The 114,146-nt window shown below is 70.6% G+C and carries 98 protein-coding genes (1 of these 98 cut by a window edge); 44 read left to right on the plus strand and 54 right to left on the minus strand.

What is annotated here, in order from left to right:
• The 6 genes from ACFYRX_RS10640 to ACFYRX_RS10665 form a co-directional block, all read right to left on the minus strand.
• Positions 1–1,013: family 43 glycosylhydrolase (locus ACFYRX_RS10640; protein WP_389097988.1), on the minus strand; the 1,013-nt coding region annotated here is incomplete at its 3' end.
• The gene (locus tag ACFYRX_RS10645) at positions 1,010–1,915 is read right to left on the minus strand and encodes a carbohydrate ABC transporter permease (protein WP_389097990.1); all 906 of its coding nucleotides are present in this window, start codon (positions 1,913–1,915) and stop codon (positions 1,010–1,012) included. The genes ACFYRX_RS10640 and ACFYRX_RS10645, both read right to left, overlap by 4 nt.
• Entirely contained in the window at positions 1,915–2,799 is an 885-nt protein-coding gene (locus ACFYRX_RS10650; protein WP_389097992.1) for a carbohydrate ABC transporter permease, read from the minus strand. The genes ACFYRX_RS10645 and ACFYRX_RS10650 overlap by 1 nt, the downstream gene beginning before the upstream one ends.
• 20 nt (positions 2,800–2,819) lie before the next feature.
• Complete coding sequence (locus ACFYRX_RS10655) at positions 2,820–4,151, minus strand: ABC transporter substrate-binding protein (protein ID WP_389097994.1); 1,332 nt, start codon at positions 4,149–4,151, stop codon at positions 2,820–2,822.
• Positions 4,152–4,535: 384 nt separating this feature from the next.
• Positions 4,536–5,624 carry a LacI family DNA-binding transcriptional regulator gene (locus ACFYRX_RS10660; RefSeq protein ID WP_389097996.1) on the minus strand — a complete coding sequence of 363 codons (1,089 nt, stop codon included), beginning with the start codon at positions 5,622–5,624 and terminating at the stop codon, positions 4,536–4,538.
• A gap of 545 nt (positions 5,625–6,169) precedes the next feature.
• Entirely contained in the window at positions 6,170–7,183 is a 1,014-nt protein-coding gene (locus tag ACFYRX_RS10665) for a hydroxyacid dehydrogenase (protein ID WP_389097997.1), read from the minus strand.
• Positions 7,184–7,464: 281 nt separating this feature from the next.
• Between ACFYRX_RS10665 and ACFYRX_RS10670 the strand changes: the two genes are divergently transcribed.
• From ACFYRX_RS10670 to ACFYRX_RS10700, 7 genes are all read left to right on the plus strand, one after another.
• Positions 7,465–8,814: an extracellular solute-binding protein gene (locus tag ACFYRX_RS10670; RefSeq protein ID WP_389097999.1), complete on the plus strand. Its 1,350-nt coding sequence runs from the start codon at positions 7,465–7,467 to the stop codon at positions 8,812–8,814.
• Positions 8,811–9,812, plus strand: a complete 1,002-nt coding sequence (locus ACFYRX_RS10675; RefSeq protein ID WP_389098001.1) for a carbohydrate ABC transporter permease — start codon at positions 8,811–8,813, stop codon at positions 9,810–9,812. Before ACFYRX_RS10670 ends, ACFYRX_RS10675 begins: the two co-directional genes overlap by 4 nt.
• Positions 9,809–10,666, plus strand: coding sequence for a carbohydrate ABC transporter permease (locus ACFYRX_RS10680; protein WP_389098003.1), 858 nt, complete (start codon positions 9,809–9,811; stop codon positions 10,664–10,666). Before ACFYRX_RS10675 ends, ACFYRX_RS10680 begins: the two co-directional genes overlap by 4 nt.
• A gap of 35 nt (positions 10,667–10,701) precedes the next feature.
• Positions 10,702–12,237, plus strand: coding sequence for a glycosyl hydrolase family 28 protein (locus ACFYRX_RS10685; RefSeq protein ID WP_389098005.1), 1,536 nt, complete (start codon positions 10,702–10,704; stop codon positions 12,235–12,237).
• On the plus strand, positions 12,234–15,584 hold the full coding sequence (locus ACFYRX_RS10690; protein WP_389098007.1) for an alginate lyase family protein: 3,351 nt from the start codon (positions 12,234–12,236) through the stop codon (positions 15,582–15,584). The genes ACFYRX_RS10685 and ACFYRX_RS10690 overlap by 4 nt, the downstream gene beginning before the upstream one ends.
• A 29-nt stretch (positions 15,585–15,613) precedes the next feature.
• On the plus strand, positions 15,614–16,876 hold the full coding sequence (locus ACFYRX_RS10695) for an alginate lyase family protein (protein WP_389098009.1): 1,263 nt from the start codon (positions 15,614–15,616) through the stop codon (positions 16,874–16,876).
• Between the two features lie 92 nt (positions 16,877–16,968).
• On the plus strand, positions 16,969–18,576 hold the full coding sequence (locus ACFYRX_RS10700) for a carboxylesterase/lipase family protein (RefSeq protein ID WP_389098011.1): 1,608 nt from the start codon (positions 16,969–16,971) through the stop codon (positions 18,574–18,576).
• Between the two features lie 14 nt (positions 18,577–18,590).
• Here ACFYRX_RS10700 and ACFYRX_RS10705 read toward each other — a convergent pair whose 3' ends face one another.
• The 3 genes from ACFYRX_RS10705 to ACFYRX_RS10715 form a co-directional block, all read right to left on the minus strand.
• A complete protein-coding gene (locus ACFYRX_RS10705) occupies positions 18,591–19,646 on the minus strand; it encodes a LacI family DNA-binding transcriptional regulator (RefSeq protein WP_389098013.1) in 1,056 nt (351 codons plus the stop codon).
• 267 nt (positions 19,647–19,913) lie between these two features.
• Complete coding sequence (mmuM, locus tag ACFYRX_RS10710; RefSeq protein WP_389098014.1) at positions 19,914–20,855, minus strand: homocysteine S-methyltransferase; 942 nt, start codon at positions 20,853–20,855, stop codon at positions 19,914–19,916.
• A gap of 87 nt (positions 20,856–20,942) precedes the next feature.
• Positions 20,943–22,976: an autotransporter gene (locus tag ACFYRX_RS10715; protein ID WP_389098228.1), complete on the minus strand. Its 2,034-nt coding sequence runs from the start codon at positions 22,974–22,976 to the stop codon at positions 20,943–20,945.
• Between the two features lie 261 nt (positions 22,977–23,237).
• On the opposite strand from ACFYRX_RS10715, the gene ACFYRX_RS10720 reads away from it, so the two are divergent.
• Both ACFYRX_RS10720 and ACFYRX_RS10725 read left to right on the plus strand, forming a co-directional pair.
• Complete coding sequence (locus ACFYRX_RS10720) at positions 23,238–24,338, plus strand: family 43 glycosylhydrolase (protein ID WP_389098016.1); 1,101 nt, start codon at positions 23,238–23,240, stop codon at positions 24,336–24,338.
• A complete protein-coding gene (locus tag ACFYRX_RS10725; protein WP_389098018.1) occupies positions 24,335–25,744 on the plus strand; it encodes an RICIN domain-containing protein in 1,410 nt (469 codons plus the stop codon). The genes ACFYRX_RS10720 and ACFYRX_RS10725 overlap by 4 nt, the downstream gene beginning before the upstream one ends.
• A gap of 15 nt (positions 25,745–25,759) precedes the next feature.
• Here the strand turns inward: ACFYRX_RS10725 and ACFYRX_RS10730 are convergent, their stop codons facing one another.
• The gene (locus ACFYRX_RS10730; protein WP_389098020.1) at positions 25,760–27,442 is read right to left on the minus strand and encodes a rhamnogalacturonan lyase B N-terminal domain-containing protein; all 1,683 of its coding nucleotides are present in this window, start codon (positions 27,440–27,442) and stop codon (positions 25,760–25,762) included.
• Between the two features lie 193 nt (positions 27,443–27,635).
• On the opposite strand from ACFYRX_RS10730, the gene ACFYRX_RS10735 reads away from it, so the two are divergent.
• Complete coding sequence (locus ACFYRX_RS10735) at positions 27,636–28,676, plus strand: rhamnogalacturonan acetylesterase (protein WP_389098022.1); 1,041 nt, start codon at positions 27,636–27,638, stop codon at positions 28,674–28,676.
• A gap of 70 nt (positions 28,677–28,746) precedes the next feature.
• Positions 28,747–30,441 (plus strand): DUF2264 domain-containing protein, encoded by a 1,695-nt coding sequence (locus ACFYRX_RS10740; RefSeq protein ID WP_389098024.1) that lies wholly within the window; start codon positions 28,747–28,749, stop codon positions 30,439–30,441.
• 106 nt (positions 30,442–30,547) lie between these two features.
• On the opposite strand, the gene ACFYRX_RS10745 is transcribed toward ACFYRX_RS10740, so the two are convergent.
• Positions 30,548–31,159 carry a hypothetical protein gene (locus ACFYRX_RS10745; RefSeq protein WP_389098025.1) on the minus strand — a complete coding sequence of 204 codons (612 nt, stop codon included), beginning with the start codon at positions 31,157–31,159 and terminating at the stop codon, positions 30,548–30,550.
• A gap of 229 nt (positions 31,160–31,388) precedes the next feature.
• On the opposite strand from ACFYRX_RS10745, the gene ACFYRX_RS10750 reads away from it, so the two are divergent.
• Positions 31,389–34,415 carry a protease pro-enzyme activation domain-containing protein gene (locus ACFYRX_RS10750; RefSeq protein WP_389098027.1) on the plus strand — a complete coding sequence of 1,009 codons (3,027 nt, stop codon included), beginning with the start codon at positions 31,389–31,391 and terminating at the stop codon, positions 34,413–34,415.
• Between the two features lie 92 nt (positions 34,416–34,507).
• Here the strand turns inward: ACFYRX_RS10750 and ACFYRX_RS10755 are convergent, their stop codons facing one another.
• Positions 34,508–35,938 (minus strand): hypothetical protein, encoded by a 1,431-nt coding sequence (locus ACFYRX_RS10755; protein ID WP_389098029.1) that lies wholly within the window; start codon positions 35,936–35,938, stop codon positions 34,508–34,510.
• Between the two features lie 77 nt (positions 35,939–36,015).
• On the opposite strand from ACFYRX_RS10755, the gene ACFYRX_RS10760 reads away from it, so the two are divergent.
• Positions 36,016–36,384: a VOC family protein gene (locus ACFYRX_RS10760; RefSeq protein WP_389098031.1), complete on the plus strand. Its 369-nt coding sequence runs from the start codon at positions 36,016–36,018 to the stop codon at positions 36,382–36,384.
• Positions 36,385–36,411: 27 nt separating this feature from the next.
• On the opposite strand, the gene ACFYRX_RS10765 is transcribed toward ACFYRX_RS10760, so the two are convergent.
• The gene (locus tag ACFYRX_RS10765; protein ID WP_389098033.1) at positions 36,412–37,203 is read right to left on the minus strand and encodes an alpha/beta fold hydrolase; all 792 of its coding nucleotides are present in this window, start codon (positions 37,201–37,203) and stop codon (positions 36,412–36,414) included.
• Entirely contained in the window at positions 37,196–37,783 is a 588-nt protein-coding gene (locus ACFYRX_RS10770) for a TetR-like C-terminal domain-containing protein (protein WP_389098035.1), read from the minus strand. The genes ACFYRX_RS10765 and ACFYRX_RS10770 overlap by 8 nt, the downstream gene beginning before the upstream one ends.
• 96 nt (positions 37,784–37,879) lie before the next feature.
• Here ACFYRX_RS10770 and ACFYRX_RS10775 point away from each other — a divergent pair, with 96 nt between their 5' ends.
• Positions 37,880–38,419 (plus strand): hypothetical protein, encoded by a 540-nt coding sequence (locus ACFYRX_RS10775; protein ID WP_389098037.1) that lies wholly within the window; start codon positions 37,880–37,882, stop codon positions 38,417–38,419.
• A gap of 34 nt (positions 38,420–38,453) precedes the next feature.
• Here ACFYRX_RS10775 and ACFYRX_RS10780 read toward each other — a convergent pair whose 3' ends face one another.
• The gene (locus ACFYRX_RS10780; protein ID WP_389098230.1) at positions 38,454–39,407 is read right to left on the minus strand and encodes an LLM class flavin-dependent oxidoreductase; all 954 of its coding nucleotides are present in this window, start codon (positions 39,405–39,407) and stop codon (positions 38,454–38,456) included.
• 109 nt (positions 39,408–39,516) lie between these two features.
• Between ACFYRX_RS10780 and ACFYRX_RS10785 the strand changes: the two genes are divergently transcribed.
• The 4 genes from ACFYRX_RS10785 to ACFYRX_RS10800 are packed head-to-tail and all read left to right on the plus strand — an operon-like array spanning position 39,517 to position 43,190.
• Positions 39,517–39,972, plus strand: coding sequence for a MarR family winged helix-turn-helix transcriptional regulator (locus tag ACFYRX_RS10785; RefSeq protein WP_389098039.1), 456 nt, complete (start codon positions 39,517–39,519; stop codon positions 39,970–39,972).
• A gap of 33 nt (positions 39,973–40,005) precedes the next feature.
• Positions 40,006–40,593, plus strand: coding sequence for an ArsR/SmtB family transcription factor (locus tag ACFYRX_RS10790; protein WP_389098041.1), 588 nt, complete (start codon positions 40,006–40,008; stop codon positions 40,591–40,593).
• Entirely contained in the window at positions 40,590–41,873 is a 1,284-nt protein-coding gene (locus ACFYRX_RS10795; protein WP_389098043.1) for an MFS transporter, read from the plus strand. The genes ACFYRX_RS10790 and ACFYRX_RS10795 overlap by 4 nt, the downstream gene beginning before the upstream one ends.
• Before the next feature lie 57 nt (positions 41,874–41,930).
• Positions 41,931–43,190: an MFS transporter gene (locus ACFYRX_RS10800; RefSeq protein WP_389098044.1), complete on the plus strand. Its 1,260-nt coding sequence runs from the start codon at positions 41,931–41,933 to the stop codon at positions 43,188–43,190.
• Between the two features lie 17 nt (positions 43,191–43,207).
• Here the strand turns inward: ACFYRX_RS10800 and ACFYRX_RS10805 are convergent, their stop codons facing one another.
• The 11 genes from ACFYRX_RS10805 to ACFYRX_RS10855 form a co-directional block, all read right to left on the minus strand.
• On the minus strand, positions 43,208–43,561 hold the full coding sequence (locus ACFYRX_RS10805) for a VOC family protein (RefSeq protein WP_389098046.1): 354 nt from the start codon (positions 43,559–43,561) through the stop codon (positions 43,208–43,210).
• A 41-nt stretch (positions 43,562–43,602) separates the two neighbouring features.
• Positions 43,603–44,403, minus strand: a complete 801-nt coding sequence (locus ACFYRX_RS10810) for an ABC transporter permease (RefSeq protein WP_389098048.1) — start codon at positions 44,401–44,403, stop codon at positions 43,603–43,605.
• 5 nt (positions 44,404–44,408) lie between these two features.
• Complete coding sequence (locus ACFYRX_RS10815; protein ID WP_389098049.1) at positions 44,409–45,212, minus strand: ABC transporter permease; 804 nt, start codon at positions 45,210–45,212, stop codon at positions 44,409–44,411.
• Between the two features lies 1 nt (position 45,213).
• Positions 45,214–46,218: an ATP-binding cassette domain-containing protein gene (locus ACFYRX_RS10820; RefSeq protein WP_389098051.1), complete on the minus strand. Its 1,005-nt coding sequence runs from the start codon at positions 46,216–46,218 to the stop codon at positions 45,214–45,216.
• A 130-nt stretch (positions 46,219–46,348) separates the two neighbouring features.
• On the minus strand, positions 46,349–49,207 hold the full coding sequence (locus tag ACFYRX_RS10825) for a glycoside hydrolase family 2 TIM barrel-domain containing protein (RefSeq protein WP_389098053.1): 2,859 nt from the start codon (positions 49,205–49,207) through the stop codon (positions 46,349–46,351).
• A gap of 27 nt (positions 49,208–49,234) precedes the next feature.
• Positions 49,235–50,104, minus strand: a complete 870-nt coding sequence (locus ACFYRX_RS10830) for a carbohydrate ABC transporter permease (RefSeq protein WP_389098055.1) — start codon at positions 50,102–50,104, stop codon at positions 49,235–49,237.
• The gene (locus ACFYRX_RS10835; RefSeq protein WP_031040856.1) at positions 50,101–51,069 is read right to left on the minus strand and encodes a carbohydrate ABC transporter permease; all 969 of its coding nucleotides are present in this window, start codon (positions 51,067–51,069) and stop codon (positions 50,101–50,103) included. Before ACFYRX_RS10835 ends, ACFYRX_RS10830 begins: the two co-directional genes overlap by 4 nt.
• A gap of 20 nt (positions 51,070–51,089) precedes the next feature.
• On the minus strand, positions 51,090–52,355 hold the full coding sequence (locus ACFYRX_RS10840; protein WP_389098057.1) for an ABC transporter substrate-binding protein: 1,266 nt from the start codon (positions 52,353–52,355) through the stop codon (positions 51,090–51,092).
• A 230-nt stretch (positions 52,356–52,585) separates the two neighbouring features.
• Complete coding sequence (locus ACFYRX_RS10845; RefSeq protein WP_389098059.1) at positions 52,586–54,430, minus strand: glycoside hydrolase; 1,845 nt, start codon at positions 54,428–54,430, stop codon at positions 52,586–52,588.
• Between the two features lie 41 nt (positions 54,431–54,471).
• Positions 54,472–55,719: an ROK family transcriptional regulator gene (locus ACFYRX_RS10850; protein ID WP_389098061.1), complete on the minus strand. Its 1,248-nt coding sequence runs from the start codon at positions 55,717–55,719 to the stop codon at positions 54,472–54,474.
• Between the two features lie 196 nt (positions 55,720–55,915).
• Complete coding sequence (locus ACFYRX_RS10855) at positions 55,916–57,169, minus strand: D-arabinono-1,4-lactone oxidase (protein ID WP_389098063.1); 1,254 nt, start codon at positions 57,167–57,169, stop codon at positions 55,916–55,918.
• A gap of 100 nt (positions 57,170–57,269) precedes the next feature.
• Between ACFYRX_RS10855 and ACFYRX_RS10860 the strand changes: the two genes are divergently transcribed.
• The 3 genes from ACFYRX_RS10860 (at position 57,270) to ACFYRX_RS10870 (ending at position 60,416) form a co-directional block, all read left to right on the plus strand.
• Positions 57,270–58,277: a hydroxyacid dehydrogenase gene (locus ACFYRX_RS10860; protein ID WP_389098065.1), complete on the plus strand. Its 1,008-nt coding sequence runs from the start codon at positions 57,270–57,272 to the stop codon at positions 58,275–58,277.
• 90 nt (positions 58,278–58,367) lie between these two features.
• Positions 58,368–59,030 carry a pyridoxamine 5'-phosphate oxidase family protein gene (locus ACFYRX_RS10865; protein ID WP_389098067.1) on the plus strand — a complete coding sequence of 221 codons (663 nt, stop codon included), beginning with the start codon at positions 58,368–58,370 and terminating at the stop codon, positions 59,028–59,030.
• Positions 59,031–59,093: 63 nt separating this feature from the next.
• Positions 59,094–60,416 (plus strand): radical SAM protein, encoded by a 1,323-nt coding sequence (locus ACFYRX_RS10870; RefSeq protein WP_389098069.1) that lies wholly within the window; start codon positions 59,094–59,096, stop codon positions 60,414–60,416.
• Positions 60,417–60,434: 18 nt separating this feature from the next.
• Here the strand turns inward: ACFYRX_RS10870 and ACFYRX_RS10875 are convergent, their stop codons facing one another.
• The gene (locus ACFYRX_RS10875; RefSeq protein WP_389098071.1) at positions 60,435–60,962 is read right to left on the minus strand and encodes a hypothetical protein; all 528 of its coding nucleotides are present in this window, start codon (positions 60,960–60,962) and stop codon (positions 60,435–60,437) included.
• Between the two features lie 289 nt (positions 60,963–61,251).
• Between ACFYRX_RS10875 and ACFYRX_RS10880 the strand changes: the two genes are divergently transcribed.
• Positions 61,252–62,730, plus strand: coding sequence for a cellulose binding domain-containing protein (locus ACFYRX_RS10880; RefSeq protein ID WP_389098073.1), 1,479 nt, complete (start codon positions 61,252–61,254; stop codon positions 62,728–62,730).
• A 159-nt stretch (positions 62,731–62,889) separates the two neighbouring features.
• Here ACFYRX_RS10880 and ACFYRX_RS10885 read toward each other — a convergent pair whose 3' ends face one another.
• The 6 genes from ACFYRX_RS10885 to ACFYRX_RS10910 all read right to left on the minus strand — a co-directional run bounded on the left by ACFYRX_RS10885 (position 62,890) and on the right by ACFYRX_RS10910 (position 68,482).
• On the minus strand, positions 62,890–63,594 hold the full coding sequence (locus ACFYRX_RS10885) for a GntR family transcriptional regulator (protein ID WP_389098075.1): 705 nt from the start codon (positions 63,592–63,594) through the stop codon (positions 62,890–62,892).
• Between the two features lie 65 nt (positions 63,595–63,659).
• Positions 63,660–64,661, minus strand: a complete 1,002-nt coding sequence (locus tag ACFYRX_RS10890) for a proline racemase family protein (protein WP_389098077.1) — start codon at positions 64,659–64,661, stop codon at positions 63,660–63,662.
• A gap of 40 nt (positions 64,662–64,701) precedes the next feature.
• Entirely contained in the window at positions 64,702–65,598 is an 897-nt protein-coding gene (locus tag ACFYRX_RS10895) for a dihydrodipicolinate synthase family protein (RefSeq protein ID WP_389098079.1), read from the minus strand.
• Between the two features lie 31 nt (positions 65,599–65,629).
• The gene (locus ACFYRX_RS10900; RefSeq protein WP_389098081.1) at positions 65,630–67,042 is read right to left on the minus strand and encodes an FAD-dependent oxidoreductase; all 1,413 of its coding nucleotides are present in this window, start codon (positions 67,040–67,042) and stop codon (positions 65,630–65,632) included.
• The gene (locus ACFYRX_RS10905; protein ID WP_389098082.1) at positions 67,035–67,334 is read right to left on the minus strand and encodes a (2Fe-2S)-binding protein; all 300 of its coding nucleotides are present in this window, start codon (positions 67,332–67,334) and stop codon (positions 67,035–67,037) included. The genes ACFYRX_RS10900 and ACFYRX_RS10905 overlap by 8 nt, the downstream gene beginning before the upstream one ends.
• On the minus strand, positions 67,331–68,482 hold the full coding sequence (locus tag ACFYRX_RS10910; protein WP_389098084.1) for an NAD(P)/FAD-dependent oxidoreductase: 1,152 nt from the start codon (positions 68,480–68,482) through the stop codon (positions 67,331–67,333). Before ACFYRX_RS10910 ends, ACFYRX_RS10905 begins: the two co-directional genes overlap by 4 nt.
• Before the next feature lie 342 nt (positions 68,483–68,824).
• Here ACFYRX_RS10910 and rsgA point away from each other — a divergent pair, with 342 nt between their 5' ends.
• The 3 genes from rsgA to ACFYRX_RS10925 all read left to right on the plus strand — a co-directional run bounded on the left by rsgA (position 68,825) and on the right by ACFYRX_RS10925 (position 71,984).
• Entirely contained in the window at positions 68,825–69,916 is a 1,092-nt protein-coding gene (gene rsgA, locus ACFYRX_RS10915) for a ribosome small subunit-dependent GTPase A (protein ID WP_389098086.1), read from the plus strand.
• A 194-nt stretch (positions 69,917–70,110) separates the two neighbouring features.
• Positions 70,111–71,505, plus strand: a complete 1,395-nt coding sequence (locus ACFYRX_RS10920; protein ID WP_389098232.1) for a DNA-3-methyladenine glycosylase 2 family protein — start codon at positions 70,111–70,113, stop codon at positions 71,503–71,505.
• Complete coding sequence (locus tag ACFYRX_RS10925; RefSeq protein WP_389098088.1) at positions 71,502–71,984, plus strand: methylated-DNA--[protein]-cysteine S-methyltransferase; 483 nt, start codon at positions 71,502–71,504, stop codon at positions 71,982–71,984. Before ACFYRX_RS10920 ends, ACFYRX_RS10925 begins: the two co-directional genes overlap by 4 nt.
• Here ACFYRX_RS10925 and ACFYRX_RS10930 read toward each other — a convergent pair.
• Positions 71,981–72,352: a PPOX class F420-dependent oxidoreductase gene (locus tag ACFYRX_RS10930; protein ID WP_389098090.1), complete on the minus strand. Its 372-nt coding sequence runs from the start codon at positions 72,350–72,352 to the stop codon at positions 71,981–71,983. The two genes, ACFYRX_RS10925 and ACFYRX_RS10930, sit on opposite strands and share 4 nt — an antisense overlap.
• A 76-nt stretch (positions 72,353–72,428) precedes the next feature.
• Positions 72,429–72,911 (minus strand): DUF456 domain-containing protein, encoded by a 483-nt coding sequence (locus ACFYRX_RS10935; protein WP_389098092.1) that lies wholly within the window; start codon positions 72,909–72,911, stop codon positions 72,429–72,431.
• 378 nt (positions 72,912–73,289) lie between these two features.
• On the opposite strand from ACFYRX_RS10935, the gene ACFYRX_RS10940 reads away from it, so the two are divergent.
• Together ACFYRX_RS10940 and ACFYRX_RS10945 are read left to right on the plus strand one after the other, a co-directional pair.
• The gene (locus tag ACFYRX_RS10940; protein ID WP_389098094.1) at positions 73,290–75,134 is read left to right on the plus strand and encodes a protein phosphatase 2C domain-containing protein; all 1,845 of its coding nucleotides are present in this window, start codon (positions 73,290–73,292) and stop codon (positions 75,132–75,134) included.
• Between the two features lie 54 nt (positions 75,135–75,188).
• On the plus strand, positions 75,189–76,931 hold the full coding sequence (locus ACFYRX_RS10945) for a pyruvate dehydrogenase (protein ID WP_389098096.1): 1,743 nt from the start codon (positions 75,189–75,191) through the stop codon (positions 76,929–76,931).
• A gap of 76 nt (positions 76,932–77,007) precedes the next feature.
• Here ACFYRX_RS10945 and ACFYRX_RS10950 read toward each other — a convergent pair whose 3' ends face one another.
• Entirely contained in the window at positions 77,008–78,606 is a 1,599-nt protein-coding gene (locus ACFYRX_RS10950) for a helix-turn-helix domain-containing protein (protein ID WP_389098098.1), read from the minus strand.
• A gap of 24 nt (positions 78,607–78,630) precedes the next feature.
• On the opposite strand from ACFYRX_RS10950, the gene ACFYRX_RS10955 reads away from it, so the two are divergent.
• The 3 genes from ACFYRX_RS10955 (at position 78,631) to ACFYRX_RS10965 (ending at position 81,102) form a co-directional block, all read left to right on the plus strand.
• Positions 78,631–79,242 (plus strand): hypothetical protein, encoded by a 612-nt coding sequence (locus tag ACFYRX_RS10955; RefSeq protein WP_389098099.1) that lies wholly within the window; start codon positions 78,631–78,633, stop codon positions 79,240–79,242.
• 139 nt (positions 79,243–79,381) lie between these two features.
• The gene (locus tag ACFYRX_RS10960) at positions 79,382–79,861 is read left to right on the plus strand and encodes a hypothetical protein (RefSeq protein WP_389098101.1); all 480 of its coding nucleotides are present in this window, start codon (positions 79,382–79,384) and stop codon (positions 79,859–79,861) included.
• A gap of 818 nt (positions 79,862–80,679) precedes the next feature.
• The gene (locus ACFYRX_RS10965) at positions 80,680–81,102 is read left to right on the plus strand and encodes an ATP-binding protein (RefSeq protein ID WP_389098103.1); all 423 of its coding nucleotides are present in this window, start codon (positions 80,680–80,682) and stop codon (positions 81,100–81,102) included.
• Between the two features lie 65 nt (positions 81,103–81,167).
• On the opposite strand, the gene ACFYRX_RS10970 is transcribed toward ACFYRX_RS10965, so the two are convergent.
• Together ACFYRX_RS10970 and ACFYRX_RS10975 are read right to left on the minus strand one after the other, a co-directional pair.
• Positions 81,168–82,193, minus strand: a complete 1,026-nt coding sequence (locus ACFYRX_RS10970) for a DUF2637 domain-containing protein (protein ID WP_389098105.1) — start codon at positions 82,191–82,193, stop codon at positions 81,168–81,170.
• 316 nt (positions 82,194–82,509) lie between these two features.
• The gene (locus ACFYRX_RS10975) at positions 82,510–83,376 is read right to left on the minus strand and encodes a (2Fe-2S)-binding protein (protein WP_389098107.1); all 867 of its coding nucleotides are present in this window, start codon (positions 83,374–83,376) and stop codon (positions 82,510–82,512) included.
• 180 nt (positions 83,377–83,556) lie between these two features.
• Between ACFYRX_RS10975 and ACFYRX_RS10980 the strand changes: the two genes are divergently transcribed.
• Complete coding sequence (locus ACFYRX_RS10980; protein ID WP_389098109.1) at positions 83,557–84,309, plus strand: GntR family transcriptional regulator; 753 nt, start codon at positions 83,557–83,559, stop codon at positions 84,307–84,309.
• Positions 84,310–84,411: 102 nt separating this feature from the next.
• On the opposite strand, the gene ACFYRX_RS10985 is transcribed toward ACFYRX_RS10980, so the two are convergent.
• The gene (locus ACFYRX_RS10985; RefSeq protein ID WP_389098111.1) at positions 84,412–85,185 is read right to left on the minus strand and encodes a hypothetical protein; all 774 of its coding nucleotides are present in this window, start codon (positions 85,183–85,185) and stop codon (positions 84,412–84,414) included.
• Positions 85,186–85,312: 127 nt separating this feature from the next.
• Positions 85,313–86,977, minus strand: a complete 1,665-nt coding sequence (locus ACFYRX_RS10990; protein ID WP_389098113.1) for a PucR family transcriptional regulator — start codon at positions 86,975–86,977, stop codon at positions 85,313–85,315.
• 342 nt (positions 86,978–87,319) lie between these two features.
• Here ACFYRX_RS10990 and ACFYRX_RS10995 point away from each other — a divergent pair, with 342 nt between their 5' ends.
• The 5 genes from ACFYRX_RS10995 to ACFYRX_RS11015 all read left to right on the plus strand — a co-directional run bounded on the left by ACFYRX_RS10995 (position 87,320) and on the right by ACFYRX_RS11015 (position 93,963).
• A complete protein-coding gene (locus ACFYRX_RS10995; protein WP_389098115.1) occupies positions 87,320–88,210 on the plus strand; it encodes an FAD binding domain-containing protein in 891 nt (296 codons plus the stop codon).
• Positions 88,210–88,746: a (2Fe-2S)-binding protein gene (locus ACFYRX_RS11000; RefSeq protein WP_389098117.1), complete on the plus strand. Its 537-nt coding sequence runs from the start codon at positions 88,210–88,212 to the stop codon at positions 88,744–88,746. Before ACFYRX_RS10995 ends, ACFYRX_RS11000 begins: the two co-directional genes overlap by 1 nt.
• 2 nt (positions 88,747–88,748) lie before the next feature.
• A complete protein-coding gene (locus ACFYRX_RS11005; protein ID WP_389098119.1) occupies positions 88,749–91,136 on the plus strand; it encodes a xanthine dehydrogenase family protein molybdopterin-binding subunit in 2,388 nt (795 codons plus the stop codon).
• A gap of 171 nt (positions 91,137–91,307) precedes the next feature.
• Positions 91,308–92,765 carry an NCS2 family permease gene (locus tag ACFYRX_RS11010; protein WP_389098121.1) on the plus strand — a complete coding sequence of 486 codons (1,458 nt, stop codon included), beginning with the start codon at positions 91,308–91,310 and terminating at the stop codon, positions 92,763–92,765.
• A 46-nt stretch (positions 92,766–92,811) separates the two neighbouring features.
• Complete coding sequence (locus ACFYRX_RS11015; RefSeq protein WP_389098123.1) at positions 92,812–93,963, plus strand: XdhC family protein; 1,152 nt, start codon at positions 92,812–92,814, stop codon at positions 93,961–93,963.
• Positions 93,964–93,986: 23 nt separating this feature from the next.
• Here ACFYRX_RS11015 and ACFYRX_RS11020 read toward each other — a convergent pair whose 3' ends face one another.
• Positions 93,987–94,427: an SRPBCC family protein gene (locus ACFYRX_RS11020; protein WP_389098125.1), complete on the minus strand. Its 441-nt coding sequence runs from the start codon at positions 94,425–94,427 to the stop codon at positions 93,987–93,989.
• Positions 94,428–94,684: 257 nt separating this feature from the next.
• On the minus strand, positions 94,685–95,551 hold the full coding sequence (locus tag ACFYRX_RS11025; RefSeq protein WP_389098127.1) for a class I SAM-dependent methyltransferase: 867 nt from the start codon (positions 95,549–95,551) through the stop codon (positions 94,685–94,687).
• A 133-nt stretch (positions 95,552–95,684) separates the two neighbouring features.
• Between ACFYRX_RS11025 and ACFYRX_RS11030 the strand changes: the two genes are divergently transcribed.
• Complete coding sequence (locus tag ACFYRX_RS11030; protein ID WP_389098129.1) at positions 95,685–96,257, plus strand: HAD-IIIA family hydrolase; 573 nt, start codon at positions 95,685–95,687, stop codon at positions 96,255–96,257.
• 15 nt (positions 96,258–96,272) lie between these two features.
• Here ACFYRX_RS11030 and ACFYRX_RS11035 read toward each other — a convergent pair whose 3' ends face one another.
• The 3 genes from ACFYRX_RS11035 to ACFYRX_RS11045 form a co-directional block, all read right to left on the minus strand.
• Positions 96,273–96,581 (minus strand): DUF3040 domain-containing protein, encoded by a 309-nt coding sequence (locus ACFYRX_RS11035; protein WP_389098131.1) that lies wholly within the window; start codon positions 96,579–96,581, stop codon positions 96,273–96,275.
• 100 nt (positions 96,582–96,681) lie between these two features.
• Positions 96,682–97,239 carry a DUF305 domain-containing protein gene (locus ACFYRX_RS11040; RefSeq protein ID WP_389098133.1) on the minus strand — a complete coding sequence of 186 codons (558 nt, stop codon included), beginning with the start codon at positions 97,237–97,239 and terminating at the stop codon, positions 96,682–96,684.
• A 53-nt stretch (positions 97,240–97,292) separates the two neighbouring features.
• Positions 97,293–97,694 (minus strand): DUF6153 family protein, encoded by a 402-nt coding sequence (locus ACFYRX_RS11045; protein ID WP_389098135.1) that lies wholly within the window; start codon positions 97,692–97,694, stop codon positions 97,293–97,295.
• Between the two features lie 252 nt (positions 97,695–97,946).
• On the opposite strand from ACFYRX_RS11045, the gene ACFYRX_RS11050 reads away from it, so the two are divergent.
• Positions 97,947–98,798 carry an isocitrate lyase/phosphoenolpyruvate mutase family protein gene (locus ACFYRX_RS11050; protein ID WP_389098137.1) on the plus strand — a complete coding sequence of 284 codons (852 nt, stop codon included), beginning with the start codon at positions 97,947–97,949 and terminating at the stop codon, positions 98,796–98,798.
• Here ACFYRX_RS11050 and ACFYRX_RS11055 read toward each other — a convergent pair.
• The 4 genes from ACFYRX_RS11055 to ACFYRX_RS11070 form a co-directional block, all read right to left on the minus strand.
• Positions 98,773–99,384, minus strand: a complete 612-nt coding sequence (locus ACFYRX_RS11055; RefSeq protein WP_389098139.1) for a hypothetical protein — start codon at positions 99,382–99,384, stop codon at positions 98,773–98,775. The two genes, ACFYRX_RS11050 and ACFYRX_RS11055, sit on opposite strands and share 26 nt — an antisense overlap.
• A gap of 94 nt (positions 99,385–99,478) precedes the next feature.
• Positions 99,479–100,189, minus strand: a complete 711-nt coding sequence (locus ACFYRX_RS11060) for a DUF1775 domain-containing protein (RefSeq protein ID WP_389098141.1) — start codon at positions 100,187–100,189, stop codon at positions 99,479–99,481.
• Positions 100,190–100,259: 70 nt separating this feature from the next.
• Positions 100,260–100,895: a hypothetical protein gene (locus ACFYRX_RS11065; RefSeq protein ID WP_389098143.1), complete on the minus strand. Its 636-nt coding sequence runs from the start codon at positions 100,893–100,895 to the stop codon at positions 100,260–100,262.
• Positions 100,896–101,005: 110 nt separating this feature from the next.
• Positions 101,006–101,212 carry a twin-arginine translocase TatA/TatE family subunit gene (locus tag ACFYRX_RS11070; RefSeq protein ID WP_389098145.1) on the minus strand — a complete coding sequence of 69 codons (207 nt, stop codon included), beginning with the start codon at positions 101,210–101,212 and terminating at the stop codon, positions 101,006–101,008.
• Positions 101,213–101,429: 217 nt separating this feature from the next.
• On the opposite strand from ACFYRX_RS11070, the gene ACFYRX_RS11075 reads away from it, so the two are divergent.
• The 5 genes from ACFYRX_RS11075 to rox all read left to right on the plus strand — a co-directional run bounded on the left by ACFYRX_RS11075 (position 101,430) and on the right by rox (position 107,885).
• Entirely contained in the window at positions 101,430–102,746 is a 1,317-nt protein-coding gene (locus ACFYRX_RS11075; protein ID WP_389098147.1) for a hemolysin family protein, read from the plus strand.
• Positions 102,743–103,765 carry a hemolysin family protein gene (locus tag ACFYRX_RS11080; RefSeq protein ID WP_389098148.1) on the plus strand — a complete coding sequence of 341 codons (1,023 nt, stop codon included), beginning with the start codon at positions 102,743–102,745 and terminating at the stop codon, positions 103,763–103,765. The genes ACFYRX_RS11075 and ACFYRX_RS11080 overlap by 4 nt, the downstream gene beginning before the upstream one ends.
• Before the next feature lie 144 nt (positions 103,766–103,909).
• Entirely contained in the window at positions 103,910–105,253 is a 1,344-nt protein-coding gene (locus tag ACFYRX_RS11085) for a hemolysin family protein (RefSeq protein ID WP_389098150.1), read from the plus strand.
• Entirely contained in the window at positions 105,250–106,269 is a 1,020-nt protein-coding gene (locus ACFYRX_RS11090; RefSeq protein ID WP_389098152.1) for a hemolysin family protein, read from the plus strand. The genes ACFYRX_RS11085 and ACFYRX_RS11090 overlap by 4 nt, the downstream gene beginning before the upstream one ends.
• Positions 106,270–106,460: 191 nt before the next feature.
• Positions 106,461–107,885 carry a rifampin monooxygenase gene (gene rox / locus ACFYRX_RS11095; RefSeq protein WP_389098154.1) on the plus strand — a complete coding sequence of 475 codons (1,425 nt, stop codon included), beginning with the start codon at positions 106,461–106,463 and terminating at the stop codon, positions 107,883–107,885.
• 75 nt (positions 107,886–107,960) lie between these two features.
• On the opposite strand, the gene ACFYRX_RS11100 is transcribed toward rox, so the two are convergent.
• The gene (locus ACFYRX_RS11100; protein WP_389098156.1) at positions 107,961–109,607 is read right to left on the minus strand and encodes a purine-cytosine permease family protein; all 1,647 of its coding nucleotides are present in this window, start codon (positions 109,605–109,607) and stop codon (positions 107,961–107,963) included.
• Between the two features lie 439 nt (positions 109,608–110,046).
• Positions 110,047–110,388: a helix-turn-helix transcriptional regulator gene (locus ACFYRX_RS11105; protein ID WP_389098158.1), complete on the minus strand. Its 342-nt coding sequence runs from the start codon at positions 110,386–110,388 to the stop codon at positions 110,047–110,049.
• Positions 110,389–110,519: 131 nt separating this feature from the next.
• Here ACFYRX_RS11105 and ACFYRX_RS11110 point away from each other — a divergent pair, with 131 nt between their 5' ends.
• Positions 110,520–111,311, plus strand: coding sequence for an ANTAR domain-containing protein (locus ACFYRX_RS11110; protein WP_389098159.1), 792 nt, complete (start codon positions 110,520–110,522; stop codon positions 111,309–111,311).
• Between the two features lie 27 nt (positions 111,312–111,338).
• On the opposite strand, the gene ACFYRX_RS11115 is transcribed toward ACFYRX_RS11110, so the two are convergent.
• The 3 genes from ACFYRX_RS11115 to meaB form a co-directional block, all read right to left on the minus strand.
• Positions 111,339–111,995, minus strand: coding sequence for a response regulator (locus tag ACFYRX_RS11115; RefSeq protein WP_389098161.1), 657 nt, complete (start codon positions 111,993–111,995; stop codon positions 111,339–111,341).
• Positions 111,992–113,212: a sensor histidine kinase gene (locus ACFYRX_RS11120; protein ID WP_389098163.1), complete on the minus strand. Its 1,221-nt coding sequence runs from the start codon at positions 113,210–113,212 to the stop codon at positions 111,992–111,994. Before ACFYRX_RS11120 ends, ACFYRX_RS11115 begins: the two co-directional genes overlap by 4 nt.
• 120 nt (positions 113,213–113,332) lie before the next feature.
• A protein-coding gene (gene meaB / locus ACFYRX_RS11125) for a methylmalonyl Co-A mutase-associated GTPase MeaB (RefSeq protein WP_389098165.1) crosses the window boundary here: on the minus strand, positions 113,333–114,146 show its 3' portion. The gene runs 176 nt beyond the window's last position; the window shows 814 of its 990 coding nt (coding positions 177–990); its start codon lies beyond the right edge, outside the window; the stop codon is at positions 113,333–113,335.

A 114,146-nucleotide genomic window follows, 5' to 3' on the forward strand; every position in this document is an offset into this window, starting at 1 on the left:
TCGGACGCCTGCGCAGGGGAGGGGAGTTGCTCGGTCCGGCCCGGCTGCGTCGCCACCTCGACCTCGACCGCCGGATGCGCACCCCCGTGCCGCATCCTTGGCCAGCCCTCCGCGTCCCACGTCACCGCCTGGATCGCCGTCTCCCGGCCGAGCGTGCAGCGCGGCCCGTTCGGCGTGTGCAGGGGGCGGGCCGTGAGGTGGCTCAACACCCAGCTGCCGTCGGGGAGTTGGACCAGTTCGCCGTGTCCCGCCTTCTGCAGCGGGAGTGAGGGATCGTCCCGGGACGTCAGCAGGGGCCGGTCGTCCAGCTCGTAAGGGCCGGTGATCTCCCGGCTGCGGGCCATCAGCACCCCGTGCTCGAACCCGGTGCCGCCCTCGGCGAGGACGAGGTGGTACCAGCCGTCCCGCCGGATCAACTTCGGCCCCTCGATGAGCCGTTCGTGCTGGAGCAGCAGGTGGGTGTCACCCACGGGTGCCAGCGTCTCGCGGTCGAGTTCGGTCAGCACGATCCCGGCGAAGCGCCGCCCGTCGGGGCGATGGTCGTTCTGGAGGTTGAGCAGCCACAGCCGGCCCTCGTCGTGGAAGAGCGCGGGGTCGAAGCCGTGGCTCGCGATCCGGCGCGGTGCCGTCCACGGGCCGGCCGCCTCCGATGAGGGTGCCCCCGCTCGAGCGAAGCCGATAGTGGGGGACGTACAGACATAGGTGTCCGTGTCGAAGTACGGCGTTCCCACCGACCGGACGATCGAGTAGACCACCCAGAAGCGCTCACCGTCCCAGCTCAGGGAGGGTGCCCAGATGCCGCCCGAATCGGGGACGCCGGCCAGGGAGTCACCAGGCACGGCACCCTCGACATGGCCCGCGTACTCCCAGTGCGCGAGGTCACGGGAGCGGTGGATCGGGATCGTCGGGAACCACTCGAAGGAGCTGGTCGCCACGTAGTACTCGTCGCCGACCCGGACCATGGAGGGGTCGGGGGCGAAGCCGCGGATCACCGGGTTGTGCAGCAGGGTCACTTGAGGGCTCCGAGGGTGACTCCGGAACGCCAGTAGCGGCGCATCGCGACCATCATGATCGCCATCGGGACGATGGACAGCAGGGCGCCGGTGAGGACCAGGCTGGTGAGGTCGACACCGGACTCCAGACGTTTGCCGGACCAGTTGTAGAGGCCGATGTTGAGCGTCCAGTTGTTCTCGCCACGCAGCACGGTCAGCGGCAGGAAGAAGGCGTTCCAGGTGTTGACGAAGGCCAGCAGGAAGACCGTGGCACCGCCCGTGGTCATCATCCGCAGCACGATGCTGAAGAAGATCCTGAGCTCCCCGGCGCCGTCGATACGGGCCGCCTCCAGCAGCTCGAAGGGGATCGTGGCCTCGGTGTAGACCTTGGCGAGGTACACGCTGAACGGGTTGATCAGACAGGGGATCAGCATCGCCCAGGGCGTGTCGACCAGGCCGATCTCCGAGAACAGCAGATACAGCGGCAGCGTGAGCAGCGCGATCGGGATCAGGAAGGACGCGACCACGCAGGCGAAGACGACGTTGCGGCCCGGGAAGTCGAAGCGCGCCAGGCCGTAGCCGGTGGCGAGCGCGAGCAGCGTGCCGCCCAGCGAGCCGACACCGGCGTACAGCAGCGAGTTCGCCGTCCAGCGCAGGAAGATGCCGTGCTCGTAGGTGAACACCTGATGCAGGTTGTCCCACAGGTGCCAGCCCGAGAACCACAGCCCGTTGGACTGGTACAGCCCGGTGCGGTCCTTGGTGGAGGCGACGATCAGCCACCACACCGGAAAGAGGCTGTAGACGCTCGCCAGGGACAGCCCGACGAGCAGAAACCGCTGGCCGCCACGCGAACGGGCCGCCGGATCCGGTGTGTTGAGCCGCCGGACCTGGGAGCTCCTGGTGCGTTCTTCGGTGAGGGCCATCAGTCGGTCTCCTTCGAGGTGAACCGGTAGAACAGGAAGGAGGCGACGCCGAGGATCAGGGCGAGCAGCACCGAAAGGGCCGCCGCGTAGTGGTAGTTGCCGGCGTTGAACGCCTGGTTGTAGATGATCATGATCGGGGTGAAGGAGTCACTGACCGTCTGCGGGGTGACGTTCCTGAACAGCGCGGGCTCGTTGAAGATCTGCAGCATCTGGATGATGGAGAGCATCCCGGTCAGCACCAACGCCCCCCGCACGAACGGGATCTTGATGCTGCGCGCGACCCGCAGCTCGGACGCCCCGTCCAGCCGCGCGGCCTCGAACAGCTCGCGGGGCACGCCCTGGAGCGCGGAGTACAGGATGACCATGTTGTAGCCGATGCCGTGCCAGGTCAGCAGGTTGCCGATGGACGGCCACACCATCGAGGGCGCGAAGAAGTTCCAGGAGAACCCGAAGATCTCGCCGAGCGGGGTGAGCGGACCGACATCCGGGCTGTACAGGTTCAGCCACACGATCGCGGCGACCACACCGGGGATCATGTACGGCACCAGCAGCAGGAGCCGGAACCGCCCGGCCGTCCTGGAGCTCAGTGCGTCCAGGAGCAGTGCGAGGACCAGGCTGACGAGCAGCATGACCGGGATCTGGACGCAGGCGAACAGCACGACCCGCAGTACGGAACCCATGAACGCCGAGTCGGACAGGCCCTGTTGGTAGTTGTCGAGCCCTGAGAACTCGTCGGTGGTCCCACCCAGGCCCAACCCGGAGGACTGCGACCGGTACAGCGACTGGTAGACGGCGTACCCGATCGGCAGCAGGTACAGGAAGACGAAGCCGAGCTGGAAGGGCACCGTGAAGGCGGCACCCTTCCAGCGCAGTGAGCGAATCATCAGTAGCAGCCCTTAAGCCTCTAGCCCTTGACGCTGATGCCGCGGGACTTCAGGTCGTCGACCGTCCACTCCTGCATGTGCGCCAGCAGCTGGGTCACCGTCTGCTCCTTGCTGACCACCTTGGCCCAGCCGGCCTGCATCTCGGTGAACATCGCGGTCCAGTCGGGCCCGAAGGTCCAGTCGGTGGTGACCGTCTTCAGGCTGTCCTTCACGATCTGCTGCGCCGGCTGGTAGTTGTCGCCGAGCAGCTTCTGGGAGACCGCTTCGGGCACGTACGAGTCGCTGTCGGCCAGCGCCGGCATCACGCCGTTGCCGGTGGTCGGGCTCGCCATGGTCTTCACCGCGCCGGTGTTCGTGGACATCCACAAGGCGGCCTGGGCGGCCTGCTCCTGGTTCTTGCAGCCCTTGGTCACCAGGGTCACGCTGCCGGTCAGGTTCGTACCGGCCGGGGTCTTGGCGGCCTCGCCGGCGAAGGTCGGCCAGGGGGACAGCGCCCAGTCCCCGAAGGACTTGGTGAAGTTCTGCACCATGCCGGCCATCTGCCAGGTCGAGATCTGCCGGGTCGCGGTGCCGCCGTTGTCGTAGTTGCGCTGCACGGCCGCGTAGTCGGCGAAGGACAGCTTGCTGTTCAGGTCGTTGTCGACGATCTCCTGGATCACCTTGGCGGCCTTCAGCGTGCCCGCGTCCTGGAAGTCCACCTTCCAGGCGTTGCCGTCGATGGCGTACCAGTGCGCCCCGGCCTGCATGGCGAGCACCTCGAGGGTGCTGGGGTCCTCACCGGCATAGTTGGTGATCTTGATGCCGTGCTTCTTCAGCACCTTGCCCGCGGCGATGAACTCGTCCCAGGTCGTCGGGGCCTTGATGCCGTACTTCTTGAAGAGATCGGCGCGGTAGATCGTGAAGTTCGGCGACGAACTGGTCGGCACCCCGTACATCTTCCCCTGCACCTGCGCACTGGTCCAGGAACCGGTGTTGAACCTGCTCTTCTCGCCGTCGACGTACTTCGTGATGTCGGCCAGCGCGCCCTGCGCGACCCAACTCGTCACGTACTCGGCGGTGTTCTGCACCAGACAGGGCGCGTTGCCCGCCTTGACCGCGTTGGTCAGCTGCTTCTGCATGGTCAGCTGGTCGGTGACCTTGGTGTACTTCAGCTGGATGTCCTTGTGCGAGGCGTTGAACGCCTTGACGACGGCGTCCTGGCCGTTGGCCCAGCCCCAGAAGGGGAGGGTGACGGGGCCCGACGACTGCGAGTCGCCGGAATCGGACCCGCCGCACGCGGAGAGCAGACCTGACAGCGCGAGTCCCGCAACGGCGGCGCGGGCGAACCTTCTCCGGGGGCTGCTGAAGTTCATCTGACCGTGTTCCTTCGCGAAGTAGGGCGTCTCGGAGAGGAGAGAGGGGATCGGCGGCCCGGTGTCGGCCGGAAACGGCGGCCGGAAGTCTCATCGGCTCGCGGTTGCGGGGGTCGGCCCAGCGGAAGCTGTAGTAACCGGTTGCTGGGACGGTAGGCCGAGGGCTTGCCGGTTAGCAAGAGGTAGGCGCCAATTTGTTACGCCGGTTTGTCCGTGGGGTTAGGTCCGGGCGCCGTCAGGGCAGACGCGAGTGGTCTGACGTACTGCCAGTTCAGAGGCGTGTGGGCGTCCTGGACGGCAGGCTGGGCGGCCCGTGGGAGCGGTTCCTTCGGTCCGTGTCGGCCGGGGGGAAACCGTTTACGAAACGATCACTCTTCCGGACTGCTAGCGAGGTTGCGCGGGCGGTCGCACGGAGTTCCGTACGACGACATGGGTGCCCAGCACCAGATGGTCGCTGTCGGCTCCCCTGCGCCGGGCCCCGCCCCCCTCGCGCCGGTCGGCGACGGCACGCAGGGCCACCCGCCCCATCTCCTCGTAGGGCACGTGGACGGTGGTGAGCTGGGGAGTGAGCTGGGACGCGAGCGGGATGTCGTCGTACCCGACGATCGACACGTCCTCGGGCACCCGCAGCCCGGCCGTCCGCAGGGCCTGCATAGCGCCGGCGGCGACGACATCGGTCCCGGCGAGGACGGCGGTGAACTCGAGCCCCTCGCGCAGGGATTCCTCCACCGCCTCGTAGCCGTGCTCGTAGTCGTAGGGTCCGTGCCGCACCCTGCGGGGCTCGAACGGTACGCCGTACGCCTCGAAGGCCCGCCGGGCGCCCTTCAACCGGCCTTGGGCAGTGGTCAGTTCGGCGTGTCCCGGCAGCACGAGCACCTTCCGGTGCCCGGCCGACAACAGGTGACTGGCCATCGCGTAGGCCCCGCCCTCGTTGTCGTAGTCGACGGTCGTCGCGGGCACGTCGCCCTCCAGCGGCGGCCGCCCCACGAGCACGAGATGCGAGCCGGCCGCGTCCAGGGAGCGCGCGAACCGGGCCATGCGCAGCTGGTACTCGTCGTAGTCGTAGGCGCCGCCGAGCAGCACCACGGCCGCGACGCCCTGCTGACGCATGAGGTTGACGAGGGCGAGTTCGCGCTCGGGGTCGTCCCCGGTGGTCCCCACCAGGGAGAGCCATCCCCGCAGGGTGGCGGCGCCCTCGACACCCTTGGCCACGTGGGCGAACGCGGCGCCGGTGATGTTGTTGATGAGGATCGCGACGGTGGGCGTACCGCCCCCGGCGAGCGACCTGGCGTGGGCGTTGGTGACGTAGTCCAGGTCGCCCACGACCTTCATCACCTTGCGGCGCAGGTCCTCGGAGACCGGATAGTTGCCGGACAACACCCGCGAAACGCTGGCCACCGAGACCCCGGCCCGCTCGGCCACGTCCCTGATGGTGGCCCGTCCGACGTCACCGGACGCCTTGCGCTGACTCACCCTTGCGGCTCCTTCAAGGTAGAGGCCCGGTCGCACGGAACCCCGCAAACAAGGTCCGGAAACCGTATCCCATGGTTACTGCGGTGCTTCCGGATCGGGTGCTCCCGGGTCGGTCCGCCCGGACCGGGTACGCCCGAGTTCGGTCCTTTCGGGTCGAGTACTCCCGGGGCAGGTGCTTCTGGGGCGCTCCTCCTTGGGCCAAGTGCTCCTGGGCCAGGTGCTCCCGAGGCGGTCTTCCCGGGCCACGTGCTCCCAGGTCGGGTGCGTTCTGGTCGCTTCTTCCGGGCCGCGTGCTCCCGTGTCAGGTGCTCCCGAGGCGGTTTCCCGGGCCAGGTGCTCACATGCCAGCTGCGTTCGGGTCGCTCCTTCCGGGCCGCGTGCTGCCGGGTCAGGTATTCCCAGGTCAGTTGCTCCGGAGGCGGTCCTCCCAGGTCAGGTGCTCCCGAGCCGTCCCTCCAGGTCAGGTGCTTCCGGGGCAGGTGCTCCCGAGCCGTCCCTCCGGGTCAGGTGCTCCCGAGCCGTCGTCCAGGTCGGACACTCCCAGGTCAGGCGACCCGGACCATGTCCGCGTGCCGCACCTCGTGTGCCAACGGCGTCCCCGCCGCCAGCCGCTCCAGTTCCTCGACGACGATCCGTCCGAGCCGCTCCAGTTCGTTGCCGAGTGAGCCGGCGATGTGCGGTGTCAGGAACACGTTCGGCAGCCGGTACAGCGGCGACCCCGCAGGCAGCGGCTCGGGCTCCGTGACGTCGAGCACGGCGTGCAGCCGTCCGGAGACCAGCTCGTCGGTCAGCGCGTCGGGGTCGACCAGGGCTCCCCGTGACGTGTTGATGAGCACCCCTCCGTCCCGGATCAGCCCGAGCCGGGACGCGTCGAGCATCCGGTAGGTCTCCGGGATGTCGGGAGCATGCAGCGACACGATGTCGCTGTGCCGCAACAGGTCCTCCAGTGAGAGGAGTTCGGCCCCCAGGGCGGCGGCCTCCGCGGCGCTGACGTACGGATCGTGCAGCAGCACGGTGAAGTCGAAGGGCCGCAGCAGCTCCAGCAGCCGCCGCCCCACCCGGGACGCCCCGATGACCCCGATCCGCCGCCCCACGTTTCCCGTGGCCGCGGTCTCGGCGGGAGACGGATACACGTGGGTGGCACGGAACCGCTCGCGGTGGTCGAACGCGTCCTTCCCACACAGCAGGATCATCGCGAGGGTGTACTCCGCGACCGGCAGCGCGTTGCCGGTGACCGCGCTGGAGACGGCGATCCCGCGCTCCCACACGGCGTCGCCGACCAGCGAACGCACCGAGCCCGCGGCGTGCAGGACGGCGCGCATCTGGGGTGCCGCGGCGAGGAGACCGGTGTCGAGGCGGGGGCAGCCCCAGCCGGTGATCAGTACGTCGGCCCTGGCCAGGGCGTCAGCCGCGGCGGGGTCGCCGAGATCCTGGACGACGAGCGCGGGGTCGAGCTCCGCCGCCAGGCTCAGCCGGGTCATCAGCGGCGGTGGGAAGAGCAGGGGGAGGTGCACGGGATCCATGGCGAACACGGCCCTGGGTGGCTGAGGGCTGGGCATGTCACTCCTGACACACTGGGCGGAAACAGTTTCTGAAAACGTCTTCTACGACAGATCTACCGTAGGTCCGGCGTCGAGGGGTGGTCAATCGGTCAACCGGGCCGGATGACAACCGGTTTCCTGTCCGGCCCGTGTCGAGGAGGTTAAGCAGTCTTTTCGAAAACTCGCCCAGCCCCTTGACGCCGTTTCCGGACAGGGAAGAAGCTCTGCCCCAACGCAGCAACCGGTTGTCTACCGGCGCCGCGTTCGTCATGAACGGACAGAGCAGGAGGTGGGGCGTCGTGCGCCCACATGCCGGTGTCGGGCCCAGTCGCCGCCGATTTCTCTCCCTCTCCGCAGGTGGTGCCGTGGCGGGGGCGGCAGCGCTGAGCGGATGCGCGATGCGGGTGTCGGGCGCGGTGAGCGGCTCCGGTGAGACCGTCACGCTGATGGCCAAGCCCGGAGACATCACCGCGGACCTCATCAAGCAGGCGCACAAGGACACCGGTATCAAGATCGACACGGTGTTGTTCAGCACCAGCAAGCTGATCGCGATGATGACCAACGGAAACCCGCCCGACCTGGTGCGCGGCCTCGGCGCCGTGGACGCCCCGTACTACGCGGCCCGGGGGGTGATGGAGGACCTGGACCCGTACTTCGCGAAGAGCGGTGTCCTCAGGGTCGACGACCTGGACCCGGTCAACGACCTGTGGCGCTACGACGGACGCGTCCAGGGCAGGGGGCCGCGCTACGGCATGGCGAAGGACTTCTCCCAGGACTCCATGTACTGGTACAACACCGCGCTCTTCGACCGGGCGGCCGTCGACCACCCGCCGGAGCTGGAGCCGGTCACGTTCGAGGAGTGGCTGGAGAAGGCCAAGCGGCTCACCCGGCGCAAGAACGGACAGACCACCGTCTTCGGCGGCAGCTACAACGGCGTGGCCACGCCCAACATGCTGGCCGGCCTCACGGTGTCCGCCGGCGGGAACCTTTTCTCCGACGACTACTCCCGGGTCGACTTCACCACTCCCGAGGCCCGCAAGGCGCTCGGCTGGTACATCGACTACTGCCGGACCAAGGTCGGGCCGAGCATCATCCAGCCCGACCCCAACACCTGGGACGGCCCCACCTTCCAGGCGAACCGGATGGCCATGTCGAACTCCGGCTACTGGCTCGGCGGTCTGATCGACACCGACAAGAAGCTGGCACCGCTGTCCAGGCTGGCCCCGGCCCCCTACTTCGAGGGCGGCCGGCGGGTCAGCCCCTGCCAGGCCGGTACCGGCTTCTGGATCCCCGCCAAGTCCCACAACAAGGACGCCGCCTGGCGGATCTTCGAGTGGTTCTTCGGCGAGGCACCGGCCAAGGCGCGCGCCGCGGGTGGCTGGGGCATCCCGACCCTGAAGTCCCTGCGTTCCCTGATGCCCGCTCAGGAGAGCTACCAAAAAAGGGCGTTGAAGGTACAGGACGAGGAGCTGAAGCACTTCTCGGTGATCGGCTTCACGCCGTACGCCACCGCGGACGCGCTCCTCGGCATCTTCAACCAGATCGCCCCGGCCGCCATGAACGGCGCCATGTCCGTCGACACCCTCGCCGGCCGTCTGAACTCGGCCATGAACGACCAGCTCAAGCGCGGTAAGGAGCAGGTGGGATGACGGTCGATCAGATGACCACGGCTTCGGCCACGGAGCGCGACCGCCCTGCGCAGGCCACCCGCCGGAACCGGCGGCCCCCGGGGCGGACCTCGATCGTGGCGCGCAGACACCGCGCGTTCTACATGTTCGCCTCGCCCTGGATCATCGGCTTCGTGCTGCTGACCATCGCGCCGATGGCGTACGCACTGTGGCTCAGTTTCACCACGTTCGACGGCATCTCGCCCAACTGGCACTACGTCGGGCTCGGCAACTACCGCGAGCTGTTCGCCGACTCCCAGACCTGGGACTCCCTGGGCCGCACCGGCCTGTTCGCGATCACCTCGGTGCCGTTGTCGATAATCGCCGGACTCGGACTGGCCGTCCTGGTCAACCGGCCGCTCAGGGCGCGGGGGCTGTTCCGCACCCTGCTCTATCTGCCGGCGGTGGTGCCGCCAGTGGGCGCGGGCATCGCGTTCAAGCAGCTCTTCGACCAGAACTCGGGTGCCGCCAACGGGGTGTTGAACCTCTTCGGCATCGACGCCCTCGGCTGGCTCGCCGACCCCTACGCCCGTTACGTGCTGATCATGACGGTGCTCTGGACGGCCGGAAACATCATGATCATCTCGCTGGCCGGGCTCCAGGACATCCCCCGCGAACTCCTCGAAGCGGCACGTCTCGACGGCGCGGGCGCCTGGCGGAGCTTCCGCAGCGTCACGGTGCCGCTGCTGTCGCCGGTACTGCTCTTCCAGACCGTGACCGGGGTCATCGCCTCGGTGCAGACGATCATGCCGCTGCTGCTGGCCCCCGACCCCACCCCGGCCGGCATCACCGCACTCCCGCAGTCCAACTACCTCTACATGATGCATGTGTTCGCGGAGTACTTCGCGTTCGGCCGCTACGGCTACGCCTCCGCGCTGCTGTGGGTGCTCTTCGTCCTGATCCTTCTCGCGACCGCACTGATCTTCAAGGCCACGTCCGGCGTGGTGTTCTACAACGTCGACCCGGAGGCGAAGAAGTGACGGCCACCAGCCCGACCCCGGCACCGGCGCCCCGGATCCGCGTCAACCGGCTCGTCCTGTACACGGTCCTCGTCGCGATCACCGGACTGTTCCTCGGCCCGTTCGGCTGGCTGGTCGTCTCCGGCCTGAAGACCCCGGCCGAACTCGCCGCCTCGCCCGTGCACTGGCTGCCCACCCACATCCAGTGGCACAACTTCGCCGACGCCTTCAATGTCATCGACTTCCTCGGCTACGCCCGCAACTCCCTGATCATCTCCCTCATCTACGCCACCCTCGTCACCCTCAGCTCCGCCTGGGTCGGCTTCGGCTTCGCCCGCCTCGAAGCCCCCGGCAGGAAGACGCTGTTCGGGATCCTGATCGGCTCGATGATGCTCCCCCAGATGATCACCCTGCTGCCGACCTACCTGATCTTCGCCAAGCTGGGCATGGTCGACACGTACTGGCCCTGGGTGCTGTGGGGCCTGGCGGCCGCCCCCTATCTGGTCTTCCTCTTCCGGCAGTTCTTCGCCGGTCTGCCCCGGGAGCTGGAGGAGGCGGCGATCGTCGACGGCTGCGGCTGGACGGGCATCTTCTGGCGGATCTTCCTCCCGCAGTCCTGGCCGGTCCTCTCCGCGAGCTTCGTGATCGCCTTCACCTGGTCCTGGGGCGACTACATCGCCCCGCAGCTCCTGCTGTCCACGGACCGCACCACCCTCGCGGTCGCCGTCATGTCCACCTACGTCACCGACGCCGGTACTCCCGTCACCAACCTCCAGGCCGCGGCCTCGGTGATGTACGTCGTCCCGATCCTGCTGATCTTCCTGATCGCCCAGCGCGGCTTCGTCGCCGGCATGGCCACCAGCGGCCTCAAGTAGCCCGATCCGCTTCCCCTGTTCTCAAGGAGTTCCCCATGACCACGCCGCTGTCCCGCAGAAGCGCCCTCCAGGCGGCCGGTGCCACCGCGCTCGCCGCGGGCCTGACCGGCCTCACGGCCACCGCGGCCCGGGCCGACGACACCACCACTGCCGCCGCCGCGCCGAAGCTGGTGACCTACCCCCGCCCGGCCACGATGCCGACCAACACCAGTTTCAAGGTGCGGGTCCGCACCGCCCCCGACGGGGAGTGGCAGACCCTGGACATCTGGCGGCCCCAGCTGGGCGAGATCAACCCCACCACCGGGTCGAGCAAGATCTACAACTCCTCGCTGGCGTACTTCGACTTCCAGGGCTCCGTCGAGATCGAGGTCACCTACCTCAAGGGCGGCACCACCAAGGCCCGGGTGCGCCCGGACTCGTACGGCATCACGCCCGAACTCCTCGGCGACACCCTGCGGTTCACGCTCGACCAGCCGCGCAACGTCGTCGTCCAGATCAACGACGACATCTTCGACTGCCTCCACCTGTTCGCCCGCGCCGTCGAGAAGAAGAAGCCCGCGCAGGACGACCCGAACGTCCTCTACTACGGCCCCGGCGTCCACACCACCGCCGACGGCACCCTGCTCGTCCCCTCCGGCAAGACCGTGTACCTCGACGGCGGCGCCGTCCTCAAGGCCACCGTGATCTTCCGGAACGTGGAGCACGCAGGGATCGCCGGCCGCGGAGTGCTCGCCGGGACCGCGGGCGGCGGAGCCCTTGTGGAGAGCTCACGGAACATCTCCATCGGCGCCGTCACCGTCCTCAACCCCAACGGTTACGCCGTCCAGTTGGGCGAGGCGACCGGCGTCACCATCAAGGGACTCGGCTCCTTCAGCTCCAAGGGCTGGGGCGACGGCATCGACGTCTTCTGCAGCAGCAACGTCGTCATCGACGGCGTCTTCATGCGCAACTCCGACGACTGCATCGCCATCTACACCCACCGCTGGGACTACTACGGCGACACCACGAACATCACCGTCCGCAACTCCACCCTCTGGGCGGACGTAGCCCACCCCGTCAACGTCGGCACGCACGGCAACAGCGACAACCCCGAGGTCCTCAAGAACCTCACCTTCAAGAACCTCGACATCCTGGACCACCGCGAGCCCCAGATGGGCTACCAGGGCTGCATCGCCCTCAACCCCGGCGACAGCAACCTGATCAAGAACGTGAAGGTCGACGACGTCCGCGTCGAGGACTTCCGCTGGGGCCAGCTCATCCACATGCGGGTCATGTACAACACGAAGTACAACACCTCGGTCGGCCGCGGCATCCAGAACGTGTACGTCAAGAACCTCTCCTACACGGGCAAGCCGCTCGCCACCTGCCTGCTGCTCGGCTACGACGCCAAGCACGCCATCAAGGACGTCACGTTCGAGAACCTCGTCGTCAACGGCACGGTGATCGCCGACTCGATGAAGAAGCCGGGCTGGTACCTCACCACCGACACCATCCCGATGCACACCAACGAGCATGTGCTGAACCTGAAGTTCCTCACCACAGCCGAGGCCGAGGCGGCCGCCGCGTCATGAGCACCAGCCCCGCGAGAGCCCATCTCGCCCCGAGCCGCCGCACCTTCCTCGGCGGGACCGCCGCCCTGCTGCTGGTGGCGAGCGCGAGCGGTCTGCTCGCACCCGGCACCGCCCGGGCGGCCGGCCGTGGGAGCACCAGGGTCTTCGCCCACCCCGGCCTCCTGCACACCACCGACGACCTCGCCCGCATGAAGGCCGCGATCGCGGCCCGGCAGTCCCCGGTCTACGATGGCTATGTCGCGTTCGCGGCCCACGCCCGCTCGAAGTCGACGTACGCCATCCAGAACACGGGGCAGATCACCTCCTGGGGCCGTGGCCCCACCAACTTCCAGAACCAGGCCGTCGCCGACTCGGCCGCCGCCTACCAGAACGCCCTGATGTGGGCCGTCACCGGCGACCGTGCCAACGCCGACAAGGCCCGTGACCTCCTCAACGCCTGGTCCGCCTCCCTGACCATGATCACGGGCGCCGACGGCCCCCTCGGCGCGGGCCTGCAGGCCTTCAAGTTCGTCAACGCGGCCGAACTGCTGCGCCACACCGGCTACGACGGCTGGGCGGCCGCGGACATCGCCCGCTGCGAGCGGTCCTTCCTGGACGTCTGGTATCCGGCGGTGTCCGGCTACATGCTCTACGCCAACGGCAACTGGGACCTGACGGCCATGCAGACCATCCTGGCGATCGGCGTGTTCTGCGAGGAGCCCACCCTCTTCGAGGACGCCCTGCGCTTCGCCGCCGCCGGCGCCGGAAACGGCTCCATCGCCCACCGGATCGTCACCGACGCCGGGCAGGGCCAGGAGGCCGGCCGCGACCAGGGCCACGAACAGCTCGCGGTCGGTCTGACCGGGGACATCGCCCAGGTCGCCTGGAACCAGGGCGTCGACCTGTGGGGCCACGACGACAACCGGATCCTCGCCAACTTCGAGTACACGGCCCGCTACAACCTCGGCGGTGACGTCCCCTTCACCCCCGACCTCGACCGCACCGGCAAGTACATCAAGACGACCGTCTCCGCGACCGGCCGCGGCACCCTGCCCCCGATCTACGAGATGGCCTACGCCCACTACGCCGGCGTCCGCGGCCTCGACATCCCGTACACCGAGGCGGCCGTCTTCCGAGGCACCGGCGGCGCCCGGGTCGTCGAGGGCAGCAACGACGACCTGCCCAGCTGGGGGACCTTCACCTACGCGGGGGCCACGGCACCCTCGGAGACCGTGCCGACGGCCCCCGCGGGGGTCACCGCGGCGGGAGATTCCACGTCGGTCACTGTGAGGTGGCTGCCGTCCACGTGGGCCGCCGGCTACACCGTCAGCCGCGCCTCACGCATCGAGGGGCCGTACGAGCAGATCGCCACCGGCCTCGTCGAGCCGACGTACACGGACCGTCGGGTACGCGCCGGACGGACGTACCACTACACCGTCAGCGCCACCAACTCCCAGGGCCACAACGGTGATTCGCCATCGGCGTCCGCGACCGCCGGTCTTCCCGGCCCCTGGTCGACCCAGGACATCGGGGACGTGAGGATCCCCGGTGCGGCCGTCTTCGACGGCGAGCGGTTCGTGCTTGAGGCGTCCGGCACCGCCGACACCCACCAGCTCGTCCATCTCCCGCTGCACGGCGACGGCACGGTCACCGCCCGGATCGTGTGGCCGCTGAGCTCGCAGTACTCCAAGATCGGCGTCAGCCTGAGGGCCTCCCTCGACGCGGATGCGGCCCACGCGGCCATGGTCGTCCAGGGGCTGCCGCTGCACACCTGGAGCGGGGTGTGGACCGTACGGCCCTCCCGCGGGGCCGACGTCTCCGCGACCGGCAGCACACCGGTACCGCCCGCGCAGCAGACGGCCATCACCACCGGCGCCGCCTTCCCGATCTCCAGCCTTGGCACCCTGCCCGAGTCGGCGACCCCGCTCGAGGCTCCGTACGTCGAGGGCGCCGGCGACGGCTACCGGCTGCGTACGCCCTACTGGGTGCGGGTGACCCGCAAGGGCCGCCGCTGCACCGGGGCCATCTCGCCGGACGGCATCCGCTGGACCGAAGTCGGCTCCACCGACGTCGAGTTGGGGCACACCGCGTACGCGGGTCTCCTCCTCACCTCCTGCCTCGGCGTCGACGCGGACTACGCCGAGACCGGCACCGGCGCCTTCGACAACATCACCGTGACCTCCGCACACGGCGACGAGATCTGGTCCGTGCCGGAGCCCGTCCGCGCCGTGGGTGACCTGCGGGCGAGTGCTGGTGCCGACGCCGTCGAACTGGCCTGGACCGACCCCGACCTCTCCGCCCGCTACAAGGTCCTGCGGGCCACGCACCCCGACGGCCGGTACGTCACCCTCGCGACCGGTATCGGCCCGGTCGGGTCCGGCGCCCGTATCCGGTACGCGGACGCGACGGGCACGCCCGGGGTGGCGTACCACTACGCCGTGGCGAAGACGAACGCGGCCGGTTGCGGCCCGCTCTCGGCGCCGGCCTCCGCCGTGATGCCGACCCCGTCCGTCCCCGAACTCACCTCCTCCGCAACGGCGTTCGCGAACAAGGGTGTCGACTTCCGGCACGTCCTTCGAGCCTCCCACGAGCCCGTTCGGTTCGCCGCCACCGGACTGCCCGACGGCCTGCGCGTCGACAAGCGCACCGGCCTGATCCACGGAACGCCCCGCGAGACCGGCGAGTTCACCGTCACCACCACCGCGGGCAACGCGGCCGGCGACTCCACCGCAACCCTCACCCTCACGGTCGGCACACCGCCGCCGACCCCCTGGACCTACGGCGACCTCGGTGACGTGGTCCTCGACGACCGCGCCTTCGGCACCCTGGGCGTGGCCGCGATCCTCACCCCCGGCAGCACCACCCACGAGGACGGGACCTTCGTGGTGCGGGGCGCGGGCGTGGACCTGACCGTCAACAACCAGGGCATGACTGGGCAGTTCGTACGGCAGCCCGTCAGCGGCGACTGCCAGGTCACCGCCCGGCTCGTCTCCCGGACCGGTGCCACCGTCGACCGGGTCGGCCTGCTGATGGCCAAGTCGCTGTCGCCGTTCGACCAGGCGGCCGGGGTCATCGTCAGCGGCGGCAGCACCGCGCAGCTCATGCTGCGCAAGACCGTCGCCGGAGCCTCCGCCTTCACCGGCAACGGAGCCACTCAACTCCCCGCACTCCTGCGGCTGAAGCGCACCGGGACCGCCTTCACCGCAGCCCTGTCCACCGACGACGGCGCCACCTGGACCGACCTCGCCTCCGGCGAGATCCCCGGCTTCGGTGACGCCCCCTGCCACGTGGGGCTGGTGGCCTGCTCACGCAGCCCGCTGACCCTCGTCACCTCCACCTTCGACGAGGTGAGCATCACTCCCATCTGATTCCCCCCCACGGAACGGAGATGCACAGCATGAGCCGCACATCCCCCCACCAGCATCCCCAGCAAGCCGAGTTGAGCCGCCGCGGTCTGTTCAGGACCGCGGGCGGTCTCGGCGCCGCCCTCGCCCTGGGCGGCGGCACCCTCGCCACCGGCATGGCGAGCACCGCCAACGCGGCACCCTCCACCTGGACCCACCCCGGCATGCTGCACAACGCCGGAGACATCAACCGCGCCAAGGTCAGGGTCGCCGCGGGCACCGACCCCTGGCTGTCCGGCTGGAACAAACTGGTCGCCAACTCCCACTCCCAGTCCACCTGGACCAGCCGGGCCACGGCCACCGTCATCCGCGGCGGCACCGGCGAGAACTACTCCCTGCTCTTCAACGACATCGCGGCCGCCTACCAGAACGCCCTGCGCTGGCAGGTCGGCGGCACCGAGGCCAACGCAGCATGCGCCGCGAGGATCCTCAACGCGTGGTCCACGACGCTGACTTCGGTCACCGGCAACGCCGACCGGTTCCTCGCCGCCGGGATCTACGGCTGGGAGTTCGCCAACGCCTGCGAACTCATGCGCGGCTACAGCGGCTTCGACCTCGCCGCCGCCCAGGAGATGCTGGCCAAGGTCTTCTACCCGCTCAACAACAGCTTCCTGACCAACCACAACGACGCCTGCATCACCAACTACTGGGCCAACTGGGACCTGTGCAACATGGCCTCGATCCTCGCCATCGGCATCCTCAACGAGGACGGCACCAAGTACGACCAGGCCGTCACCTACTTCAAGTCCGGCGCGGGCAACGGCTCCCTTGCTCACGCCGTGCCCTACCTGTACACCGACTCCGCCGGCTACGCGCTGGGCCAGTGGCAGGAGTCGGGCCGCGACCAGGGCCACACCGTGATGGGCATGGGCCAGATGGGCGCCGTCTGCGAGATGGCCTGGAACCAGGGCGACGACCTCTACTCGTACGACAGCCGCCGCTTCATGAAGGCCGCCCAGTACGTCGCGAAGTACAACCTCGGCCAGGACGTCCCCTTCACCACCTACAACTGGGGCACCGGACAGAACTGCGCCGCCTCGTCCCAGACGGTCGTCTCCTCCGCCTCCCGCGGCCAGGTCCGCCCCGTCTGGGCGATGCTCCACTTCCACTACAACCGGCGCCTCGGCCTCGACGACAAGTACATCTCGCAGATGTACTACGACCTGGTCGCCCCCGAGGGCGGCGGCGGTGACTACGGCACCACCAGCGGCGGCTTCGACCAGCTGGGCTTCGGCACTCTGATGTACGCCAAATAGCCCTGAAGCGTGCTCGTGCACCGGAATACCGGCGGCGACTGTGGTGCTCTGGTGATACCGGTGCACGAGCACGGCGAAGGGCTGGTGGGCGGATGACGGCAGACCAGGCGAACCCCATGGCCGAGGCGCCCGACGGGGACCCCGTGGCGCGGACGCCGCACGGAGCGGTCCGCGGCCGGTACGAACGGGGCGTGGCCGTGTTCCGAGGCATCCCGTACGCGGCACCCCCCTTCGGGCCCCGCCGCTTCCGGCCTCCGGAGCCCCCCGAGCCCTGGGACGGCGTCCGAGACGCGGCGGCCTTCGGGCCCACGGCGCCGAAACCGCCGTACTCCGACGCCTTCGCGCAGTACCTGTCCGACCCGGTCGTCCCGGGCGACGACTGCCTCAATCTCAACGTGTGGACACCGGAACCCGGGCCCGGCGCCCGCCTCCCGGTCCTGGTGTGGATCCACGGCGGCGCCCTGACCCGGGGATCGTCCGCGGTGCCCGTGTACGACGGGCATGCCTTCGCCCGCGACGGCGTCGTGTTCGTCTCGGTCAACTACCGCCTCGGCGTGGAGGGCTTCGGCCTCTTCCCGGACACCCCCGCCAACCCCGGCCTGCGCGACCAGCTCGCCGCCCTGCGCTGGGTCCACGAGACGATCGGGGCGTTCGGCGGCGACCCCGGCCGCATCACCCTGGCGGGGCAGTCGGCCGGCGCGATCAGCATCGGCGCCCTGCTTGCCGCCCCGCAGGCCCAGGGCCTGTTCCGGCGGGCGGTCCTGCAGAGCGGTCCGCCCGAGGCGAGCGACCGCGACAAGGTACGGCGGATGGTGCGCCGGATGGCCACCCGCCTGAAGATCCCCGCCACCGCCGCGGCCTTCGCCGACGTCGACCGGGAGCTGCTGCTGCGCACCCAGGCCGAGGTGGGCAGGCTGAGCAGCCCGGTCCTCGGCGGCCCCGCCTTCGGGATCGTGGTCGACGGCGACCTCGTACCCCGCGACCCCCTGGAGGCGCTGGTCGCGGGCGAGGCGGGCAAGGACGTGGACCTCATGCTGGGCTGGACCAGCGACGAGTACCGCCTCTGGGTCGTTCCCGGCGGGCTCCTGGAGCGCGTCGACCGGCTCGGCCCTGTCGCCCTCGCGGGGGCCATGGCCCGCTGCCACTGCGGCTCCGAGGTGGTGCGCGGCTACCGCGCCCTGCACCCCGAGTCCGGCACGGCCGATCTCGTCGGCCAGATGGTTACCGACCACCTGCTGCGCATCCCCCTGCACCGCCTCGCCGAGGCCCGCCCGGGCACCTCGTACGTCTACGAGTTCGCCTGGCCCTCCAACCTCCCGGACCTCGGCGCCTGCCACGCCCTCGAACTGGGTTTCGTCTTCGACACCGGCGACACCCCGGAGTCGGCCAAGCTCGCGGGCGACGGCGCCCCGACCGAACTCGGCGACGCCATGCACGGCGCGTGGGTCCGCTTCGCCACCGACGGCGACCCGGGCTGGCAGCCCTGGAACGCCACCCACCCGGTCCAGATCTTCGGCAAGGGCGACCCCTATATCACGTCCGGCCCTCGGGACGGCGATTTCGCGGTGTGGACGGCCGATACGACGACACCGGAGACGGTCCCCGTCTCGGAACCGGCGGAGGGCTGGCCCGCCCGGACGGCGGAACTGCGGTCGGTGGTACGGCGACTGCGGCGCTCGGGGCTGGCCAGGCGGCGCTGAGCACCGCCCGGGTCTCAGGTGCCGACCGCCCTGACCGAGTCCCGGACCACCACATGGGTGCCCAGCAGAAGATGCTCGGCGGGATCCTCCGCCGTGCGGCCGAGCGCGGTGCGTACGGCGAGACGGCCCAGTTCCTCGTAGGGGACGTGGACCGTCGTGAGCGCCGGGTGGAGGTCGCGGGCGAAGGGGATGTCGTCGTACCCGGCGAGGGAGACGTCCCCGGGCACGTCGAGGCCGGCCTCGTGCAGGGCGGTCAGGGCGCCGGCCGCGACCATGTCCGTCGCGGCGACCACGGCCGTGAAGTCCAGGCCCTCCTTCAGCGCGCGGCGCATCAGGCGGTGGCCGGAGTCGCGGGTGAAGTCGCCGTTCAGGACCAGCGCGGGGTCGGGGTCCGTGCCGCGGGCGCGGTGGGCGGCGAGATAGCCGCGCTCACGGCCCTGTGCGGTGGTGTGGTCGGCCCGGCCGCCGAGGAACAGGATCCGCCGGTGGCCCTGGGACAACACGTGGGCGACCAGGGCGTAGGCGCCGCCCTCGTTGTCGTACTCGATGACCGAGACCGGCGCCCCGGGACCGAGCGGCGGTCTGCCGCACAGCACCAGCCGGGACCCCGCCGACGCCAGCGAGTCGGCCATCCGGCGGGTCCGCGCACGGTATTCGACGGTGTCGGCGGCGCCGCCCACCAGGATCACGGCGGCGGCGCGCTGGGCCCGCATCATCTCCACGAACTCCAGTTCGTGCTCGACGTCGCCCTCCGTGCTGCACACCAGGCACAGATGGCCGAGCCGGGTCGCCTCGCGCTCCACACCGTGCGCCATCAGGGCGAACGACGGCCCGGTGATGTCCTCCAGGACGAACGCGAGCGTGGGGGTGCCGACACCCGCGATCGCCTTCGCGCGCGCGTCGGCGACGTAGTCCATCTCGCGCACGGCCCGCATCACGCTCGTACGTGTCGCCGCGCTCACCGGATACACCCCGCCCAGCACCCGCGACACGGTCGACGCGGACACCCCGGCCCGCGCCGCCACATCCCGGATGGTGCTCCGGCCGGCGTCCTGGCTCTTCCTGGTCATCCCTCGCCCTTCCCCCTCGGGAACAGCGGCAACACCGATGGAAACCGGTTCCCGACCGGAGGCTAGCAGGGCGACACCGACAAGGTTAAGGGGCGCGCAGCCCCCTTAGGGGCGCGGGGAACTGCGCGAGCAACCACGACGAAGCCCGCAGCCGCAAGACCGCTGGCGCAGTGCCCTAGGGGCGCGGGGAACTGCGCCAGCAACCACGACGAAGCCCACAGCCGCAAAACAACAGAACCCCGACGGCGAAAAGGCGCCCGGCCAACGCTAGCGCAGCGCCCCCGCGATGCCCGAGATCGCCTCCGGTCCCACCCGGCAGCACCCACCGATCAGCCGCGCTCCCGACGTCCGCCACCCCGTGACCTCCTCCGCGGAGAACGACGAACGGCCCTCCCAGCGGCGCGCCCCCGCGTTCCAGGACTCGCCGCTGTTGGGGTAGACGACGACCGGCTTGCCGGTGACGCGGGCGGCGGTCTCGATCGCGGCGGGCACGTCCTCGGGGACGCAGCAGTTGACGCCGACCGCGATGACCTCGTCCGCGTCGGCGGCCGGGGCGAAGGCCTCCTCCAGCGGCTGGCCGGCCCGGGTGCGGTCGCCCGCGACGGAGTAGGAGAGCCAGGCGGGAACGCCGAGGCCACGGACCGCCCGCAGCAGCGCCTCGGCCTCGTCGCTGTCCGGGACGGTCTCCAGTGCCAGGACGTCGGGCCCGGCCGCCGCCAGGACCTCCAGGCGGGGCCGGTGGAAGGCCTCGAGCTCGGCCACGCTCAGGCCGTACCGTCCCCGGTACTCCGAGCCGTCCGCCAGCATCGCGCCGTACGGGCCGACCGAGGCGGCCACGTACAGCGGCCGCCGGACCCCTTTCGCCCGCGCCTGCCGGGCCGCGTCGCGCGCCAACCCGACGCTGAGAGCGAGCAGTTCGGCTGCCCTCTCCCGCTCGATCCCGCGCTTGGCGAAGCCCTCGAAGGTGGCCTGGTAACTGGACGTGATCGCCACGTCCGCGCCCGCCTCGTAGTACGCGAGATGCGCCTCGGTGATCGCCTCGGGCCGCTGGGCGAGCAGCCGCGCCGACCAGAGCTCGTCGCTCAGGTCGTGCCCGGCGGACTCCAGCTGGTTGGACATACCGCCGTCGAGGACGACCGGTCCGGCCGCGAGGGCCTCGGCGAGGGGGACGGAGGGGACGGCGAGGGTTTCCGGGATGTCGCTGGTCATGCCTCGACGCTAGTCGACGGGAGGCGAGTCGGCCGCATGTGTCCGGAGCGCGAACATCCTGCCCGTCATGCGGGACCCCGCCCTGTGTCAGCCCTGCGCCGCGTGCCGTCCGCCCCCGCGGCGCCTGCCGCGTCCCCTGAGCGTCGGTGGGATCACCAGGCCTCCCAGCAGCCCGAGGGCCAGCACGTACGGCCACCACCCCAGCCCCTCGGTCTCCGCCCCCGCCGCGTGGGGTGCCGCCGCCGGCGGCTGTGCCGACGTGTCGGTGCGCGCACCCGGCGAGGCGCCCGCCTTGACCGCGGTCAGTACGACGTCGTTGCCGTCGCCTCCCCGGTAGGTGATCCGGTAGGTCGTGTCGGCGAGCTCGAGCCGTGTGCCCTCCTTCAGGCCCTCGAAGGCGCCCGTGGTCTTCACGGTGCCCTTGTGGTCCAGGACGGTGATGCTGCGGGCCGGGTCGGTGCCCGCGCCGGCGAGGTCGAGGTCACCGGCCAGCGCGACCGGGCCCGTGACCTTCAACGGGCTTTTCCCCAGGACCAGTTCACCCTTCGCGTGCTGTGTGTAGCCGCCGGAGACGGTGAGTCCGCCCACGACCACGCCGTCGTTGGTGACCGCGCCCTTCACCGTGCCCTTCCCGGACAGTGCGGAGGCCACCCGCAGGCCCGCCGTGCCCGCGTCCAGCCGTGCGGCCGCGGAGGTGAGCCGGATCCCCTTGCTGTGAAGGAGAGTTGCTCCGCCGCGCAGGGCCAGCGTGCCGCTCTTGACGGTCGTCGTGCCCGTGTACGAGATCGCCCCGCCGGTCAGGGTCGTCGTCGCCGTGCCCGCCTGGGTGAGGGAGCCGCTGCCGCTGATCCGGGGCAGGACCAGGGGCGTGCCCGTGTTGTCGAGGACGAGCGAGCCGTCGTTCACGACCTGGTAGCGGCTGCCCTCGGTGTAGAGGGCGCCGTCACCGCCCGGCCTGCCGCTGCCCAGGCGCAGGACGGCACCCTTCTCGACGGTCGTGGAGCCGTCGTAGTACTGGACGGCGGCGAAGGTGACGTCGTTGCCCTTGGTGCCCTTGATGACGATGTCACCCGCGCCGGGCGCGGACAGGGTGTCGTGGAAGCGGCCGCCGCCGATCGGGGCGCCGAGCGTCACGGGACCGTCGTAGTCGAAGGTGAGCTTCGAGCGCTCGCGGGCCGCCAGCAGGTTGATGTAGACGGTCTCCGCCGTGCCCGGCATGAAGATCCGGTTGGTCGTCCCGTCGCCCCACTGGACGTTCGCGCCCTTGATGTTGGTGCCCCGCTTGTTGACGTGTCTGGCGGCCGGGGTCCAGTTCAGGGCGGGGTCGCTGAGTGAGGGGTCGGTGTCACCGCCCTGGTTCGACCAGCTGTACTGGCCCGTGAGGATCACCTTGCCGCCCGGCCGGGACTGGACGTTGATGTCGCTGCCGTACTCGCGCTGGTAGAAGTCCATCCGCAGGGTGACGGTCTGGCCCAGCGGGGTGTCCACGGTCCAGGTGCCCTGGTTCAGCACCTTTCGGACGTGGGGCAGCGAGGTCGCGAACTCGGGCCGCCCGGCGTTGGCCTGGGTGCCGTTGTCGATGACGCCGGAGAACGGGCCGGAGGTCAGGTCCCAGGTGCCCCACAGGAAGCGCGGCTGGGTGATCAGACCGGAACCGCTGACCGTGCCCAGGTTGTAGGCGCTCTTCAGGGAGAGCCGCAGGGTGCCGTCGACCCGGATGTTGTCCTGGTTCAGTCCGAACGCCGGGGTGCCGTACGGGAAGTGGCCGATCAGCCCGGACGTGCCGCCGTCGCCGTACTGGAGGGTCGCCCCGCGCTCGACCGTGACCGCGGGCGGGTCGGCGGCGCTCGTGGTGACGTACGGATGGTTGCCGCCCAGGATGCTTACGGACTGCCGCTGCCGTGTCTTCGGGAGCGTGAAGTCGCTGTTCCGGGTGAGGACCAGTGTGCCGCTGCCGCGCACGGTGAGTGTGCCCTCGCCGCGGAACACCCCGTCGTACGTCGTCGTCCCGGCCGGCACGGTGACGACGGTGTCGCCGGTCAGCGTCACGTCCCGGTCCGCGAGCACGTCGGCGGTGACGTCCCGGGATCCGGCGGCCGTGGCCGGGGGAGCGGAGACCATGAGGACGGCCGTCGCCAGGGCGCCGGCGGCCGCTGCTGTTCTGTGGAAATGGGTGTGCACATGATCGGAGACGGGCGAGGGCGGAGGCGATAACAGAAAACCGGCGACGGATGCGAAAACAGAAAGCGCCTTCTTCTGATCCCGTCCGACCCGTTGACCTCCTGGTTCCCCAGCCTTACCTTTCGGCTGTTCGCATTAACAACAGATGTTCTCAATACCGAACATCGCTCTCAGGACACCCCCACCCGAGAGGCAGTCCGCATGAGCCGCGCCACCGACGTCCCCAACCGAAGACTGCTGCTGAAGGGTGCCCTGGCCGCGGGCGCCCTGGCGGCGACCCCCACCACCGCCGAGGCGGCGACCCCCATCGCCGCCGAAGCCGCTCCATGCCCGACGAAGGCCGCGCCCTTCGAGAACCCGCTCGTCCGCAACCGCGCCGACCCGTACATCCACCGTCACTCCGACGGCTTCTACTACTTCACGGCCACCGCCCCGGAGTACGACCGCATCATCCTGCGCCGCTCCCGCACCCTGAACGGGCTCGGGACCGCCGACGAGTCGGTCATCTGGACCAAGCATCCGACTGGTGTCATGGGCGCCCACATCTGGGCGCCGGAGATCCACCGGATCGGCGGCAAGTGGTACGTCTACTTCGCCTCCGCACCCGCCGAGAGCGTGTGGGACATCCGCATCTGGGTCCTGGAGAACGCCAACCCCGACCCGTTCAAGGGCACTTGGGTGGAGAGGGGCCAGGTCAGAACCGCCTGGGAGACCTTCTCCCTGGACGCCACCACCTTCACCCACCGGGGCAGCCGCTACCTCGCCTGGGCCCAGCACGAGCCCGGCCTGGACAACAACACCGGCATCTTCCTGTCGAGGATGGCGAACCCGTGGACCCTGACGGGGCCTCAGATCAGGCTCACCACCCCGGAGTACGACTGGGAGTGCGTCGGCTACAAGGTCAACGAGGGTCCCTCGGTCATCGCCCGCAACGGCCGCCTCTTCATGTCGTACTCGGCGAGCGCCACCGACTGGCACTACTGCATGGGCCTGCTCACGGCCGACGCGGACGCCGACCTGATGGACCCGGCGAGCTGGTCCAAGTCCCCGGCCCCCGTCTTCACCAGCAACGACACCACCAAGCAGTACGGCCCCGGCCACAACTGCTTCACGGTCGCCGAGGACGGCCGCAGTGACGTCCTCGTCTACCACGCACGGCAGTACAAGGAGATCGTCGGCGACCCGCTGAACGACCCCAACCGCCACACCCGCGTCCAGAAGCTCAACTGGCACGCGGACGGCACCCCGGACTTCGGCATACCGGTGGCGGACACCGCCACGGACACGGAGGTAGCGTCATGAGACGTGCTTACGCGGTACTGCTCGCCCTCTGCCTGGCCCTGGCCGGCGCCCTGGTGACCGCGGGACCGGCCCAGGCCGCCGCGCAGACGATCCCGAGCGGCGTCCAGTTCAAGGACACTTCGGGCAACGCGCTGCACGCGCACGGCGGCGGGGTCATCAAGGTCGGGTCGTACTACTACTGGTTCGGCGAGGACCGCAACGCCGACAACACCTTCAAGTACGTGGACGCCTACCGCTCCACGGACCTGAAGAACTGGGAGTTCAGGAACCACGTCCTGACCCAGTCGTCCGCCTCCGAGCTGGGCACCGCCTACATCGAGCGGCCGAAGGTCATCTACAACGCGTCCACCGGCAAGTTCGTGATGTGGATGCACAAGGAGAACGGCACCGACTACAGCGAGGCCCGCGCGGCCGTCGCCGTGTCGTCCACGGTCGACGGGAGCTACACCTACCAGGGCAGCTTCCGCCCGCTCGGCGACAACATGTCCCGCGACATCACGACGTTCGTCGACACCGACGGCACCGGCTACATGGTCTCGGCGGCCAACGAGAACTACGACCTGCACATCTACAAGCTCACCGCCGACTACACCGGCATCGCGAGCCTCGTCGCCAATCCGTGGGTGGGCGGCCACCGTGAGGCCCCGGCCCTGTTCAAGCGGGGCAGCGTCTACTTCATGCTGACGTCGGGTGCCACCGGCTGGAGCGCCAACCAGCAGCAGTACGCGACGGCGACCTCCCTCGCGGGACCCTGGACGTCGATGGCGAACGTCGGCGACTCCACGACCTACAACTCGCAGACCGCGTACGTCCTTCCCGTGCAGGGGACTTCGGGCACCTCGTACCTCTACATGGGCGACCGCTGGGGCAACTCCTTCGGCGGGACCGTCAACGACTCCCGTTACGTGTGGCTGCCGTTGACCTTCCCGACCTCCACCACGATGTCCATGTCCTGGTACCCGGAGATCAGCGTCGACACGGCCGCCGGCACGATCGGCGGCACGAGCGCCACGTACAACACGCTGGTCTCCCGCAACAGCGGCAAGTGCGCGGACGTGGCGAACCAGTCGCTGTGGCAGGGCATCGCGATCAGCCAGTACACCTGCAACAGCGGCGGCAACCAGAAGTGGTGGTTCAAGGACCTCGGCACCGGCTACTACCAACTGGTCGGCCGCGGCAGCTCCCTGTGCCTCCAGGAGAACTCGGCCGACGTCACCCAGGAGAACTGCGGCACCGCGACCAGCCAGCAGTGGAGCCTCACCGCCTCCGGCAGCTACTGGCTGGTCAAGGCCAGGGCCAGCGGAGAGTGCCTGGACGTGAACGGCGCGTCCACCGCCAACTCCGCCGCGATCATCACGTACACGTGCAACGGAGCGACCAACCAGCAGTGGACGCGCGGAACATGACGGTCCCTTAAAGGCTCACGCCAGCAGGTCGATCGCGTCGATCGACGTGCCCGCGCTGAGGAAGGACGTCGACCCCGAACCGCTCGCCACGTAGATCTTCAGCGTGTTGTAGGCGCTGGTGTCCGTCAGCCAGGCGGACGCCGGCACGCTGTAGGTGAACGTGTAGTTGTTGCCCCGGTACGAGCCCACGGTCAGTGACCGGGTGCTCGGCTGGGTGGGCGGGGAGGGGACGGCGGAGGTCCATGTGTCGTTGACGACGACCTGCGGGCGGCCGTTGGCATAGGCCGTCGTGACACCGATGCGCAGGGTGTGCGCGGCGGCGGCCTGGGCGGCCGTCAGCTTGAAGTAGACGATGATCCCGCTGTTGACGTCCTTCCAGAGATAGCAGGGGAAGGCCGAGGTCTCGGTGCCGCTGCCGATGACGACGTTGCCGGTCCAGGAGGAGGCGCGGACGTCGGACGGGTGGGCGTACGTCATCAGGTCGGCGTTCTTGAAGCCGCTCGGCGTGCCGTCCCAGTTGTTGATGCGCCAGATCGCGCTCGCGTTGCCCGGATCGTTCGAGGACGGGATCGCGATGCTGTTGAGGGTGGTCGTGCCGCCCGCGCTGACGCTCACCGAGCCGGTGTAGACGGCGAGTTCACCCTTGAAGACGGTCAGCGTGTACGTCCCCGGCAGCACACCCCCGATGGAGAAGTAGCCGTCCGAGGAGCGCGCCGAACCCCAGTACTGGGCGGCGGAGTTGGCGAGCCCGACCGTGTAGGCGTACGCCGTGTTCCGGCCAGTGATGCCGACGCCGGCGACCTTGCCCCGGCCGCTCGCGGGGACATACCCGGAGAGGCCGAGCGAGTCCGCCCACGAGGTCGTGAGGGCCCCCGGGTACAGCGAGGAGGAGGGGGCGCCGCCGTCGGTGAAGGCGATGACGTAGGGACCCTGGAGGCCGAAGCGCTGGGCCTCCGTCTGGTTCTCGCCGTAGTACAGGATCTCGTAGAGGCCGCCGCCGTCCGCGCTCTGGTGGCGCAGGAGGGAGCGGTAGAACGGGCCGCCGGAGGCCTTCTCGTGGTTGGAGCGCACGATGTACAGGCCGACGCTGCCGGTGGTCCAGCCGACGTAGTTGTAGTCGATGACCCGGGCCCTCGCGTAGTGCTTGGAGCGGGTCTGGCCGTCGGACTTCGCGAAGACGTCGGAGGCCTCGATGGTGGTGGGCGCGTAGGTGTACGAGTCGGGCTCGTCGTTGAGGAACTTGCCCGCGTTGACACGCAGGATGTAGCGGGTCGCCGAGACCGAGTCGTCGGCCTTGTTGGTCCACAGGTAGACGTTGTTCTCGCCGCTGCGCGCCGCGTAGTAGTGCCTGAGCGTGCCGTACGCCACCGAGATCAGGATCGTCGTCCCCGACTGCTTGATGGTGACGGTGGAGGTGCCGAGGCCGGACTCGATGTGCGAGTTCTTGCCGCCGTAGCCCTGGTACTCGGTGCCCTTGTAGACCAGCGAGGTCAGGTCGCCGTTGGTCTTGCTGACCTTGAAGACGAGGTTCGCGCCGGTGTCGACGACGTAGTTGGAGCCGTCGTCGGTGTAGCCGAAGCCCGCGGCGGACGCGCCCTGGGCGAGCGGCCCGGCGAGGGCGGCGGTGCCCGCGGCGGCCGCGGTGCCGAGGACGAAGGTGCGGCGTCCGACCGGGCGGTGCACGGCGGATTCGGACATGGGGGTGCCTCCTTCAGGACATGTGGGGGTGGTGCGGGTGCTTTGGAGAGTGACAGTTGAATCGATTTCGCGAAAGGGCTTTCGCCCGCTGGAAGTTGGCGATCTCGTGAAATTGGTTCGAGGACTAGAAAGCGCTTGCCAATAGGGGTACGGTCCAGCCGCCAGGCATTGAAGTCTGTCGGAGGAGCCTCGAATGAGACGTTTCAACCTCGCCCTGCTGGCGGCGCTCACGCTGTCCTCGGGCCTCGCCGCCACACCGGCGCAGGCGCATGGCCGACATGCCCTCGGGATCGAGAACTGCGCGGGCACCGCCTGCCACTTCGACGTGCCGTCCGGGACGTACGACGTGCAGCTCCTCCTCGGCGGCGACGCCGCGTCGAGCACGAGCGTCAGTGGCGAGACCCGGCGCTCCCTGCTCCCGGAGACCGCCGTCGCGGCCGGCGAGCGGGCCGCCCGCAGCTTCACCGTGAACGTCCGCACCCCGGAGGGCGAACCGACCGGCCCCGACGGCACACCGGGTCTGGACCTCGCCCTCGGCGGCAGCGCCCCCGCGCTCGCCGACATCAGGGTCACCCCGGCCCGGCACGCCCGCCAGGTCTTCCTCGTCGGCGACTCCACGGTCTGCGACCAGCCCGGCGACCCCTACTCCGGCTGGGGCCAGCAACTGCCCCAGTACCTGCGCAAGGGCGTGTCCGTGGCCAACTACGCCGACTCCGGCGAGAGCACGGTCACGTATCTGTCGGAACCCCGTCTGTGGGCCACCGTGCAGCCGCTGATCCGGCCGGGCGACCTGGTTCTCATCCAGCTCGCCCACAACGACAAGACCACCGACGAGGCGACGTACCGGGCGAATCTGGAGACATTGGTCGCGGGTGTGAGGCAGAAAGGTGGGAACCCTGTCCTCGTGACGCCCATCGTGCGACGCTGGTTCAACTCCGACGGCACGCTGAACAACAACACGGCGTTGCTGGTCAACGGCCTCGGGGTGGACCACCCCGCGGTCATCCGCTCGGTCGCCGCCACGGAGGGCGTCCCGCTGATCGACCTGACGGCGAAGACGAAGGCACTGGTGGAGTCGCTGGGAGTGGAGGGCTCGAAGGCGATCTACCTGTACAACGAGAAAAAGGACAACACCCACACGTCCGTACACGGCGCCACCGTGTACGCGGGCCTGGTGCGCGACGCTCTCGTCGCACAGCACCTGGTGCCGAAGGGCGTTGCGAGGGTGGGATAGATGTCTGGGGCGTCCCGACCGGAACCGGGGCGCCCCAGGCTTTGTAACGGCACGACCCGGAAAGAGAGCCATGCACCTGCCCTCGGACAATCGCGTCCTCAGCCCGCGCACCGGCTACACGCGCGCCCACTGGGAGGCCGCGGCCGACGCCCTGCTCACCGCGGTGGAGCCGTACGCCACCGAGGACCAGGCCCTCTACCACTTCCCCGGTGACCGCCAGAGCTGGACCGGCCGCCTCTCCGACGGCCTGGAGGGCTACGCCCGTACGCTCCTGCTGGCGGCCTTCCGCCGTGACGAGACCGCGCTCGGGCGCTACGCCGAAGGACTCGCCGCCGGAGTCAGCGGTGCCTGGCCCCGCATCGAGGACCGCAGCCAGCCGCTGGTCGAGGCCGCGTCGATCGCCCTCGCGCTGCGCCTGACCCGGGAGTTGCTCTGGGACCGCCTGGACGACGGCGTACGCCAACGCGCCGCGGCCTGGCTCGGCGACGCGCTGACCGCGGAGGCCTGGCCCTGCAACTGGGAGCTGTTCCCCGTCACGGTCGGCGGCTTCCTCCAGGAGATCGGGTACGAGCCCGAGGCGTCCGGCAAGGCGATCGACCGCGGCCTGGAGCGGATCGAGCAGTGGTACGTCGGCGAGGGCTGGTACACCGACGGCGACGGCCGCAAGTTCGACTACTACAACGGCTGGGCCATGCACCTCTACCCGGTGCTGCACGCCTGGCTGGCCAAGGACGACCGCCTCCTCGCTTTGTACGGCGGCCGCCTCTCCCGCCATCTCGAGGACTACGCCCGCCTGTTCGGCGCCGACGGCGCCCCCATGCACCAGGGCCGCTCACTGACGTACCGCTTCGCGACGACCGCCCCGCTGTGGCTGGGCGCGCTGACGGGCCACACCCCGCTGGCCCCGGGAGAGACCCGGCGGCTGGCCTCCGGAGCCCTCAAGTACTTCCTGGACCGGGGCGCGGTGGACTCCCGGGGCCTGCTCACCCTCGGCTGGCACGGCCCCGACCCGGGTCTCCTGCAAGGCTATTCGGGCCCGGCATCGCCGTACTGGGCGAGCAAGGCCTTCCTCGCCCTGCTCCTCCCGGCCGACCACGAGGTGTGGACGGCGGTGGAGGAACCGGGCCCGGCGGAGCGCTCCGACGCGGTCACCTCGATCGCCGCCCCCAACTGGCTTCTGCAGTCCACCCGTTCCGACGGCCTGGTCCGCCTCCACAACCACGGCAGCGAGGACGTCCGCTACGACCCGTACTACACCCGCCTCGCGTACTCGACGGTGACCGAGCCGTCGACGTCGTACGACAACAGCCTGATCCTGGGCGGCGATCCGAGCCGTACGGAGATCGAGCCGTTGGGTGTGGGGGAGGGGTGGGCGGCCTCACGGCACGCGGCGGCCGGAGGAGCGCGGGTCACGAGTGTCGTGCTCGCGCGTGGGGCCGTGGAGGTGCGTGCCTTCCTCGTGTCCGGGGCCGAGACCGGGACACCGGTGCGGGTGACCGGGTGGGCCGCCGGGGACGGGGTCCGGGCCGAACTCCGGCCCGTCGTCGGCCTCGACGACGAACTCACCGGCGTCACCGGGGAAGGGGCGGCGCTCTTCGTCGCCTTGGCCCGGCTGACGGGCGAGGCGGATCCTGTGCCGTTGGAGGAGTCGGTGGCCGTACAGGCCCATGGCGCGCGGGAGTTGGGGGTTCGCTGGGGTGCCGGCGAACCCGAGGTGCGGGTGCGGTTCGATGACCACGGGGTGGGGGTCGCGTCGCTCCGGTGACGCGTCGGCTCACGCGAGCAGCGGCAACTCGCCACTGGCGGCCCGGGGTTCGAGGTCGTGGGTGGGCCGGGGTGGCCTCCCGGCCGGACGGGCCGCAGGCCTCGGGTCAGCGTTGATAGAGCTGCCACATGGCGAGTTCGCCGTCGTGCGCGCGCAGCCGTTCGACGGCCGCCACGGGGGTGCGGTGTTCGGTGAGCTCGTAGAAGAAGAACAGCGGGGCGAACACGCTCGCGTAGCCGAACGGAGCACCCCGAGGAGCGATGTAGGCACTGGCGCCGGCGTCGAGGAAAGCCTCGGCGAGCGCGGGCTCACCCGTGTCGCAGCCGGTGACGAGAGTGACACTGCCCGGCAGCCGGAAGTGTTCGCGTACCCGGTCCGGCCCGATGGCACCGTTGAACGGCTGGAATCGGGCCAGCTCCTCGGCCACGTCCTCCATCAGGATGCGTCCCTCGTCACCGTGGCAGGACACGATCACATAGGGTGCGATCGCTCTGGAGCCGTCGAGCGCCGCCACCAGGTGGCGAGGCTGTCCGACCCGTAGATGGTTCACATGGACGCCGAAGACTTCCAGCCCGTCGCGCAACGCATGCGCGAACCCGCCGCCGATGTCGATCAGGTCGATCTCGGTCCAGGCCAGGCGACCGGCCTGGACCTCGCGTACGCGCGACGGGCGCTGAGTCGCCAGCCACTCCTCTTCCGCTCCCTCTCGCTGCGTCACCCGGCCAAGATGCCACGGACACGGGGCGGCGACGTAAAGATCCGCTCATGGTTCTCGGTCGACCGGAGACAGCAACTGTCCGGCCCTGATAGGAAATGGGCATACTCCGGTTAAGAGGGACAACTCCTGCGCACCTTGTGACGCGGATGCACCCGTCGGCCCGAGTGACCCTTCGACCACCCTCATCGCCACCGGCCTGATGGTGCGTCAGTTCCTAGGAGATTTCTGCATGGCCAAGAAGGTCCACGCCGCGCCCGGACGCCCCGGGCGCGCGGCAGCCAAGAGCGGCAGACGGGCCAGGGCGATCACCGCGGCTTCCACCGCTGTCGTCGCCCTCGTCGCCGTCACCGCGACCGCCTCCGGCGCGGTCGCCCAGGGAGGAACGGCCGGACCGGGCGCACCCGAGCGAATAGGGACGGCCCCGCATGTCCCGGCGGGCGCGACGGTGACCGGTGCGACCGCGTCAAAAACCGCGCTGCACCTCAGCGTGAACCTGGCCCCGCGCGACCCGCAGGCGCTGGCGGACTTCGTCACCGCGGTGTCCACACCGGGGAACGCCCAGTACCACCACTACCTCGCCAAGGGGCAGTTCGCCTCGGTCTTCGGCCCTGCCCAGGCCACCATCGCGGGAGTGACACGGGCGCTGAAGGCGGCCGGGCTCGCACCCGGCAAGGTCAGCCCGGACGGTCTGTCCATCCCGGTCACCGCCACCGCCGCCCAGGCGTCCCACGCCTTCGGTACCGGCTTCCACAACGTTCGTCTCAAGGACGGCACCACCGACTACCTCAACACCTCGGCCCCCTCGCTGCCCGCGAACGTGGCGCCCTCGGTGACCGGGATCGTCGGCCTGAGCAGCATCAACACCGTCAGCAGTCACCACTCCGCGGTGCGTCGCACGAGCAGGCACACCTCCGCCCGTACCGCCGCCCCCTCGGCCGTCTCCGGGCGCGCGTCGAGCGCGGCGACCGCCGACGGGTACACCCCGGCACTCTGCGCCGACTTCACCGGCTCGGGCCTGACCGACGGCACCGACTACTACAGCCCCGGCAAGCTGGCCGGCGCCTACGGGATGACCAGCTCCGCCACCGCGGGCGCGGGGCAGACCGTGGCCGTGTTCGAGCTGGAGAACGTCGACGCGGGCAGCATCGCCGCGTACCAGTCGTGCGTCGGCACCGACACCTCGGTCTCCCACGTGTACGTCGACACGACGTCGGGTGCCGGCGCGCCGGCCACCGACGGTTCGGTCGGTGTGGAGTCGGCCCTCGACATCGAGGACCTCATCGGTCTGGTGCCCGGCGCGAGCATCATCGACTACCAGGGCCCGGACGCCGAGTCCGCGACCGACCAGAACGTGATCGACGTCTACCAGCGGATGGTCACCGACGACCAGGCGCAGGTCATCTCCACCAGCTGGGGTGAGTGCGAGTCGCTCGAGAGCAGCGCGACCGCGAACGCCGAGAACACCGTCTTCGCGGAGGCCGCCGCCCAGGGGCAGAGCGTCGTCGCCGCCTCGGGCGACGACGGCTCCAGCGACTGCTACCAGGCGACCGGCTCCACGGCCAAGGCCGTCGACGACCCCGCGAGCCAGCCCTATGTCACCGGGGTGGGTGGCACCACGATGACCACCTCGGGCAGCACCAGCACCCAGACGACCTGGGGCAACGCTGACGGCGGCACCGGCGGCGGTGTCTCCTCGCGCTGGGCGCCCGTCGTCTACCAGGGCGGTGTCGCCACCACCGCGAAGCGGGCCGTCCCGGACGTCTCCGCTCTCGCGGACCCGGCCAACGGGTATCCCGTCTACCTCCAGGACGACAGCCAGTCCGCCGCCCCGATTCCCGGCATCGTCGGCGGCACCAGCGCCGCGGCCCCGACCTGGGCCGCCGCGATCGTCCAGGCGAACGCCGGTACGGCCTGCCAGGCAAACGGTCGGGTCGGCTTCCTCAACAACGCCCTCTACCGGGCCGCACGCAGCAGCTACCCGGCGGGCTTCTGGGACGTCACCAGCGGCAACAACTCCGTCTACGCCACCGGCTACACGGCCGCGGCCGGCTACGACGAGGTGACCGGCCTGGGCTCGCCCAAGGAGGCCGGTCTGATCTCCGCCCTGTGCCCGGCCCGGGGCACCGCGGCCACGGGCGCCTCCACCTTCCACCCGCTCAGCAGCCCCAAGCGCCTGCTGGACACCCGCAACGGCACCGGCTGGGGCCTCAGTTCCGTCCCGGCCACCAAGCCCCTGGTCGCGGGCGGCACCGCCCCGGTCAAGGTCGAGGGCGCCGGAGGGATCCCCAGCAGCGGTGTGACCGCTGTCGTGCTCAACCTCACGGTCACCGGCACCACCGGCGCGGGCTCGTTGATCGCCTGGGCCGACGGCACCGGCAAGCCGTCGACCAGCAACCTCAACTGGACCGGCGCGAGCCAGACCATCGCCGCGTCGGCGACGGTGAAGGTGGCCGACGACGGTGTGGTGGACCTCTACACGAGCAGCACCACCCACCTGATCGCCGATGTCCAGGGCTACTACACCAGCGGCACCACCGGATCCAAGTACACGGCGCTGAAACCGGCCCGCCTGCTGGACACCCGCTCCAAGGTCGGCATCTCCACCACCACCAAGATCACCAACGCGGTGGTCAGCCTCAAGGTCCGCGGCCATGGCGGCGTACCGACCGGCGCCACCTCCGCGGTGCTCAACCTGACGGCCACCCAGACCGTCGGCGGGGGATACCTGGAGGCCTACCCCGAAGGCGCCACCCGCCCGACCGCGTCCAACGTCAACTGGTCGGCCACCGGGACCACCATCCCCAACCTGGTGGTCGTGCCGATCGGCAGCGACGGCAACGTCAGCATCTATGTGCACGGCACCAGCCATGTGATCGCCGATGTCTCCGGCTACTTCTCCACCAGCGGCTCGACCTTCCAGACGGTCACCCCGCTGCGCCTGCTGGACACACGCCAGACGACGGCGCTGGGCTCCGGCAAGACGCTGGCCGTGCAGATCTCGGGCCGTGACGCCATCCCGTCCACCGGCGTCAAGGCCGTCGTGCTGACCGTCACCGTCACCGGCACCACCGGCAGCGGCTACCTCGCCGCCTGGGCCGACGGGGGCAGCCGTCCCACGGCCTCCAACCTCAACTGGACGAAGGGCAAGACGATCGCCAACCAGGTGATCGTGCCCGTCGGTTCAGACGGCAAGGTGGACTTCTACACGAGCAGCACCACCAACGTGCTCGCGGACGTGGCCGGCTACATCAGCTGACGCCCCTCCACGACACGACCGTGATGCCCCGCCGACCATGCCGGTCGGCGGGGCATCACCGGTTCGCCCCCCTCCCTCAGGGCTTGAGGCCCTCAGGGCTTGAGGCGGGCGATCCGCAGAGTCGTCGAGGTCGGGGAGGCACCCGTCAGCGGCTTCGCGTACGTCGGTGTGACCGGGACGTATGCCCAGACCAGCGTCCCGTCCTTCTGGACCGCGATGTCACCGGTGATCCGCGCCGACACCACCTTGTCCGCGCCTTCGACCTTGCCGTTCCAGTCGACGAGACGGAAGTGCGTGCCGGTGAAGGTACCGGTGCAGGTGCCGCTCGCGCACTTGGCGTTCTTCAGGGACTCCCAGGACACCAGGAGGCGGTCCTTGCCGTACGGCGCCACACGCACGTTGACGTTCTCGACGGTCTTGGCGCCGGTGAGGTAAACCGCCTTGCCGGGGCCGGAGTTGCGGTTCTTGAGGAAGGCCACCGCGACCTGGTGGGTGCCGGTCTTCGGCGTGACCGTCCAGCCACGGCCGCTGGAGTCGTCCGGGTTCTTCTTCGCGGACGCGGCACCGCGGGAGGCGAAGGCGGTCGCGTAACGCCCGGTGGAGGACTTCACCAGGTCACCGGTGCGGCCGGCGAACGTACCGCCGCAGTACCCCGCCCAGCACTGCTCGCGCTGCACGACCGGGGCCACGTCCGGGGCGCCGATGCCCGTCGACACGAACAGGCCCGAACGCCAGTCGTCGAAGCAGAGGGAGGTGAAGTCGCCGGTGGTCTCGGCGTGCAGCGCGATGCCCTCGTTGTGGCTGCACCCCCAGCCCCAACCCCCGCTGAGCTTCGCTCCCTTGGCGCTGACGTACGACAGCTTGTCGCCGAAGTGGCCGTCGGCGAAACCGCCCGCGCCGTGCACGACGAAGTAGGCGCCGTACTTCGAGCCGTTCCAGGTGAGTTGGCCGTCGAGGGTGGGGGAGGTGTCGTGCGAGGCGGTGCCGGTCAGCTTGGTGGTCCAGGACTTCTTGGCGCCGGTGTACCGGACGATCGCGGCCGCCGTCTCCTTCCACTTGTTGGTGTCGGCGACCCGGGTGAGCAGCGCGAAGCCGTCGTTGTGCGCGACCAGCCCGCCGACCTCCTTGGCGCCCTTGACGACCGTGTCCGCGCCGGAGCGCTTCCCCGCGGACGTCAGCGGGGTGACATGGACGCCGTCCGGTGCGGGCCAGGCCACGCGCAGGGTGCCGTTCGGGGCCGCCGCGGTCGCCGTCCGGGTCCACTCGCGGGTGTTGTTGTAACCGGCGGACAGATAAGGGAACTTGGCGGCCAGGGTCACGGCCGTGGTGGTGGGGGCGAGCGTGGGAGGGGTGGCCGCGCCTGCCGTGGCGTACCAGGCGCCGGCCAGGGCGGCGGCCGCGGCGAGCCCGGCGATGACGGGCTTACGGGCCGCGCGGACCCGGCGGTGGCCGGCGCGAGGGGTGTCACCGGAGGCGTCGGGGCGGGCGTCGCCGTCACGCGGCGTGCGTCTTGCGGAAGTCATGCCCCCAGGTCGCCGCAGGGTGCGCGAAGGTTGCCGCCGACCTTGCCATGATCGGACGCACCCCCGAGAATCCCCGAATGACCTCCAGCATCCGACACGTGACCATCGACTGCACCGACGCCTATGCGCTCGCCGACTTCTGGTCCCGGGTCCTCGGACAACCGCTGCACGAGGACGACGGCCAGGAGGACGAGGAGGTGCTGATCGAGGCTGCGGGCCTGCTCTTCGTCACCGTCCCGGAGACCAAGACCGTCAAGAACCGCCTCCACTTCGACCTCCAGCCGCAGGACCGCACCCGCGACGAGGAGGTCGACCGCCTGCTCACCCTGGGCGCCACGGTCGTCGACGACCAGCGCACGGGCGACGGAATGGGCTGGGTGGTTTTCGCCGACCCGGAGGGCAACGAGTTCTGCGTGGAGCGGAGTTCGGCGGAACGGGAGCGGTGAGAGCCGCCGCGGCGCCGACGTGGGGGGTCAGCCGGACACATCCTCCCCGAGCAGCGTCCGCGTGAGCCGTTCGGCGTAGGCCACCGGTTCCTGTGCGGCGCCGAGGTGGCCCCCAGGGAACTCGACGAAGTCGCCGTGCAGGTCCTTGGCGAGCAACTCGGCTGTGCGGTGGAGGAGTTGACCGCGCGAGTCGGAGCCGGCGGTGAGGGTGAGCCGGGGCCCCGATGGTGCGGACTCGGGGGCGTACGCGGTGAACGGCCGTAGAACGTGGGCGAGGGAGATCGCCATGGGGCTGGCCAACTCCTCCTCCCTGGACAGCGGTTGCCCCTCCGGCAGCTCGCCGGCCGTCCGCTCCTCCAGCAGGGCGGTCATCCGGGCTCCCGCCGCAGCGAGTCCCCGGGCTCGGTAGATGTCGCAGACCTCCACGAACCCGGCGCGCTGCCGTGCTCCGTCCGGCAGCACGCTCACACACGGCGGCTCGTGCGCGACGACGTGCAGCAGCCGCTCCGGGTGCCGGATGAGCAGGTCGAGGGCAGCGACGCCGCCCGCGCTGATGCCGTGGACGTAGGCGGACCCGCCGTCCGTGAGCGTCGCGTCGAGCACGCGTCGCGCCCCGTCGCTCCAGTCCTGGGGCCGCTGGTCCTCGACGGGTTCGCCGAGACGGCCGTGAGCGAGGCCGAGAGGGTCGTAGGTGACGACGGTGAAGTGCTCGGCGAGTGCCTCCGTCATCGGACCGAGGCCCATGGGGTGGCCGGCGCCGCCGGGGATCAGCAGCAGTAAGGGGCCATGGCCGGTGATGTCGTAGGACGGGTCAGTCATCGGTGTTCTCCTTCTGGGGCCAGTTCTCGAGTGCCACGTGCAGGGCGTCGACTGCCCTGTCCCAAGACTTCTGTACGTCGCGGGGTGCGCCGAAGCCGCCCGCCGACTCCAGGGCGCAGTAGCCGTGGAAGGTGGCACGCAACAGGCGTACGGCGTCGGTGAGATCGGGTTCAGTGAGGCCGTAGGCGCGGAGCATGCCGTAGGTGATCTCGGCGGTTCGGCGCAACGCGGGCGCAGCGGCGATCAGTGACTGGTCGATACGGATCTGGGTGGCCGCGTACCGCCCCGGCCGCTCCAGCGCGTACGCCCGATAGGCGTCGGCGAACGCGGTCAGCGCGTCCTTCCCGGCCCGCCCCGCCACCGCGGCGGCGATCCGGTCGATCATCTCGCCGCCGGCGAGCAGGGCCACCCGGGTGCGCAGGTCCTGGAGGCTCCTGACGTGCGAGTAGAGGCTCGCGTCCTTCACGCCGAAGCGCTTGGCGAGCGCGGCCAGGGTGACCCTCTCGAAGCCGATCTCGTCGGCGAGGTCGGCGGCGGCCGCGGTGAGGCGGTCGGGGGTCAGACCTGCGCGGGGACTCATGGAGGCAGCTTACCTAGGGCCCCTAGGTTTTCGGCCACTGGTTTTTGGTGGGCGGTAAGAAGACCAAGTCCCCTGCAGGGACAGTAGATTCACGCCATGAGCGACGACGAGGAGTATCTGGACAAGAGCCCGGCCGCCGCACGGATGGGGAAGGCCGCCGAGTATCTGGTCGCGGCTTCCTCCATCCTCGCCACGGGCGGCGAACTCAACGTCTCCACCTCGCTCGTGGACGACGAAGGTGTGGACCTCGTCTTCCACCGGCGCGGGAGTACCGCGACCCTGGCCGTGCAGGTGAAGGCCAGGATGTCGACCGGAGTCCAGGTCCAACAGGGCAGGCTGATGGCCTTCGTCCGGTCGCAGACGTTCCAGCCGCGGTCCGATCTCGACATGCTGTTCGTCGCCGTGGAGGTGGAACAGGGAGCGATCATGACGGCATGGCTGGTACCGAGCCCCGTGTTCGCGGAGATGGTGAGCGAGCCGAACAGCAGGGGTCGCTTCCGGTTCTCCGCCTCCATGAAACCGGACTCCATGGACCGTTGGACTCCTTTCCGGCTGACCGCGGCCGAACTGCCCAGGCGCATCCTCGCGCGACTCGCGGAACTGGAGAAGGGGCCGGCGCCCGCGTCAGCTCTGTGAGGCGGAGGGTGTCCTGCCGGGTGGGACGGCTCCGTCAGCGGATCTCTCCGGTTGTGCCGTCATCTGCGGTTGCGCCACGCAAGGGCGTGATGATCTCGTCGGTGAGCCATCGTGCGACCTGTGAGGGATAAGGACTGCGCAGGCTCAACACGATGTGTGTCACGCCCGCGGCGATCAACTCGGCTATGGCCTTGCGGTCGGTGGCCGGATCGTCGTAGGAGACGATGTACTGCACGGAGCGGGTGATCGTTCGTGGGTCACGACCGATCGCGGCACAGTGGTCGTCGAGAACGGCGCTGCGCCGGGTGATGTAGTCGAGCGTGTTGTGCGGCGGTCCGGGGGTGTTCCAGATATCGGCATGCTCGGCGACCAGGCGCAGTGTCCGGGTTCCCCAGCCGCCGATCAGCAGTGGCGGACCTGGCTGCTGTAAGGGCTTTGGCTCGTTGCGGTTACCGGTCAGGGTGTAGTGGCGCCCGTGGAAGTCGAAGACGTCCCGTGTCCACATGCCACGGAGGATGGCGATGGTCTCCTCCAGGCGCGCGATGCCTTCGGCGGGCGGGACGAGCGTGAGACCGTAGGCCGCGTACTCCGCGACGGCCGGGTTCTCTCCGGCGATGCCGCCCGCGTCAGGTGGCTGCGAGGTGCCGCCCACGCCGAGGCCCATGATCAGGCGGCCCCCCGAGATCACGTCGACCGTCGTGGCGATCTTGCCGAGGACTGCGGGCGGCCGGACCCGGTTGCTTGTCACGAGCAGGCCCAGACGCAGCCGCCGGGTACTGGCGGCCAAGGCACTCAGCAGCGTCCACCCCTCGAGGATCTGCCCGTCCTTCGGGCCGACGATCGGCATGAGGTGGTCCCACAGCCAGGCGTCCGCTATCTCGGGTAGCTCGTCGGCCTCCTGCCACACGCGGAGGATGTCCTGGTAGGAGACCCGCATCGGGGTCGTCTTGATTCCGAACGTCACGGATGAGAGGTGCTGGTCGGACATGGTTGCCACGTGCCCTCCGAGTCGACGCGTCACCGTTGGCGGTGACGTAATCATCACCATAGTAGATCGTCAGCGACACTGATTATCAGTGATCGGATATTCTGACGCGATGACTCGCGACGCACCGCCCGAGGTCCTCACCTCGCGCCTCGGCTATCTGCTCAAGCACGCGTATCTGCGGCTGACCGAAGAGTCCGCGAGAGCCTTGGCGCCGCACGGGGTCGACGGCCGTGAACTGGCGGTTCTTGTCGTCCTCGACGCGCATGGCGAGCTCTCACAGCTGGACGCGGCGGGCAAACTGGGCATCGACCGCACCACGATGGTCGCCCTCATCGACGCGCTGGAGGGCAAGGAACTCGTCGAGCGGCGCCGCAGTCCACGGGACCGACGCAAGAACATCGTGCAGCTCACGTCGACCGGTCGGGACCGTCTGCGCGACGCCGAATCCGCGCGCCGGGAGATGGAACGCGACTTCCTCGCCCCGCTCTCCCGCGCCGACTCTGAGCACCTGGTCCGCGCGCTGAAGTCACTCGTCGTCAACGGGCCCTCCCGGTCTGAGAGTTGACTCTCACGTTTCGTGAGAGGACACTCTCACGTCATGGAATCCGGTAATCGTCTCGGCGACATAGAGATCACCGACCCGAAGGCCATGCGGGCGCTCGCGCACCCCGTACGGCTCGCGATCCTGGAGCGGCTCCAGCGGCACGGCCCCGCCACCGCCTCGCAGTTGTCGCCGCACGTAGGGGCGACTCCCTCTGTGGCGAGCTGGCATCTGCGGCACCTGGCGGGGTTCGGACTGGTACGGGACGCAGCGGAGGGCGGCACGGACCGGCGGGAGCGGCGGTGGGAGGCGGTGGCGCGGGGATTCCGGGTCGACGTGCCGGAGGACGAGGACGGCACCTCGGCCGCGCGGGCGCTGTCCTGGGAGATGTTCGCCCGGGCCGCCGAGCTCCCCGAGCGATGGGCGACCGAGACCGAACCCGCCCTCGAACCGGCCTGGCGGCGGCTCTCCGGCCTCGCCAACACCCGGGTCGTGGTGACCGCCGAGGAACTTGCCGTGATCGAGGACGCGATCGAAGCCGCCATCGCCCCCTACGTCATGCGGGAGCAGCGGCCACCGGACGGCCGGGGTGTACGGCTGCTGCGGTACATGCTGCCCGAGACGGCGGACGGCGCCGACGCGTGACCTCCCTGTGGCGCGACCGGCGTTTCGTCCGGTACTGGGCGAGCAGTGCCGTCTCGCAGTTCGGCGACCGGGTCTCCGAAGTGGCCGTACCCCTCATCGCCGTCACCGTCCTGGACGCCTCCGCCGGTCAGGTGGCTGTGCTGACCGCCCTCGCCTGGACGCCGAACCTGCTTGCGCTCCTGCTGGGGGCCTGGGTGGACGGGCGGGCTCGGAAGCGGCGGTTGCTGGTCGTCATGGACCTCGTGCGCGCGGGCGTGCTGCTGTCCCTGCCCGCCGCCCATCTGTGGGGGGCCGTCACGCTCTGGCAGTTGTATGTGGTGGTGCTCCTCGGCGGACTCGCGGGAGTGACGGCCGGCTGTGCCTGGCAGCCGCTGTTCGCGCGGATCGTGCCGCGTGCGTCGTACGTCGACGCCACCAGCAAGTTCAGCGCGGCCCGTTCGGCGTCGTTCGTGGCCGGGCCCGCGACCGGTGGCGGGCTTGTCCAGGTTCTGGGTGCGCCCATCGCCGTCGTAGCCGACGTGCTGTCATTTCTGGTGTCCGCGCTTCTGCTGGGCAGGGGGCCGCTCGACGAGCCCGCGCCCGCAGCCCGTTCCGGCGCCGCCCTGCCCGCGCTGCTGCGGGATGCCCGGGACGGACTGTTCTTCGTGCTGAGGCATCCAGTGCTGCGGGCAAGCCTGGGCTGCTCCACCACCATCAACTTCTTCACCTTCCTGGCGGGCACCGGCATGGTCGTGCTCTTCGCCGACCGTGAACTCCAACTGTCCCCGGGCGCAATCGGGTTGGCCCTCGGAATCGGGGCGACCGGCTCCCTCGTCGGGGCACTCACGGCACCGTGGCTGTCCCGACGCATCGGGTTGGGACGGTGCGTTGCTGTCGGGGCCGTGCTGTTTCCGGCGCCCTTCGCGCTGGCCGCGGTCGCCGGTGGCCCGGCGTGGGCCGGTGCCGCGATCCTGGGTGCGGCCTACTTCCTGGTGGGCCTCGGGGTGATGTGGTTCGACGTCCCCCTCAACTCCCTGCAGACCGCGGTCACTCCGGACTCCCTGCGCAGCCGCGTCACGGGTGCCTACAGCACCGTCAACTACGGGATACGCCCCCTCGGCGCACTCGCCGGAGGGGTGCTCGCCACGACGGTCGGGCTCAGGGCGACTCTTGTCATCGTCGCCGTCGGTGGGGTGTCGTCGTTGCTGTGGCTGTTGCCCTCGCCGGTACCGGGCATCCGTTCCCTGGACCATGATCATGAGCTGCCCGCCGAACACCGGCATCAGACCGCCGTGCGGTAATTCGTCGGGGAGCAGTCACCGGTGGTCCTAAGGTTGCCGGGACACCGGAGGAGGGGCATGGCCCACGAGGCTCAGCGGGACGGGGAATCCGTCAAGTCCCTTTCAGGGGACGCCCGTTCGGGGCCGCTTTGGCGGCAGCGCGACTTCGCCGTGTTCTGGGTCGCTCAGACGCTCTCCGTCCTCGGTGACTCCTTCGCCCTGATCGCCCTGCCCCTGTTGGTGCTTGAGACGACCGGCTCCGTCGCGCGGATGGGGATGCTGACGGCGGTGGGCGGGGCTGCCGCGGTCGTCGCGGCCGTGTTCGCCGGGGTGGTGGTGGACCGCGTCGACAAGCGTCGGCTGCTCATCGCCTGCGATCTCGTGCGCATGGCGCTGTACGGCGTGATTCCCCTCGTGTGGCTGGCAGGGCCGCGGGTCTGGCTGCTCTACGCCGTCCTGCCGCTGTGCGAGGCCGTCGGCATGCTGTTCGCCGTCGGGTACGTCACCGTCGTACGCGGGCTCGTCGCGACCGGGCAACTCACCGAGGCCAACGGGCGGTTGAACGCCACCGCCGCCGCGGCCGGGGTGCTGGGGCCGGTGTGCGCGGGGGTCGTGGCCGCCTGGACCGGGCCCGCCGCAGCGGTCGGTGTGGACGCGGCCAGCTTCGGGGTGTCGGCGCTGTGCACATGGTTCGTGCGGTTCGGTTCCCGCCCCGCCGAGCCGGCCGAACGCACCGCTCTGTGGCGGGACCTGCGCACCGGGGTGTCCTTCCTGCGCGGACACCCCGTGCTGCGCTCGCTCACCGTGCTCCTGTTCGTGTTCAGCTTCCTCACCCTCGGCCTGAACGACCTGGTGATCTACCACGTCAAGCACGACCTCGGTCACGACGACGGCACGGTCGGCACCGTCATGGCCGTCGGCGCGCTCGGCACCGTCGCCGGCGCACTCCTGGTGGCCCGGGTACGCCGACGGCTCGGGTTCGGGGCGGTCTGGACCGGCTCGGTCGCGCTCTGCGGGCTCGCCTTCGCCGGGATCGGCTGGGCCCGGGGCGTCCCGGCCGTCGCGGTGCTGTGCGCGCTCTTCCTCGCCGGCGGCGCCATGGCGGGCACCTGCTCCATGTCCCTGCGCCAGGAGGTCACCCCCGAGCCGCTCCTCGGCCGGGTCACCTCGGCCTTCTGGACCCTGCACTACGCCGCGGCCCCGGTCGGCGCGGCCGTCCTGACCTGGGCGGCGGAGCAGCGGGGCACGGCCCCCGTCGCTCTGGCCGCGGGTGCGTGCTGCGTACTGATCGCGACGGCCGCGCTGTTCACGCCCCTACGGCGGTCCGGCCGGGAGTGACCGCGCCCCGGCGCGCCTCACTGACGCCGCTGCCCCAGGATGCAGAACTCGTTGCCCTCGGGGTCCGCCAGCACCACCCACGACTGGTCGCCCTGGCCGATGTCGACGCGCCGCGCGCCGTGAGCGACCATGCGAGCCACCTCGGCGTCCTGGTCGTCGGGCCGGAAGTCGAGGTGCAGGCGGCTCTTGGACTTCTTGCTCTCCTCGATCCGGACGAAGTCCAGCCCCGGCATGCGGTCGGGCGCCGGACGGATCTCGAACTCGTCGTCGGAGGAGTGGACGACGACCCATCCGAGAGCATCGGCCCACCACTGCCCCAGCGCCGCCGGGTCTTCCGAGTGGACGATTACCTGTTCCCATTCCAAGGTCATCCGTTGATCCTAGCTTTGCCGATGCCGTACACAGTTGGTCGTCACCCGTTGACTCCCGCGTAGTGACGCAGACTCCAGCGCCACAGCAGCCGCGAGCCCAGGTAGGCCACCACACCCAGCAGCGGTGAGGCCGCCGCCAGCCAGTACGGGACGCCGGTGTCGTGGCCGTGGCCGGTCAGGACGGCCGCCGGGAAGTAGGCGACGAACGCGAGCGGGAGGCCGTAGGTGAGGAGGCCGCCCACCGCCCTCGGGAGGACGTTGAGGGGGTAGCTGCCGAAGGTGCCGAGGAGTTCCTCCAGCCAGCGCCCCCAGTAGTCGGCGGCCGGGAAGCGCAGGGCCGCGCACATGATCGCGGTGAAGAGGGCCGCCTCCAGGAGCATGCCGCCGATCAGGGCCGCGATCAGGTAGGAGATCCGGCCCGGCGTCCAGTCCAGGTGGCTTCGGCTCAGGGCGCCCACCATCAGGCCCACCGCGACCGTGAGGTCGCCGATCGCGTTGGTGGGGAAGAAGGCCAGCTGGAGTTGGCGGTGCACCGGCATCGGGCGGGTCAGGTAGATGTCGATCCTGCCCTCCTGGATCTGCCGGCCCGCGCCGTGCACCCGGCCCAGCACCAGCACGAACAGCCCGTGCGCGAGCATCCGCGTCGCCGGGATCAGCAGCACCTCCGAGCTGTCCCAGCCGCCCATCCCGGTGAACCGGGTCAGCAGCACGGTGGCGAACACGATCACCGACACCTGCCAGATCGCGCCGATCGCGATCATCAGCAGGAACTCGGTGCGGTACTCCAGCTGGGCACGGAAGTTGAGCCGCGTGATGCGCCACGCGATCCGCATGCCGTTCACAGGCCTCAGCCTCCTTGGGAGATGACGCGACGGGCGGCCCGCCGCCACAGGAAACGGGTGAACAGGGTGAGGGCCACGCCCCAGAACGCCTGGATCGCCAGCTGCTCACCGGCGTCGGAGAGTGGGATGCGTCCGATGTAGATCGACAGCGGCACGCTCAACGTCGCCTGGAACGGCAGGAATCCGCTCAGCGTGATGAACCAGTCCGGGAAGAACCACAGCGGCGCGTACACACCCGACAGCAGGTTCTGCGCGAAGATCAGGATGAGCATCGCCGCGTTGTTGCGGACCGTCCAGAAGCACAACTGGTCCAGGATCAGCATCACGTGGTAGAGGACCCACTGGCCCAGCAGCAGGCTCAGTGCGAACACCCCTGCCACGGCAGGGGACTTGGGCGCGTCCACCACTCCGGCCGCGAGGCACACCAGGTATCCGCCGAGCGCCCACGCGAACCCGTACAGCTGCTCGCCGAGGGCGCGCAGGGCGTGGTAGCGCTGGGGCGGCAGCGGACGCAGGTACCAGTAGACGATCGTGCCGAAGTGCATGTGCTGCAGCACGGTGTCCCGGCCCGCGTACTGGTCCAACTCCCGTAGCCGGGAGGCGAGTACGGCCAGCACCGCGTAGGTGACGGCCTGGCCCTCGGCGAGGCCCGCGGTGGTGCCGGTGTGCGCGTACAGGCCGTGCCACAGGGAGGCCACCAGGATCACCTGGACGATCAGCCGGATCAGGACGGCCGTCATCCGGGGCGGTGCGTGCAGTTCGCCGAGCGGGGTGACGCGGGCGGCGCGCCAGGCGTGCAGGACCGCCATGTCAGACCGCCTCGGCGTGGACGTAGGCGGCCCGCATGACGTCCTCGAGGTCGGCCTCGTCGATGGCGACGCCCGTCACCTCGTACCGCTCGATGACCGCCTTCAGCGCCTGGTGCACGCTGGGGGAGTCGGGACCGTCGGGGCTCTCGGGGCCGAACACGAGCCGCGGGCCCTCCTTGCGCAGCACCGCGATCCCCGGCAGCGGGACGACCTCGGTGTGCGGGTCGGCCAGCGTCGCGCGGACCTGCCAGGTGGAGCCGAACTTGCGGCGGATCTCGTCCAGGCTGCCGTCGAGGACGAGTCTGCCGTGGTTGATGAGCACGAGCCGCTCGGCGAGCCGCTCGACCTCCGTCATGTCGTGCGTGGTCAGCAGGACCGTCCGGCCGCGCTCCTCGACCTGGTGGCGCAGGAACTCCCGGACCTGCTCCTTGACCACCACGTCCATGCCGATGGTGGGCTCGTCGAGGAAGACGACGGGCGGGTCGTGCAGCAGCGCGGCGGCCAGGTCGCAGCGCACCCGCTGGCCGAGGGAGAGATGGCGGACCCGGGTGTCCCAGAACGTGGAGAGCTCCAGGATGTCGTCGAACTCCTGGAGCCTTCTTGCGTGTTCGGCCTTCGGCACCTCGTAGATGTCTCTGAGGATGGAGAACGACTCGCGCACCGGCAGGTCCCACCACAGCTGGGTGCGCTGCCCGAACACCGCGCCGATGTTACGGGCGTTGCGTTCGCGTTCCTCGTACGGCACCACGCCCGCCACCCGGGCCTCGCCGGAGGTGGGCGTGAGGATGCCGGTGAGCATCTTGATGGTGGTGGACTTGCCGGCGCCGTTCGGGCCGAGCAGGGCGAGGAGTTCGCCGGGCGCCACGTCGAAGGTGATGTCCGAGACGGCGTGCTTGGCGACCCGCTCCGGGTTGACCAGGGAGCGCAGGGTGCCGGCGATACCGGGACGACGGACGGTGGTGTGGAAGGTACGCGAGAGACCGCGCACCTCGATACTTCCGCTCACGGTGTGAACTCCCTTGCTGTGAACACAAGTTGCGGCCGGTCGGCTGAGGAGCCGACCGGCCGCGGGCACACCATGACCGTTGCAGAATTTCGATCACATTGGCAATGGATTAATCCACCTGTGAATTGGACTAATCGATCACCGAGAACACGAAGGAGAACTCTGCGGGCTCCGCGCGCAGGTGGTACTGCGGCAGCGGGCCGGGTCCGCAGGACTGCGAGCCGACTCCGTGGTGGCCGTGGTCGAGGTTGACCCACACCGTGTCACCGGCCCGGAGGTCCGTCAGATGCGCCGCCGCGTCCAGCTGTTCGGTCGTCCAGCGGCGGGCGGTGAAGGAGAACTCCGGGTCGCCCTCGATCCTGAGGCCGCCGAGCTCCACCCAGCGGACGTCGGCGCGGGCGCCGTTCTCCTGCGGGCGCAGATACGGCGTCTGCAACTCGTCTACGGTCGAGTCGTAGCGCCCCACGATCGAGGCCTTCCGGGTGTCCGGGTAGGCCTCGCCGGGACCGCCGCCGAACCACCGCACCTGGTCGGCCGCGGGGAGTCCGAGCCGGACGCCCAGCCGGGGCAGCGGCTGCGTCCACTCGCCCTCAGGACCCACCGACACCGTCAGACGCAGTTTCGTGCCGTCCGAGGTCCAGCGGTAGACGGTTGCGAGACCCACCTCGCGGGCGGCGGGCGCCACCCGGGTCCGGACGGTCAGCGCGTCCTCGCCGAGCTCCACCGAGTCCAGACGGTGCTGCATCCGGTGCAGGCCGAGGTTCCGCCACAGCTTGCTGTAGCAGATGCCGCCGTTCCACTCGCCCTCGTCGTTGTCGGTCGTCGCCCGCCACACGTCCAGACGCGGACTCTCGACGGCGACCCCGCCGATCGTCCGCAGCGCGCCGGTGCGGGCGTCGAAGGACGCCGGGCCGAGGGTGATCAGCCGCTCGCCGCGCACGGGCCGGTCGCCGGTCGCGACGGAAGGCCGTACCGCGGAAGAGGCCGGGACCTGTCCCCACGCGACGAGGTGGTCCTTCGGGGCCCACGCGCTGTCGGCGGCGAGCCGCGCCCGCACCGTCCACTGCGCCTCCGCGCTCTCGTGCGCGGGCGGCTCCGGCAGCTTCAGATCGGCCGACGCACCGGGTGCCAGTGCCGGCACCGACAGCGTTCCGGTCTCGACCGTCTCGCCGTCCACCTGGTACGACCACTCGAAGGCGAGCGCGGACAGGTCCGCGAAGTCGTACTTGTTGGTGATCCGTACGGAGCCGTCGGCGCCCTCGATGCGGACGGGCTCGATGACCTTCTTGTACTCCACGAGCCCGGGGGAGGGCGTGCGGTCCGGGAAGATCAGGCCGTCGCAGACGAAGTTGCCGTCGTGCAGCTCCTCGCCGAAGTCGCCGCCGTAGGCGTAGCCCAGCTCGGGGTGCTTGATGCCGTGGTCGATCCACTCCCAGATGAAGCCGCCCTGGAGACGGTCGTACTTCTCGAAGATGTCCTGGTAGTCGGCGATGCCGCCGGGGCCGTTGCCCATGGCGTGGCCGTACTCGCACTGGATGAACGGCAGTTCGCGGCGGACCTGCGGGCCGCCGTCGAGGCGTTTGCCGATCCGCTCGACCTCGGCGTGGTCGGCGTACATCCGCGAGTACACGTCGGTGTCCCGGCAGTTCCAGTCGCCCTCGTAGTGCACCAGGCGGGAGGAGTCGCGGCCGTGGATCCACTCGGCCATCGCGGTCAGGCCGCGGCCGGTGCCGGCCTCGTTGCCCAGCGACCAGAAGACGATCGAGGGGTGGTTCTTGTCCCGCTCGACCATGCGGGACGCACGGTCCAGGAGGGCCGGGGTCCAGCGGTCGTCGTCGACGGGGTTGTCGCGCCAGCCCTGCTCGACGAAGCCGTGGGTCTCCAGGTCGCACTCGTCGATGACCCACAGGCCGTACTCGTCGCACAGGTCCAGGAAGGCCGGGTGCGGCGGGTAGTGCGAGGTGCGCACCGCGTTGAGGTTGTGCCGCTTCATCAGCAGCACGTCCTCGCGCATGGTCTCGAGGTCGAGGGTGCGGCCCTTCTCCGGGTGCCATTCGTGGCGGTTGACGCCCTTGAACAGGATCGCGCTGCCGTTGACCTTGATCAGGCCGTCTTCCAGGACGACCGTGCGGAAACCGATCCTGAGCGGGACCCGCTCGCCCTCCGTGACCAGCTCGCCGTCGTACAGCCGGGGGTTCTCGGCACTCCAAGGCGTCACCGGGGCCGTCGCCGCCTCCCCGGTCGCGACATCGATGTCCAGGGCGGGCACGAGCACCCGCCCGTCCACGTCGGAGTCGACGCGCAGGGTGCCCTCGCCGGTGACGTGGTCGTAGGAGGCGTGCACGAAGAAGTCTCCGGCGGAGCCGGAAGGCCGGTGCAGCAGGGTCACCTCACGGAAGATGCCCGGCAGCCACCACTGGTCCTGGTCCTCCAGGTAGGAGCCCGCCGACCACTGGTGCACGCGGACCGCGAGGACGTTGTCCTTGGGCTTCAGCAGATGCCCGACCGCGAACTCGTGCGCCAGCCGGGAGCCCTTGAACTCGCCGAGGTCCGTGCCGTTCAGCCAGACCCGGGCGCAGGACTCGACACCGTCGAAGCGGACGACGGCGCCGCCGTCCGCCGGCCAGTCCTCGGGGAGGTCGAAGACCCGCAGGTGGTCGCCGGTCGGGTTCTCCGTCGGGACGTGCGGCGGGTCCACCGGGAACGGGTACAGGTGGTTGGTGTAGATCGGCAGCCCGAAGGCCCCGTCGCCCTGGAGGACCCAGTGCCCGGGGACCGTGACCTCGGCCCAGCCGGCGGCGTCGTATCCCTCCTCGGCGAAGGAGTCGTCCTCGGCGTCGGCGGTCGCCGAGAGGCGGAAGCGCCAGGCGCCGTCGAGGGACAGGGCCTTCGCGTCGGACGAGGCGTACCAGGCGCGGGGCGGAAGAGCCCCGCTGCCCGGGGATACGTCCTCGACGAAGTCGATGGCCGTGGTGGTGCGGAAAGACATCGGTCTCCAGGTCCTGAGAGAGAGGTGTCAGCCCTTGATGCCGGTCTGCGCGATCCCCTGGACCAGCCAGCGCTGGAGGAAGAGGAACACGAACACCAGGGGCAGGATGGAAATGGCGGTGGCCATGAAGATCAGGTGGAAGTTCACGGTCTGGTTGGTCATGAAGGAGGACAGGGCGACCTGGACGGTCCAGGAGCTCGGGTCCTGGCCGATGACCAACGGCCACAGGAAGGCGTTCCACCCGCTGATGAACGTGATCGTGGCCATCGCCGCGAAGAAGTTCAGCGAGTTGGGTACCACAATGCGCCAGTATGCGCCCCAGTAACCGAGCCCGTCCACGCGTGCCGCCTCCTCCAGCTCCTTCGGGAACCCGAGGAAGTACTGCCGGAACAGGAAGCAGGTGAAACCACTGAACAGACCCGGGATGATCAGACCCCGGTAGGTGTCGATCCAGCCGAGCGACGAGACCAGTACGAAGCTGGGCACGAAGGTGACGGCGGTGGGGACCATCAGGGTCGCGAGGACGGCGTAGAAGACCTTGTTGGCGTGCTTGTAGGGGATACGGGCCAGTCCGTAGCCGGCCAGTGAGCAGATCAGCAGGGTGCCGACGGTCATGGAGACGGCGATCACCATCGAGTTCCACATGGACCTGGCGAAGTCGACGGTCGGGTCGTCGAACAGCTCGCCGATGTTGCCCCACTGGAAGGAGGGGAGCAGCTTCCAGTTCTCGCCGGTGATCTCCGGGTCCGTGGAGAGGGAGTTGCGGAGGATCAGGTAGAAGGGGAGCAGGAAGAGCAGGGCGGCGACGCTGACGGCGATGTACAGGCCCGTACTGCCGAGGGCGCCTCCGCGCTTCTTGCCGCGCTCCTTGCCCACCTGAGGTGCGGTGGTGGTCACTTGGAGTCCTCCCCCCTTCCGAAGCCCATGAACTTGCCCTGAAGGAGCGTGACGGCGCAGATCAGCACCGTGAGGATGACGGCGCCCGCGCTGCCGGCGCCGTAGTCCTGGTTGTCGCCGAGGGCTGTCTTGTACAGGACCATGAGCGGGGTCTGGCCCCAGGTCGCCTTGATCGAGATGATGTTGAAGAACTCGTCGAACGCCTGGTAGGCGGCGACGAGCAGCAGCAGGATCACCGCGGTCGAGGTGGCGCGCAGCTGGGGCAGCGTGATGTACCGGAAGGTCTGCCAGCCGGGCTTGGCGCCGTCGATCGCGGCTGCCTCGTACAGCTCCGCCGGGATGTTCTGCAGTGCGGCCAGGAACAGGATCATGTAGAAGCCGGCCTGCAGCCACAGACGTACGGTCACGATGACCAGCCAGTACCAGGGCGGGTTCGGGTCGGACAGGTAGGCGATGTTCTCGACGCCGAACCAGCCGAGCACCGTGTTCATCAGGCCGAAGCGGACACCGGTGAAGATGGACATCTTCCAGATCAGCGCGGCGGCGACGTAGGACACGGCGGTCGGCAGGAAGAACACCGACCGGAAGAACGCCCGCATGAAGCGCAGCCGGTGCACCAGCAGGGCCAGGCCCAGGGACAGGGCCCAGGTGAGGGGCACGATGAGCGCGGCGAACACCGTGAACGTCACCAGGGAACCGGTGAAGTTGGAGTTCGTCAGCATGCTCTTGTAGTTGTCGAAGCCGATGAACTTGCTCGGCGTGACGGTGAAGCGTGCGTCGAAGAAGCTGAGCCAGATGCTCCAGAAGATCGGCACGAAGACGAAGATCGCCAGGCCGACGAGGAAGGGCCCGGTGAAGAGCCAGAAGTTGAAGGTCGGGTTGCCCCTCAGGCCCCGCCGCGGCCGGGCCGGTGAGGCCTTGGCCGGGGCGGGCTGGGCGACCCCGCGCGTGGTGGTGGTCGACATGTCGTGGTTTCTCCGTCGACCTATCCGAAGAGCTTCTTGAGCTCGGCGTTGACCTTCGTCTCCGCGGTGGCGAGCGTGGCCTTCGGGTCGCCGTTCTTGCGGACGCTGTTGGTGAACGCGTCGGTCAGGGCGGTGATCATGGACTGGGTCCAGCCGATGTTGTCGAAGTGCCCGAACTCGTTGAAGAGCTTGACGCCCTCGGCCGGCAGACCCGACTTGAGCTTGGTGGCGGACTGGGCGATGGAGGTGCGCGGCGGGATGTGGAAGCCGTACGAGGTGGCCCAGTCCTCCTGGTACTTCTTCTGGTCGATCCACAGCCACTTCACGTATTCCTTGGCCGCGTCGACGTTCTTGCCCTTGGCGTTGACGAACATCGACCAGCCGCCGTTGTAGACCGACTGCTTGCCGTTGTCGCCGACCTTGGGGAAGGGGAAGATGCCGAGGTCGTCGCCGAGGGCCTTCTGCATCGCGGGCATCGCCCACATGCCGCAGAACTGGATGGCGCACAGGCCCTGGTTGATCGCGGACGGGTCCCAGTAGTCGGCCGGGGCGTCGAGGAGCAGGTTGCCGCTGGTGAACAGCTGGCGCAGCTGCTTCATGCCGGCGGCGACCGCGTCCGTGTTGAAGGCGGGCTTGTTGTCGGCGGTGAGGGTGTCGGCGCCGGCCGACCACAGGAGCGGGTTGATGGCCGGGGTGAGGTCGTTGCCGAGGAAGACGCCCTTGACCTTGCTGGTGGTGAGCTTCTCCGCGGCCTCGAGCAGCTCGTCGAGGGTGGTCGGCACATCGACCTTGGCCGCCGCCAGCATCGACTTCCGGTAGAAGAAGAACTGCGGGTCGTCGATCATGCGGACGCCGTATATCTTCCCGTCCACCGTGTGCGACTTGATGTCGGCCGGGTTGAAGTCGTCCTTGACCGGGTCGATGATGTCGGTCAGGTCAGCCACCTGGCCGCTCTTCACGAGCTGGATCTGCGGGTGGAACTCGAAGAGGTCGGGCGCCTGCTTGGTGAGCAGCGACGAGAAGAGCTTGGCCTCGAAGGTGTTGCCGGTGATCCAGTTGGTGGTCACGTTGGCCTTCGTGTACGCCTTCGCGTACCGCTTGATCGCCTGCTCCGTGCCCGCTTCGCCGTAGGCGTGGAACATCTGGGTGAGCTGGGTTCCCGACCCTCCGCTCCCGCCTCGGCCGTTGTTGCCGCCGCACGCGGCCAGCCCGCCGGCGGCGGCCAGACCCATCGCGGCCTGCAGAACGTTTCGACGGTTCCAGTTGGGAGTGCTCATTGCCGACATGCTGACGTCCTTGTCTCGAATACGGCTGCGGCTCTGTGCCTTGGCTCTGCGGCTCAGTGCCAGGTGGCTCAAATGTTCTTGCGGTGCGGGACGTTAACCTTCGGCTAAGCCTTCGGCAAGGGGTTGGACGAAGTCTGCTCGAAGCGTTGTGCAGTGTTCGGAATACCGGACGTCGCGGGGTTGCGGGCCGCCGCACCAGCGGCCCACAACCCCCTTGCGGGTGTTACGTGTTACTGCCTGGACCAGGCCTGGTTGGTCCCGCCGTTGCAGGACCACAGGCCGACCTTGCTGCCGTCGGCGGTCGCCTGTCCGCCGACGTCCAGGCACTGCCCGGACGCCTCGCTGACGACCTGTCCGTTGGCGTTCAGCAGCCATCGCTGGCTGCCGTCACGGGTCGCTTCCGGGTTCGTGGTGAGCCCCGAACTCCCCGCGGTCAGATAGCCGTTCACGCCCTTCAGGCGGCCCTTGGCGTCGTACGACCACGACTGCGCGGTGCCGTCCGTGCAGGTGGTGATCGCGGCGCCCGAGGTGTCCGCGGTCAGGCACTTGCCGGACTGCTTGCCCCGCAGCGCGCCCGTGACGGCCGAACTGCCGTGTCCCTTCTGGTCGAGGACGTACGTCGTGATGGACCGGGCCGGCAGGGTCGCCGACGCCGTGCCACCCTTGACCGCGGGCTTGGCCACGTTCGCCCAGCTCTCGGTCGCCGAGGTGCGCACGGCTTTGCTCGCGCGCACCGGCGAGCTGCTGTTGAAGTGCAGGTTCAGCGCGGTGTCGGTGGTGTTGTGGTTGTTGGCCACGACCACCCACTTGCCGTTGTCGTCGTAGGTCGACACCTCGACGCCGTCCGGAACGCCGGTCACGTTGTGGGCGACCGAGCCCGGCCGGACGAACTTGCTGTACTGGCCGAGCGCGTAGTACCGCTTGGTGAAGTACAGGGTCTGATTGCCGTTGGTGGCGTAGTCGGGGTCGTAGTAGATCAGGCCGTCGTTCCAGCCCTCGGAGTTCTTCGCGAGGGGGTCGGAGCCGATCATCTCGGACAGGGCGACCCACCACTGGAACGCCGAGTCGTGCGCGGTCGCGAAGTCCTTGTAGATGATCCGGGAGAGGTTCAGACCACCGTCGATCGTGGGGTCGTACTCCTGCGCCCAGCCCGTGCCGCCGTTGCCGAAGCAGCAGATCTCCGTGGACCAGGACTGCTTGCCGACCGACTTGGACGTCTCGTAGACCTTCGCCCGCTGGTCGTCGCCCGGGTTGTTGTACGTGTGGTGGGCGAGCCTGTCGACGTACTGCGCGGTGTCCGGCTGCGAGATCCACTGCGGGAGCTCGGTGTTGAAGCCGACCGTGCTGCTGGACTCGTCGGCGATGATGCCCGTTCTCTGGTGCCGGGCCTGCTGCTCGGCGCCCAACGCCCGCACGATGTCGTCGCGTTGGTCGACCGGTACCAGCATGCCCTCCTGGCCGCAGTCGTCGAAGCTGTTCGTCGGCTCGTTGAAGGGGCTGATGTAGTCGATCTTCACGCCTTGCCCGGCGAAGTGGGCCGTGACGTCGGCGACGTACTTCGCGTAGTCCTGGGTGTTCTCCGCCTTCAGATAGCCGCCGCAGCTCTTGGCGTTGGTCTTCCACTGCGCGGGCGCGCTGTTGACGAAGGCGATCAGGTCCTTCACGCCGTACTTGGCGGCGGCGTACAGGTAGGAGCGGCCCGCCTTGTCCTTGCTCCAGTCGTACGACCCGTCGGCCTTCACGAAGGTCTCGGGAGCGCGCGGCGCGTAGGTCACGCCGGTGCCGCCACCGCCGATGTTGTAGCGGTAGCTGCTGAGCGCCAGACCGTCCTTGGAGAACAGCAGCCTGGCCACCCGGGCCTGGACCTTCGGGTCGAAGTTCTTCAGGTCGTTGACCCACCAGGCGCCCGAGGCACCGATGTTGTCGATGGTCTGGGCGGCGTGCGGGGACACTTCGGCAGCCGTGGGGGTGGCGGCCGAGGCGGGTGGAGCGGATATCAGGGGCCCGGCGACAGCGAACGCGGCTGCGGCTGTCAGCAGGGCCGATCTCCTGCGGTGGGGGTGAGACACGTGCATCCCTTCCGTCGTCATGAAGGTGGTGCGGTGCGGTACGGCTCCTAGCGGGGGTTGTGGGTCTTCACCCTCGCCGGGGTGGTGCGTTTCGCGGACCTCTGCCCGACCGACTGGAGCGCCCCTTCGAGCGCGAACGTCGCCGCACCCAGACACGCCGGGTCCGTGGGGATCGGGGAGAGGACGATCTCGGTGGCCGCCATCGGCCGGGGCAGCGCGTGCCGGGCGACGGCCTCGCGCACCTCCGCGACCAGGGGCTCGCCCAGGGCGGACGCGACCCAGCTGCTGAGCACGACCACCTCGGGGTTCAACAGGTTGACCAGGTGCGCGATGGAGGCGCCCAGATAGCGGGCGGTGTGCCTCACGACCTTCAGCGCCACCGGGTCCTGCGTGAGCATCCCCCGGGCCAGCGCGGCGATCGTCGCCGTCTGGTCACCCGGGTGCAGCAGCTCGCTGTCGGGGCTCAACTCCCGCAGGTTCAGCATGATCCCGGGCGCCCCCACGTACGTCTCCACACAGCCGTGGTTGCCGCAGCGGCACAGGCGTCCGTCCAGCACGATCGTGTTGTGGCCCCACTCGCCGGCGCTGTTGGAGACACCGCGGTGCAGTCCGCCGCCCAGGATCAGTCCGGCGCCCACGCCGGTCCCGAGGTTGACCACCACGGCGTTCCCGCGCCCACGTGCGGCCCCGAACCACAGCTCGGCCACCGCGCCGGCGCGCAGCGGGTTGTCCAGGTACAGGGGGTAGGCGATGTACTCGGAGAGCAGGTCGAGCAGTGGCACGTCGTGCCAGTCCCAGTTGGGCGCGTACTCCGAGATGCCGGTGGCGCGGTCCACCTGCCCCGGCACGCTCACCCCGACGCCCAGCACCCGGGCGCCCTCGATGCCGGCCTGGGTGACCACCGACCCGACGGCGGCGGCGACATGGCCGACGACCTGCTCGGGGAGGCTCTCGCCGGGGCGGACGTCCTCCTCGGCGCGGGCCAGGACGTTCAGCGCGAGGTCGAACAGCTCGACATGGACGTAGGTCTCCGCGATGTCGACGCCGATCAACGCGCCCCCCGACGCGTTGACGGCCACGAGTCCCCTGGGGCGCCCGCCGGCCGACTCCTCGAAGCCGACCTCCGTGATCATGCGCAGGTCGAGCAGCTCGCCCACCAGCGTGGCGACGGTGGCCAGGCTCAGCCCGGTGGCCGCCGCCAGCTCCTGCCGGGAGGTGGGCGACTCGGCGATGATCTGGCGCAGCACCTCGTAGCGGTTCGCGGTGCGGATGTCGCGTGATGTGCCGCGCCTCATCGGGCTTCCCTCCCTGGCCAGCGTCGGTGTATTTCCTTCTGCCGGGGGTCCGGGGGTTGTCCCCCGGGAAAGCACAGCATCGGTGCCGACCCCCATCCCTTCAGCTCATGCCGGGACGACAGTGGCACCGGCGCGGCGCAAGGCTATGGGCTGCGGAGGACTTTCGACAAGGGGTTAGGAAAGGGGCTTTATAAAGTCAGTCGGCGAGTACGCTCCGGACGAAGACGTTGGCGAATTTTCCCTCGGGGTCCAGCTCACGCGCCAGCTTCCGGAAGTCGCCGAGCCGCGGGTAGCGCTCACCCAGCACCTCCGCGGGCGTCGTGAACACCTTCCCCCAGTGCGGCCGCGCGTCGAAGGGGTCCAGCGCCTGCTCCAGCCGGCGCACCACCGGCGTGACGGCCGCCGTGTCCTCGATCCAGGTGAAGTGCAGGGCCACCGTGTCCCGGCCGTGGGCGGGGCTCAGCCACTGCTCGTCGGCTGCCATGGTCCGCACCTCGCAGATCTGCAGCACCCCGGCGACGGTGTCCCGGATGGCGTCCACCGCCTGCAGCGCCGCCACGGCGTACTCGCGCGGCAGGAGGTACTCCGACTGGAGCTCCTCCCCGCTGCTCGGTGTGAACTCGGCCCGGAAATGCGGCAGTCGGTCGTGCCAGGGTCCAGGAACCCCGAACTGCTCGGTGCAGTTGAGCGCGGGCATCCCCGGCACCGGGTGCATCTTCTCGGTGGCGGGCGTGGCCCACGGGAAGTCGGTGAGCGGCTGGTCCGCCCGACGCTTGACCCACACCTGCCTGAAGCCCGGGGCCCGCCAGTCGGTGAACAGGCTGACGCTGTACGCCGAGGACATGATCGTCTCGAAGGCCGCCGAATCCAGCCCGGCGAGGGGGAGTTCGGTGAAGACGTACTGCTCCACGTCGAAGGACGGGACCAGGTCCAGGGTGAGCGCGGTGACGACACCCAGGGCGCCCAGCGAGGTGACCGCGCCGCCGAACCGCTCGTCGTCCCGGCCGATCGTCAGAGCGGACCCGTCCGCGGTGATCAGCTCAACCTCGCGCACAGCGGATGCCAACGGGGCGTTGCCGACACCGGAACCGTGGGTGCCGGTCGCCACCGAGCCGGCCACCGAAATGTGCGGCAGCGAAGCCATGTTGGGCAGCGCGAGGCCGTGGGCGTACACCGTGCGGGCGAGTTCGGCGTACCGGACGCCGCCCGAGACCCGTACCGTACGGTCCGAGGTGTCCACGTCGATCACCGGCGGCAGGTCGGCGATGGAGAGCAGGACGCCCTCGGGGCCCGGCTCGGCGATCTCGTTGAAGGAGTGCCCGCTGCCCAGCACCCGCACCCTCGCGCTGTCGGCGACCAGGGCGGCGACCCTGTCGAGGGAGTGGGGCCGGTGCAGTTCCTTGGCGGCGTAGGTGATGTTCCCCGCCCAGTTGGTGATCTTCTCGGACATGTCCGTCGTTCCTTCCGGGGTGCACGTATGCGTTGACCCTCTCATTTCCCGACACATAACGTAGAGAGCGTTTTCTACGACTCTCTGGAGGGTCCCCACCTTGACCGAGCGACCCCGGGCGCTGTTCGCCATGACCGCCGAGAACGTGCCGCTGGTCTTCCCGCCCGAGGTGCTGGACCGCCTGCGGGCCGTCGTGGACATCGATCCCGGGATCGTGGCCGAGGACCTCACCGATCCGCGGCTCACGGACGTCCTGGCCCGTACCGAGATCCTGGTGACCGGCTGGGGCTGCCCCCGTCTGGACGCGGCCGCCCTCGACGCGCTTCCCGAACTCCGTGCCGTCCTGCACTCGGCCGGCTCGGTCAAGGGCTTCGCCACTCCGGAGATCTGGCGGCGCGGCATCGCCGTTTCCTCGGCCGCCGAGGCCAACGCGCTGCCCGTCGCCGAGTACACGCTCGCCATGATCCTGCTGGCAGGCAAGGACGTCCTCGTACGCCGCGAGCGGCTGCGCGCCGAGCGGGCGTTCCCCGGCTGGGGGATCGTGCCGGGGATCGGCAACCACGGACGCCGGGTCGGCGTGATCGGGGCGTCACGGATCGGGCGGAAGGTCATCGAACTGCTGCGGCCCTTCGACCTCGCGGTGAGCCTGACCGACCCGTACGTCGACGAGAGCACGGCCCTGAAGCTGGGCGCCTCCCCACTGGGCCTCGACGAACTGCTGCGCACCTCGCAGATCGTGACCGTGCACGCCCCCGAGACCCCCGAGACCCGGCACCTGATCGGCCGCCGAGAACTGGCCCTGATGCCGGACCGCGCGGTGCTGATCAACACCGCGCGCGGGAGCCTCGTCGACACGGACGCCCTCGTCGACGAACTGCGCACCGGCCGGCTCAGCGCGATCCTCGACGTGACCGACCCCGAGCCCCTGCCCGCCGACTCGCCCCTCCACGACCTCCCGAACGCCTTCGTCACCCCGCACCTCGCGGGATCCCAGGGCAACGAACTGGCCCGGCTGGGGCTGGCGGTCGTAGGGGAGGCGGAGCGGGTGGCGGCCGGGGAGGGGCCGGCGTTCCCGGTGGCCTATGAAGGGCTGGAGCGAACGGCCTGAGATGCGGATTTCGTCGTTCTGGAACCGTATAGCGGTCCAATACGGCTGAGATATGGCCTCGTGGTCGCTGAATCAGTAGCGTTCTGCTCCATGGCTTCCGATCTGCTTCCCGAGACCGACCTCACCCGCCATCGCCGGCTCCGCGAGCAGGGCAGCCGCGACCGGGCGGACCTGGAGGCGATCCTCGACGCCGGGTTCGTCTGTCATCTGGGTGTGGTGGTCGAGGGGCGGCCCTTGGTCGTGCCCACGGTGTACGGGCGGGACGAGCGGCAGCTCTACCTGCACGGCTCGGTGGCCAGTCGAAGTCTCGCGGGCGGTACGCCGGTCTGTGTCACGGTCACCCATGTCGACGGGCTGGTGCTCGCGCGGTCCGTCTTCGAGCACGGCGTCAACTACCGCAGCGCCGTGATCCACGGCGAGGCCCGCAAGGTGACCGACCCGCAGGAGAAACTGGCGGGCCTGCGCCTGCTGACCGAACACACGGCACCCGGTCAGTGGTCGTACGCGCGCGAGCCGAGCCGTAAGGAACTGGCCGCCACCACCCTGCTCGCCCTGCCCCTCGACGAGGCCTCCGTCAAGATCCGCATCGGTGCGCCCGACGACGGCGACGGACCCGACGCGGAGCTGGGGCTGTGGGCCGGTGTGCTTCCGCTCACGTCCGTGTGGGGCGCGCCCGTTCCCGACCCTCTGCTGCCTCCACAAACGCCCGTGCCATCCCATATCGGGCGCCGTGAGGGGACCCGGCACGGGTGATGTCGGTGCGAGGGCATACCGTGAGGAGTCGGTCGTACGTCTGAGCCGGGAGGAGAACACGGGATGGGCAGCCGTACCGCGCTGGTCGAGGATCTGATGGAGCGGTTCCCGGAGGTTCCGCGGGAAGCCGTCTTCAAGGAGGACCTGCTGCGAGGTGGCGTGGCCTTCGACCCCTCCGCCCTCAGCGACAACGAGTCGGGCGAGGTGAAGCCGAAGTCCTACTTCATCTTCTCCTTCGACCACGGCACCCTGCCCGAGCTGGGCGAGGCCGCGCTGCGCCGCCCGCCCGAGGAGATCATCCTCACGGGCGGGCCGTACGACCTGCGGCGGACCGTGGTGTCGGTGCGGGTCAACCCGTCCTCGCCGTACCGCGTGGCCGCCGACGAGGAGGGGCTGCTCGGGCTCTACCTCGACGGGAAGCGGATCGCCGACGTGGGTGTGCCGCCGATGCCGGAGTACTACCGGCACAAGCTCTCCAACGGGAAGTCCGTCATGGAGGTCGCCCCGACCATCCAGTGGGGCTACCTCGTCTATCTGACCGTCTTCCGGGTGTGCCAGTACTTCGGCGCCAAGGAGGAGTGCCAGTACTGCGACATCAACCACAACTGGCGCCAGCACAAGGCGGCGGGACGGCCGTACACCGGGGTCAAGGACGTCGACGAGGTCCTCGAAGCCCTGGAGATCATCGACCGGTACGACACCGCGAAGACGTCCACCGCCTACACCCTCACCGGCGGCGCGATCACCTCGAAGCTCCAGGGCCGCGACGAGGCCGACTTCTACGGTCTGTACGCCAAGGCCATCGAGGAGCACTTCCCCGGGCGGTGGATCGGCAAGGTCGTCGCCCAGGCGCTGCCGCGCGACGACGTGCAGCGGTTCAAGGACTACGGCGTGCAGATCTACCACCCCAACTACGAGGTGTGGGACGAGTACCTCTTCAAGATGTACTGCCCCGGCAAGGAGCGGTACGTCGGCCGGGACGAGTGGCACAAGCGGATCCTGGACTCGGCCGAGGTGTTCGGCGCGCGCAATGTGATCCCCAACTTCGTGGCGGGCGTGGAGATGGCGGAGCCCTTCGGCTTCAAGACCGTCGACGAGGCCATCGCCTCCACGACCGAGGGCCTGCGCTTCTTCATGTCCCAGGGGATCACGCCCCGCTTCACCACCTGGTGCCCCGAGCCGACGACCCCGCTCGGCAAGGCCAACCCGCATGGCGCGCCGCTGGAATACCACATCCGGCTCCTTCAGGCCTACCGCCAGACGATGGATGACTTCGGGCTGTCCTCCCCGCCCGGATACGGCCCGCCCGGACCCGGTCGTGCCGTCTTCTCGGTGAGCTCCTTCATGGACAGCCTCCCGGCGGCGCCGGAGCCGGCGGAGGTCTGACGCGCGTCGCGCAGGGCGTCAGCCGACGTCGAGCGCGGCGAGCAGTGCGGTGACCGGGCGGCCCGGACGCAGTGTCCACCTCGGGGCCGCGGCCAGTTTGGCGACGGCCGTGGCCACCCAGTCCGGGTCGCCGAGCAGGTGGGCGGCCTTCGCCGCGGACAGCTTCCGGAACAGGTCGCCCAGCCAGTACAGGTGCATGTAGTCGTACGGGCGCTCGTGGTGGGTGTAGACCACTGACCAGCCTTCGTACGGATGCCGGACGTAGGCCCCGACGGAGCACGCCCTGGGGCCGGCCCCCATGTAGCTGTTGCCCAGCGTGTCGAGAACGCCCATGGTGCGGGTGGTGTGCCAGGCCCGGGTGATGCCCGACACCCTCAGGTCGACGACCCTGGTCCACGGCACCGCCGCGACCGCCTCGGGCACCCCGCGCTCGTGGTGTTCCATGCCGTCCCGCGTGAGCACCACGCACGAACCCTTGCCGCGTGTCGGGTCGCCGATGATCCAGCGGTCCCCGACCAGTTCCAGCGGTCCCAGCGACTGCGACATGATCCCCCCCCGGTAGGTCGTCCATCGCCCTGGCCTGCCGGACTCGATTCTCTGTGACATCTGGTTCGTGTGAGGCAGGATTGATACGTTCCCGCTTCCGATCCGTATCAGAGGTTGTAGCTCCGCGCAGCATGTGCCGTGGGCAGTGGACCGAACCCACGGTAACCGATTTGAATGGCCTGCTTGTCAGTTGTGTGGGAGACGTGAAAGGGTCCTGTCCTGCCGCGAGGTTCCCCCCAACTCCTTTGCCAGTATGGCGAGTTGACCTCGCTTTCGACGCAGGAGACTCATGCCCGACCTGCCGAGCCCCCAGGACGCCGCCGAGGCCGCTCTGTTCTCCGAGTGCTGGGATGCCGTGCTGTCGTACGCCGATCTGTGCACGGCCGGCTCCGCCGCCGCCACCGAACTCGCCACGGAGGCGTTCTCCTTCGGGATGCGCGAGGTCCGTGACGCGGAGGCCGTCGTCCGCGGTGCCGGCCGCCGTCCGGTCCGGTTGCCCCGGATACCCCTGCTGCTGACGGCCGTTCGCATCACGGCGGCGGACTGGGAGACACGGGGCCTCGGCCACCGGCTCGACCCCGATCTGCGACTGTGGCTCAACTCCGAGAAAGCCGCCCGCTACACCGGCCCGCCGCTCCAGCGGCCGATCGCGCTGCGCGGACTGCGTGACCTCCAGGCGGCGGACGCCGAACTGCTGTGGATGTCCGAGGTGGAGGCACTGCCGCCCGGCGTGGTGGCCCGCAGGCTCGGCCTCGACCCGGCCACCGTCGGGGACGAACTCGCCCAGGTACGGGGCCTGTTCCGGGACCGCAGCCACCGCAACCATCTCGACACGCCGATGGACGCGCAGTGCCGCAGCTACGCCCGGCTGCTGGACGCGGTCACCCGCTCCCCCTCCGGCGAGACCCCGAACGACCTCTCCCGTCACCTCGCGCGCTGCGTGGAGTGCGCGGAGGCCGCCGCCTGCCTTCGACTGCACGGCGGCGGACTGCCCGCGGCCCTTTCCGGCGGGGTGATCGGCTGGGGCGGACTCGCCTATCTGGAGCGCCGACGCCGGGCCGCCGAGGTGCGCCTGGGCGCCGGTCGCCCTGCCGCCCTGGAGAGCGGGCCCCCGGACCCCGACGCGCACAAGGCCAAGGTCGTGCGCAACGGACTGCTCGTCGCGGCCGTCCTCGTCTCCGGCCTCGCCCTCGCCGTCTCGATGACCCCGGGCGGCGACACGGAGGCCGGTACGGCCAAGCCGGGCGTCGGCACCACCGCCGACGGCCTTCCCGTGTCCAACCCCGGCGCGGCCATTCCCTCGGCCACCTCGCGGGCGCCCGGTTCGGCGGAACCCTCGGAGGCGACCGCGGCGAACCCGTCCGAGTCCACGGCCGCGAAGAACTCCGACCCGGAACCCCAGGGCACCTCCTCCGCCGGAGCCGAGGCGCCGGAGCCCAGCGAGAGCGTCACACCGGCCTGCCAGGTCGAGTACACCCTCGTCAACCAGTGGCCCGACGGCTTCCAGGCCGCCGTCACCGTCACCAGCCGCGAGGCCCTCGACGACTGGCGGGTCGAGTGGTCCTTCAAGGACGGCCAGAAGGTGACGCAGATGTGGGACGCGAGCTACACACAGAGCGGCACGAAGGTCACCGCGACGCCCGCCGACTACAACAAGTCGGTCCCCGCGAACGGTTCGCTCTCCTTCGGCCTCCTCGCCTCCTGGCAGAACAAGAACACACCGGCATACGACTTCTCCCTCAACGGCCAGGAGTGCGCGAAGTCCTGACGCCGCGCCGTTCATCGCCGGGTGCGGGTGAGTTGTGGCTGGTCGCGCAGTTCCCCGCGCCCCTGAGTGGGTGCAGTCGAAGATGCCCAGCTGTACCGGCCCAGGGGCGCGGGGAACTGCGCGACCAACCCCCACCGGCCTGCACCCGCCGAACTGCCCCTACGGTGCCGCCCACAACCCCCGCACATGACCGATGTGCCGAGTCATCACCTCCCGCACCGCCCCCTCGTCGCGGGCGACCAACGCGTCGAGGAGTTCGAGGTGTTCCTCGGCGGAGGCAAGGAGGCGGCCGGACTTCACCAGGGGCGTGAGGCCGTACAGACGGGAGCGTTTGCGGAGGTCGCCGACCACCTCGACCAGGTGGGCGTTGCCCGCCAGAGCGAGCAGACCCAGGTGGAAGCGGGTGTCGGCCTCGACGTACGCGATGAGGTCACCGGACACGGCCGCCTGGACGATCTCCCGGGCGGCGGGGCGCAGCGCCTCCAGGGAGATCGGGTCGGCGGTCGAGGCCAGCTCCACCACGGTGGGGATCTCGATGAGCGAGCGGATGTGGGTGTACTCGTCGAGTTGCTTCTCGGAGACCGCGGTGACCCGGAACCCCTTGTTGGGGACGGTGTCGACGAGCCCCTCCTTCGCGAGGTCCAGCATCGCCTCGCGCACGGGCGTCGCCGAGACGCCGAAGCGGGCGGCCAGCGCAGGCGCCGAGTGCACCTGCCCCGGGAGCAGCTCGCCCGCGATCAGCGCGGCCCGCAGGGCGTCGGCGACCCGCTCCCGGTAGCTGCTCTTCTTGCCCCCCAGGACGGGCAGGACGGGCGTGGCGGCGGGGGCGGCCCCGGCGGGGGCGCTGGATCGCTGGGCGGCCATGAAGGTATCTCCTAGTGGTGCAATGTCACGCGTCACCGGCATTGTCCTCGCCCCGGGCCGGAGGTCTACAGGACGAACCCTGCCGGGAACGGGTCGGTCGGGTCGAGCAGGTACTGGGCCGTGCCGGTGATCCAGGCGCGGCCGGTGAAGCTGGGCAGGACGGCGGGCCGGCCCGCGACCTCGGTGGTGCCGAGGAGCCGGCCGGTGAACTGCGTCCCGATAAAGGACTCGTTCACGAACTCGGTGTGCAACGGGAGTTCACCGCGCGCGTGCAACTGGGCCATGCGTGCGCTGGTGCCGGTGCCGCAGGGGGAGCGGTCGAACCAGCCGGGGTGGATGGCCATCGCGTGCCGGGAGTGCCGGGCGTCGGAGCCGGGCGCGATCAGGTGGACGTGGTGACAGCCCCGGATGGACGGATCGTCCGGATGGACGGGCTCCTCCTCGGAGTTGATCGCCTCCATGAGGGACAGGCCCGCTTTCAGGATGTCGTCCTTGCGGGCCCGGTCGAAGGGCAGCCCGAACTGGTCCAGCGGCAGGATGGCGTAGAAGTTGCCGCCGTACGCCATGTCGTATGTCACCGTGCGCCCGTCGGCGAGTGCGATCTTGCGGTCGAGGGCGATGGAGAAGGACGGCACGTTCTGCAACGTGACGTTCTTCGCCCTGCCGTCCTCCACCGCGACCTCCGCGACGACCAGGCCTGCCGGAGTGTCGAGCCGGATCGTCGTGACCGGCTCGACGACCTCGACCATCCCGGTCTCCACCAGCACGGTCGCCACCCCGATCGTGCCGTGTCCGCACATCGGCAGATAACCCGAGACCTCGATGTAGACGACACCCCAGTCGCAGTCCGGGCGGGCCGGCGGCTGGAGGATCGCCCCGCTCATCGCCGAGTGGCCGCGCGGCTCGTTCATCAGGAGCTGCTTGATGTCGTCGCGGTGCTCACGGAAGTACAGCCGACGCTCGTTCATGGTCGCGCCGGGGATCGTGCCGATACCACCGGTGATCACGCGGGTGGGCATGCCCTCGGTGTGCGAGTCGACGGCGTGCAGGACGAGTTTGCTGCGCATGACGCTCCTGGTGATCGAGAGGGACGGGGACGGCGGTGGCCTACGCGAGTCCGGCGGCGACCGCCTGCTCGGTGGCGGCCCGCACGACGGCCTCCTGCTCGGGCAGCAACGGGACCCGCGGCGCACGGCAACTCCCGCCGTGGCGGCCCACGATGTCCATCGACAACTTGATCGCCTGCACGAACTCGACCTTGGAGTCCCAGCGCAGCAACGGATGCAACTGCTCGTACAGCTTCTTCGCGGTGGCGAGGTCGCCCGCCACGGCCGCCCGGTACAGCTCGACGGAGGACCTGGGCAGCGCGTTCGGGTAACCGGCCACCCAGCCCTTGGCCCCCGCGAGCGCGAGTTCCAGCAGGACGTCGTCGGCGCCGATCAACAGGTCCAGTTCCGGGGCGAGTTCGGCCAGCTGGTAGGCGCGGCGGACATCACCGGAGAACTCCTTGACCGCGCGGATGAGCCCCTCGCCGTACAGCTTGGCCAGCAGCTCCGGGACGAGGTCGACCTTGGTGTCGATCGGGTTGTTGTACGCCACCACCGGCAGACCCGCCTTCGCGACCTCGGCGTAGTGCGCGAGGACCGAACGCTCGTCGGCGCGGTACGCGTTGGGCGGCAGCAGCATCACGGAGGCGCAGCCCGCGTCACGCGCCTGCTCGGCCCAGCGGCGCGACTCCGCCGAGCCGTAGGCGGCGACGCCCGGCATGACCCGCTCGCCGCCGATCGCCGCCACGGCCGTCTCGACGACCTTGGCACGCTCCTCGGGCGTGAGCACCTGGTACTCGCCGAGCGACCCGTTCGGTACGACGCCGTCGCAGCCGTTCCCGACCAGCCAGGCGCAGTGTTCGGCGTACTTGTCGTGGTTCACGGAGAGGTCGTCGTTCAGCGGCAGTGCCGTCGCGACGAGGACTCCGCGCCAGGGGCGAAGGTCGGTGGCTGTCATCTGTGATGCCCTCTCCATGGGGTGTGACATATCACTGGGGTTCCGTCTCTCCGGCCCGGGCCAGCACGCCCAGCGGTACCGGCCGCGCGAACGGTCTGCGTCCCGGCGTCTCCGCGCACCCGGCGACCCCCGCGACCCCGGGCCCGCACACCCGGCCCTGGCACCAGCCCATCCCGGCCCGCGTCAGCAGCTTCACGGTCCGCAGGTCGCCGGCGCCGAGCTCGCGCACCGCCTCCCGTACCGTGCCGGCCGACACCTCCTCGCAGCGGCACAGCACCGTGTCGTCGGTGACCTGCTCGGCCCAGTGCGCGGGCGGCGCGTACACGGAGTCGACGGCGGCGACGAACGCGCGCAGCTTCGTACGGGTGCGGGCGGCGGCGGCCCACCCGCTCGGGTCCGGTTCCTGCCCCGCTGCCCGCGCCGCGATCGACCGCCCGGCGATGTGCCCCTCGGCGAGGGAGAGGGCCGAGCCGCCGATCCCGGTGGTCTCGCCCGCCGCCCACACCCCCGGCACGTCGGTGCGCTGCTCGTCGTCGACGTACACGTCCGTCCCCTCGACGCGGCAGCCCAGCGCGTCGGCGAGATCGGTGTGGGGCAGCATGCCGTGCCCCACGGCAAGGGTGTCGCACGCCAGGCGCCGCCGGGTGGCCGGGCGTACCCGGCCGTCCCGGTCGAGCGCCGCGATCGTCACCGCCTCCAGCCGCTCGGTGCCGTGCGCCTCCACGACGGTGTGGTGGAGGAGCGTGCGGACACCGTGCCGGAGCAACTGCCCCGCGTACCCGGCGCCTTCGGCGACCTTGGCCGGGTGGGCAGACAGTGCCGGGGACCGTCGTACGAACGCCCTGGGGTCGGCCGAGTCCACCAGCGCGGCGACCGTCGCGCCCGCCGCGGCGAGGCCGGTCGCCACCGGCAGCAGCAGCGGTCCGGTCCCGGCGACGACGGCGATGCGGCCGGGCAGCACGAGGCCGCCCTTGAGCATGGCCTGCGCCCCGCCCGCCGTGACGACACCGGGCAGGGTCCAGCCGGGGAAGGGCAGCACCTTCTCGTAGCCGCCGGTGGCGAGGAGAACGGCGTCGGCGCGCACCTCGGCCGGCGTCTCCTGCTCGGGTCCGAGCAGGGCGTGCACGGTGAGTCCGGCGGTGCCCCGGCGCTCGACGAACCAGACATGATGATCCGTCAGATGCCGTACGGCGCCTGCCCGTACGTGGGTGTCCAGCCCGTCGCGCAGCCTCTGCCAGGTCCGCCGCTGATGGTGCAGTGCCTGTGGACGACGGGCACCGAACCCCGGCGCGGGCTGCCGGTAGAACTGCCCGCCCGACTCCGCCGCCGAGTCGATCAGGGTGACGTGGACCCCGCGTGCGGCTGCCGCGAGGGTGGCCGCAAGGCCGGCCGGGCCCGCGCCGATCACCGCGAGGTGGGGCCGTTCACGGTTCGGCTCAGTCATCGTGGCCCGTTCCCTCCTGAGTACGGATCGCGTCGCCGGGCCGCAGCGGCACCAGACAAGCCCGCTGGTTCGGGCGGTCGTTGACGGTCACCAGGCAGTCGAAACAGACGCCGATCCCGCAGAAGATCCCGCGCGGGCGGCCCTCGCCCCTGGTGGTACGCCACGAGGTGACGCCGGCCGTCCACAGCGCGGCGGCGACGGTCTGCCCGGGCAGCGCCTCGATCTCCCGTCCGTCGAGGGTGACGACGAAGGCGGGCCCAGGTTCGGCACGCACCAGCTCCAGCGGGTTCACGAGGCCTCCGAGGGGAAACGGTCCGGACGGAACGGTGAGAGGTCGAGGCCGGGAGCCCGGCCGGTGATGACGTCGGCGATCAACTGCCCGGTCCCGGTGGACAGTCCGATGCCCGCACCCTCGTGCCCGCACGCGTGGAACAGTCCGGGCACCCGCGGGTCGGGTCCGATCGCGGGCAGGTGGTCCGGCATGTACGGCCGGAAACCCAGGTACGTCCGCATCGCGCGCACCCGCTCCAGGAACGGGAACAGCCGGGTCGCGCCCGCCGCCAGCGTCCGCAGCGCGGGCAGCGACAACGACCGGTCGAAGCCCACCCGTTCACGCGTCGCACCGATCAGGACCGGACCGGCGGCCGTCCCTTCGACGACCGGCGAGGTCTGGAGGGCCGCCGAGTCGCTGGCCACGTCGGCGACATAGTCGGCGGCGTACACCTTGTGGCGGACCAGACGGGGGAGCGGCTCGGTGACGAGGACGAAGCCGCGCCGGGGGAGCACGGGCAGGCTCACCCCCGCCAGCGCGGCCAGCTCCGCGCCCCAGGTTCCGGCGGCGTTGACGACGTGCGGCGCGTGGATCTCGTCCCGGTCCGTCCGCACACCGCGCACGGCACCGTCGGCGCCGAGCAGCACCCCTGTCACGGTCACGCCGGTGCGCAGACGGGCACGAGAGGCCCGTAGGAGATGGGCCGCGGCCAGCGTGGGCATCACCTGGGCGTCCTGGGGGTAGAGCACACCGCCCGCGAGGCCGGGCGCCAAGTGGGGTTCCAGGTCGCGCAGTTGCTCTGAATCCACCCGCACCGCCCGGACCCCGGCGGCCCGTTGGCCGGTAGCGAACCTCTCCAGGGCTTCCAGGCCGTCGGGGGAGGAGGCGACGACCACGCCGCCCTTGGGTTCGTACTCGATCGCCGTGCCGAGCTCCTCCGCCAGCTCGGTCCACAACCGACCGGAGAGCAGAGCGAGTTCGAGCTCAGGACCTGGTTCCTTGTCCGAGACCAGAAGATTGCCCTCGCCGGCTCCGGTCGTGCCGCCGCCCACCGCGCCGCGGTCGACGACGATCACATCGAGGCCTGCCCGGGCGGCGTACAGGGCACACGCCGCACCCACCATCCCGGCTCCGACGACCACGACATCGCAGGTCAGTGGCTTGCTCACGCCAGTACTATGTCACATGGCTCTCTCCTGGGGAACATCTGTGGGCTCGACCTTGCGTGCGTGGTGGTGTGAGGGACCGGTAAACCAGTGGCGCCCCCGTGCCGGCGCCCCTAAGGTGAGGACCGCTTCGCACGGCGGCTCACGGCTGCCGTGGTCTGTGAGCGTGTCCGACTGAGCGTGTCCGACTGAGCGTGTCCGACGAGCGAGAAACGAGGGAGGTGTCGACCGATGGCTGTCTTTGCGATGAGCGTCACCCGCATTCAGGAATCCATCAAGTCCACCTCCGTGGCCGCCGGCTGACATCGACTTCTGGTGCCGGGGCCACCCTGTGAAGGGTCTCCCTTGACTTCCACCTCAGTTTTCTCCGCTCTCGCTCCCTACGGCTGGGACGAGGCGTGGGCGGACGCGTTCGCCCCCTACGAGTCCGAGGGGCTCCTGCCCGGACGAGTCGTCCGGGTCGACCGCGGGCAGTGCGACGTCGTCACCGCCGACGGGACGCTGCGGGCCGACACCGCCTTCGTCACCCCGCACGACCCGCTGCGGGTCCTGTGCACCGGCGACTGGGCAGTCGTCGAACCCGCGGGCACCCCTCGCTACGTACGGTCGTATCTGCCACGCCGTACCGCCTTCGTACGCTCCACCTCATCCAAGCGGTCCGAGGGGCAGATCCTCGCCGCCAACGTCGACCACGCGATCATCGCCGTGTCGCTGGCCGTCGAACTCGAACTCGGCCGCATCGAGCGGTTCCTCGCCCTCGCCTGGGAGAGCGGCGCACAGCCGGTGGTCGTGCTCACCAAGGCCGACCTCGTTCCGGACGCGGTGACGCTCTCGCATCTCGTGGAGGACGTGCAGGCCACGGCGCCCGGCGTGCCGGTGCTGACCGTCAGCGCGCAGGACGGGGACGGGCTCGACGTCCTTTCCGCAGTGGTCTCCGGCGGTACGTCCGTGCTGCTCGGGCAGTCCGGTGCGGGAAAGTCGACGCTCGCGAACGCGCTCGTCGGGGCCGACGTGATGACGGTGCACACCACCCGGGACGTGGACGGGAAGGGGCGTCACACGACGACCACCCGCAACCTCCTCGCCCTGCCGGGCGGTGGCGTGCTGATCGACACGCCCGGCCTGCGGGGGGTGGGTCTGTGGGACGCCGGGGTCGGTGTCGGGCAGGTGTTCTCGGAGATCGAGGCGCTCGCGGAACGGTGCCGGTTCCAGGACTGCGCGCACGAGAGCGAGCCGGGGTGCGCGGTGCTGGCCGCTCTCGACTCCGGTGAGCTGTCCGAGCGGCGACTGGAGAGCTATCGCAAGCTCATTCGGGAGAACCAGCGCATCGTGGCGAAGACCGACGCGCGGCTCCGTGCCGAGATCCGGAAGGACTGGAAGAAGAAGGGGGCGCAGGGCAAGGCGGCGATGGAGGCGAAGCGGGGGTCCTGGAGGTAGTCGTACGGCCGCGGCTCGGTGGGGGTGGGCCGCGCAGTTCCCCGCGCCCCCACCGAGGGGGCTCGGGCTGTATTCGATATGCGGCTCCGCCGCGTGGGCGCGACAAGCCACGACGGACCCGCACCCGCCCACGCACCGCCATGTCCGATTTCCGCCAGCGGCAACCCCGTGCACGGCGGACACTGGATGGCGTGATGGACGAGGACACCAGGTACGAAGCCGTACGAAGCAGGGACGCCCGGTTCGACGGGGAGTTCTTCTTCGCCGTCGAGACAACCGGGATCTACTGCCGGCCCAGCTGCCCCGCGGTGACCCCGAAGCGCCGCAACGTCCGTTTCTACGCGACGGCCGCCGCCGCGCAGGGCTCGGGATTCCGGGCCTGCCGGCGGTGCCGTCCGGACGCGGTGCCCGGTTCCGCGGACTGGAACGTACGGGCGGATGTCGTGGGCCGGGCGATGCGCATGATCGGCGACGGTGTCGTCGACCGCGAGGGCGTCGCCGGGCTCGCGGGCCGGCTCGGCTACAGCGCACGCCAGGTCCAGCGCCAGCTCACCGCCGAACTCGGCGCCGGGCCCGTCGCCCTGGCCCGCGCCCAGCGAGCCCACACCGCACGTGTCCTGCTCCAGACCACCGGCCTGGCCGTCACGGAGATCGCGTTCGCGTCGGGCTTCGCCAGCGTGCGGCAGTTCAACGACACCGTCCGGGAGATCTACGCCTCGACACCGAGCGACCTGCGCACCGCTGCCCGGGCCACCCGGCGCACGGCCACCCCCACAGCGGGCGTGCCGCTACGACTGGCCCACCGCGGCCCCTACCGCTCCGGCGCCGTCTTCGACCTGCTGGCGAGCGAGGCCGTACCCGGCGTCGAGGAGGTGAGCGGGACACCCGGGCGGCGCACCTACCGCCGTACCCTCCGCCTCCCGCACGGCACCGGCATCGTCGCCGTCCAGGAACGGCCCGGCACGGTCAGGACCGTCACCGGCGCCCACCCCGGCGGCTGGCTCGACGCCCACCTGCACCTCACCGACCCCCGCGACCTGACCACCGCCGTCGGACGGCTGCGGCGCCTGTTCGACCTCGACGCCGATCCCTACGCCGTCGACGAGCGACTCGGCGCGGACCCGAGGCTCGCCCCATGGGTCGCCGCCCGCCCCGGACTCCGCTCGCCCGGCACCGCCGACCCCGAGGAGTTCGCCGTACGGGCACTGGTGGGCCGCGACGAAGCCGAACAGCTCGTCCAGCGCTACGGCAAGACCCTGGACGCGCCCTGCGGCAGCCTCACGCACCTCTTCCCCGATCCCGCGGCCCTCTCGGTGGCGGCCGGCCCCCTGGGTACGCTCGCCACCGCCCTCGCCGAGGGCACCGTACGCCTCGACCCCGGCGCCGACCGCGAAGCCGCCCAGCACGCGCTGCTCGCCCTGCCCGGCCTGGACGCGCCTACCGTCGCCGTCATCCGCGCCCGCGCCCTCGGCGACCCCGACGTCGCCCCACCGGGCCCCGACAGCCCCGATACCCCCGACACCTGGCGCCCCTGGCGCTCCTACGCCTGGCAACACCTGCTCGCAGCAGGGGAGTTGGAGTACTCATGACCACCCGTTGGACCCACTGTGACAGCCCCGTCGGCGAGCTCCTCCTCACCGCCGACGAGACCGGCGCGCTGACCTCGCTCTCCGTACCCGGGCAGAAGAACGGCCGTACCCTCCAGGAGGGTTGGCTGCGCGACCCCGGCCCCTTCCGGGCCGCCGAGGAGCAGCTCGCCGCCTACTTCGCCGGTGAACTCAAGGAGTTCCGACTGGAGTTGCGCCCCGAAGGCACCGAGTTCCGCACCCGTGTCTGGGACGCCCTCGACGACGTTCCGTACGGCGCGACCACGACGTACGGCGAGATCGCCGCCCGCATCGGCGCCTCCCGCATGGCCGTCCGGGCCGTCGGCGGCGCGATCGGCGCCAACCCGTTGCTGATCCTGCGCCCGTGCCACCGCGTGATCGGCGCGAACGGCTCCCTCACCGGATACGCGGGCGGCCTGGAGCGTAAGACAACCCTGCTCACGCTGGAAGCGGCGCTCTAGTTCTCCTCCAGCCCCCAGCTGTGGATCCGTCGTGGATGGATGCGGATCAGCTCCTCACTGAAATGGGCCCCCAGCTCGTGCGGGCCCGTGAGGAGCTCCGCCTCTCCCCGGATGTCGATGCCGCGCACCGTCCACGGCTTCAGGCTCGCGATGTCGTCGACGACCAGGGCGACCTTCGGGTTCTGCTGGAGGTTGCGCCACTTCTTGGTCCGGCCCATCGCGTAGCCGCCGACCAGGATGGTGCCGTCCTCCTGCGGGAAGAAGCCGACCGGGTTCGCCTGCGGCTGTCCGTGCCGGTCGACGGTGGCCAGCCGCCCCAGTCGCTGCGACTTCAGATACGCGCGCTCGGCCTCGCTGAATTCGGTCATGCCGGCCACCCAAACACGCCCGCGCCGCCCGCACATCGGAACGTGGTCCCAGAAACCGTGGGTCCGCGGTCCTACGTCAGCCCCAGAGCAGGGTGCCCAGCCATGCGCCCATGATCAGCAGACACGTGAACAGTTCCGCCAGCACGCTGGAGCCGCCCGAGCGCATCGCCGTACGCAGGGCGGCCTTCGCCTCTCCGTGCCGCCCGAAGCGGAGGCGTTCCGAGACGTAGATGCCTGCCATGAACCCCGGGATCGCGCCGAGCACGGGAATCAGGAAGAACCCCAGAAAAGCCCCCGCCCCGGCGTATGCCCCCATGCGCGGGGTGGCCCCGCTCGCCCGCAGCCGACGCGGCGGCAGCGACCAGCGCACCACCTGGGACAGGAACAGGGCGACGGTGGCCCCCACCAGCACGCCCCAGGCGACCGGCTGCGGATCCTTCAGCGCCCACCACAGGACCGCGGCCCACACGAGCCACGACCCCGGCACTCCGGGCACCAGCACGCCGCCCAGGCCGAACAGCATGACCAGGCCGACGAGCAGGAGGTCCCACACTCCCATTCGTCCAGGGTGCAGGAGGACGGGAGGAAGCGCAGGCCAGCGCTGTTCGTACGGGCCGCTCCCGAGCCGTCGGAACCCCTGCCCGTACGCACGCGGCCCCGGCTCGGTGGCATCACAGCTCCGCGACAGGGAAGCAGGTCACACTCAGGACCGACACGGATCGAGGCCCGGATCGAGTTCCGGACGAGGTCAGGACCGAAACTCGGGTCGCACCGGCGTCGCCGGGCGGTTCTCCCGTGGGGGGTGGAGCCGCCCGGCGACCTCTTTCGCCACACCTGTTCGACAGCTCACTCGACACACCGTTCGGCGCGCGGGGGAGTGCCTCGATTTTCGGGATGCCCCGTTTTCATCCGGCCCGCGCGGTGGACAATTGAGGGCATGAGCCAGCAGGGGGGAAATCCCACCGGTCACGAGGACGACTGGTGGGGGCAGCTGTACGACTCCACGGACGACACGGGCCCCACACCGGCCCCGGACTCCCTGGACGACCGCTTCGCCTCGGCGGCGGGAGCGGTGACAGACGGGTCCGGGACCGCGCGCGGGACCGGTGTGCCCGGCGGACCGGGCAGCGGGTCAGCTGCGGGTGCCGGGGGCACGGCGGACGAGCCGGACCGTCGGCCCGGTACCGGTGTTCCCGCCCCGCGATCCGGGTTCCCCGAGGCGTCGGACGCCCCGCCCCGTGCGAGTTCGGGCCGGCACCGCGCGCCCTGGGAGCCGCCGGACACTCGCGAGGACCCCGTGCCGTTCCCGCCCGGCCCCAAGCCGCCCGGTTTCGTCGCCCGCGGTCCCGAGGACCGTCCGGCTCCCCCGCGCGGCGACCGTACGTCCATGGCTCCGTCGGCTCCCCCGACGCCCCCGCACCCCGCCGCCCCGCCTCCTCCCACTGCCCCGCCCCGGCCCTCGCAGGACACCGAGAACCCCGAGAACCCCGAGCACCCCCCAAGCTCCTCGCGCCGAGCCGGATCGGACAAGCGCCGCCGCGAGGACGACTGGTGGGCCGTCGCCCCACCCGCCCCCGACCCCACCCGCAAACCCCCCGGCGCCGCAGCCCCCACCGGCCCCGGCTCCACCCAGCCCAACCCGACGGCCGAGCCTGCCGGACCAGGCCGGCCCACGGAACCCGGCACCAAGGCCTCTCCGCAGCGCCGCGAAGACGTCGAAGCCGCCGATCCCCGCCCTGCCCCGGAACCGGCCGCCGCCCCCGCCCCCCGGACCCTCCGCACCGCCACCCGCGTGGACCTTCCCACGCTCCCGCCCGTCCCCGTCGGGTTCGTCGGCTCCGGCCCGCCCACCTACGACGCCGAACCCACCGCCCTCCCGCCCGCCGACCCCGACGAGCTGGACGACCTGGTCGCCGACACCGTGCTGGACGGGGCCAGGTACGGCGCCTGCACACTCCGCGCGGTCTCCGTGCGGGGCGACTCCGCCCGGTTCCGGGGCGAGCCCCGCCGGGACTCTTTGCTCACCGCCCGGTTCGGCACCGGAGACCAGGCGCTGATCCTCGTCGCCATGGCCACCGGCGCGCGCGCCACCCCGGGCGCCCACCGTGCCGCCGCCGAGGCCTGCCACTGGATCGGACGGGCCGTCGGACGCAGCCACGCGCGGCTCGCCCAGGACATCGGCGAAGCCCGGCGCGGTGACCTGAAGTCCGGGCTGCACCGGCTGACCGACCGCAGTCTCGGCAAACTCCGCGCCAGCGCCGCCGAGCAGGGCGTCGACCCGGAGGAGTACGCCGCCACGCTGCGCTGTCTGCTCCTGCCCGCCGACCCCGAGTGCCGTGTCCGGGTCTTCTTCGGTGTCGGCGCCGGCGGCCTGTTCCGGCTCCGCGACGGCGAGTGGCACGACATCGAACCCCGGATCACCGACGTCACCGGCGAACCGGTCGTCGGCTTCGGCTCGCTGCCCGCCGAGACCCCCGAGGGCGATCGCCTCACCATGGACCTGGGCATTCCCACACCCCCGAGCCCCTACGAACCCGCCCCGGAGCCGCACCGCGAACCCTTCCGCTTCCGTGCCTCCGTCGCCCGCCCGGGGGACACCCTCCTGATGTGCACCGGCGGCCTCGCCGAACCCCTGCGCGGCGAGCCCGAACTGTGCGAGTACCTCACCGGGCGGTGGTCGGGACCCACGGCGCCCGGCCTCGCCGAGTTCCTCGCCGACAGCCAGGTCCGGGCCAAGGGGTACGCGGACGACCGTACGGCTGCGGCGGTTTGGGAGGCGTGATCGCGGCCATTGTGGATTGATGGACCCAAGGAGACCGAAGGGGTGCATGGATCCATGGCCAAACAGAACGTCGCCGAGCAGTTCGTAGACATCCTCGTCAAGGCTGGAGTCGAACGCCTCTACGGCGTGGTCGGCGACAGCCTCAACCCCGTCGTGGACGCCGTCCGCCGCAACTCCGCCATCGACTGGGTACACGTCCGGCACGAGGAGACCGCCGCCTTCGCCGCGGGCGCGGAGGCGCAGATCACGGGCAAGCTGGCGGCCTGTGCCGGCTCCTGCGGGCCCGGAAACCTGCACCTCATCAACGGCCTCTACGACGCCCACCGCTCCATGGCTCCCGTGCTTGCCCTCGCCTCGCACATCCCCTCCAGCGAGATCGGTCTCGGCTTCTTCCAGGAGACCCACCCCGACCGGCTCTTCCAGGAGTGCAGCCACTACAGCGAGATGATCTCCAGTCCCCAGCAGATGCCGAGGCTGCTGCAGACCGCCATCCAGAACGCCGTCGGCCGCTCCGGCGTCAGCGTCGTCTCCCTCCCCGGCGACATCGCCGACCAGCCCGCCCCCGAGAAGTCCGCCGAGACCGCCCTCGTCACCTCCCGGCCCAGCGTCCGCCCCGGCGACGCCGAGATCGACAAGCTCGTCGAGATGATCGACGCCGCCGACAGGATCACCCTGTTCTGCGGCAGCGGCACGGCGGGCGCGCACGCCGAGGTCATGGAGTTCGCGGAGAAGGTCAAGTCACCGGTGGGGCACGCCCTCAGGGGCAAGGAGTGGATCCAGTACGACAACCCGTACGACGTCGGCATGAGCGGCCTGCTCGGCTACGGCGCCGCCTACGAGGCCACCCACGAGTGCGATCTGCTGATCCTGCTCGGCACCGACTTCCCGTACAACGCCTTCCTCCCCGACGACGTCAAGATCGCCCAGGTCGACGTGCGCCCCGAACACCTGGGCCGCCGCTCCAAGTTGGACCTCGCCGTGTGGGGCGATGTGAAGGAGACCCTGCGCTGTCTGACGCCCAGGGTGCAGGAGAAGACCAACCGGCGCTTCCTCGACAAAATGCTCAAGAAGCACGCCGATGCGCTCGAAGGGGTCGTCAAGGCGTACACCCGCAAGGCCGAGAAGCACGTCCCGATCCACCCCGAGTACGTGGCCTCCGTCCTCGACGAACTCGCCGCCGACGACGCGGTGTTCACCGTCGACACCGGCATGTGCAACGTCTGGGCCGCCCGGTACATCACACCCAACGGCCGTCGCCGGGTGATCGGTTCCTTCTCCCACGGGTCCATGGCGAACGCGCTGCCGATGGCGATCGGAGCGCAGTTCACCGACCGGAACCGGCAGGTCGTGTCGATGTCCGGCGATGGCGGATTCTCCATGCTGATGGGCGACTTCCTGACCCTCGTGCAGTACGACCTCCCGGTGAAGGTCATCCTCTTCAACAACTCCTCGCTCGGCATGGTCGAGTTGGAGATGCTGGTCGCCGGGCTGCCCTCCTACGGAACCACCAACAAGAACCCCGACTTCGCGGCCGTAGCCCGTGCCTGCGGTGCCCACGGCGAGCGCGTCGAGAAGCCCAAGGACCTCGCCGGGGCCCTGAAGTCGGCGTTCAGGCACAAGGGACCGGCCCTCGTCGACATCGTCACCGACCCCAACGCCCTGTCCATCCCGCCGAAGATCAGCAAGGAGATGGTCACCGGCTTCGCCCTGTCCGCCTCCAAGATCGTCCTCGACGGCGGAGTCGGCCGCATGCTCCAGATGGCCCGCTCCAACCTGCGCAACGTGCCCCGGCCCTAGGCCCATGACGGCCACGACCGGGTCGGCGGCGACGTGCTCCACCTCGCGGCCGACCCGATCCGAACGGCCGGCGGACTTAAGTGCCCGACGGCACCCACGCCCGCTCACCGGCGTCGTTCGTGCCGTACCAGAGGCGGGTCAGGCCCTTGACGCTGGTCGTGCGGAACGGACGGCCGTGGTCGTCGATGCGGACCGTGCCGGTGCGGCCCTGTGAGGACCAGTCGAGTTCGAGGTACCAGTTGCAGTCGTACGTCTGCGTCGTCGCGGAGACCAGCAGCACCTCCGGGTCCGTGGCGGAGACCCGGTAGGGGAACTCCACCGCGGGCACGGTCTGTCCGGTGTCGTTGCCGGCGACCGCGTGGGCGACGGGGCGGTCGATGTCCAGGTTCACGTCGAAGCCGCGGGGGGTAATCCCGCCGCCGCAGCCCTGGTCCATGGCGTAATCGGTACCGGGTGCCGGGGAGCTGCGGCCGGTGATCCGGACGCGGAGTGCCTCCAGGACGACGGCCGTGGACGACCGTCCCTGCACGGAGATCTGCACCTTCGTCTCCCGCCCGTGGATCGCGCCCTGTGTCGCCGCCCAGATCCCGGCGTCCTGGACCAGCGGGGGCGGGGGGACCTCGGAGGGCGGCTTGTCGATGACGTAGTCGTGACCGCAGCTTCCCTCCCAGATCTGGGAGTTCGCGCTCCAGGTCAGAGGAGTCCCGACGGAGGTTCCCTGCTTCCCGGACCCGGCGGTGCCCTTCGAGGTGCCGTGGCCGTCGGACGCCGAGGCGGAGGGCCGTGTTCCGGTGGCCTTGGCCGAGGGGGAGGCGGAGGTGGCGGAGGGATTCGGTGACGGCGACCCGGAACGGTCCCGCATGCCCGACGCGGTAGTCCGGGACGACGGGTCCGGAGCCTGGGCCACGTTGTCCGAGGCGGGACGGCCGGACGGCAGCGCCGACAGGCTGCCCAGGGTGGCGAGGGCGACGACGACGGCGGCAGCGGTGACCAGGAAACGCCGACGGCGGTACCAGGGGTGCGGCGGGGGAACGGCCACCGTCACGCGCACGGCGTCCGGCTCGTCCTCGTTCCTGCCCTCGTCCTCGTCCTCGCCCTTGTTTTCGTCCAGGCTTCCCGGGCCCGGCTCACCGGCCGCCTCCGCGAGCGGCTCTCCCCCTGCCGCCGCGGCCGGCACACCGAGATCCACCGTCGGCTCGGTGGTCCGCGGCCGCTGTCTCGCCGCCACCGCCGCGAGCCACAACCGGTGCAGCTCCATCCGCTCCTCGGCCGACCCCCCGCACAGCGCCGCGAACCGCTCCACCGGTGCGAAGTCGAGCGGTACCGCGTCGCCCGCGCAGTACCGGTGCAGGGTCGAGGTGTTCATGTTCAGCCGTCGGGCGAGCGAACCGTAACTGCGGTCCGTGCGCTCCTTGAGCCGCCGCAGCAGAGCGGCGAACTCCTGGACCTCGTCCTGTGATTCCGGCTGTGATTCCGGTGCCGACAACGATTCCCCCCTGATCCCGTATCCCAGGCACTCCCTATACCTGCACGTCAGACGGCCTGGGATGGTTCCATGCCGATGGATCCCGTGTCCCTGGTTGCGTCCGCCCGGTGTGACCGCTGATGCTCTTGGTGTCGCACCGACCGGCACTCGGACCGACCATCCGGCGTCATCGCGGCATCCCACACCCATGCACGTTTCTCACGGGGGACACCCATGCCCAAGCACACCCGAGCAGGCACGCTCACCGTACTCTCTCTCACCAGCGTCGTGCTCGGCGTCACACTGGCCGTACAGGCGGGTGCCGCCCCGGCCGCTCCCAAGTTCCTCGCCGCCGCCGACCTCCCCCCGCACCCCTCGTCCGCCTGGACGGCCGGCAAGGTGACCGACGGGGTCCCGGAGGAGCTGCAGCTCTGCCTGCGGGACGCATTGCCCGGCTACGACTCCCGGTACCGCGACTTCCGCACCGCCCTGGACACCAGCGCCCGGCAGCTGACGATCGAGGTCGGCACGAAGGCGAAGGCCGCGGCCCTCGCCGCCCTGCTGAACAAGGAGATCCGCACCTGCGCGGACCGCCTCGAACAGTCCGACCCGGAGATCGAGGCCACCTACAAGGGCTACGGCAAGGTGGCGGTCGAGGAGGGCGCCCGCGTACACGGCCTGCACACCGAGACCTCGTACGGCGCCACCGACATCCGCCTTCTCTCCGTCGGCCGGGACGACCGGACTGTCACCGTCGTGGAGTGGTCCCAGATGGGTGACTTCAGCGACGCCCCGGTGAAGGCCTTCAAGCGCACCACGGCCACCGCGGTGAACAAGCTCCGCTGAGGCCCGGGGCCGCCCTCCCGCACGGGGGTCGGGCGGGCGGCCCCGCACGGACCACCTCACGGTCCGAAGCATCCGAACCATCTGAACCGTTCAAGAGAAACGACATCCGGGGAAACCGGAAAGAAAACGGGGAACACGCATGAACACCACCAAGGCCGTCCGCCGTACCGCCGTTGCCGCCGGCCTCGCCCTGGCCCTCGGTCTCGGCGTCACCGCCCAGGCCTCCGCCGGAGCACCGCGCAGCGTCAGCGGAAAGCCGTCCGACAACATCACGCGCATCGCCGACTTCTACGGCACCTACATCGACGCGGTGACCGACGAGGGCAGCGGCGCACTCCAGGACGCGCTCCGCGCGCAGTACCTCACGCCCGCGTTCCAGAAGGAACTGAACGCCTGGGAGGCCAAGGAGCACGCCGACGGCGTCCTGCGCGCCCAGAACGTGCCCCTCGCCTGGAAGGTCACCGACAACGGCACCGCCCGGTACACCGAGGCGGTCGTGACCCTCACCTGGAGCGTCGGCCAGACCAGCACCGTCGTCGTCGACATGACCCGCGGCAGTCACAAGATCGTCCACATCGGTACCAAGGGCATCAATGCAAAGGGAACCGGGAGCAAGTGACGCTGGATTCCAGCCAGTTTCTCCCCTGCCACTCCTCTTCGTCCCGTACGGCGAGAACGGCAGCGTGGAGTCGGCGGATCGGCCCATGACCAGTGGTCAGGGTGTCCCGGAGCTGCGTCGATTCGTGGCCGTGCGGGACTGCGGGCCGGTGTCGCCGTCATGACCGGATGAACCGGCGCACCCCCTCCTGCCGGCCCCGTCCATCGGGTGCCGGCATGAGGGGGTGCACGTCGTTCGAGGGGCGCCGTGACGTCGTACGGCAGGTCGTCCTCCGCGGTGGAGCCGGTGCCCGGCTCCGGGGTGCCCGGAAGCCGGGCACCGGCCGGACACGCCTGCCCGCTCCCTCCCCGGCATCCGCCTCCTCTCTCGGAACCACCCCGTCCACCAGGGCTTTTCCCGAATCACCCCGGGTATGGAGGGCCGTCACGCCGACCGTGGCCTGCGAACCCTCGGAACCGGTTCGCCGGGCGCACGCCACGAGGGCGTGCCCCGCGGCACGAGCGGCGTGTACCGGGCGGGCCGTACGGACCGTCGCAGGGCGTCGCCGCGGCGGAACCGGGCCGTCGCGCAGGGCGGTCGGGGGTGCGCGGACCGGTGATCGCACGCCCCGCCGGGGCGGCCCGCGTCACCGCCGCAGGCATGGCCGAACACCTGGTCGTTGACGATTCGACATGACTGCCGCATGAACTACGGGGCATGGATCCCCGTGAACGTGTTCGAGCAGGAGGGAAACCGACATCGGCACGCGGGCGGGGGTCATGAAGAGGCAGGCACGAGGAGGCGGTCCCACGGCAGTAGGGGCCTTCTCGGCAGACACAGTGGAGGAGAACGCCGACAGCGCCTCGGAGCAGGCGAGGTCGCCACAGCTCCGGCGCAGACTGGAGCGGGCGGACCTGGGGGCCGTACCTGAGACACGCAGGGCTCTGCGCGAGTTGCTACGGCAGTGGGGGAAGCCCGGGCGATCGGAGATAGCGGAACTGCTCACCAGCGAACTCGTCACCAACGCACTCGTGCACACCGATCACGACGCGGTCGTCACGGCCACCGTGGGGCCCCGGTCCCTGCGGGTGGAGGTACGTGACTTCGTCGCCCGGCTGCCCAGGATGCGCGTACCCGGCGGCGACGACGGTACGCACGGCCGGGGCCTGGTCCTGGTGCAGTCCCTCGCGGACGCCTGGGGCGTACAGGCACACGGCGTGGGCAAGGCCGTCTGGTTCGAACTCGACGCCGGAGCGGCGTAACCACGGGAAGGGGGCGTGACCGCGTCGGTCACGCCCCCTTCCCGTGGTGCTCGGGCCATTCGGCCTCAGCCGAACTGCTGCTCGAGGTCCTTCAGCTTGCGCTCAAGGGAGTCGAGACGCGGCAGCGCCATTGTGTCGTCCTCCGAAGTGAGGTCGACCGAGTGCGAATCGGCCCCGTGCCGAACGGGCTGCAGAGAAGGACGCTGACGCACCGGCAGCGGGTCCGGGGCGGGTATGGAGGGCTCCGTGGAGGCCCGCTCCAGCGCTGCCTGCGGCTGCTCCAACTGGCGCCGGCCGACGAAACCGCGGTGGCCTCGGCTGATGGCCTTGAGCTGCGCCCGCTCCACCCGCTGCTGCTCGCGACGCCGCAGCCGCGTCGTCTCCTTCTGGCGCTGGTCCTCACGGACCTCGTCGACCGCCTCGTCGAGGCTGCGGACGTTCTCCAGAAGCATCAGCGACCAGGCCTTGTACGTCTCGCGCGGCGCCCTCAGCCAACGCACCACACGGATCTGCGGCAGCGGCCGCGGCACCAGACCCTGCTCGCGCAGCGCGGCCCGGCGGGTCTGCTTCAGCGCGCGGTCGAACAGTACGGCCGCCGAAAGGGACATGCCGGAGAAGAACTGCGGAGCGCCGTCGTGGCCGAAACCCCTGGGCGCGTGCACCCAGTTGAACCAGGCCGCCGCGCCCGCGAACGTCCACACCAGTATCCGGGAGCCGAGCGCCGCGTCACCGTGGCTGGCCTCGCGCACCGCGAGCACGGAGCAGAACATCGCCGCGCCGTCCAGGCCGAACGGCACCAGGTATTCCCAGCCGTTGGTGAGGCCGAGGTTCTGCTGGCCGAAGCCGACCAGGCCGTGGAAGGAGAGCGCGGCGGCCACCGCCGCACAGCAGAACAGGAGGACATAGGAGGCGGTGCCGTATATGGCTTCCTTGCGCCTGCGACGCTCCTCGGTCCGCTCCCACGAGTCGTCTTTCGCGTGCTCCCCGCCGGACCGCTTGCTCCGCGCGAGCACCGCCACCGCCGCCAGCATGCCCAGGAGCAGTACGGCGCCCGGAAGCAACCAGTTAAGCGATATGTCGGTCAGTCTCATCTGGGGTCCCTTGCATTGGGATAGGGCGTAACGCCCGCCATAGTGGCCCACTCCCACCGGCCCTCAGGGGGTTTCGGGGCAAGAGGCCGCCAAGGAAGTGCAAGGGAGTTGCCCAGGGCAGCGTATTGCTCGAACTGCCGCTTGAGGGGCGGGAGTTGAGTTCGAATAAGACTACCCGTACGGGTGGTTCAACGGAAAGTTCCTGCGGCAAGTGAGGAAGTTGTGAATTGCCTGTAACCGAACGGGCGTCCCAGTCGGCGTTGATCTTACGGGAGGGGAAAACCGCGCCCGCGCCGGGGGTCGCCCTGAGGGGGCCTCAACTTGCCGCGACCGCCGTGAGCTTGGCGATCCGGGCCGTGTCGCAGGTGCGCGGGCAGGTGGCGCAGGTGTCGTCCGGGGCCAGTGTGTAGTACATGCAGCAGCTCACCCGGTCCCGGGTGGGCAGGTGTGTGCCGTCCGGACCGTTCAGTACGCGGAAGCCGGGTGAGCCGACGTACGGCCTGCTCGTCCCGGGTGTCCTGGGCAGGAGAAGGTCCAGGGCGTGCTCGGCCCGGCGCTTCTCGTGCTCGCCGAGAAGTTCGGCGACGTACCAGATGCCCTCGACGATCTCGTCGGTCACCATGCCCCACAGGGCCCTGCTGCGGCGGCGCATGCGGGGCCCGAAGGCGGCGAGGAGCGGCTCGAGATGCTCGGCCGTCGCCTCCCTCAGTTCGGCGCGCAGGGCCTCCTCGTCGGGGACCGTGCGGGCGCCGGGGAGGTCGGCCGCCGGGTCGTCCGGGAGGCAGGCGAACGTGCCCGGGCGGACCGCGAGGGCCATCGGCCCCCGGGTGCGGTCGTACGAGACGTGCGTCAGGGGGTAACGGGGGACCCTGCGGTGCAGGAACCAGGGTGCCGTGAAGAGGAGACAGGCCGGCCAGGCGTAGCGGTGCAGTCCGAAACTGGCGATCACGTCCGGGCGGGCCTGCTTGCCGTTGTCCCTGAGGATCTGCTCGGCGTCCCAGGCGAGGAAGGCGTCCAGGGCTTCGCCGTTCTCCGCGAGGGCCGCCGCGGTGACCCAGCCGTCGGTGCTCGGGAGGGGGGTGGCGGGCGACAGTTCCGTGACGGTCAGTACCGGCAGGGCCTCGGTCACGCGCGCGTACGCGGCGGAGAGCGCCGAACGGGGGGCGAGCAGCGGTACGGGCATGTAGGGCCACCGATTCGCAGTCGTCGTCGCGGGCACCCGGGGGCACCCCTCAGAGGTAAGGCTTACCTTACCGAATGTTTTCGGGATTTGAACTGACGCCTTCTGCGCCTAAGGTGCTTGACGGGTGAGTAACAACCCGCAGTAATGACCCCAAGTACCGAAACGTCCGGAGGAGGACCCATGGATCAGGCTGTGGGGGCGGCTCGGGTGCCGCCGCAGCTGCGGGCCTCCGACCTGTCCCGCGCCCGGGCCGAGGCACAATCCGGTGTCCGGGGTGAGCACACGCACAGCGAGGTGCCCATTCCGCGGCCCGTCGTGCAGCGCTCCTCCGTGCGCGGACAGATCCTCGACGCCCTGCGTACGGCGCTGGTGACGGGGGAGTTGCGGCCCGGCGAGGTGTACTCGGCGCCCGCGCTGGGGGATCGCTTCGGGGTCTCGGCCACGCCGGTGCGGGAGGCCATGCAGCAGCTCGCGCAGGAGGGGGCGGTGGAGGTCGTTCCCAACCGCGGCTTCCGGGTCGTCGAGCGCGGGGCCCGTGAGCTGGCCGAGCTGTCGGAGGTACGGGCGCTCATCGAGGTGCCGGTGATGCTGCGGCTGGCGCGGAGTGTGTCGGTCGAGCGGTGGGCGGAGCTGCGGCCGCTCGCGGAGGCCACGGTGCGGGCGGCGTCGACGGGGTGCCGGGCGACGTACGCCGAGTCCGACCGGGAGTTCCACCGGGCGCTGTTGCTGCTGTCGGGGAACGAGCAGCTGGTCCAGATCGCGGCGGACCTGCACCGGCGCTCGCAGTGGCCGCTGGTGGGCGGTCCCGCCTCGCGTGGCCGGGCGGACCTGATCGCCGACGCGGCGGAACACACGGCGCTGCTGGACGCGTTGATCGCGCGGGATCTGGATGTGGTGCGGGGACTGGTGGGCGAGCACTTCACCGGTGCCTGACGCCTGAGAGGGGTTGGTGCGGCGAGCCGGGACCGGGGCCGGGGGCCGTGTGAAGGACCCGCCGGCCCACAGCCGGCCGGTACGGCTACGGATGCGGTCGGTTCACGCGCTCGCCGCCGGCGGACTCAACTGCCGTTCCAGCCAGGTGGGTACGCCCCCGAGCAGCCGGTGCAACCGCCTCGCCTCCTCGCGCAGCCGGGACGCCTCCGGCTCCACCTCGGCGTCCGCCAGGGAGGCGAGGGCCGGCGCGGTTCCCACCAGGTATCCCAACTCCTCCCGGATCCTCAGTGATTCGGCGAACCCGTGCCGCGCCTCGGCCAACTCCCCGTCCCGCAGGGCCAGTCCGGCGAGATGGCGCCAGGTGAAGGAGAGCAGCAGGGGGTCGGAGTGGGCCGTGGCGCCCGCATGGGCGCGGCGGTAGGCCGCGCGGGCCGACTGAGGCGAGTGGGCCAGGTTCTCGGCCAGCAGCCCTCGGCGGAAGTCCAGCAGCGCCCGGTCCTCGGCCCCCGGAGGGATCAGCGCCGCCGCCCGGCCCAGTGCCGCTCTCGCCTCGTCCGCGCGGTCACGGACGCCGTGGAGCGTCGCCGCGTACGCAAGGTACCCCCGTTCACAAGCGGCGGCCCCCCGTTCGTCGTCGCCGTGGGCGAGGGCCTCGGCGGTGCGCAGCGCGTCCTCCGCCTCCGGCCAGCCCTGCTCGGTGTACAGACAGCGCTCCACCAGCAGCGCCGTGCGTTGCAGGGCCGCCGCCGCGGTGACCGGCTGGAGCAGGGCGGCCGCGTCGGCCCAGCAGGCCCGGGAGCGCAGCCGCCATACCGCTGTCTGGAGTGGATCGTCACCGGCGGTCGTTCCGTTTCCGGACATGGCGGTATCCGCCACATTGCCCTCCCCGAGCGCGCCATCGAGCTTTGAGTGGTGGCGGCATCTCAGCACGAAACGCGGGGCCCGGCCAAGGGGGTGGGTGAAGGAATTCACAAAGTCATGGGCGTCCGGGTGCTCACGGGTCTCAGCTCATCCTCAGTGCCAGGAAGAAATCCAGCTTGTCCTCGAGGCGCGAGAGATCACGGCTCGTCAACTGCTCGATGCGGCCGACGCGGTAGCGCAGCGTGTTGACGTGCAGGTGGAGGCGGGTTGCGCAGCGGGTCCAGGAGCCGTCGCAGTCGAGGAACGCCTCCAGGGTGGGGATCAACTCGGCCCGGTGGCGGCGGTCGTAGTCGCGCAGGGGGTCCAGGAGGCGGGCCGTGAAGGCGCGGCGGACGTCGTCGGGCACGAACGGCAGCAGCAGGACGTGCGACGCCAGTTCCTGGTGGCCTGCCGCGCACACCGCGCCCGGGCGGGCCGCCGCCACCCTGCGGGCGTGGCGGGCCTCCTCCAGAGCGCCCCTGAGGCCCTCCGCGGAGTGGACGGACGCGCTGACGCCCAGGGTGACCCTGCCGTCGCCGTCCAGGCCCGCGGAGAGCGGGTCCCGGACCGCTTCCAGGAGGGCGTCGGCCAGGATGCCGGCCTCCGAGCCGTCGTGCTCGGCCGAGACCGCGGGCAGGGGCACCAGGGCGATCGCCTCGTCGTCCGTCTGGGCCACCGCGATGCGGTCGGAGGGTTCGGGCCCGGTCGCGAGGGGGTCCACCAGGATCTCCTCGAGGAGGGACTGGGCCACCGGGCCGCCCTCCGGGTCGCCGTCCCGCCATTCGACCTTCGCCACGACCACCTGCCAATGGGGGGCCGCTCCGAGGCCGGGGAGCAGGACCGGGGCCGCCACCCGCAGACGTGCGGCGATCTCGGCGGGGGCGGCCCCGGTCTGCACCAGTTCCAGGACCTCCTCGGCCAGACGGCGCCGGACCGTGCGGGCCGCGTCCCTGCGGTCGCGCTCCACGGCGATCAGCTGGGTGACGCCCTGGAGGAGGTCGAGGCGCCCCTCGGGCCAGTCGCCGGCGTCCGCCTCGACCGCCAGCAGCCAGTCGGAGAGGACGGTTTCGCGCACGTCCCGCGAGGTGCGGGCGGTGGGGCGGACCGGGAAGAGGGAGTACGTCGACGAGCCGAGCGTGATCCGGTGAGGGCCGCGGCGGCCGGTGCGGACGGCGGCGAGGTGTTCCGCCGCGAGCCTCGCGCAGATGTCGCCCGGCAGGCCGGGGCCCGCCACCTTGGGGCCCGCGATCAGCCGGCCGGTGGGGGAGAGGACCCAGGCGCGCAGGTCCAGGTCCGAGCCCAGCAGGTCCAGCACCACGTCGGGGCCGCCGCCCGCCGGGCCCGACGTCATCATGCGGCGATGCCGGTCCACCACGGCCGCGAGGTCACCCGCGCGCTCGCCCGAGACCTGCCGTACGACATGCTCGGTGATCGTCGCGAACGCCACCGACTCGTGCACCGCGAAGAGCGGGAGCCGGTGGCGGGCGCAGGCGACGACCAGGTCGTCCGGGACGTTGCCCAGTTCCGCCTCGCCGGCGGCCAGCGCGACCACCCCGGCCTGTACGAGCAGTCGTACGAAAGGCTCCGAGTCGGCGGCGTCCCGGCGCCAGGCGAGGCCCGTCAGGACCAGTTCCCCGCCCGAGAGGTAGCGGCTCGGGTCGCGCAGGTCCGTGGTCATCACACCGCGCACGGTGCGGTCCAGCTCGTCCTCGCCGCCGAGCAGCCGCAGGCCCAGCGCGTCCGTGTCCAGCAGTGCGCGCAGCCGCATTCTCGTCGCCGCCGTTCTTTGTCTCGAAATCTACGATGGAGAGGGGACCGGTGGAGTGGGAAGCCGCCCTTGCCGCCTCCGGGGCTGTGTCCCAGGTCACGTGGGCTGTGCCGCACGTTTCCACAGGAAAACATGGAGGTTACCGAGGACCTCCGTTCATATGAATCTACAAGATGAGGGCCGCGACCAGCCAACTCCTTCATGGTTTCCGTGACTGACCCGGTCGGAGTACGGCGCTGTGTACTGGCTCCACTCCACGTAAACACCACATGAACGAGCCGGGGCCGCCGCACACGATCTGGCTCGATCCGTACGACCACGAGACGTAGAAGAGGGCCGGTCATGGACTTCCTTCGCCCCGCCAGCTGGGAGGAGGCGCTCGCCGCCAAGGCCGAGCACCCCACCGCTGTGCCCATCGCGGGCGGCACCGACGTGATGGTCGAGATCAACTTCGACCACCGGCGGCCCGAGTACCTGCTCGACCTGAACCGCGTCACCGACCTCACCGAGTGGGAGGTCGGCGAGGACTCCGTGCGGCTCGGCGCCTCCGTGCCGTACACCCACATCATGGAGAACCTGCGCGGTGAGCTGCCGGGCCTGGCCCTCGCCTCGCACACCGTGGCCTCCCCGCAGATCCGCAACCGCGGCGGCGTCGGCGGCAACCTCGGCACCGCCTCCCCGGCCGGCGACGCCCACCCCGCCCTGCTCGCGGCGGGCGCCGAGGTCGAGGTGGAGTCCGTACGCGGATCGCGTCTCATCCCGATCGACGCGTTCTACACCGGTGTGAAGCGCAACGCGCTGGCCGCCGACGAGCTCATCCGGGCCGTTCACGTGAAGAAGGCCGACGGGCCCCAGCAGTACTCCAAGGTCGGCACCCGCAACGCGATGGTGATCGCCGTGTGCGCCTTCGGGCTCGCGCTGCACCCCGAGACACGGACCGTGCGGACGGGGATCGGTTCCGCCGCTCCCACACCCGTGCGGGCCAAGACCGCAGAGGAGTTCCTGAACGCCGCTCTGGAAGAAGGCGGGTTCTGGGACAACGGCAGGATCATCACCCCGTCGGTCGCCAAGCAGTTCGCGGACCTGTGCGCCGCCTCCTGCAACCCGATCGACGACGTCCGGGGTACGGCGAGCTACCGCCGTCACGCGGTCGGCATCATGGCCCGACGCACGCTGACCTGGACCTGGGAGTCGTACCGCGGCACCGCCGCCGACACGGAGGGAGTCGCCTGATGCGCGTCAATTTCACTGTCAACGGACGGCCGCAGGAAGCGGACGACGTGTGGGAGGGCGAGTCCCTTCTGTATGTGCTGCGGGAGCGGGTCGGGCTGCCCGGGTCGAAGAACGCCTGTGAGCAGGGTGAGTGCGGGTCCTGCACGGTTCGGCTGGACGACGTCCCGGTGTGCTCGTGCCTCGTCGCCGCCGGGCAGGTGGAAGGTCGCGAGGTCGTGACCGTCGAAGGGCTCGCGGACCACGCCAAGCAGCGCTCCTGCGGGCAGCACGCAGCCGAGGGGCAGGACTCCCAGGCCGGAGAAGGCACCGAACTCGCCCCGATCCAGCAGGCGTTCATCGACGCCGGTGCCGTCCAGTGCGGCTTCTGCACGCCGGGGCTGCTGGTCGCCGCCGACGAGATGCTGGAGCGCACCCCGAACCCGAGCGACGCGGACATCCGCGAGGCGCTGTCGGGCAACCTGTGCCGCTGCACGGGCTACGAGAAGATCATGGACGCGGTCCGCCTCGCGGCCGCCCGGCAATCCCAGGAGGTCTGACCGTGGCTGCCAACGGCGCTCCTAGCAAGATCACCCAGGGTTCGAAGACCAAGGGCGGCATCGGCGAGTCCACGCTCCGCCCCGACGGCACCCTCAAGGTCACCGGCGAGTTCGCGTACTCGTCCGACATGTGGCACGAGGACATGCTCTGGGGACAGATCCTCCGCTCGACCGTCGCGCACGCCGAGATCGTGTCGATCGACACGAGCGAGGCCCTGGCCCTGCCGGGCGTGTACGCCGTCATGACCTACGACGACCTGCCGACCGAGGTGAAGAACTACGGTCTGGAGATCCAGGACACCCCGGTCCTCGCCCACGGCAGGGTCCGCCACCACGGCGAGCCGGTCGCCATCGTCGCCGCCGACCACCCGGAGACCGCCCGCCGCGCGGCCGCCAAGATCAAGGTCGAGTACCGCGAGCTGCCCGTCATCACCGACGAGGCGTCCGCGACCGCGCCGGACGCGATCCTGATCCACGAGGGCCGCGACGACCACCACGTCGGCCATGTCGCGCACCCGAACATCGTGCACCGCCAGCCGATCGTCCGCGGCGACGCCGAACAGGCCGCCGAACGCGCCGACTTCGTCGTCCGGGGCGAGTACACCTTCGGCATGCAGGACCAGGCCTTCCTCGGTCCCGAGTCGGGTCTCGCCGTACCGGACGAGGACGGCGGCGTCCACCTCTACATCGCCACCCAGTGGCTGCACAGCGACCTGCGGCAGATCGCCCCCGTCCTCGGCCTGCCCGAGCGCAAGGTCCGTATGACCCTGTCCGGCGTCGGCGGGGCCTTCGGCGGCCGCGAGGACCTGTCGATGCAGATCCACGCCTGTCTGCTCGCCCTGCGCACCGGCAAGCCCGTCAAGATCGTCTACAACCGGTTCGAGTCCTTCTTCGGACACGTCCACCGGCACCCGGCCAAGCTCACCTACGAGCACGGGGCCACGCGCGAGGGCAAGTTGACCCACGTCAAGTGCCGGATCGTCCTGGACGGTGGCGCCTACGCCTCGGCCTCCCCGGCCGTGGTCGGCAACGCCGCCTCGCTGTCGATCGGCCCCTACGTGGTCGACGACGTCGACATCGAGGCCATCGCCCTCTACACCAACAACCCGCCCTGCGGCGCGATGCGCGGCTTCGGCGCGGTCCAGGCGTGCTTCGCGTACGAGGCCCAGATGGACAAGCTCGCCGACGCGGTGGGCATCGACCGGGTCGAGTTCCGGCAGCTGAACGCCATGGAACAGGGCACGATCATGCCGACCGGCCAGCCGGTGGACTCGCCCGCCCCCGTCGCCGAACTCCTGCGCCGCGTCAAGGCGATGCCGCTTCCCCCGGAGCAGCAGTGGCTCGCGGCCGGCGAGGCGGCCGACGTACGGCAGCTGCCGGGCGGTCTGTCCAACACCACCCACGGCGAAGGCGTCGTACGCGGTGTCGGCTACGCGGTCGGCATCAAGAACGTCGGCTTCTCCGAGGGGTTCGACGACTACTCCACCGCGCGCGTCCGCATGGAGGTCATCGCGGGCGAGCCCGTCGCGACCGTACACACCGCCATGGCAGAGGTCGGGCAGGGCGGTGTCACCGTCCACGCGCAGATCGCCCGCACCGAGCTCGGTGTCACCCAGGTGACCATCCACCCGGCCGACACCCAGGTGGGCTCGGCGGGTTCGACCTCGGCCTCACGGCAGACGTACGTCACCGGCGGCGCCGTGAAGAACTCCTGCGAGCTCGTCCGGGAGAAGGTGCTGGAGCTCGGGCGCCGCAAGTTCGGTTCGTACCACCCCGCTTGGGCGACGGCCGAACTGCTCCTGGAGGGCGGCAAGGTCGTCACCGACGGCGGTGAGGTCCTCGCGGACCTGGTCGACGTGCTGGAGGAGGAGTCCGTGGAGGTCGAGGCCGAGTGGCGGCACCGGCCCACCGAGGCCTTCGACCTGCGCACCGGGCAGGGCTTCGGACACGTCCAGTACTCCTTCGCCGCCCACCGCGCCGTCGTCGAGGTCGACACCGAACTCGGCCTGGTCAAGGTGATCGAGCTGGCCTGCGCGCAGGACGTCGGCAAGGCGCTCAACCCGCTGTCCGTCGTGGGCCAGATCCAGGGCGGCACCATCCAGGGCCTGGGGGTGGCGGTGATGGAGGAGATCATCGTCGACCCCGTGACGGCCAAGGTCAGGAACCCGTCCTTCACGGACTACCTGATCCCCACCATCCTCGACACGCCGACCATCCCCGTCGACGTGCTCGAACTCGCCGACGACCACGCGCCGTACGGACTGCGTGGCATCGGCGAGGCACCCACCCTGTCCTCGACCCCGGCCGTGCTCGCGGCGATCCGCGACGCGACGGGGCTGGAGCTCAACAGGACGCCGGTCAGGCCGGAACACCTCACCGGCACGGCGTAGGTCCCTCCGGGCGGCGCGCGGGAACGTCACGCTTCGCCGCATCGCCCGGAGCAATCAGATCGTTCGTCTCGGGCCGTCCCCCGGGTCGTGCGGCCGAAGCACCTCCCCAAATCCCGTGACCGCCGAGGCGGTTGGTACGGGTGCCCCTGTGAACCTTGGGAGTAGGCCCACATGACCCAGCAGCAACTGGAGCCGGCGACCACCGCCGACGACGCGGGTGAAGGAACCCGTGTCCCGGCCGGCAGGTCCTGGCTCGACCGGTACTTCCACATATCCCGGCGAGGGTCCACCGTCGCCCGCGAAGTGCGCGGCGGCATCACGACCTTCATGGCGATGGCGTACATCCTCCTGCTCAACCCCCTGATCCTGTCCGGCAAGGACGTGGCGGGGGACACCCTCGGCCAGAACGCGTTGATCACCGCGACCGCGTTCGCGGCGGCCCTCACCACGCTGCTGATGGGCTTCCTCGGCAAGGTGCCGCTCGCGCTGGCCGCCGGCCTCTCCGTCTCCGGAGTGCTGTCCTCGCAGGTCGCCCCCGTGATGACCTGGCCGCAGGCCATGGGCATGTGCGTGATGTACGGCGTGGTCATCATGCTGCTGGTCGTCACCGGCCTGCGCGAGATGATCATGAACGCGATCCCGCTGGCCCTCAAGCACGCGATCACCATGGGCATCGGTCTGTTCGTCGCCCTGATCGGCTTCTACAAGGCCGGCTTCGTCCACCAGGGCAGGGCGACCCCGGTCACCCTCGGCCCGGCGGGTGAACTCGCGGGCTGGCCCGTCCTGTTGTTCGCCGTGACCCTCCTCGCCATCTTCATGCTCCAGGCGCGCGGGGTGCCCGGCGCGATCCTCATCGGGATCGTGGGTGGGACCGTACTCGCCGTCGTCCTCAACGCGGTCGGTGCCATCGCCCCGAAGCAGTGGGCCAGCGGCGCCCCCGAACTGCACGGCAGTGCGGTGTCGATGCCCGACTTCTCGATCTTCGGGGACGTCGAGTTCGGCGGCTGGGGCGAGGTCGGTGCGATGACGGTCGGCATGATCGTGTTCACGCTGGTCCTCGCCGGGTTCTTCGACGCGATGGCCACCATCATCGGCGTCGGCACCGAGGCGAAGCTGGCCGACGCCCAGGGCCGGATGCCGGGCCTGTCCAAGGCGTTGTTCATCGACGGCGCGGGCGGCGCGATCGGCGGCGTGGCGGGGGCCTCCGGGCAGACGGTCTTCGTCGAGTCGGCCACCGGTGTCGGGGAAGGCGCCCGCACCGGGCTGTCCTCCGTCGTCACCGGCCTGTTCTTCGCGGCCTGCCTCTTCTTCACCCCGCTGACGGCGATCGTGCCCGGCGAGGTGGCCGCCGCGGCCCTCGTCGTCATCGGCGCCATGATGATGACGAACGCCCGCCACGTCGACTGGGCCGACCGCGCCACCGCGATCCCGGTCTTCCTGACCGTCGTGATCATGCCGTTCACCTACTCGATCACCGCGGGTGTCGCCGCCGGCGTCATCTCCTACGTCGCCATCAAGACCGCGCAGGGCAAGACGCGGGAGATCGGCGCCTTCATGTGGGGACTGACGGTGATCTTCCTGGTGTACTACGCCCTCAACCCGATCGAAAGCTGGATGGGCGTCCACTAGCCCGCCCAACTCCCCTGTACGCAACCGCTGTCAAGGAGACCGAGAGATGCTGGACATCGCCGAAGAACTGCACCGGTGGGTCGAGCAGGGACGTGACTTCGCCGTGGCCACCGTGGTGGCCGTCGGCGGCAGCGCGCCCCGCCGGCCGGGCGCCGCCCTCGCGGTGGACGCCGACGGCACGGCGATCGGCTCGGTCTCCGGCGGCTGCGTCGAGGGCGCGGTCTACGAACTGTGCCGACAGGCCCTGGAAGACGGGGAGCCGGTCCTCGAACGCTTCGGCTACAGCGACGATGACGCCTTCGCCGTCGGCCTGACCTGCGGCGGCGTCATCGACATCCTCGTCACCCCGGTACGGGTCGGCGACCTTGTCCGTACGGCGGTCACGGCAGCGCTCGCGGCCGCCGCACGCGGGGAGGCGGCGGCCGTGGCACGGATCGTCTCCGGCCCGCGGGAGATCGTCGGCCGCGCTCTCGTCGTACGGCCCGACGGCTCCTGCGACGGCGGCTTCGGCGCCCATCCCGAACTGGACCGCACGGTCGCCGCGGAGGCCGGCGCCTTCCTGGACGCGGGCCGTACCGGCACCCTGGAGATCGGCGAACAGGGCTCACGCTGCGGCGCCCCGATCGTCGTGCTCGTCGAGTCCTCCGTCCCCCCGCCCCGGATGATCGTCTTCGGCGCGATCGACTTCGCCTCCGCGTTGGTGCGGGTCGGGAAGTTCCTGAACTACCGCGTGACGGTGTGCGACGCCCGCCCGGTGTTCGCCACCGAGGCCCGCTTCCCGGAGGCCGACGAGATAGTCGTCGAGTGGCCGCACACCTATCTGGAGCGCACGCAGGTCGACGCCCGGACCGTCATGTGCGTCCTCACGCACGACGCCAAGTTCGACGTACCCCTGCTGCGACTGGCCCTACGGCTCCCGGTCGCCTACGTCGGCGCCATGGGCTCCCGCCGCACCCACCTCGACCGCAACGAACGCCTGCGCGAAGTCGGCGTGACCGAGCTGGAGTTGGCGCGGCTGCGGTCACCCATCGGCCTTGACCTGGGCGCCCGTACGCCCGAGGAGACGGCCCTGTCCATCGCCGCGGAGATCGTCGCGGCCCGGCGGGGCGGCAGCGGGGTCTCCCTCACCGGGGCACACACCCCGATCCATCACGACGTGACGTCGGTCCCGGCCCGGCGGATCGGCTCGGTGGCCTGAGCGGTCACCGCCGGCCGCTGCCTTCACGCCCCTCGCAGCAGCCGGTTCAGCGCCCGTCCGAACACCGACCGGGCCGTGGCCCGCAGGAGAGGGTTGAACAGGGCGGGCAGGAAGCGGACCCGGAGTTGCTCACGCCAGACCACCCGGGCACGGCCGCCCGGGCCCGGGTGCACCTCCAGCTCGGCCCAGCCCTTCACCACCCGGCCCCGCTTCTCCAGCCGGCACAGGCCCGAGACGCCCTCCGCCGGAGGACGCCAGACCGTGACCTCCATGGGATCGTCGAAGGTGAGCGGGCCGACCCCCGAACGGGCCACGACGAGCGTGCCCTCGGCCGTCGGACCGGGCGGCACGACGGTGACGCGCGTCAGGGGAACGACCTCGCCGTGGCGGGGCCACTCCGTGAGGCGGCGCCAGGCCTCGTCCTGGGAGAGCGGGGCCGTGCGTTCGAGGAGAAAGGTGACCACGCGCCGATCTTAGGGAATCAGGCCTGTTCAGCGGGGATTTCATACCGGTCTCACATCTACGGCGCAGCGGGACATGGGCGCGCAGGCGTACCCCGGGTGAACTCGCCGTCCGGGGCGGGGCCGACGGCTCCGCCCTTGGACGTCTTCTGGACGTCTTCCGAACTCGCGCACCCGTACGGCCGGATGAACGCGACCGGATCGCCGACCGCGGGGCAACGCCTTGTGGACAGCGAACCGCACGGCAGACCCGGGCCGTTTCACCGGGCGCGCTGTCCGACACGGAGGACGCTCAGGTAACGGCGTGATGCCCGGTCGCCCATCCGCGTGCGGATGCGCTCGGCGACGGCGTCGAGCAGGGGCTCCCGGACCTCGCGGTCGAGCCTCCGGTACAGCGACAACGAGCGAAGGTGATCGGCGAAGCCCTCTCCGTCGAACCACTGAACGGTCGGGTACCAGCGCACGATCGGTGAGCCGAACAGTCCTCCGGGGTCTTCGACCAGGCCCCAGCCCTCGTCGGTGGTGCGCACCTCGTCCTCCAGGGGAGGATGACCCCAGTCGGGGTTCCCGGGGCAGAACCGCTCGTGGAGATCGGCGGTCTCGGCGTACACCTCTGGCTCTCCCGGCCGGCGGACGACGACGTGGCCGAGCAGCGCCGTCCAACCTCCGGGACGGAGCACGTCGTGCGCCCGCTGCCAGCCGACCGACGGGTCGACCCAGTGCCACGACGACGCAGCCACGAGAGCATCGAAGCGTCGACCGCGGTCGTCCCACTCCTCGAACGTCGACGTCTCGACTGCGACGTCGGGGAAGGAGGCCATGCGTCGGCGAGCGACGGCGGCCAAGTTCGCGCCCGGCTCGATGGCGGTCACCGAGCATCCGAGTGCTGCCAGCGAGCGCGTCGCCTGACCGGTTCCGCAGCCCACCTCCAGCACCGACGACCTGTCGGCCACGCCGGTAACGGCGACAAGGTCCGCGAACAGCTCGTCGGGGTATCCCGGCCGGACCCGGTCGTAGAGCTCCGGCACCTCGTTGAACACCCGGCCGAGGTCGTGTGGATTCGGGCGCATCTCCGGAGCGTCAGTCATGAGCGCACAAGCTATGACGTTCGTCGGAGGGGACGCCACTGGTTTGACGGGGTGCCGGGTCGCGTAGCTGCTCGCGGTGTGACCTGCCAGGACACGCTCCCGCCGCATGGACCGGTCTCGCGCGGTTACCCGTGGAGGGGAACGAGTGCACGCGAGAGCCGGGAGGTGGCCCATGACACGCCTGCGTACGGTGCTGTTCGACCGTGGCAGCATCCTCGCCGAAGACGTGTCCGACCCGGACCGGGTGCGCCCGGTGGCCGGTGTGCGAGAGGCGCTCGGCATGCTGCGGATGCACGACATCCGCACCGGGTTCCTCGCCCTGCAGCCCGGCGTCGGGCACGGGCGGCTCAGCGACGCCGACGTACGGGCCGTCAACCACCGCGTCGACGAACTCCTCGGCCCCTTCGACATCTGGGGGGTCTGCCCGCACGAACCGGACGACGGCTGCCACTGCCGTCCGCCCGAAACGGGCCTGATCCTCTGGGCGGCGGGCCGCGTGTGCACCGCCCCGGCCGACTGCGCGGTCGTCGGCAACGCGGCGGACGTCGAGGCCGCGTCCAGGGTGGGCGCGCACGGAATCCTCGTACCGGACGAGAGGACCCGGCCCGAGGAGACGGCACAGGCCGGTCATGTGGCGCCGGACGTCCTGACCGCCGTACGGGCGCTGCTCACCGGGCCACCGAAGGGGCGGGTCCTCATCGACGAGCGGCCGATCGAGTCGGCCTTCGAGAGCGGCGAGGACTGAGAGCCGGCCGGTGCTTCAGCGTTCCGTCCACCGGCACATCAGCCGGAAGGACGCGAACAGGGTCAGCGGCCAGACGGCCGAGAAGGCCCAGATCACCGCCGGGCGGGACGTGACGATCCCGGTCACCAGCAGCGCGATCGACACCGCGAGCAGGAAGCCCACGGTCAGGATGTGCGGCCGGTAATGCGTGACCCGGGACAGGTCGGGCCGTCGGCGCAGCCGCAGTGTGCGCAGCCGACGGTCCAGTCGGCGGTCGCGGCGCAGGGCGCGCTCCACCTCGTCGAGAACGCGCTGCTCGTGATCGGGGAGTCGCCCTGTGGTCACTGTCGCTCCTCGCGGATCCGGAGAGTCCCCTCTCCGGGTGCCCGGAGAGGGGAGCGTCAACCGTGAGCCCGCCCGCTGGTGAAGTCGGAGCCGGAGCGGGTCAGTTCTGGCCGAGGAGCTTCTTCATCTCGGTGATCTCGGCGTTCTGCGAGGTGACGATGGAACCGGCCATGTCCGTGGCGGGCTTGTAGGCGCCCTTGTCCTGCTCGGTCGTGGCCATCTTCACGGCACCCTCGTGATGCTCGACCATCATGGTCAGGAACATGGAGTCGAAGTCCTCACCGGAGGCCTTCCCCAGCTTGTCCATGTCGGCGCTGTCCATCATCCCGGCCATCCCGGAGTGCGAGGAGTGATCCATCCCGGGCATCGACGACGGGACGTTCTCCTCCCAGGTCTTCAGCCAGCCGGTCATGGTCCTGATCTCCGGCCCCTGGGCCTTCTCCACGCGCGCTGCGAGGTCCTTGACCTCGCCGGACGAGGCCCGGCCGTCGGCGAGTTCGGCCATCTCCACGGCCTGCTGGTGATGCGGGATCATGCCCTGCGCGAAGGAGACGTCCTGGGCGTTGTGGGAAGCGGCGGTGCTGTCGCTGCCGCCCCCACAGGCGGCGAGAGCGAACACGGCGCTCACGGAAAGGGCAGCGAATCGGGTGGTGCGCATACGGGAACTCCTGTGGTGCGAAACGGATCCGGACGTGGCGAAGCACGCCGTGTCTAGATCCGCAGGAGCTGGAGTTCCGCGAGGGAGGGCGGCGCCCGGGCACCGTCCTGAGAGGTGACGGCCTCCGGGCGCAGAGCGTCGTCCCGTACGGCCGTGGCGGCGGGGTCGGGCACGAGCGCGGGCAGCGCGGGTCCACCGCTCACCGCGCCCGACGCGCAGGTCGGGTCGGCGTGGTGAAGGTGTCCGGAACCGCAACCGTCGTGACAGGGCTCGTCGATACCGACGGCGACACTGACGGCGACGGGCGCCATGTGCGCGGAGCGACCGGCTTCGTGGCCGTCCAGCCCGCCCCCGGGGGCCAGCCCGTGCATGGCCAACAGCCCGATGAGCAGCCCGAGCACGAGCAACGCCCGCCGCGTGGGCGAGAGTGCCGTCAGTTGCTCGGGGCTGGTCATCGGGCTCATCCTAGGGGGCGCACAGGACCGCGACCCGCAGGGGCCACGGGGCTGGGGCGAGGTACGGGCTCCGCCGCAGGGTGTGCCCCAGCGCCTCGGAGTGCGTCGGCGGAGGCGTCGCCGGGCCCCGGCACCCGGCCGGTGAAGCCGCTCCGCCTGCGGAGAGCAACGACGAGAACGGTCCGCCTCGCGCCGCCTGCGGCGTACGTTCTCCGGGAGCCCGTCGAGGGGCGACGGGCCGGGAAGGACCGCGTGGACACCGACCGCCGAGTCAAGGCGCAACGCTTCGCCGACCTGCACCGCGAAGGCTGCTTCCTGCTCCCCAACGCGTGGGACGTGGGCAGCGCCCGGATCCTCCAGGCGGCCGGATTCCCGGCCGTGGCGACGACGAGCGCCGGCGTCGCCTTCTCCCTCGGGCGCCCCGACCACGACTTCTTCGCCGAACAGCCGCCCGAGGACCGCGTCGACCGCGCGACCATGCTGCGCCGCGTCGGTGAGATCGCGGACGGGATCGCCGTACCGCTGAGCGCCGACCTGGAGGACGGATACGGCGAGTCGCCCGAGACCGTGGCCGCCACCGTCGCGATGACCCTCGCCACCGGAGCCGCGGGCGGCAACATCGAGGACTTCACCGGGGACCGCGCCCGGCCGCTGTACGACGGGAAACTCTCCTCCGACCGCATCCGCGCCGCCCGCGAGACCCTGACGGCGCACGACGAGCCCTTCGTCCTCGTGGGCCGCACCGACGTGCTCCTGACCGGCGGTCCGCTGGAGGAGGCCGTACGGCGGGCCAACGCCTACCTGGACGCGGGCGCCGACTGCGCGTTCGTCCCCGGCGCCGCCGACGCCGCGACCATCGGCACGCTGGTCCGTGAGATCGACGGCCCGCTCAACGTGGTGATGGGCCTGACCGGCAACGCGCTCTCCCTCGAGGACCTGCGCGGACTCGGCGTACGACGGGTCACGGTCGGCGGCAGCATCGCCCGCGCCATGTACCGCCATCTGCTCGACGCGGCAAGGGAGTTGGCCGACCACGGCACCTTCTCCTACGCCGCCGGCCAGCTCTCCCAGACGGAGCTCAACGACCTGTTCCGGCAGGGCTAGTGGACGGCGTCAGACAACTCGGTGCCTCAGGGGCGTCCTCCGCGTGCCGGGTCAGGGCGCAGACCGTCCGCAGGGCGACCTTCCAGCCGTCGTCCTGGAGTACGGCCGCTCCCGGGCCGCCGGGGTCCAGTCGGCGGTCCTCGCGTGTGAGCTCGTATTCCACGTCGGCGTACCGGTCCGAGGTGTACGACACGGAGGTCACCTCGGCGCGCAGCTTGCTGCCGCTCGGGTCGCGGAAGAGGTTGTCGACCATCAGGGCGTTCTCGTCGCCGTCCTCGACGCTGTCGGTGCGTTCGTCCAGGGAGGACCCGGGGTCGAAGAGGACCTTCCACGCCTTCCGGATGTCCTGCTCGGCCTGTGCCGGATCCGAGGGCGCGGCGAGGGTCGGTGTCGGGGAGGCGGAGGGTGACGGTGAGCCCCCGGGCGTGTCCGTGCCCGGTGATCCGGCGGCGGAGGAGCGGGCCGTCGGGGACGCGGGGGTGTCACCGCCGCCCTCGGCGTCGCAGGCTCCGGTCAGGACCAGGGCGGTGACGGCGAGGGCCACCGCCCAGGTTCCGGGCCGTGCAGGGGAGTTCGCACAGGTCATGGCACTCCAACTCCGGGTCGGGTGTGTGGCTGGCCTACCCGGAGGAGGGGGATTCATCCGGGCCGGGTGCGAAATCCCGCGCACGGGGCGCCGCCTACTCCGCGGCGCCGCCCCGACGCCGGACCGCGAGGACCACTGCGGCCACCGCCACGAGGATGCCGGCACCGATACCGGTCCAGGCGCCCGCGGACAGTCCGCCGTCGTCGTCCTTCGCGGTGTCGGCGGCCTGCGGTGAGGCCTCGGGGGTCGTCTCCGCGGCGGTCGGGGCGGGGCTCTCGGAGAGGCTGGGCGAGGGACTGGGCGAGGTGCCGACGGGTGTCGCGCCCGGTGCCGCGGCCTTGAGCTTCAGCGTGGGTGCCGGGTTCTCGCCGTTCTCGTCCAGCTCGATCCAGCGGTCGACGTGACCGTCGCCGTAGGTCTGGAGGGTCTTGAAGGGCACCTCCTCGGCGTCAGGCAACTGCCGTACGACGACGGAGTACTCGGCGCTCTCGCCGGTCTTCAACTCCGTGCCCCTGACGGTGTAGCCGTCGTCGGTCGTGCTGAACTTCCAGCCCTTGGGGCCCTCTTCGTAGGTCACGTCGGCCGGGGCGATGCCCTCGGGCAGGACCACCCGCACCTCCTTGATCCCGGAGGAGTCGGACTCGGCCTCGGCGTGGAAGGAGACGGTGACGTTCTCGGCGAGGGCCTGCGCCTTGTCGGTCTCGACCTCCGTGTGGGCGGCGGCCGGAACGGCGGTGAGCAGCACGGCGGTCGCCGCCGTGGCGACGGCGACGGACAGGCGGGGCAGGGTGGTGATACGGGACATGGATGTCTCCAGGCAGGGTGCTACGGCGGACCGGCCGTCCGGCGTGGGCCGGACCGGCGTTCCGATGGGGTCAGCGGGCGAGAACCGTGCTCGCCGCCGGAGGACCCCGCCGTACCACCGCGTGCGCCAGCAACGGCCGCCCGGTGAGCGGCCGTTCGTCGCGGGTCGGCACCACCGCCACCGCGGCCGTCGGCACGGGTGACGCGGGCCGGGCGAACAGCAGCCGGGCGGCGGCCAGTCCGGGCCGCACCGCGTCGAGCGCCGCCGTCACTCCGCGGGCCACCGTCCAGCAGGCCGCGTCCGCGCGGTGCAGCAGGACCGCGACCAGGGCGGCGACCAGCGCATGGGCCGCCGTCATGGCGAGGGAGCCGTGCGGCTGCTGGTGCCATGCCGGGTGGGTGTCGTGCGTGTGCCCGCCCGGCTGATGGGCGGCCGTCGCGTGCGCGGTGAGCGTCATCCACACATGCAGCCCGGACTGCCCTACGACGCTGCAGGCGACGACCGTCGCCAGGCTGCGCGGCCGCTGCACACCGACCAGGCCCACCGCGAAGAGCACGGCCGTCGCGGCAGCGCTCCGCGTCCAGGGCACCGGGCCCTCGGCGAGCAGATGATGGGCGCTGACCCCGAGCACCGTGCCGACGACGGCGAACACCGCGGCCCGCAGAACGGGCAGAGGCGCGCGAGTCGTCGTGACGGAACGGTGCATGGCCCGCTCATCATGGGCCATCCCGGGCCTGCTTGGCAGGCGGGTCCGACAAAGAGCCGGTGCCGCCGGCGCCGTACGCGCCGGGCAGGCCGGGGAAATCGCTGAAACGATCAGTTGGACGCGGTGGTGTTCCCGGGCTCGACGACCTCACCCTGGATCACCTGGGGGTTCGGCCCGCCCTCCTTCGCCGCGCGTGCCTCCGCCTTGAGGATGCGCGCCGACTTTCCCGTCGAACGGGTCAGCTCGGGACCCTTCTTGATGGCGAGGACGGCAATGACGACGATCAGGATGATCGCCAGTTCGCTCAGTCCGAACATGTGAAGGCCTCCGTCAGACGTTGACGCCGGAGTCGGACGCGACGCCCGCCGGACCGGCAGCGTACCCGGCTCCTCCCCGCCAGGTCACTTTGCTCGTCCTTTACTCTTGAGTGGAATGCCCCCGACCGACGAGAAGGAGCCACAGTTCCGCGATGGGTGAGCCTCCCAGTACCAGCCGTGCCGTCCGACGCCCGACCAGGGGAGCGGGGGTGGCCCGGTGACCGAGATCCTGCTGCTTCTGCTGGCCCTCCTCCTCACTCTGGCCTGCGCCGTTTTCGTCGCCGCCGAGTTCTCCCTGACCACCGTCGAGCGCGGTGACCTGGAGCGGGCCGCCGAGGCCGGGGAGCGGGGTGCCGAGGGTGCGCTGAGGGCCGTACGCCGGCTGACCTTCCAGCTCTCCGGCGCCCAGCTCGGCATCACGGTCACCTCGCTGGTGATCGGCATGCTCGCCGAACCCTCCCTCGCGGCGCTCCTCAAGGGCCCGCTGCGGGCCGTCGGCCTCGGCGGGGCCGCCGCGCCGGTGGCGACCGCGCTGGGCGTGGCCCTGTCCACCGTCGTGCTGATGGTGGTCGGCGAACTCGTGCCGAAGAACTGGGCGATCTCCCGCCCGCTGGCCGTCGCCAAGGTGGTGGCCGGACCGCAGAGCGCCTTCACCGCCCTCTTCGGCCCGTTCATCCGGCACCTCGACAACACCGCGAACCGCGCCGTACGACGCCTCGGCCTGGAGCCCGCCGAGGAACTGGCCTCCGCCCGCGGCCCCCAGGAGCTGGTGGCGCTCGCCGAGCGTTCCGCCGCCGAGGGCGCCCTGGAGGCCGACTCCGCCGAGCTGTTCGTGCGCACCCTGCACCTGGGCGAGCTGACCGCCGAGAACGTCATGACACCGCGCGTCGACGTCAAGGCCCTCGAAGCCCACGCCAGTGCCGCCGACGCCGCGAACCTGACCCACGCCACCGGCCTGTCCCGTTTCCCGGTCTACCGCGACAGCCTCGACGAGGTCATCGGCACCGTCCACATCCGTGACGTGCTCGCCCTGGAGCCGGAGCAGCGGGCCGTCACCCCGGTCACCGCATTGGCCACCGCGCCCCTGCTGGTGCCGGACAGCCTGACCGCCGACCGGCTCCTGGAGCGGCTGCGGGCGACGCGCACCATGGCCGTCGTGATCGACGAGTACGGCGGCACGGCGGGTGTGGCCACCGTGGAGGACATCGTCGAGGAGGTCGTCGGCGAGGTCCGCGACGAACACGACCCCGTAGAGATACCCGACCTGCGACCCGCAGGTGCCGGGGCCTGGGAGGCGGAGGGCTCCGTCCGCGTCGACCGGCTTGCCGGGATAGGCCTCACGGCTCCCGAGGGGCCGTACGAGACCGTGGCCGGACTGATCGCCACCCGCCTCGCGCGGATCCCCGCCAAGGGCGACGGCGTCGAGGTGGAGGGCGGCTGGCGTCTGGAGGTCCTGGAGGTCGACCACCACCGGGCCGACCGTGTCCGGATCACCGCACCGGCCCTGGTCCGGGCGGGGGAGGAGACCCGATGACCACCGTGCAACTGCTGATCGGCGCCCTGACCCTGCTGACCAACGCGTTCTTCGTGGGCGGCGAGTTCGCCCTGATCTCCGTGCGCCGCAGCCAGATCGAGCCACGCGCGCGGGAGGGCCACAAGCGGGCCCGGATGACTCTGTGGGGTCTCGAACACCTCTCCGCCATGATGGCCACCGCCCAGCTCGGCATCACCGTCTCCTCTCTGGTGCTCGGCGCGGTCGCCGAACCCGCCATCGCGCACCTGCTGGAGCCGGCTTTCGAGGCGGCCCGCGTCCCGGACGGCCTGGTGCACCCGATCGCGTTCGTGATCGCCCTGTCGCTGGCCACCTATCTGCACATGCTGATCGGCGAGATGGTCCCGAAGAACATCGCCCTCGCGGCCCCCGTGCCGGCCGCGCTGCTCCTCGGACCGCCCCTGGTGGCCCTCACCCGCGCGCTGAGGCCGTTCGTGTTCGGCGTCAACGCCTTCGCCAACGCCCTGCTGAAGCTGCTGCGCGTGGAACCCAGGGACGAGGTCGAGTCGGTCTTCACCGACGACCAGCTCGCCCGCATGGTCGTCGACGCCAGCGAGGCGGGACTCCTCTCACCGGCCGACGGCGAGCGGCTGCGGGACGCCCTGGAGCTGGGGACACGTCCGGTGGGCGAGATCCTCGTCCCGGCCCAGAGGATGCGGACCGTGGACGCCTCGGTCACCCCGGCCCGCCTGGAGCGGACGGCCGCCGAGGCGGGGTACTCCCGCTTCCCGGTCACCGGACCGGACAACACCCTGCTGGGCTATCTGCACATCAAGGACACCCTCGGCGTCACCGACCGCGACCGGCCCTTCCCGCGCACCGCCCTGCACCCCGTCACCCGGGTCGGCATCGACACCCCGCTGGACGACACCCTCACCGCGCTGCGCGCCGGCGGGAGCCACCTGGCGGCGGTGACGGGGGAGACGGGCGCCGTTCTCGGGTTCGTGACCATGGAGGACGTCCTGACCGAGCTGGTGGGACCGGCCCCGGCGACCGCGTGACCGGCGGGCGGTCCCGCCGTCCGGCTGGTAGATCTGGGAACGCCGTTCCCGCCTCGGCCGTTCACACACTGCACGTCCCTACCGAAGGAGCAAGCCCGTGTCCGCCCCACCGACGGACTCCCGCCCGACGCGATCGGCCCGCCGTTGAGTACCACCAGCGCCGTCCTGGGCCTGCTCGCCGTGTTCCTGCTGACCGCGGGCACCGGCTACTTCGTCGCCCAGGAGTTCGCGTACGTCTCCGCGGACCGGCTCGCCCTCTCCCGTGAGGCCGAGGCCGGTGACAGGAAGGCCGCCCGCGCCCTCAAGGTCCTGGGCCGGCTGTCCTTCATGCTCTCCGGCGCCCAGCTGGGTATCACCGTCACCGGCCTGGTCGTCGGCTTCATCGCCGAGCCGTCGGTGTCGGCACTGCTGAAACCCGCCCTGACCGGCATGGGCATCCCCGAAGGAGCCGTCGGCGGCATCTCCGTCGTGCTGGCCTTCGTCCTGGCCACCGTCGTCCAGATGGTCCTCGGCGAGCTGGCCCCCAAGAACCTCGCCATCGCCGTCCCCGAGCGGCTGGCGAAGGCCCTGGCACCCTCGACGCTCGGCTACCTGAAGGTCGTCGGCCCGCTCGTGCACGTCTTCGACAGCGCGGCCAACCGCCTGCTCCGCACGGTCGGCATCGAGCCCGTCGAGGAACTCCACCACGGCGCCACCCTGGAGGAGCTCGGCCACCTCATCGGCGAGTCCCACGAACAGGGCGAACTGCCCAAGGACACCGCCGAACTCCTCGACCACGCCCTGGAGTTCTCCGAGCGCACCCTCGACGAGGTGATGGTCCCGCGCGTCGACGCCGTCTTCGTCCGGGGGAACGCCACCGCCGCCGAGGCGATCGACCTGATCGCCGAGCACGGTCACTCCACCTACCCCGTCCTCGGCGACCACCCCGACGACGTCCCCGGCGTCCTGGGCGTACGGGAGCTGATGCGCCTGCCGGCCCATCAGCTCTCCCGGGCCACCGCCCTCGCCCTCGCCCGCACCCCGCTCCTGCTCCCCGACACCCTCCCGCTGCCGGAGGCGGTCGAGCAGATGCGGAAACGGGACGACGAGTTCGCGGTCGTCCTGGACGAACACGGCGGCATCGCCGGCATCGTCACCTACGAGGACATCGCCGAGGAACTGGTCGGCGACATCGCCGACGAGACCGACACCGTCACCGAACCCGCCGTACCCGACGGTCGGGGCTGGCTGGTCGACGCGGGCCGTCGCCTCGACGAGATCGCCGACGCCACCGGAGTCGAACTGCCCGAGGAGGAGGACTACGACACCGTCGCGGGCCTCGTGGTGGACCGCCTCGGCCGTTTCCCCGCCATCGGTGACCGGGTCACCGTCGACCTGCTCGTCGGCGGCCGCGCGGTGATCGACGTACGGACACTGGACCGGCACGTGCCGGAGCGGGTCCGCATCGAGAGACTTCCTGAATCCGCGTCCGAGGAGGTGCAGGCATGAGTTTCCCCATGGCACTCTTCGTCACCGTCCTGCTGCTGATCGGCAGCGGGTTCTTCGTCGCCGCCGAGTTCGCGCTGGTCGCCGCCAAGCGGCACCGTATGGAGAAGGCCGCGGCGCAGGGCCGGCGCGGCGCGAAGGCGGCCCTGGCCGGGATGCGCGAGCTGTCGCTGATGCTGGCCGGCGCCCAACTCGGCATCACCGTCTGCACCCTGGGCCTCGGCTCGGTCTCCAAGCCCGCGATCTCCCACGAACTCGACCCGCTGCTCCACGACTTGGGCCTGCCCAGCGGACTCAGCTACGGCGTGGCCTTCGTGTTCGCCATGGTCGTCGTGGTGTTCCTGCACATGGTGCTCGGTGAGATGGCCCCCAAGTCCTGGGCGATCGCCCACCCCGAGCGTTCCGCGATGCTGCTGTCGCCGCCCTTCCGGGGTGTCGTCAAGGTGGTCCGGCCGCTGATCTCGGTGCTCAACAGAATGAGCAACGCGCTGGTACGGCTGTGCCGCGTCACCCCGCGCGACGAGCTGGCCGCGGTGCACAACCGGGAGCAACTCACCCACCTCGTCGAGGAGTCGGAGCGCCTCGGACTGATCAGTGAGGCCGACTCCGCGCTGCTCACCCGCTCGCTCACCGAGCCCGAGACCCCGGTCGGCGACCTGCGGATCCCGGCCGCGGAGATCACCTCGGTGGCCGGCACCGCAGACCTCGACAGCATCCTGCGCACGGCCGCCGACCACGACCGCACCCGCATGCTGGTCCGCGAGGGCGACCACGTCCTCGGCTCGCTCCACGCCCGCGACGCCCTGGTCGCCCGTGCCCGGGGCCGCACCGGGACCGCCCGCACCCTCGCCCGCCCGGTCCCGGAACTGACGCAGGACACCAAGGTCGCCGACGCGATCGACCTGCTCCGCCGCAACCGCGCCTCGCTGGCGGTCGTACGCGACGAGGCGGGCACGCTCACGGGCATGGTGACCCTGGACGACCTGCTGGCGCGCTATCTGCAGCCGCAGTCGGCCTGAACGGGATCGCGCGGGGCCACATGACTGAGGGCAGGGAGGTCAGCACCTCCTTGCCCTCTTCAACGTATAGCTCACGGGGGGCCTTGCGGCAAGGCCCCGGTGGTGCCGCACAATTCCCCGTCCGGGGCCGGAACCTGCGGAAACAGACCATGAGTACAGCGGCCCGGCCCGTGTCGACAGAGGGGGATTCGATGATCGACGTGACCGTCGTCGGCGGCGGACCGACCGGACTGATGCTGGCCGCCGAGCTGCGGCTGCACGGGGTGGCGGTGGTCGTCCTGGAGAAGGCGGCGGAACCGACGGAGGTCGTCCGCTCGCTCGGTCTGCACGTGCGCAGCATCGAGGTGCTGGACCAGCGCGGCCTTCTGGAGCGGTTCCTCGCCCACGGACGGCAGTTCACCGCCGGCGGCTACTTCGCCGGCATCGACAGGCCCTGGCCGCAGCGGCTCGACAGCGCGCACGCCTACGTCCTCGCCATCCCACAGACGACCACCGACCGTCTGCTGGCCGAGCGTGCCGTCGAACTCGGCACCGAGGTCAGGCGCGGCAGCGAACTGGTGGGACTGAGCCAGGACGAGGACGGGGTGAGCGCCGAACTCGCCGACGGCACGCGGCTGCGGTCGCGCTACCTCGTCGGCTGCGACGGGGGCCGCAGCACGGTGCGCAAGCTGCTCGGTGTCGGCTTCCCCGGCGAACCCGCCCGGGTCGAGACGCTGCTCGGCGCGATGGCGGTGGGTGTGCCGCCGGAGACGGTGACCGAGGTGGTGACCGAGATCCGCCGCACCCAGAAGCTGTTCGGCCTCGGGCCCGTCGGGGACGGGCTGTACCGCGTCGTCGTACCCGCCGAGGGGGTGGCGGAGGACCGCTCGGCCGCACCGACCCTCGACGAGTTCAAGCGACGGCTGCGGGCGGTCGCCGGTACCGACTTCGGGGTGCACTCACCGCGCTGGCTGTCCCGTTTCGGCGACGCCACCCGGCAGGCGGAGTGCTACCGGACCGGCCGGGTGCTGCTGGCCGGCGACGCGGCGCACGTCCACCCGCCGGTCGGCGGCCAGGGTCTCAACCTCGGTATCCAGGACGCGTTCAACCTGGGCTGGAAACTGGCCGCCGAGGTGGCCGGCCGGGCGCCGGAGGGGCTGCTGGACACCTACCACGCCGAACGGCACCCGGTGGCCGCGGACGTACTGAGCAACACCCGTGCGCAGATGGAGCTGCTGTCCACGGAGCCGGGGCCGCGGGCGGTGCGCCGGTTGCTGTCGCAGCTGATGGACTTCGACGAGGTGAACCGGTACCTGATCGAGAAGATCACCGCGATCGGCGTGCGCTACGACCTCGGCGAGGGGCATGAACTGCTGGGCCGGCGTCTGCGGGACCTCCCGCTGAAGCGAGGCCGCCTCTATGAGCTGATGCACGGCGGCCGCGGACTGCTCCTCGACCGGACCGGGCGGCTCTCGGTGGCGGGCTGGGCGGACCGGGTCGACCATGTCGTCGACGGCAGCGAGGAACTGGACGTGCCCGCGGTGCTGCTGCGGCCGGACGGTCATGTGGCGTGGGTGGGCGAGGACCAGGCGGAACTCCTCGACCGGCTGCCCAGGTGGTTCGGCGCCGCCGCCTGAGCGCGAAGAGCGCCGACCCGCGAGGCCCTTTGCCTCGGGCACTCGCGGGTGCGCTCCGACGTGTACCGCGTGGTGTCAGACGGTGGCGGGCAGCACGTGGTCGCCCGCCTTGTCCGTGCTCAGGCACAGCGAGCAGACCACCGCGTCGTGGGTGGCGCAGGCGGCCAGGTCGGGGCGCTCGTACGGCTGCCGGCAGACGTGGCAGTCGTAGGTGACCGCGCTCGGGTTGCCGTCGGCGTCCAGCATCGGCTCGTCGATGCCGTCGTCGGTGCGGCGCAGGTAGTACTTGCCCTTGGTGACGACGGCCATCAGCGGGGTGAGGACGAAGGCGATGAGGGCGGCGGCGACCGGGGAGTACGGCTGGAGGGTGTCGCCCAGGGCGTGGAAGTACATGGCGATGGACAGACCGGAGGCGGCGACGAAGGCGGTCACGCCGACCGGGTTGACGGCGTAGAGCATGCCGCGGCGGAACTCGGGGGCGTGCGGGGAGAGTTTGAGCAGGTACTTGTTGATGCCGATGTCGGTGGCGACGGTGACGACCCAGGCGATGGCGCAGTTCGAGTAGAAGCCGAGGATGTCGTTGAGGAAGCTGAACATGTCGGCTTCCATCAGGGCGAGCGCGAAGCCCAGGTTGACCAGGACGAAGACCATCCGGCCGGGGTAGTGCTTGGTGAGGCGGGTGAAGGAGTTGGTCCAGGCGAGCGAGCCGGAGTAGGCGTTCGTCACGTTGATCTTGATCTGGCTGATCACGACGAGGGCCACGGCCAGCGGGAGCACCAGCCAGGACGGCATCATCGCGTCGAAGGCGCCCTTGAACTGCTGGATGGGTTCGGGGGCGACGTCCGCGCCGACCTTGGCGAGGATGTAGACGGCGAGGAAGACACCGATGGCCTGCTTGAGTGCGCCGAGCACCACCCAGCCGGGACCGGCCATGATGACCGCGGTCCACCAACTGCGCTTGTTCGCCTCGGTCTTGGGCGGCATGAAGCGCAGGTAGTCGATCTGCTCGCCGATCTGCGCGATGAGCGAGAGACACACGCCCGCGCCGAGCAGTACGGAGGCGGTGTTGACGCCGCCGTCGCCGTCGGTGCCCGCGTAGGCGAGGAAGCGGTCGACCGTGCCCGGGTCGGTGGAGATCAGGTAGACCAGCGGGCCGACCATCAGCAGCAGCCAGACGGGGGTCGTCCAGACCTGGAGCTTGCTGAGCGCCTTCATGCCGTAGATGACCAGCGGGATCACCATCAGCGTGGAGACCAGGTAGCCCAGCCACAGCGGGAGTCCGAGGCCCAGCTTGAGGCCCTGGGCCATGATCGAGCCCTCGAGGGCGAAGAAGATGAAGGTGAAGCTGGCGAAGATGACGCTGGTGAGGACCGAGCCGTAGTAGCCGAAGCCCGAGCCGCGGGTGATCAGGTCCAGGTCGATGTTGTAGCGGGCGCCGTAGTAGGCGAGGGGGAAGCCGGTCACGAAGATGACGACGGCGGCGACGGCGATCGCCACGAGCGCGTTGCCGGTGCCGTGCGCCAGGCCGATGCCGGCGCCGATGGAGAAGTCGGCCATGTAGGCGATGCCGCCGAGTGCCGTGGTGGCCACGACCATGGGGGTCCAGCGGCGGTAACTGCGGGGCGCGAAGCGGAGGGTGTAGTCCTCCAGCGTCTCGCTGGCCGCCTGGTCGGCGGACGTCGTCGGGTCTGCCGTTGCCGACCGTGACTCGGTTGTGCTCATGTCACGCCTCCCGGTGGGGCTCGGAGCGGGTGGTGGGGGGACGTGTGGGAACCCCGCTTGACGTCGTCGGCAGCAGGGGGCGGTCGCCGGTCCGTCGTCAGGTGCCCGGCGGCCCGTATACGACGTGGATCCCACGGCGGGTCACCCTAGGAAGCGGTTGTTACCGAGCGGCCGGGCTGTCATGAACGCGAAGTTTCTGGGACCTCACGCGGTGTGCGGGTGGGGCGGCCGGGTTCGAAGAGGACGCCCGCGGTGATCGGGGCACGGCCCGGGTGGGAGTGAGGGCCGCGGCGCGGTCCCGGCATCGTGATGCGGGCGGCGCGGTACGGCTGTGTGCGGTGCCGTCCGGGCGGGCTGTTCAGCCGTTCCCGCGCGCGCGTGCCCGGGCCTGGCCCGGTGGGCCGGCGGCCCCGTCCGTCAGCCGGTCGCTCCGGTCGGGTCACGCCCGGGGTGCGGCCTGCTTGGGGGAGTCCGTACGGTCCGCCTCGTCCTGGACGAGCAGGGACAGCAGTGACGCCACCGTCAGACCGGCCTCGGCCGGATGGCGCAGGACCTTGCCCGGGTCGATCCGGTAGGTGTTGGTGCGCCCCTCCTTGATGTGTGAGAGGTACCCGTCCTGCTCCAGGTCGGAAATGATCTTCTGGACGGCGCGTTCGGTGAGCCGGCAGTGTGCGGCGATGTCGCGGATCCGGGCGCTGTGGTTGTCGGCGATCGTGGCCAGCACCCGCGCGTGGTTGGTGACGAACGTCCATCCGGTGTGTGACTCGGGAACTCCATCCATGGCTCTACTCTACCGACCATATATTCACGCATCCAGAAACCGGAACTTAGTTTCATGTATTGGTTGACGCATGTGCGTCGAAGAGGGAGTCTGGGTGGCGGAGGCAGCCGAGCACACAAGGGAGAAGGGCCATGCCGGAACCTGCGCACCCGGCGCAGTCCCTCATCACGCGGGATGTGGCTCCGCCGTGTCTGGCCACTGTCGAGTCCGTGGTGACCGGCGACCGGATGAGCGTGACATGCCGTGGCGAGCTCGACATGGGCGCCGAGTGGCTCCAGCCCGAGCTCTACGACGCCCTCGACCGCTCGGCCACCGGCGTCGACCTGGACCTGGGCGAAGTCCGGTTCTGCGACTGCGGGGGCCTCAACGTCCTGCTGGACCTGCGCCGGGAGGCCCTCGGCCAGGGCAAGACGATCACCGTCCGGGTGTGCAGCCCTGCCGTCGGACGACTGCTCGACCTGACCGGAGCCCGGGAGCTGTTCGTGGACGAGGAAGCCGACGGCCCGTACGACGCCCGGGGTGCTGAGGGCGCGGACGGCCCGGACGGACCATCCGGCCCGGATGCCGGGCCCGTTGCCGCCCCAGACGCACTGAGTCCGCCCTTGGACGTCGACGAGGAGCTGCGTCTGGAGGTCACCCAGCTGCGCCGGGCGATGCGGACCCGGCCGGCCATCGACGTGGCGCGCGGCATCGTGATGGCGTCCTTCGGACTGAGCGCCGAGGACGCCTGGACGGTGCTCGTCCTCGCCTCCCAGAACACCAACATCAAGCTGCACCACCTCGCCCAGGACCTGATGGGCGCCATCCATGGCGCACCGGTGCCCGAGGAGGTACGGCAGCAGATGTCCGCGGCCGTCACCCGGGTGCGGGAGGCCCCGCCGACGCAGGACACCGGTCCCGTGACGCGGAAAGCCCCGTCCTGAGCCCGGCGAGGGCCGCACGCCGCCTTCCTACGTGAGCTCCAGCAGCCCCCGTCGGACCGCCTCCGAAACCGCGGCAGCCCTGTTGTCCACGCCGAGCTTGCGGTAGATACGCACCAGGTGCGTCTTGATCGTCGCCTCGCTGAGGTACAGGGACCCGGCGATGGCACGGTTGCTGTGACCGTCCGCCATCAGCTGGACGACCTCCCGCTCCCGGCGCGTCAACTCCGGCGCCGGGCCGACCACTTGGCCCACGAGCTCCCCGACCACCTCGGGCGCGAGCCCCATCCCGCCCACCGCGGCACTGCGTACGGCACGGAAGAGGTCCTCCGGCGGCCCGGCCTTGAGCACATAACCGCGCGCGCCCGCCTCCAGCGCGCGCACCACGTCGGCCCGTCCGGAATAGCTGGTCAGCATCACCACGGGCACCCCCGGCGCCCGGGCGGCCAGCGCCCGGACCGCCTCGACGCCGTCGGCCACCTCGGCACCCCGGGGCGTCCCCTCGAACCGCAGGTCCATCAGTACGACATCGGGCGCCAGGTCCACGGCGAGACCCACGGCCTCCTCGGGATCCGAGGCCTCCGCGACCACGTCGAGATCCGGCTCACCCTCCAGCAGGGCACGCAGCCCGGCCCGTACGACCGTGTGGTCGTCGGCGATCAGCAGGCGCAGCGGCGGGGCGGTCACCGTACGGCCGCCGTCGGACCCAGCGGCAGCAGCGCACCGGTACGCGGGCGGGAGGGGACGGTGGCCCGGACGCGGGTGCCCCGGCCCGGTGCCCCGTCGACGGTGAGATCACCGCCGTACTCCCGCAGCCGGGCCCGGGCGGCCGGCAGGCCGAAACCGCGGTCCGAGCGGGAGGCGCCGTCGGCGCGCGCGAGGTCGAAGCCGACGCCGTCGTCGCACACGTCCAGGTCGACGCGGTCGGTGTCCTGGTGCAACGTCACGACCAGGCTGGTCGCCCGCGCGTGCTCACGCACATTGGCCAGCATGCCCTGCGCCACCCGCAACAGGGTGGTGGCGGCCTGCTCGTCCAGCGCGGGGCGGTCACCTCCCGTCGCGCGGAACCGTACGCGCGCCGCTGTGCCGTCCTGCTCCGCGCGCAGACACAGCAGTCTGAGCGAGCCCTCGATGCCCTCCTCGGCGATGACGGACGGAGTGAGGTCCCGGATCATGCGCCGGGTCTCCGAGAGGCTCACGTCCAGATTGTCGGCGACCGCGCGCACCCGGGTCCGGGCCCGGTCGGGGCGGCGCTCCCACTCGCGCTCCGCGGCCTGCAACAGCATCAGGCCGCCGGAGAGTTCCTGCGCGAGGGTGTCGTGCAGATCCCGGGCGATGCGCTCGCGTTCCCCGAGGACACCCGCCCGCCGCTGCTCGCGCGCCAGCACATCACGGGTGCCGCGCAGCTCCTCCACCATGCGCCGGCGCTCGGCGGCGTCCCGCTGCTGAGCCCGGTAGAGGGCTGTCGTGCCCCACACGGCGGCCACCGGGATGAGCACCGTCTCCGGGTCGAACCCGCCCGCGCTCCGCGTGAGTTGACCGACCAGCACGAGTGTGACGGCACCCACCGCGACCGTGCCCGCCCGTGGCCCCAGCGCCTGCAGGGCCGCACAGGCCAGGGGTACGGCACACCAGACGTAGGAGTGGGTCACCGGCGGCGGGGTGAGCATCACGAGCAGCGCCCACCACACGACCAGGGCGGCCACCCACAGGTGCCGGGCGACCGGCCCGAGCCTGTTCCACAGCGCGATCCCGGCCGCGTACGTCGTGGCGAGCAGCCCGCTGACGGCCACGATGTCCCGGCACAGCGCGAGGTCCTGCGTGAGGAGCCGGACCAGTGCGGCGCCGACCACGACGAAGAACACGAGATGCTGGAGGTGCCTCAGGGCGAGGCGGTCGTACACGACGAACCCCCTGAACGAAAGATCCTTCTGGACAGGGGGTCCGAGTCTATCCACCGCCTGTATGAGCGGTGTGAAGAAGGGCCGTGGGGTCAGGCGCCGGGCCGTCGCCCGACCGGGCGCCTATCCGCGGTCGGTGTCCTGGCCGAAGGCCTCAAGGATTCGCTCGGCGGCCAGCGTGGCCGTCAACTCGCCGTTCCTGACCTGCTGTTCGAGGTCCGGGGCGAGGGTGCGGACGGCCGGGTCGGAGCGGAGGCGGCCGAGCAGGTTGTCGCGGACCATGGTCCAGGTCCAATCCACTTGCTGGTCACGGCGTTTGGCGGCGAGCCGGCCCGTGGAGTCGAGCAGCGTGCGGTGCTGTTCGAGGCGCTCCCACACGGTGTCCAGGCCGGCCGACTCGCGGGCGCTGCAACTCAGCACGGGCGGAGTCCAGGCCGCGTCCCTGCCGTGCATCAGACGCAGCGCTCCCGCCAACTCCCGTGCGGCGGCCTGCGCGTCGCGCTGGTGCGGCCCGTCCGCCTTGTTCACGGCGATCACGTCGGCCAGTTCCAGGACGCCCTTCTTGATGCCCTGCAACTGGTCGCCGGTGCGGGCCAGGGTCAACAGCAGGAAGGAGTCGACCATGTTGGCGACGGCGGTCTCCGACTGGCCGACACCGACGGTCTCGACGAGCACGACGTCGTAGCCCGCGGCCTCCATCACCACGATCGACTCCCGGGTCGCCTTGGCCACCCCGCCGAGCGTGCCCGCGGTGGGGGAGGGCCGTACGAAGGCCGCCGGGTCGACGGCCAGGCGCTCCATACGCGTCTTGTCGCCGAGGATCGAGCCGCCGGTACGGCTGGAGGACGGGTCCACGGCGAGCACGGCCACCCGGTGTCCGAGCGAGGTCAGCATCGTGCCGAACGCGTCGATGAACGTCGACTTGCCGACCCCCGGC

It is taken from the genome of Streptomyces sp. NPDC005374, from assembly GCF_042872225.1.
In the GTDB taxonomy this organism is placed as follows: domain Bacteria; phylum Actinomycetota; class Actinomycetes; order Streptomycetales; family Streptomycetaceae; genus Streptomyces.

Coding starts and splice junctions, on each gene's coding strand:
- ACFYRX_RS10645 (WP_389097990.1), bottom strand. CDS start 1,915: ATGGCCCTCACCGAAGAACGCACCAGGAGCTCCCAGGTCCGGCGGCTC.
- ACFYRX_RS10650 (WP_389097992.1), bottom strand. CDS start 2,799: ATGATTCGCTCACTGCGCTGGAAGGGTGCCGCCTTCACGGTGCCCTTC.
- ACFYRX_RS10655 (WP_389097994.1), bottom strand. CDS start 4,151: ATGAACTTCAGCAGCCCCCGGAGAAGGTTCGCCCGCGCCGCCGTTGCG.
- ACFYRX_RS10665 (WP_389097997.1), bottom strand. CDS start 7,183: ATGCCCAGCCCTCAGCCACCCAGGGCCGTGTTCGCCATGGATCCCGTG.
- ACFYRX_RS10675 (WP_389098001.1), top strand. CDS start 8,811: ATGACGGTCGATCAGATGACCACGGCTTCGGCCACGGAGCGCGACCGC.
- ACFYRX_RS10685 (WP_389098005.1), top strand. CDS start 10,702: ATGACCACGCCGCTGTCCCGCAGAAGCGCCCTCCAGGCGGCCGGTGCC.
- ACFYRX_RS10690 (WP_389098007.1), top strand. CDS start 12,234: ATGAGCACCAGCCCCGCGAGAGCCCATCTCGCCCCGAGCCGCCGCACC.
- ACFYRX_RS10695 (WP_389098009.1), top strand. CDS start 15,614: ATGAGCCGCACATCCCCCCACCAGCATCCCCAGCAAGCCGAGTTGAGC.
- ACFYRX_RS10700 (WP_389098011.1), top strand. CDS start 16,969: ATGACGGCAGACCAGGCGAACCCCATGGCCGAGGCGCCCGACGGGGAC.
- ACFYRX_RS10705 (WP_389098013.1), bottom strand. CDS start 19,646: ATGACCAGGAAGAGCCAGGACGCCGGCCGGAGCACCATCCGGGATGTG.
- mmuM (WP_389098014.1), bottom strand. CDS start 20,855: ATGACCAGCGACATCCCGGAAACCCTCGCCGTCCCCTCCGTCCCCCTC.
- ACFYRX_RS10715 (WP_389098228.1), bottom strand. CDS start 22,976: ATGGTCTCCGCTCCCCCGGCCACGGCCGCCGGATCCCGGGACGTCACC.
- ACFYRX_RS10720 (WP_389098016.1), top strand. CDS start 23,238: ATGAGCCGCGCCACCGACGTCCCCAACCGAAGACTGCTGCTGAAGGGT.
- ACFYRX_RS10725 (WP_389098018.1), top strand. CDS start 24,335: ATGAGACGTGCTTACGCGGTACTGCTCGCCCTCTGCCTGGCCCTGGCC.
- ACFYRX_RS10730 (WP_389098020.1), bottom strand. CDS start 27,442: ATGTCCGAATCCGCCGTGCACCGCCCGGTCGGACGCCGCACCTTCGTC.
- ACFYRX_RS10735 (WP_389098022.1), top strand. CDS start 27,636: ATGAGACGTTTCAACCTCGCCCTGCTGGCGGCGCTCACGCTGTCCTCG.
- ACFYRX_RS10740 (WP_389098024.1), top strand. CDS start 28,747: ATGCACCTGCCCTCGGACAATCGCGTCCTCAGCCCGCGCACCGGCTAC.
- ACFYRX_RS10750 (WP_389098027.1), top strand. CDS start 31,389: ATGGCCAAGAAGGTCCACGCCGCGCCCGGACGCCCCGGGCGCGCGGCA.
- ACFYRX_RS10755 (WP_389098029.1), bottom strand. CDS start 35,938: ATGACTTCCGCAAGACGCACGCCGCGTGACGGCGACGCCCGCCCCGAC.
- ACFYRX_RS10760 (WP_389098031.1), top strand. CDS start 36,016: ATGACCTCCAGCATCCGACACGTGACCATCGACTGCACCGACGCCTAT.
- ACFYRX_RS10765 (WP_389098033.1), bottom strand. CDS start 37,203: ATGACTGACCCGTCCTACGACATCACCGGCCATGGCCCCTTACTGCTG.
- ACFYRX_RS10770 (WP_389098035.1), bottom strand. CDS start 37,783: ATGAGTCCCCGCGCAGGTCTGACCCCCGACCGCCTCACCGCGGCCGCC.
- ACFYRX_RS10775 (WP_389098037.1), top strand. CDS start 37,880: ATGAGCGACGACGAGGAGTATCTGGACAAGAGCCCGGCCGCCGCACGG.
- ACFYRX_RS10780 (WP_389098230.1), bottom strand. CDS start 39,407: ATGTCCGACCAGCACCTCTCATCCGTGACGTTCGGAATCAAGACGACC.
- ACFYRX_RS10785 (WP_389098039.1), top strand. CDS start 39,517: ATGACTCGCGACGCACCGCCCGAGGTCCTCACCTCGCGCCTCGGCTAT.
- ACFYRX_RS10790 (WP_389098041.1), top strand. CDS start 40,006: ATGGAATCCGGTAATCGTCTCGGCGACATAGAGATCACCGACCCGAAG.
- ACFYRX_RS10800 (WP_389098044.1), top strand. CDS start 41,931: ATGGCCCACGAGGCTCAGCGGGACGGGGAATCCGTCAAGTCCCTTTCA.
- ACFYRX_RS10805 (WP_389098046.1), bottom strand. CDS start 43,561: ATGACCTTGGAATGGGAACAGGTAATCGTCCACTCGGAAGACCCGGCG.
- ACFYRX_RS10815 (WP_389098049.1), bottom strand. CDS start 45,212: ATGGCGGTCCTGCACGCCTGGCGCGCCGCCCGCGTCACCCCGCTCGGC.
- ACFYRX_RS10825 (WP_389098053.1), bottom strand. CDS start 49,207: ATGTCTTTCCGCACCACCACGGCCATCGACTTCGTCGAGGACGTATCC.
- ACFYRX_RS10835 (WP_031040856.1), bottom strand. CDS start 51,069: ATGTCGACCACCACCACGCGCGGGGTCGCCCAGCCCGCCCCGGCCAAG.
- ACFYRX_RS10840 (WP_389098057.1), bottom strand. CDS start 52,355: ATGTCGGCAATGAGCACTCCCAACTGGAACCGTCGAAACGTTCTGCAG.
- ACFYRX_RS10845 (WP_389098059.1), bottom strand. CDS start 54,430: ATGCACGTGTCTCACCCCCACCGCAGGAGATCGGCCCTGCTGACAGCC.
- ACFYRX_RS10850 (WP_389098061.1), bottom strand. CDS start 55,719: ATGAGGCGCGGCACATCACGCGACATCCGCACCGCGAACCGCTACGAG.
- ACFYRX_RS10855 (WP_389098063.1), bottom strand. CDS start 57,169: ATGTCCGAGAAGATCACCAACTGGGCGGGGAACATCACCTACGCCGCC.
- ACFYRX_RS10865 (WP_389098067.1), top strand. CDS start 58,368: ATGGCTTCCGATCTGCTTCCCGAGACCGACCTCACCCGCCATCGCCGG.
- ACFYRX_RS10870 (WP_389098069.1), top strand. CDS start 59,094: ATGGGCAGCCGTACCGCGCTGGTCGAGGATCTGATGGAGCGGTTCCCG.
- ACFYRX_RS10875 (WP_389098071.1), bottom strand. CDS start 60,962: ATGTCGCAGTCGCTGGGACCGCTGGAACTGGTCGGGGACCGCTGGATC.
- ACFYRX_RS10880 (WP_389098073.1), top strand. CDS start 61,252: ATGCCCGACCTGCCGAGCCCCCAGGACGCCGCCGAGGCCGCTCTGTTC.
- ACFYRX_RS10885 (WP_389098075.1), bottom strand. CDS start 63,594: ATGGCCGCCCAGCGATCCAGCGCCCCCGCCGGGGCCGCCCCCGCCGCC.
- ACFYRX_RS10890 (WP_389098077.1), bottom strand. CDS start 64,661: ATGCGCAGCAAACTCGTCCTGCACGCCGTCGACTCGCACACCGAGGGC.
- ACFYRX_RS10895 (WP_389098079.1), bottom strand. CDS start 65,598: ATGACAGCCACCGACCTTCGCCCCTGGCGCGGAGTCCTCGTCGCGACG.
- ACFYRX_RS10900 (WP_389098081.1), bottom strand. CDS start 67,042: ATGACTGAGCCGAACCGTGAACGGCCCCACCTCGCGGTGATCGGCGCG.
- ACFYRX_RS10920 (WP_389098232.1), top strand. CDS start 70,111: ATGGACGAGGACACCAGGTACGAAGCCGTACGAAGCAGGGACGCCCGG.
- ACFYRX_RS10925 (WP_389098088.1), top strand. CDS start 71,502: ATGACCACCCGTTGGACCCACTGTGACAGCCCCGTCGGCGAGCTCCTC.
- ACFYRX_RS10930 (WP_389098090.1), bottom strand. CDS start 72,352: ATGACCGAATTCAGCGAGGCCGAGCGCGCGTATCTGAAGTCGCAGCGA.
- ACFYRX_RS10935 (WP_389098092.1), bottom strand. CDS start 72,911: ATGGGAGTGTGGGACCTCCTGCTCGTCGGCCTGGTCATGCTGTTCGGC.
- ACFYRX_RS10940 (WP_389098094.1), top strand. CDS start 73,290: ATGAGCCAGCAGGGGGGAAATCCCACCGGTCACGAGGACGACTGGTGG.
- ACFYRX_RS10945 (WP_389098096.1), top strand. CDS start 75,189: ATGGCCAAACAGAACGTCGCCGAGCAGTTCGTAGACATCCTCGTCAAG.
- ACFYRX_RS10950 (WP_389098098.1), bottom strand. CDS start 78,606: ATGGGTGTGGGATGCCGCGATGACGCCGGATGGTCGGTCCGAGTGCCG.
- ACFYRX_RS10955 (WP_389098099.1), top strand. CDS start 78,631: ATGCCCAAGCACACCCGAGCAGGCACGCTCACCGTACTCTCTCTCACC.
- ACFYRX_RS10960 (WP_389098101.1), top strand. CDS start 79,382: ATGAACACCACCAAGGCCGTCCGCCGTACCGCCGTTGCCGCCGGCCTC.
- ACFYRX_RS10970 (WP_389098105.1), bottom strand. CDS start 82,193: ATGAGACTGACCGACATATCGCTTAACTGGTTGCTTCCGGGCGCCGTA.
- ACFYRX_RS10975 (WP_389098107.1), bottom strand. CDS start 83,376: ATGCCCGTACCGCTGCTCGCCCCCCGTTCGGCGCTCTCCGCCGCGTAC.
- ACFYRX_RS10980 (WP_389098109.1), top strand. CDS start 83,557: ATGGATCAGGCTGTGGGGGCGGCTCGGGTGCCGCCGCAGCTGCGGGCC.
- ACFYRX_RS10990 (WP_389098113.1), bottom strand. CDS start 86,977: ATGCGGCTGCGCGCACTGCTGGACACGGACGCGCTGGGCCTGCGGCTG.
- ACFYRX_RS10995 (WP_389098115.1), top strand. CDS start 87,320: ATGGACTTCCTTCGCCCCGCCAGCTGGGAGGAGGCGCTCGCCGCCAAG.
- ACFYRX_RS11000 (WP_389098117.1), top strand. CDS start 88,210: ATGCGCGTCAATTTCACTGTCAACGGACGGCCGCAGGAAGCGGACGAC.
- ACFYRX_RS11010 (WP_389098121.1), top strand. CDS start 91,308: ATGACCCAGCAGCAACTGGAGCCGGCGACCACCGCCGACGACGCGGGT.
- ACFYRX_RS11015 (WP_389098123.1), top strand. CDS start 92,812: ATGCTGGACATCGCCGAAGAACTGCACCGGTGGGTCGAGCAGGGACGT.
- ACFYRX_RS11030 (WP_389098129.1), top strand. CDS start 95,685: ATGACACGCCTGCGTACGGTGCTGTTCGACCGTGGCAGCATCCTCGCC.
- ACFYRX_RS11040 (WP_389098133.1), bottom strand. CDS start 97,239: ATGCGCACCACCCGATTCGCTGCCCTTTCCGTGAGCGCCGTGTTCGCT.
- ACFYRX_RS11045 (WP_389098135.1), bottom strand. CDS start 97,694: ATGACCAGCCCCGAGCAACTGACGGCACTCTCGCCCACGCGGCGGGCG.
- ACFYRX_RS11055 (WP_389098139.1), bottom strand. CDS start 99,384: ATGACCTGTGCGAACTCCCCTGCACGGCCCGGAACCTGGGCGGTGGCC.
- ACFYRX_RS11060 (WP_389098141.1), bottom strand. CDS start 100,189: ATGTCCCGTATCACCACCCTGCCCCGCCTGTCCGTCGCCGTCGCCACG.
- ACFYRX_RS11065 (WP_389098143.1), bottom strand. CDS start 100,895: ATGCACCGTTCCGTCACGACGACTCGCGCGCCTCTGCCCGTTCTGCGG.
- ACFYRX_RS11070 (WP_389098145.1), bottom strand. CDS start 101,212: ATGTTCGGACTGAGCGAACTGGCGATCATCCTGATCGTCGTCATTGCC.
- ACFYRX_RS11080 (WP_389098148.1), top strand. CDS start 102,743: ATGACCACCGTGCAACTGCTGATCGGCGCCCTGACCCTGCTGACCAAC.
- ACFYRX_RS11090 (WP_389098152.1), top strand. CDS start 105,250: ATGAGTTTCCCCATGGCACTCTTCGTCACCGTCCTGCTGCTGATCGGC.
- rox (WP_389098154.1), top strand. CDS start 106,461: ATGATCGACGTGACCGTCGTCGGCGGCGGACCGACCGGACTGATGCTG.
- ACFYRX_RS11100 (WP_389098156.1), bottom strand. CDS start 109,607: ATGAGCACAACCGAGTCACGGTCGGCAACGGCAGACCCGACGACGTCC.
- ACFYRX_RS11105 (WP_389098158.1), bottom strand. CDS start 110,388: ATGGATGGAGTTCCCGAGTCACACACCGGATGGACGTTCGTCACCAAC.
- ACFYRX_RS11110 (WP_389098159.1), top strand. CDS start 110,520: ATGCCGGAACCTGCGCACCCGGCGCAGTCCCTCATCACGCGGGATGTG.